Source organism: Bacillus sp. PPSBB_2 (genome assembly GCF_045291115.1).
Taxonomy (GTDB): domain Bacteria; phylum Bacillota; class Bacilli; order Bacillales; family Bacillaceae_G; genus Bacillus_A; species Bacillus_A cereus.
In genome coordinates, this window is the sequence record NZ_CP147983.1 from 1681347 (window position 1) to 1796689 (window position 115343).

A 115343-nucleotide genomic window follows, 5' to 3' on the forward strand; every position below is an offset into this window, starting at 1 on the left:
CTGTATTGCTTCAGGATATAAAAGATCAAAATGTGTTATTTTCCGTTGCAGATGCTGCTTACGATAGTCAACGTATTTATGAAATTGCACGAACATGTAACATCTTTGCCATGAATCCAATCAATCCTAGGAATGGTGAACAAAATAAGAGTACACATCGTCGTGTATTATCTCATTTTATACAAACTATCTTTGGTAAACAATTGATGAAAGAACGTAGGAAAATTGAACAACAGTTTAGTAAACTCAAAGATAAAGGGTTGGAACAGCCACGTTGGTATGGTCAAAATCGCTATCTATTGCATGTTCAGCTAGTTTTTCTGATTCATAACATTGCATGTTTATTTTAGTTTTGCAACACCCTCATAGTATGACATCACCGACATCAGCGAAGTTTGTACTCGTTAGTTTTGTAGCAACGATATTAGCAGTATTAATTTGTGTAGTTACTATATTGCTAGCAGCGTTTCTAACGAGAGCAGGTAAATTTGGATCAGCGATAAAGCTATATTGAAGTGAAGCGCTGTTTTGAATTGGGTTTGGTGAAGGTAGCCCATTTGCACTTATTTGAAAAACAATCGTTGCAAAACCACCTGAAGGAATGGAGCCGACTTGAAGACCGGTACTAGGGTCTGCACCTTGTTGTAAAGTACCACCTATAAAAATACTATTTGGTACGATAGTGGAGCCGTTAGGGATTATATCGGTAACAATAACATTATTTGCTGTAGTATTGCCAAGATTAGCTAAAGAAATTGTATATGTGATTGGTTGCCCGACATCGGCGATAGTTAAATCTACTTCTTTGACAATCACTACATTTGCTAAATTAATTTGTGTACTTACAGTGTTACTTACAGATGTTTCTATAGTTGGTGGATCGCCCGGATTTAGAATAAAGCTATACTGTGTACTAGATGAATTTAATGTTGGGTTTTGTGTTGGTAAAGAGGTGACGGTTACTTGATAAGAGACAGTAAGTGAGCCATTAGCAGCAATGGAAGGTAGTGGAACACCTATATTTGGATCTGCGTTATTTTGGAGTACACCATTAATAAGAAAAGTGTTTGGAATAAAGGTAGTACCGTCTGGATTCGTATCTACGAAAGTAGGACTATCAGCAGAAACACTTCCTGCATTCGTCAAAGTATAACAGTATAAGTTAATATATCCCCTACGGTAGCGAACGCTCGGTCCACTGTTTTGGCTGAAATGACATTTGCATCGTTTACTTGAGTAAATGTAGTAGTTGAAGTAGTGTTCTTACTTACAGGTGAAGCGTTTGGATCAACGATAAAGTTATAGGAGATGGAAGCGCTATTTGAAATAGGGTTTGGATTTGGAATGCTAGTTATTACTACTTGGAATGAAGCTGTAATTGTAGTATTAGCATTGATGCTACCAATATTGATGCTAGCTGGTGTAACGCCTGGCTGAGTAACACTGTTAACTATAACGCTGTTTGGGACAAAGGCGGTTCCATTCGCAATTGAATCAGATAGTAATATATTGTTCGCTGCAACATTTCCATCATTCGTAAGAGCAAAGGTGTAAGTTAATACATCGCCAACTTCCGCAAACGTTTTATCTACAGATTTATTAACATGGAGATTTGCTAGTCTAATTGTTGATGCAACAGAATTAGAATTTGCTGTTTTTGAAGTCGGTGGCAAACTTGGATTTACAGTATATAGATAAGAAGCGAAGGCGTTATTAATGATAGGATTTTGGGTCGTAATATTGATGACTGTTACTTGGAAAGAAAGGGTAACAGTAGCCCCACCAGGGATTGTGCCGATAGGTAAAGCAACGAGAGAATCTACATTTTGTAAAACTCCGTTTAGTGTTACAGTACCAGGAGTCAATATCGTTCCGTTTGGAAGTGGATCTGTTAGTTGAACGTTATTAGCGGCCGTATTTCCACTGTTTGTAATAAGGATTGTATAACTTATTGTTTCACCAATTGTAGCAAATTGTTTATTTGTTGATTTTGTTAATGTTACATTCGCATTGTTAATTTGAGTGGAAACGAGATTCGAAGAAATATTTTTTGTAACAGGTGATTGGCTAGGATTGACAGTATATTGATAAGAAGCGCTTGATCCGTTAGATACGACATTTGACGTGGGTATTGTGTTTACTACTACTTGAAATGCAACATTTTTTGTTGTGCCGCTTGTTATGGATCCAATGTTCACGCCGGTAGCGGGATTTGCACCCACTTGTGTCGTGCCATCTATTGTTAAACTGTTTAGAACGAAAGTTGTTCCAGTAGGGATGATATCTGTAAAAATAACATTGTTCGCATTTGTATTACCTGTACCTGTAAAGGAAACGGTGTACGTTAGTGTATCACCAATATCTGCAAAATTTTTATCTACTGCTTTCGTCATTGTTACAGTAGCATTATTCACTTGAGTGGAGACAATATTTGTCGTATCAGTCCCACTTACTGCTGGTTGATTAGGTACAGGAATGTATTGATATGTTGTTGTTCCACTATTTAATATTGGGTTTGTTTGAGGGATAGAAGGAACGAGCACTTGGAATGAAATAGTAGTAGTGGAATTTGCGGCAATTGAACCAATTGTTATACCATTAGCGGGATTTGCGCCAGCTTGAGTAACTCCGTTCACAGTTACACTCCCTGGAATGAAAGTAGTCCCGCTAGGAATCGGATCCGTATATATCACATTCGTTGCAGCGATATTTCCTATATTAGCTAAGGCAATACTGTAAGTTAATGTTTCACCAATATCGGTAAAAAGTTTGTTAACTGATTTTGTTCCATTAATATCTGCAAGGTTAATTTGTGTTCCAGCAGAGTTACTTGTTGCAAGACCATTAAAAGTTGTTCCTCCGGCGATTGGTGTATATTGAAATGTAATATTAGCAGTGTTAGAGATAGGATTTTGACTTGGAAGAGAAACGACAGTAGCTTGGAAAGTTACTATACGAGAAGCACCATTATTAATTGTTCCAAGAGATATACCAGCCGCAGGATTTGCATTTGTTTGTGGTACGTTATCTACTGTTACAGTGCCGGGTATAAAAGAAGTACCATTAGGGAGACTATCTATAAAAATAGCGTTATTGGCAGGAAGAAGCCCGGTGTTAGGGATAGTAACTGTATAAGTGAGAATATCTCCAATTGCAGCAACACTTTTATTCACGCTTTTCGTCGCTTGTATATTTGGTGAGTTTATATTAATTTGTAAGCCTACTGTATTTAACATATATGCGTCTCCGTTAGTAGTTAAACGGATTGCGGCGGATACTTGTGAGTTTGTTAAATAAGGAGAAATATCAATGGAAGTAATGTCCCAGCCCTGTCTTCCTGCGGAGATGTTTGTACTTGTAGAAGCACTTTGATTTCGCGTTCCAAATGTCCCAGTTGTATCTAAGTTTCCTGCAGCATTATTAACTTGAGAACCGAAGAAATTATTTATGGCATTATTTGGCCCAGATAAAGCATTTAATGAACTGAAATTTGGTCCAAATAAAGCTTGATCCCCGGTTAAATCTGCATCTCCTTCGGTAGAACTTAAAAATAATCTCCCGCTTACTGGTCCTCCTGAAGGTGTTAAAAATCCAGAAACAGATACATCGGCACTACCAGTTTCTGCAGAAACACGGTTACCAGCTACATAAATGGTTAAGTTTCTTGCTGGCAATGTCCCGTTTTGATAAGCGACGATAAGCGTCCATCCAGCCGAATTAATTGTTCCATTAGAAGCATCTATAGGATCTACAAGTCCAGGAACCGCTCCTGTAGTATAGGAACCAGCACCTCCCGCTTGAATAAGAGTTGTTACGTCTGCTGAACGAGTGTAAAAGCCAAATGTAATAGAGTTTGAAACGAAAGTTTGATTTGAAGCCGTAACAGATGAAGGAGTAATCGAGTATGTTGAAACAGGTGTTGTAAAAGAAACTGGGTTTCCTAATACACTCGTAATGTTTTGATCACGAGATAAATAGTTTCCACCCCAAACGAGTTCTGCGTAAAGAATAGTACTACCAGCAGGGATATTTAAAATAGCGGTAGAACTATTTTGTGTATAGTTTAATGTTGTACCAGCAGGAAAAGTAGTTACTTGTAAAGCAGTATTCGTAGTTGCGAATGCACCAATTGCCCCGATTGTACCAGCACGGTTTTGATTGCTGATTTTACTTAAGCCTAAAGTATTACCTGTAATAGCGAGTGCGCCGTTAGTGGTGGTAGAAAATCGATTCGTAATGGGCATGTTGTCACCTCATTTACAATATAGTCTTGGTCAAAATAACATATGTGTGTGACAAATAAAGGGAAACATGTACAAGTTGATTTCGTAATAATGATTTAAATGTCTAGATAAGGGGATGGAGTATGAGTGAATTGGAAATTAGGGTGGAGCGTCTTAGGGAAGCAAAAACAGGGAATATTGTATCATTATCTTCTTATATTGGTTGGGATTATAACAGAGAAGAAATTGAGACTATTTTTAACGCAGGGATTGTATACGGTGTTTGGAATGAGAGAGAGGAACTAATTGCTAGCGCGGCAATAATATTATATGGGGAGAAATTAGCGTCTATCGGAATGGTGATTGTACATCCAGATTATAAGGGGAGAGGGATTGGAAAGATAATAATGGAAGCGTGCGTTAAAAGCGTATCAGCTCATACTCCAATTATGCTTATTGCTACGGATGAAGGGAAACCTTTATATGAAAAGTTAGGATTTAGGGCAGTAAGTTATGTTTCTAAATACATATGTAACTCATACAATGCGAAAGATTATTGTATAAGAAATGAAGATTATGTGATGAATTATGAAGAGGGTGATTTAGAAAAAATAATAAAAATAGATGAATATGCGTTTGGAACAAATAGAAAAGAGTTTTTAAAGAAAAGAATTATGCAAAGTGAACAGTGTATCGTTGTAAAGGACAAGGAACAAAATGTATTAGGTTACGGTTTAAGCATACAAACACCAGAAAATAAGATAATAGGGCCGGTTGTTGCTAAAAATGATGAGATGGCAATGAGAATTGTACATGATTTAGCAAAAGGGCATAATGGTAAATTAAGAATTGATGTACTAGAAGGAAAGAAAGATTTCATGAAAGTATTAGAGATTGCTGGTTTTAAAAAGGTGAATACACCACCAATTATGATGAAAAATAGCGGTCAATTATTAAAAAGGAATAATGAGTTATATAGCATTGCAGCACAAATTTTTGGGTGAAAAAGAATCCTTCTGAATGAAGGATTCTTTTTCGCTAATCACGATATTGATCATGAGTCGGCTGAAAGAGGTCTTCCTCGATATCTCTCACCATAGAAAAATGATCAACGTTATAATGACCGTGTAAAGTTTTATTGTGATGACTAATAATTTGTTCTGCAGACAATACGTTAGAATCAGTTGTTGAATGACCGTTTTTAATTAATGTAACGTCAAATCCTTGTACAGTTGCTGCTCTAACTGCAGTGTCAATGCAATGTTCTGTTTTACATCCGCCTATAACAATATGATTAATGTTTTCTTCTTTTAAAAGTTCAAGTAAAGAAGTGCCGTAGAATGAATTGGTTGCTGCTTTATTAATAAAGATTGCAGACTGGGGTACTTGAATTTGATTATGTACCTCAAATCCTTCGCCACTACCAGAAGCAACATCGATATCTCTTACGAAAACAATAAGAGCATTTGAATTTATTGCTTTCTGCAGGGCTATATTTAGTGTAGATAATAGCTCGGTTTTACGAAAAACTTCATTTTCTTGCTCATTTCCATCAATTAATTCTTGCTGAGCGTCGATAATTAATAGTGCTTGTTTCATCGTGTCTCCCCTTTAATATGAAATAAGTTCCACTGTACATATTCCTTCAGATTGTTAGAAAATCCTCCATTGTAAGCGAAGTAGAAGATTGATTTACAAAGTTGTCAAAGAAATTTCATTCTCATAGCGTGTAAAAACATGTATGATAGGAGATGGAGAATTTTTGAGTAGGTGGGAATAACATGCAAACAATAGAAGATTATCTTTCATTCTTACATACGAAAGGATTTAAATTATCAGAGGAAGCACAAGGGTTTATTATGTTTGGACAAGGATATACTGGTGCGTCTGATGGGATTGTGAACGCAGCAATAGAAGCGACAATTAAACATCAATTGCAGTTTGATGGTAGTTATTTCGTTGCGTTATTAGAACGATTGAAAGAGGAAGAAATTACAGATAAAAAAAGCGCTAAGGCTTTTATGCGGAAGTTACAAGCGTAACTTCACGCAGCCTGCGCTTCTTTTTTTGTTTTGGAAGGTAATTCAACAAAAATCATGCCTAGAAAAATACATAGACATCCGATAATAGCAGAAATAGAAAGTTGTTCATTTGCAACGAGAACGCCTGTTAATGCAGCAAAAACGGGCTCCATTGCGAAAATAATTGCTACCCTCGTTGGAGAAGTGTGTTTTTGTGCCGATGTTTGAATGAAAAAAGCAATAGATGTTGCAAACAGGGCAGTTAGAAAGAGTGCGAATAAAAAGGATTGATTCGTCCATAGTGATATTGAAAATAACTTTTCCCAATCTTCAAACAAAAAAGCGCAAATAGAAGAAAATATACCAACAGCTAATACTTGAGATGTGCTTAATAATAAAGGTGATATTTTTTTAGAAAAGAAGCCGTTAATAAGAATATGGGCAGCGAAAGCGACTGCACAACCAAGAACAAGTATATCTCCTATATTTAATTGGAAAGAATCAGCAGCTGTTAATAAGTACAAACCTGTTGTAGCTACAGCAATACCAAGTACGATGAAAATGGTGGCTTTTTGTTTTAAAAAGATAAATGATAAGATTGGGACCATAACAATGCTTAGCCCAGTTAAGAAACCTGCTTTTGAAGAAGTTGTATAAAGTAAGCCAAATGTTTGTAATAAATAGCCAACAAATAAGAAGAACCCAACCATTAATCCAGCTAAACTACTATGTTTTAATTCTTGTTTTGAAGTTTTCTGTGAGAAAATAATTTGAACGAATAATAAAATAATTCCAGCGAATAAAAAGCGAATACCATTAAACGTAAATGGACCAACGAAAGACATAGCGTTTTGAACGACAACAAACGTAGCTCCCCAAATAAAAGAGACAAATAATAAAGCAAGAGGAGCAATCCACTCTTTTTTCACACTCATACCCCCGTTAATTTTGTAAGATAGCTTTTCTAGCTAATTCATCAGCTACTTTATTTTGACTACTTGGAATCCACTTAATAAAAAAGAGATCGAAGTTTTTTATGTACTGCAGTGCTTCATTTAAAAGAGGTGCAAATATTGTATTTTTTGCGTATGCCTTTTCAACAGCCCGCTCAACAAGCTGCGAATCTGTACGAAAAGAGACAGTGCTATAATTATGCTCAATGCAATATTTTAATGCTAGAAGTAAAGCGCGGTATTCTGCTTCATGATTGGACATTGTTCCAAGTGGTACTGATAATTGTACAGGCGGCTGAACGCCTTTAATAAATACTCCTGCACCAGAAGGACCAGGATTTCCTTTTGATGCACCATCAATATATACTTCAATCAAAATGAGAAACCTCCAAATTATAAGATTATCCCCTACTTAAATATTTTTTTGAAGTAGGGGATAGAGTAGTTATCCGATTGTGATGCTGTAACGACATGTAAATGTTTCATTCGCTTGTAAAGATTGAATTCCCTTTTTGTCCTTGAAATCTTTTGCTGGATTTACTTCATCAGCGATTCCATACCAAGGTTCAATACATAAGAAAGGTGCGTTATTCCCTGGTGTCCATACGCCGACAAAGGGAAATCCATCAAATTCTACTTTTACAAATTTATTATGTTTATGAGAACGAATCGAAATTTCATTCGTATTCATATGTTCAAAAATAAGCGCATCATTTTTGAATAAATCATATGTAAGTGGCAATTCAGTCGTATTTTCAGCGATTAATTGCTTTTTGTTTGAAAGATAAGGTCCTTCTAATACGCTTGTTTCTAAGCGTTCCAAACCATTAAACGATAAGTGATAATCTGTAAATGATTCACCGTCCAATAAAGGGAAGTTGAATCCAGGGTGTGCTCCAATTGAGAAGAACATCTCTTTTGAAGTAGGATTGTTTACTTCATATGTTACATGAACACTTTGTCCATTTAGCTCATAAGAAACGAGTAATTCGAATTCGTATGGGTATTTTTTTAATGTTTCTTCATTACTAGTAACGGTATAAGTGATCTTTGTTTCGCTTTGTTCTTTCACAGAGAAAGTAAGATCACGGGCGAAACCGTGTTGTGTTAATGAATATGGTTTACCGTCTACGTAGTATGTATTATCTACTAATCGACCGACAATTGGGAACAAAATTGGTGCACGGCGTCCCCAATAAGTAGAATCACCTTGCCATAAATATTCTATGTTGTCTTCTTTTAAGCGAACGCTCTGTAATTCTGCACCTTTGTCAGAAATGGAAACGATCACTTTTTCATTTTGAATTGTTGCTGTCATGAAGTGAAACCTCCTAAATCTTTCATATGTTTTATTATACGTTGTCTAAAAGAAAAAAGGTAGTTCACGATAGGAATCTATTGACGAAAGAGGGGCTACCACGTAAAATATAATCTTGTTGCTTAAAAAACGAATAACGTGGTTCGAAACCATCCCACGTAAAAAAACTAAGGAGATTTTGTCATGAATATTAGAACTTTAGTCGGTAATGGTATTTTAGCGGCATTATATATTGCTGTTTCTATGCTTATTCAGCCATTTGGCTTTACGAATGTACAGTTTCGTATTTCAGAGATGTTTAATCATCTCGTTGTATTTAACAAGAAAGCAATTTACGGAATTGTATTAGGTGTATTTTTAACGAATCTCTTTTTCTCACCTATGATCGCTTATGATTTAGTATTTGGAGTAGGTCAATCTATTCTTGCATTAGTTGCAACGATTATTTCTATGCGGTTTATTAAAGGTGTTTGGGCTCGTATGATTTTTAATACAGTTATCTTTACGATTACAATGTTTATGATTGCAATTGAACTTCATCTTGCATTTGATCTACCATTTATGTGGACTTGGTTAACATGTGCAGCAGGTGAATTCGTAGTAATGGCGATCGGTATGCCTGTAATGTACTGGATTAATAAGCGAGTACAATTTGAAAGATTTATGTAATAGATGAAAGAGCTATTCCTATGGGATAGCTCTTTTTGTATGTAATCATATTGAATATTATGCTGTGACTCTAGATAAAATATAATAAAATAAAGTGAGGCTTTCATTAGCTGGCTACATATAAGAAGTCTTATATAAGGGGAATGTAGTATGAAATATAAAATTCATTGGTTGTATAAAACGAAGCGCGGGTTGCAGACGGAATTAACAACAGAGTATATGAGCATAGAAGAAGTACTTCAATTTGCAGAGGATTTTGAGAAAACAGGAAGAGTAAAAGAATTTTCATTTTATGATGAAATGGACGCAGAATGGTCATTAAAAGAGATGAAAAAGTTAAGTAAGCAAGTAGAGGAAGAGCCCCAAGAAATACTCGTTTATTTTGATGGTGGGTATGATGTGCAAACGAAAGAAGCTGGCGTTGGTATATGTGTGTATTATAAAAAAGGAAATACAAACTACCGCATTCGCCGCAATGCATATATAGAAGGTATATATGATAATAATGAAGCGGAATATGCATCATTATTATACGGTATGAATATACTCGAGGAACTAGGGATTAAGTATGAAGCAGTTACACTTCGCGGAGACTCACAAGTGGTACTGCAGCAATTAGCCGGAGAATGGCCTTGTTATGATGAACATTTAAATCATTATTTAGATCAAATTGAACAAAAGGCGAAGCAAATGAAATTAAAACTTATATGTGAGCCGATATCTAGAAAACAAAATAAAGAAGCACATCAATTAGCTACGCAAGCATTGGAAGGAACAGTTATTGATAGTCATAAAGAAATAACTGAATAGAGAGGTGCAAAGGTGGATAAAAAGCAACTCATTACAGAGGTAAATGACTTATTAGAAACGTATTGTGAAGGATGTTTTTTGCGAGAACATAATCGAAAGACAAATAGTAAGTATTACGCTCATTCATTTTGTATAAGGCAATGTACAGTTGGAGAAACATTGAAAAAGTATGGGGACCAGTTGTCATGAAAAACATCCAGAGAAAATTCTCTGGATGTTTTTTAGTGTCTTGCTTCGTTTAGTTGATGCTCACATTTATTTAATTTCTTTTCCTCATTCATTAAAAATGGTTCATCTAAATCAGTCGCAACAGATTTCATAATTTCAAGCTGAGAGCGAGCTGCTTCTACAGCAGTAGTAGCATGCTCTAATGTATCTGGATCCATTGAAATTGTTGCTGATCCTACCATTTTTTGTGCTGTTTCTACACGGAATTTCACTTCTTCAAAATCATTTACTTCTGATCCCATTAATAATTCCTCCTTTGTATAGTGCGCATTTCACATAGTTTTTGCTCTGTAAAACGGAAATATACAAAGGAATAACAAAGGAGGTTACCAAGTAAGGTAACCTCCTGTTATATGTTGGATTAAAGTTTTACTACGTTAGCAGCTTGAGGTCCGCGGTTACCTTCAGTAATGTCGAAAGATACTTCTTGACCTTCTTCTAAAGCTTTGTAGCCGTCGCCTTGAATAGCAGAGAAATGTACGAATACATCGTCAGCACCTTCCATTTCGATAAATCCAAAACCTTTTTCGTTGTTAAACCATTTTACTTTTCCTTGCATGTTACAATTCCTCCTAAAAGCGTTTACTATTTTCATTTAGTGAAATTCATTTTAAAAAATAATATAAACTAAAAATGCTATATTCTTGAATATTCTGCTAAATGATTAATTTAAATATACACGAATTGGGAGAATTTAGTCAAGTAAGCGATTTTATTTTTTTGTATTTTTAAATAATTTTTCAGTCAAATTTTTAAATAGGTATAGGACAGGCCGAGTATGTAATATTCTTAATTGAATGCTATACATAATGAGGTGAAAGAATGAATAAGTCTTACTTATTAGATAATGAAGGAATGAGAACGAGAACCGACATACCGGATTGGGTTGCAAAAGAATTTGAGATTTTTTCAAATGTTGTGTTAGAATCAACTTTTCCATGTTATTTCGGTTTAACAGCTTTGAAAAAGAATGAACTTCGTTATTCATTTCTTTCTCATAATGATTGGAGTCATTTGCCACATACAATGTTATCTTTTTTAGAGTTAATGAAAGAGAGGCCGATTGTAAGAAGGGGCTTTTTCCTTTTTGTAGAACCGGAATGTGAAGAACAGCCACTCGAATATTACCGTGATTCCTTTTGGAAAGTGTTACAGTATTTACATGAAAACGATAATCAAGCATGGCCAAAGCAAATTCCTGAAGATCCAGACCATTATTTATGGGAATTTTCATTTGGTGGTGAGCCAATATTCGCATTTGGAAATGCGCCAGCTTATAAACAACGAAAAACTAGACATTTAGGGAATTCTCTCGTTATTGGGTTTCAGCCACGCACTATTTTTGATGGATTAGAGGGAGATCGTCCTAAAGGAGCATATTCAAGACAAATGGTCCGTGAGCGAGTTGAAAAGTGGGATCAATTGCCGAAACATCCTAATATTAGTCATTATGGTGACCCGGAACATCATGAATGGAAACAATATTTCATAGGAGACGATGTAGAGCCAATAAAAGGGAAATGTCCTTTTCTTCATAGGATAGAAAAGTAAGAGCCATCACCTAGATGGCTCTTTTGTATATTTTGGATAAAAAAGGGTATTTTATTATGAAAGCTAGTCTATTTTTTCAAATTACATCATTAACTAGTAGTAAAGAGAGTAGAAAGGATAGAGCGATGTTTGGAGCAATTATACAGCAAATCGTATTAGGTATATCATTAGCTGCGCCAGTAGGGCCGATTAATATTGAAATGTTAAAACGAGGAATTGAACGTGGGTTTTGGCACGCTTGGGTTGTTGGAATTGGTGGAATGACTGCAGATGTTTTATTTATGCTTCTCATTTATTTCGGTTTATCTTCTGTGTTTATGTATACATATGTACAAGCCTTCATGTATTGCACGGGTTTTTTCTTGTTATTTTATTTAGGATTTCAAAGTGTAAAACAAGGAATTTTCGACTCGAATATGGAATATAAAAAAGAAGAGGTAGGTGGCCTTAAGCAATCGTTTATGGCAGGATTTTTAATTGCGATATCCAATCCATTAAATCTTGTTTTTTGGTTTGGTATATACGGAAGTACACTTAGCTCATTACTTACGAAGGTAACGAAACAAGAAGCTTTTTTGTACAGTCTTTGCATTATTGTTGGTATTATTTTATGGAATTTAAATATTGCTTTTTCTGTACATTTTGGAAGAACTTTATTAAAACCAAAAGCGCTTGGCTACATAACAGCCGGAGCAGGTATTATTTTAGTAGGTTACTCTATACATTTTGCATACAAAGCTTTACAGTTGTTCACATAAGATTGAAGGGGAGATTTTTATGTATCGAACCACTATTGACGGAAAAGAAATTATAATTACGTTAGCGCCAAAAATCCGAAAAGAAATTACTGATAGAAATCCACTATATGAAGCGGTATTTCATAATGCTGCAAGATTGTTACAAACAAAGCAACCGACGTTTGCAGTAAATCATGAAATATTTGGGCTCATTATTGGAGAAGTGCAAAGAGGAGAAGTAACAGTGTTTGCAGTGGAACATATTATTCCGAAGCAAAATATATTTGGACCAAACAATTTTTTCTCGACAATAGAACAGCAGGCAAATTTGTAAAGTGAATAGAATAAGAATAGAAAAGAAATAGTCGTAACGATATGTTGCGGCTGTTTTTTGGGAAAAGGGGGAAACAAGATGAAGAAAGTGGGGAAAGAGTTCTTTTTACAACATGATATCGTTATTATGTATAGCATTCTATTTGTTTTCATTATTATTTTAAAAATGCAATTTTTTACGTGGTTTGGCATGTTAGCATGTATGTTTGGGATTGTTTTCTATACACTTAATGAATATATGACACATCGTTTTTTATTCCATATAAAGCCACCTAAAAACACATTTCTATTAAAAATGTTAAGAAGATTGCATTATGATCACCACGTATATCCAGATGATTTAAAACTTTTGTTTTTACCTGTATGGTTTAGTATACCTAGTTTTACTATATATTTACTTATAGCATATGGTATTACAAAAAGTGTTACTATTACACTTTCATTTGGAATCGGAATGATTATTATGCTGCTCGTTTACGAATGGAAACATTATATTGCTCATAGACCGATTCGTCCCGTCACTAAGTTTGGAAGATGGCTAAAAAAACAACATATATTACACCATTATAAAAATGAAAAGTTTTGGTTTGGTGTTTCAAATCCAGTATTCGATTTTATATTTGGAACACTTAAAGACGGAAAAGATGTTGAGCTAAGCGAAACGGCTCGTAATTTAGAAAAGGAAAAAAAGACAAAAGTAGTGCGTTAAGCACTGCTTTTGTCTTAATGAGGATAAATAAGTAAAGTGTCACTTTATTTTGAAAAAGTATATTAAAAATTTAGGGGAAATTGCCGAAAAATGTCTATCAAAAAATCTTTGCATGAATGCATGGATTGTCTAAAATGAATATAAGTTTCTGAATATTTATAAAATTTAGTCTTTAGGTATGCAAGGGGGAAGTGTATTTCAAGTAAGAGAGGGGATCGGTTAATGAAACGAGACGATACGTCAGCACGTAAGTTGCAAAATGAGGTGAATTATACAGAGGTCGTTCAGTCGGAAGAATTTCAATTGTTATTAAATACGAAAAAGAAGTTTATCATTCCAATGAGTATTTTCTTTTTTAGTTTTTTTATCGCATTACCTATTTTAACATCGTATTCAAAGGTACTTAATACACCTGCATTTGGAGACGTTACATGGGCGTGGGTATTTGCTTTTTCCCAATTTATCATGACATGGGCACTATGTATGATTTATAGCAAAAAAGCAGAATCATTTGATGAAATCTCCCGGAAAATTCTGCAAGATATGCAAAAAGGGAGGGGCTGAACTTGAATACTACTGCATTTGCACTATTTTTAATTATTGTTCTTGGTACGCTCGTCATAACCTATTTTGCATCGAAAAAAACGAAAAATGCGAGTGAATTTTATACGGCTGGAGGGGGATTAACTGGTTGGCAAAATGGTCTGGCCATTGCTGGAGATTACATGTCTGCTGCTTCATTTCTCGGTATAGCTGGAGCAATCGCATTAACTGGGTTTGATGGATTCTTTTATAGTATCGGTTTTTTAGTTGCTTATTTAGTTGTACTATATCTTGTTGCAGAACCGCTTAGAAATTTAGGAAAGTACACTTTGGCGGATATGATTGCAGCACGCTTTGATGCGAAAAAAGTTCGCGGAGTTGCAGCTCTTAATACGATGACGATTTCTATCTTTTATATGATTGCACAATTAGTTGGCGCGGGTGCACTTATTAAGTTATTATTAGGGATTGAATATACGACATCTGTATTAATCGTTGGAACACTTATGACGGTGTATGTTATTTTTGGTGGTATGACAGCAACGAGCTGGGTACAAATTGTAAAGGCTGTATTACTTATGGCTGGTACGTTTATTATTTCTGTTATCGTTTTCGCAAAATTCAACTTCAGCGTGACTGAAATGTTCGCTCAAATGAAAACAGCTACCCCTTTAAAAGATTCATTTTTAAATCCAGGTGTAAAGTATAAGGATGGTCTTGATACACTGTCTTTAAATTTAGGACTAGTACTTGGTACAGCTGGATTACCACATATACTTGTCCGCTTTTTTACAGTACGTGATGCAAAAACTGCACGTCAATCTGTCGTATATGCGACGTGGTTAATTGGTGCATTTTATATTATGACGATTTTCTTAGGATTTGGTGCGGCAGCGTTTGTAGGAAATGAAGCGATTATTAAAGCGAACCCAGCTGGTAATATGGCGGCACCTTTATTAGCCAAAGCGTTAGGTGGAGACTTCTTATTTGCTTTCGTATCAGCAATTGCTTTTGCAACGATTTTGGCTGTAGTGGCAGGTCTTGTATTAACAGCAGCATCAGCATTCGCTCATGATTTTTATAATGAAATCATTCGCAGAGGGAAATCAACGGAAAAAGAGCAAGTATCTATGGCTCGTTATGCATCTATTGGAGTAGCGATACTATCTATCATACTTGCATTATTTGCCCAAACATTAAACGTAGCATTTTTAGTATCATTAGCATTTGCAGTTGCAGCGAGTGCAAATCTACCAGTGATTTTATTTACAATATATTGGAAGCGTTTTAATACAACGGGCGCTATTTCTGGTATGATTGTGGGTCTCGTATCAGCTATTGTTCTCGTAGCGTTGAGTCCGAATGTTTGGAACCCTGTAGCTGGAAAAGCTATTTTTGTTGGGGAAGCGATATTTCCATATACGACACCAGGAATTATTTCAATTCCGCTCGGATTTCTTGCAGCATATTTAGGAACTGTTTTATCTAGTAAGAAAGAAGATGCAGCGAAATTTGATGAAATTCTCGTAAAATCTAATACTGGTCACGGTATTAGTGATGTGTCTTCACATTAAATAAAAGAGGAGCTTTTCGATAGATAAGAAAAGCTCTTTTTTCTTTTGTCATTTTCTTGTAAATATTACTGATTTGTAAGTAGGATTTGTCTTAATTTTGTGGAATGAAAATAGCAGGGAGAAATTTAAGTCATCATGGCACCAGCGCAGCTTTTGTGAAAAATAAGTTGTTATGGAAGGTGGAAGTAATGATGAAAACGAAGCAAACTGATGAATTATTAGCAAAAGATGAGCAATATGTTTGGCACGGAATGCGTCCCTTTAGTCCAAATAGTACAATGGTAGGGGCAAAAGCTGAAGGGTGCTGGGTTGAAGATATACAAGGAAAAAGATATTTAGATGGTATGAGTGGCCTTTGGTGTGTCAATAGTGGATATGGAAGAAAGGAGCTCGCAGAAGCGGCTTATAAGCAATTACAAACATTATCATACTTTCCAATGTCACAATCCCATGAGCCAGCTATAAAGCTTGCTGAAAAGTTAAATGAGTGGCTTGGGGGAGAGTATGTTATTTTCTTCTCAAATAGTGGTTCAGAAGCGAACGAAACAGCTTTTAAAATAGCAAGACAATACTATGCTCAAAAAGGTGAACCACATCGTTATAAATTTATGTCACGTTATCGTGGGTATCATGGGAATACAATGGCGACAATGGCAGCGACGGGACAAGCGCAGCGTAGATATCAATATGAACCGTTTGCTTCAGGTTTTTTACACGTAACACCACCGGATTGTTACCGTATGCCTGGGATTGAAGGGCAGCATATTTATGATGTAGAATGTGTGAAAGAAGTCGATCGTGTTATGACGTGGGAATTAAGTGAAACAATTGCCGCTTTTATTATGGAACCAATTATTACAGGCGGGGGCATATTAATGCCACCACAAGACTATATGAAAGCTGTTCATGAGACGTGTCAAAAACACGGTGCCTTGCTTATTAGTGATGAAGTAATTTGCGGTTTCGGTCGTACAGGAAAAGCATTTGGGTTTATGAATTATGATGTGAAGCCAGATATTATTACAATGGCAAAGGGCATTACGAGCGCATATTTACCATTATCTGCAACAGCTGTGAAAAAAGAAATATATGAGGCTTTTAAAGGTAAAGGAGAATATGAATTCTTCCGCCATATTAATACATTTGGTGGAAATCCAGCAGCTTGTGCATTAGCACTTAAAAACTTAGAGATTATGGAAAATGAAAATTTAATCGAGCGATCTGCGCAAATGGGTTCCCTTTTATTAGAGCAACTAAAAGATGAAATTGGGGAACATCCGCTTGTTGGGAATATTAGAGGAAAAGGCCTATTAGTTGGAATTGAATTAGTAAATGATAAAGAGACGAAAGAGCCAATTGATAACGACAAAATTGCAAGTGTTGTAAATGCTTGTAAAGAAAAGGGCTTAATTATAGGACGCAATGGTATGACAACAGCAGGGTATAATAACGTCTTAACATTAGCACCGCCGCTTATTATTTCAAGTGAAGAAATTGCCTTTGTTGTTGGAACGTTGAAGACGGCGATGGAACGTATTTAATAAATAGAGAGAGGAGCGAGCTTTAATATAAGGCTCGCTTTTGTTTAGTAGGAGGGGACTTTTAATGGATAAATATGATCCGAACAAACATTATCACATCGGATATTATGAAGACGGATATGATTTAGAAGTGACGGCGTATAAAAGAATAAATGAACCAGTTTGGGATGCTTATCTTCCGCACTATGAGGCAGACGATTTTTATAAGAAAGTGGAGGAAATGAAACTGGGTGAATATATAGATGATTATGGTATTAAGGTGTATTCATTTAGTAATGATATCAATGATGAAGAAGCACGAACTATTTTTGAAAAATGGTTAAAAAAGAACGAGATTGTTTAAAGATAAAACAAAAAGGAGATTGCTATCTTATAAAATAGCAATCTCCTTTTATTATAGTAAACTTATTTACTTGCTTTCATTGCTTTATCTTTTGCACCAAAAGTGTATTTTAACATTGGTGGTGTAATCATTGTAGTTAAAATAACGACAATAACGATTGCTGTAAAGTAATCTTGTGCCAATAGACCTGAAGAAAGTCCTGTTCCTGCAATGATAAGTGCAACTTCACCACGAGAAACCATTCCAGCACCGATAATTGCAGAAGACTTAGCGTCAAATCCAGTCATTCGTGCACCGAATCCACAGCCGATTAATTTCGTTAATACAGCGATAACAGTTAATGTTAAGATGAACCAAATTTGATTGCCGATACCGTCAAATGTAATATTCATACCGATACTAACGAAGAATACTGGAACGAACATAGCGTAAGCAATTGGTTCTACTTTCTTTTCTACTTCATGTTTGTAGTTTGTTTGAGAAATTGCAATACCAGCAGCGAAAGCACCGATAATACCAGCAATTCCTAATAATTCGCCGAAATATGCGAATGAGAAACAGATGATAAGGGCCGCGCTCACGATAGACTCAGATACGCGCAGTGGTGATAACCAGCGCATAATCGCAGGAACACCTTTCCATCCGATTAAAATAATAGAAGCGAAGAATACTACTTTCTTCAAGATAACCATTGTTAAGTTAACATCATCAGTACCTAAGAAGCTCATTGCAAATGCTAATAAAATAACGACAAGAATGTCATCAAATACAGCTGCGCCTAGCATAGTTGTACTTTCACGTGTTTTCATCTTTCCTAAATCGCGAAGTGTTTGAACGGAAATACTAACACTTGTCGCACATAAAAGTAATCCTAAGAATACAGCGTTTCCTTGTTCCATTCCCATAATAAGGCCGGAAACGTAACCACCTACGAATGGAAGAATGATACCTCCGAGTGCAACTGCTAAAGAAGAATTACGATTTGCGTTTAATTCTTCTAAGTCTGTTTCAAGTCCAGCCATAAACATTAAGAGAATAACCCCGACATTACTTAATTGAGTTAGAAGCTCTGAATTTTCAATCCAACCTAATACAGCTGGACCGATAACGATACCGACAATTAATTTACCTAGTACAGAAGGTTGACCTAATCTAACACTAAGATCACCAGCAAGCTTTGTACTTAATAAAATAAGTGCAATTTGAAAGAAAAATTCGAATTCCATCTGATCCTCTCCTCGTCATTTTTAATTTTATCATACGATTTCTCGGAATTTGCCTAATGAAAATATGTAAAACCCATTAAACAAAAGGGTCTGATTACAAGTTCTTTTGAACTCGTAATTTGAACCTGTAATTAATATATAATAGATTTTATAAAAAATCAATGAAAAAATGGGAGCTTTTTGAGGAAGAAGCTGTCTTATTGGGATATAGGTGTAAGAGTAGTGTGTGAATTTTATATGTATAAAATAGTATGAAGTCCTTTTCCATTACAAATAATAAATTCTACATACTATTTCACGAACTATAACTGTGAAAGGGAGGATTTATAATTTGAAGGCATTAAAAAATAACTTGTCTATTGTTGCTTTAGGTGGAGTAAATGAAATAGGAAAAAATATGTATGCTATCCAATATGAAAATGATATTGTCGTCATTGATTGTGGATCTAAATTTCCAGATGAAAGTTTATTAGGGATTGATTTAATAATTCCAGATGTCACATATTTGCAAGAAAATAAAGAAAAAATTCGCGGTTTAATAGTAACGCACGGGCATGAGGACCATATTGGCGGAATACCATATTTTTTAAAACAACTAAATGTACCAATCTATGCAACAAAGTTAACGTTAGGTTTAATTGAAATTAAATTAAAGGAACACAATCTTCAAAATAATACGGAATTAATCGTTATTCATTCAGAATCAGAAATTGATTGTGGTTCTATTAAGGCAACTTTTTTTAAAACGAACCACAGTATTCCGGATTGTCTCGGTATTGTTTTTCATACACCAGAAGGTACTGTAGTACATACAGGTGATTTTAAATTTGATTTAACACCAGTAAATAATCAACATCCTGATATTCATAAAATGGCTAAAATAGGAAGTGAAGGTGTACTAGCTTTATTATCTGAAAGCACAAATGCAGAACGCCCAGGTTTTACTCCATCAGAAAGGTCAGTAGGAGAACGGATAGAGGAAATATTTATGAAAGCAAATAGAAAAGTAATTATTTCTACGTTTGCTTCTAATGTGAATCGTGTTCAGCAAATAGTTGAAGCATGTATAAAAACAAATCGAAAACTAGCTTTGCTAGGGAGAAGTATGGTAAATGTAGTAGAGGTTGCTCTAGAGAAAGGTTATTTACATATTCCAGAAGGTATGTTGATTGAAGCAAATGAGGTAAATCGTTTAGATCCAAAGCAGGTTGCAATACTTTGTACAGGAAGTCAAGGAGAACCAATGGCAGCTTTAGCGCGTTTAGCTAGTGGAAACTATAGGCAAGTGGATATTTTACCAGAAGATACGGTTATTATAGCCGCGACCCCTATCCCAGGAAATGAACGTAACGTTTCTCGAATTATCGATAATTTATTTGCATTAGGAGCAAAGGTGATTTACGGATCAGGTAGTTCTACTGGAGTGCATGTATCCGGTCATGCATATCAAGAAGAGTTGAAGTTAATGCTTACATTAATGAAGCCAAAATATTTTATTCCAATTCATGGAGAGTTTAGAATGCTACATCACCATAGTTTGTTAGCAGAATCAATTGGTATTGAAAAGGAAAATATCTTTATTGTACGTAATGGAGATGTTGTAGATATAAGTAATGAAGTGGCAATTCAATCTAGAAGAATACAGGCAGGAAATATATATGTAGATGGATTAGGAATTGGAGATGTTGGAAATGCATTATTACGTGATCGTAAACAACTTTCAGAAGATGGAATGCTCGTTATAGTTATTACTTTTAATAAAGTGGATGGAGAAATAATTTCAGGTCCAGATATTATTTCTCGTGGATTTGTCTATGTCCGTGATTCAGAAGAATTTCTAAGAGAATTAAATAAATTAGCTGTTATTACGATTAATAATTTAAAGAAAGAGAATGTGAATAGCTGGGGTATTTTGAAAAGGGAGGTAAGAGAAGCATTAGGGAAGTATATATATACAAATACAAAACGAAAGCCGATGATTCTTCCTATAATAATAGAGGTTTAATAGTAAAAAAGAATTCTCGTATGGGAATTCTTTTTTGTTTTGAAGAGAAAATGAACATATAATGAAATAAATAGAAATGGAAGGAAATAAAAGATGTTATTAAATAAACGTTTTACAATTGGAGAAATGGCGAAAATGCATAATATCGCAGAATCTACATTAAGGTATTATGATGAAAAAGGAATTTTTCATCCGTCCATTGTGGATCCTCAAACGAATTATCGTTATTATACAATCGATCAATTTTCACTGTTAGATACGATTAAATTTTTACGCCAGTTAAATATTCCGTTAAAGGAAATTAAGAAATATATTGATGAAAGAAATCCAGCATACGCACTCAATTTACTGGAAAAACAACAAGAGATGATGCTGAAGAAACAAAGAGAAATTGAGTATGCTTTGGCGAAAATGGAGCATAGAATTCATTTAATTAAGAAAGCAACAAAAGCAAAAGCTGAACAAATGGTAATTAAAGAGATTCCGCAGCGAAAAATAACAGCTATTGCGGTTGCCCCGAATACGACGGATGATATGTTTGAGTACTACATTCATTCGTTGCAAAAAAATATGAGGCAAATGGATGATAGTCTATTTTCAGGAGATATAGGTGTGACAATTTCCAAAAAAGCATTAATGCAAAAGGAGTTTCAAGCATATAGCAGCGTATTTATTCTTTTGGATTATATGCCGTATGAAGTGCATACTTCAGATGAAATTAAAGAAGGTTTATATGCTTGTTCTTATCATCATGGACCGTATGAAGAAACAGATGCAACGTACAAGGAGTTACTTACATACATTGATAAAGAAGGTTACGAAGTACATGGAGATTCGATTGAGATTGGATTGATTGATTGGTCTGTAACAGAAAATCCAGAGGAGCAAGTAACAGAAATTCAAATTCCTGTAGTAAAAAAATAAGATGAAAACCTTTGAATTGATTACAAATTTACATTCATTAATATAATTCAGTTACCTATTTTTTAATTCTCTCTTGACCTTCAAGTTACTTGAAGGTTTAAACTGTGAACAGAGAGTTGAAAAAGGAGCATAATAGTATGGAAGCAACAGAAAAATTAAGAGAAAAACCAATTAAAAGTTTATTTATTTCATATTTAATACCAGCCGTTCTTGGAATGGTATTAATGTCAGTGAATATTGTAATTGACGCGGTCATGATTAGTAGAGGAGTTGGGGCGAACGGTTTAGCAGGAGTAAACGTGGCTATTCCAGCGTTTTCGATTTTCTTCTCTATTTCATTATGGATTGGAATGGGCGGGGCAACGTTATATTCCATTGCATTAGGTGAAAATAAACGAGAAAGAGCAAGGTCTATTTTTACTCAATCCATGACGGTAGCAGTTGTTATCGTAGGGATTTTAGCAGCGATTTGCTTATGGAGAATAGAAGATTTAGCATATTTATTTGGTGCAAATGAAGTGATTCTACCATATGCGTTAGACTATTTACACGTATTATTAACATTTGGAATGATATACGTTTTAGAAAATATTTTAAGTACATTCATACGAAATGATGGAAATCCTAATTTAGCAATGGCTGGTCTTGTTGTAACAGCTGTATTAAATATAGTGTTTGACTATATCTTTATTTTTATCTTTGGATGGGGTGTAACAGGTGCTGCTTCAGCGACTATTCTTTCGGCAGCGATTGGTTTCCTTGTATTATTAACTCATTTCTTTAGAAAAAGTAGTATTTTAAAGTGGACGAAATTCCATTTTGAATGGGATACTGTCAAACAAATTATGGTGATTGGTTTCCCAAGTTTTACAGCAGAAAGTACGGTTGCAATCGTAACGATTGGTTTTAATATCGCATTCGTCCAATATGCAGGAGAAGTAGGAGTAGCTTCCTATGCGATGGTGAATAGTATTCATGCAATGACATTACTATTATTCTTTGGTGTTGGAGCAGCATTACAGCCAATTGCTAGTTTCCATTATGGGGCAAATTTATCAGAGAGACTTCGTGAAGGATTGAAGTTTGCTGTGAAAATTGCAGTTGTCCTCGGAGGCATTGCGATAATTGTCGGATTATTCTTCGGGAAATATATCATTGGTTTATTTGATGTTCAATCTCCAGAATTATTGGAGTTAACCTTAACAGGTATTAGCTTATTCTTTATCCAATACGTATTTTTAGGTTATAACATTGTGTATGGAGAGTATTTCCAATCAGTACGACAAACGAAGAAATCAGTACTTATTATAATGAGCCGAGGATTACTATTTATTATTCCATTGTTATGGATTATGCCGAAATTATTTGGTATAAATGGAATTTGGCTCGTTATGCCAGTTGCTGAAGTAATGACAGCAATTATCGTATTTACGATGAATCGCATGAAACATCCTGTGCCATTAAATATGGCAGGAGAGAAAGAAGCGATATGATGAAGAAAATCCCCTTAAGCAATTAAGGGGATTTTTTATTCCTTTAAACTAATCGCAAAAGATCCATCTGTTTCTTGAACAGAAGCAAAGGCAACGTTTTTAATATTTGTAATTCCTTTTTCTTTTAATTCTTTATATAACCATTTTTCATCTTTATGTATTAACTTTAAGTTATCGTATTGAATTTGTGAATCGACGATAAGTGCAATTGGTAATCCAGCATACTTAACTTCTATGTTTAAATCTTTTGGAGTTAATGGTACAAGTTCTCTTTTTGGTAAAATACTAATAGCGCCGTTCGCTTCTAAAATAGCGTATTCAATTTCATGAACACTTGGATATCCTGCAACGCGAAGATTAGAAAGTAGTTCTGCAATGGGGTATCTACTTTTTTGTAAGTTCTCAAAAATAATATCACCATGTTTAATTAAAATGATAGGGTGTCCAAGAATAAAACGATTTAGTTTGTTGAATAGGCTTAATTTTGTAAGAAGTAAATGTAAACATGTGATAACAACCATACCGAGAAATGCTTGTAAAGCACCAGAGACGGGTATGGCCTGGAAAGCTAAATAAGATAAAAAGATTATAGCCCCAAAATCATGAGGAGTTAGTTGTGCTAACGCGGATTTACCGAGTAACTTAAGCGATAGTAAAAATAAGATAAAAAAGAACGACACGTTACATAAAAAGAGAAGCAATAGAGACACTCCTTCGTGTAAAGTTGTACTTACTATTCCCGAAAGTAATATAAATATTACCTTTCAGAGGATAAATTAGGGTTTATTGGAATCTGTCTGTATACAAACAAATAAATGGATATTATCATGAAGGAAGTAAAAGAAAATAGGAGTATATGAATATGAGAAAGAAGAAAATAATGAAGGGCATTTTAGTTGTTATAATGATTTGCGCCGTGTATGCGGGTTTTTTACAATATCACATTTATAAGCATGGGCATATGAATGCAACCTACGATGCTGATTACATAATTGTACTAGGATCGAAAGTAAATGGGACGAAACCATCTTATTCATTGCAATATCGTATTGATAAAGCAGCTGAATATTTAAAATCACATGAGAAAACAATCGCTATCGTATCTGGAGGACAAGGAAAAGGCGAAGACATTTCAGAAGCATTAGCAATGAAACAAGGACTAATAAAACAAAATATCGCAGAAGACCGCATTATAATGGAGGACAAATCTACGAGTACAGATGAGAATATTACATTCTCAAAACCGTTAATTCCAGCCGATATGAAAAAAGGTATGATCGTAACAAACGATTTTCACATGTTTAGAGCGAAAAAAATAGCGGCCAAACAAGGTTTACAATTAGAAGGTCTTCCGGCAAAAACACCGAAACCAATCATCATTCCATCGAATGTACGAGAATATTTAGCAATTACAGAGTATTGGTTTATGAATCGAATATAGTGAAAGTGATCCCGTCTGAAACTCAGGCGGGATTTAGTTTGAGGAAAATCTTACAAATATGTCACGTTCGTGAAAGGTAAAGCGATAGTTTCTAGAATGATTTCCTGACATAATGAAGGTAACAAAAACTATTTAGAGGTGAATCGGATGAAAGGAAATAATATTTTATCTTCGTTATGTTACTTTAGTATCTTTTTTGCACCATTTTTACTACCAATTATCGTGTACTTTGTTGCAGAAGATGAAGTGAAGTATCACGCGAAAAAAGCATTTTGGTCACATGTTTTCCCATACGCAATCTTATTTGGAGGACTAGCAGTATCAGGCATGTACGGTTTAGGTTTCAATCAATCTGACGGTGCTGGAATTGGAATGGCTATCACATATGCAGTGTTCATTCTTGTAGGAATTTATTACTTCATTTGGAATATCGTAAAAGGTATTAAAGTTTTGAAAACGGCGTAATATGATAAGTGTAATTTCATTTACCGTATCGATAAACGTTTTAAAAAAGAGCAGTTCAAAAAGAATTGCTCTTTTTGTGCTTATAAGTTGTGAAAATTGAAAAAGATATGTTAATTTTTCATTATGAAGAGAAAAAAGGAGTGATTTTCATGAATGAGATCATACATAAGATGGAGCAACATGTTTCAGTTCGTAAATATAAAGAAGAATCAATTCCGAAAGATGTAGTAGAAAAGATGGTGCACGCTGCGCAACATGCAGCTTCATCACATTTTGTACAGGCGTATTCTGTTATATATGTAACAGATCAGGAATTAAAGGCTAAACTAGCAGAGCTATCCGGAAATCGTCATGTGAAGGACTGTGCAGCATTTTTTGTTTGTTGTGCAGATTTAAAACGACTTGAAATTGCATGTAAAAAACATAGTACAGAGATAAAGCATGAGGGAGTAGAAGACTTTATCGTTGCGACGGTAGATGCTTCGCTTTTTGCGCAAAACTTAGCACTAGCAGCAGAATCGTTAGGATACGGTATTTGTTATATTGGTGGTATTCGTAATAATCCGAGAGAAGTGAGTGAACTGCTTCATTTACCTGATAAAGTATATCCTGTATTCGGAATGACAGTCGGCGTACCAGATGAAGATCATGGAGTGAAACCACGTTTACCAGTAGCAGCAATCCTTCATGAAAATGGATATGATGAACAAAAATATGATGAATTACTAAACGAATATGATGAAACGATGAACGCGTATTATAAAGAAAGATCATCAAACAAGAAAAACGTAACATGGACGCAATCAATGAGTTCGTTTATGTCTAAAGAAAAAAGAATGCATATGAAAGAGTTCTTAAGTGAAAAAGGATTAAATAAGAAGTGAGTAAAGAGGCAAACCTGTGATGCGGGTTTGCCTTTTTTGGAGGAGAAAGGTCATTGTCTTCGAATAAGTATAGAGGGAGGGGATAATATGAAAAAAGCTTTAATCTTTTTATTTGATGGATTTGCAGAATTTGAAGTGAATATAGCGAGTTTATTTTTGATCAGTAAGAAAATGAAGTTACAGTAGCAGGAGCAAATCAGGAAGCGTTAGACCCAGTTGTAACAGGTGCGAAAGATATGGTAATTGCGGGTGTTGATTATATGACGTACAGCGCAAAAGCAAAGGGTGAACCTGTTGATATCGTATATCCAAAAAGCGGAACAGTTATTAGTCCACGCGCAGCGGGGATTATGAAGGATAGTAAAAATGTAGAAGGCGCAAAAGAGTTTATTGATTATTTATTATCCGATGATGTACAAAAACAAGTTTCTAAAGCGTATTTATTGCCTGGTAGAACAGATATAAAAGCTGAAAATAGACCAAATGTAGAAGAGATTCCAGTATTAAATATTGATTGGAAAACAGTTGAGAAAGAGCAAGATGAAATAGGAAAACAATTTAAGAAAGTATTTCAATAAGATGGTGATTCCATGGTAAATCGATTCGTATCAGTAAGACAAGTTGGAATGACGGTAGCGTTATTGCTTGTGGCGATGTTAATCGTCATTCCCCTTTTTCTTATTTTGTTTTCTAGTATATATGAAAATAGTAGTTGGAACTTTTTAAAGCCTTTTGAAGTGATGCAGAGTGGTGGATTAGCTGGGATTTTTCTGAATTCGATGCTTCTAGGTGTACTCGTTGTAATAGGAGCTACAATATTTGCATTTCCATTGGCGTTTATTATGAGCAAAACAGATGTAGGAAAGTATAGTAAGTTAGATATTGTTTTTATGATTCCATTTATGACACCGCCGTATATTGGATCAATGGGCTGGATTTTGTTCATGCAACCTAACGGCTATTTTGAACAATTTTTTCCGATGCTAAAGACAGTTTCATCATCGTTTTTTAGTTTAGGAGGTATGGTCTTAATTATGAGTCTGCATTTATTCCCATTCCTTTATTTCATGCTGAAAAACACGTTACTTCAGATTGGGAGTAGTAAAGAAGAAGCTGCAGCAGTTCATGGCGGAAGTTTTTTCTATCGTTTAAGAAAAATAATATTGCCGTTATTAGTATCAAGTTATGTAATGGGTGCTTTACTCATTTTCGTAAAGACGATTGCTGAATTTGGAACACCGGCTACATTCGGACGTAGAATAGGATTCCACGTGTTAACATCAGAAATCCATAAATTTATTTCGAGTTGGCCAATTGATTTTAGTAGTGCAACAGCATTATCTTCTTTATTACTTAGTGCTTGTATGCTCATTTGGTATATGCAAAATGTATTGAATCGAAAGTATTCATATGCAATGGTTAGTGGAAAAGGTGTGAAATCTAAAAGATATACTTTGTCTATATTTACGCGCGTTGTAGCATGGATGTATGTAATTGGTTTATTAATCGTATCAATTGGAATTCCATACTTTTCTATACTTATTGCTTCTTTGTCAAAATTAAGAGGCGGCGGTTTACATGTAAATAACTTTACAACAAGCCATTATGAGGCATTGTTTACAATAGGATCTCCGGGATTAGAGGCTTTATGGAATAGTTTTCTTTTTTCACTCGTAACAGCGATTATCGCGGTAATGATTGGAGTCTTTTTGGCACTTATGATTCGAAAGGGGAAAAAAACCTCTGAAAAATGGCTTGATATGTGCGGTATGTTACCGAATATGGTACCAGGAATCGTTATGGTTGTAGGTCTTATTCTATTTTGGAATTCACCATATATGCCTATGTCAATTTACAATACACCAATCATGGTTATCGTAACGTATGTTGTTCTGTTTTTACCTTACACGGTGCAATATGTAAAATCATCACTCGGACAAATTGATGATTCTCTCATGCAGGCAGGAAGTGTTTTTTCTGGAAATTATATTTATATTTTTAGAAAAATAATAATGCCTCTTATTATCCCAGGCATTCTTGCTGGATGGGCGATGACATTTACAATTTCGATAAGAGAGTTAGTAGCATCGCTTCTCGTATTACCTCCATCAGTAGAAACGTCAGCAACGTTTATTTTTGCTCAATTTGAACAGGGTGAAGTATCTATAGGCATGGCGATGGCCGTTGTTTCTGTTGGACTTACAACAATGTGCTTATTACTGCTGCAACATATGGAGCAAAAACGAAAAGGGGTAGCATGATGAGAGTAGAAGTATGGGGAGGAGCTGGAGAGTACGGTCGCTCCTGCTATTTTGTAAAAAATAAAGAGACGAAAATAGTATTTGATTGTGGTATTAATCGATCTTATGAGGATAGTTATCCAAAAATAGAGAGAGAAGCTGTTCCATTTCTAGATGCGGTATTTTTATCACATATTCATGAAGATCATACGATGGGTTTACCTTTATTAGCGAAGTATGGCTATAAGAAAAAAATTTGGACGACTCGTTATACGAAGGAGCAACTGCCGTTATATTATGAAAAATGGAGAAACTATAATGTGATGCAAGGGTGGGATTTACCTTATAGCGACCAACACATAAAAGATTTAAATTATGTATGTATTGATGAGATTAGCAATCCAAATGAATGGGTACAAATTACTCCTACATTGCGGTTTCAATGGGGATATAGTGGGCATGTATTGGGAGCTGTTTGGTTTTTAGTTGATATGTATAATACATACGTATTTTATTCAGGCGACTATTCAGCAGAGTCTAATATACTACGAGCTAATTTACCTGAGAAATTGGGCCACAATATAAAAGTCGCAATTGTGGATGCCGCTTATCACACAGATGATGTTTCGCAAAATGAACGTGTAAACGAACTATGTGCAGAAATTGAACGAGTTATGCAAAATAAAGGAATAGCATTATTACCGCTGCCACAACTTGGTAGGGCGCAAGATATAGTATTGTATTTATATGAACGATATAAAGAATTTCCTCTTATAGTAGATAAAGAAATCTTGGCTGGATTTGAAGAGATGTTCGCATATAAAGATTGGATAAAAAATAATAAAGAACTTAAATGGGTTATGAAGAGTCTAAAAAGAAACATAATAGTGATGGATAATGACATTAGTATGCAAAATAGTTACGGAATAGTTGTAATGAGTGATGCGAATATGCAAACGAAACGAGCACAGTTATACTATGAACAGCTTCGGAATGAAAAGCGGAATGCCGTTATTTTTACTGGGCGCATTGCGAAAGGGAGTTTTGCAGAAAGAGTTATGAAAGAACCTGTAAGGAGTACATGTAGGGTGAAGCGAGTTCCGTATAAAGTTCACCAAAGTATAAGAGACGTTAAAGAGATGTTAAATACATTATTACCAGAACATACGGTGCTAGTACACGCTTTGAAAGAGGATACAGATCGATTACAACAAAAGCTAAGTACAGCAGGATATGAAAATGTATATTCACTTGCAATGGAACGTATAGAAGTCATTTAAAATACAAAGGGGATAGGTATATGAAAAAAGTATTTGTATTCGTAAGCATTTTCTTTTGTTGTTTCCTTTATAACGTTAAGGAAGGGTTTACTGCTAGTCCAATGAAACCTAGTTTTGAAGTGAAGTTATTATTAAAGCCAGAACAAGTATTAGGTTATAACAAAGAGATGAAGCAAGAGGTGCTAGAACATTTCCAGGCTGGTACAAAATATGAAAGAATACAAGTGCAATTTTTAGATACTGCAAATAAAAGTTTAAGTGATGAAGGTTGGTTTGCTAGAATTCGAAAGAAAGAATTTAGTAAAGATTTTGAACTAACATATAAAAAAAGATATCCTATTCAAAATGGTGTAATTCAAGATGCACTAGAAGTAGCTAAAAAAGAAGGATTCGATAGTAATACGGATAGTTATGAGGCGGAAATAGATTGGGGATTTGAGAAGAAAACATTAAGCATTTCAAATAAGAAAAGTTACAGTGCGAAAGGATATGGGATACTTGATTTACCAAATGAACAAGCTGCTCAAAACATGTTAATAGAAAAATTACCAGGGAAAATGAACAAATGGTTGTATACAAATTGGGGAGAAGAGATGTTAAAGAATTCCCGTATTTACGGTCCTGTATTAATGAAGCGATATACAGGAGAGTTTGAAAACATAAAAGCAAATATTGAAATTTGGCCATTAAGTAATACTGGGAAATTAGAAGATGACTTCGTAATAGAAGTTTCATTTAAAACAAATGAAGAAAGTATTGCGACAAAACAAAGGGAATTATTAATGGCGAGTTTAGAGAAAAAAGGCTGGTTGTTACCGAAAGATAGTTTGAAGACAGAGCTTATTTTTCAGTAAATAGTAAAAAGGAATCCATATGCCATGGATTCCTTTTTATATATGAGTATTAAGCTAAATCAGCTGACACGAACATATCACTATTTTGAAGGTTTTTAGAGCGTAAACTATAAGCAACTACCTTCTTTTTATATTGTTTTACAACATCAACATGCTCTTCATGACTATAAATATAAAATGTAAAATCTTTTTTACCACGTTTTGCATTGATAATTAAAGGTGTGCCTTCATTATGGGGTGGTGCATAATAGCGATCTAAAAATAAACCTTCGTTAAAATCATGAATAATTTTTGATTTCTTTTCGCCTACTAAGTTATTTCCGTTCATTGTAACAGTCACATTCTCTTCTTCGAGTTGTGGATGTGTTTCAAAGCGACTAATAATGGATTCAATAACAGAGTTAGGAAGGCTAGAAACGATAATTTTAAATGCTCCAAATACAACTAACATTACAATAAACCAAGTCGTCATAGTATATCATCCCCTTTATTCTATTTAATAATATAACTCATATGGTAATAGTACATATGGTGAAGTTTTGTATAATTTGTGAAAAATATGCCATTTTCACGAACGAAATGTTAGAAAAATCAATTTTGTTACAAAAAGTTGAAATCGAAGTATTTTAAAAGAAAAAGGTTTATAATAAAAATATAACTAATAACCACATTACTAATTATAAGGAAGTGTAACTATGAGTACTGTAGCAATCGTATATGGTATTATTCTTTCCACAATTATTGTTTTGTTTTTTGTTGGGGTTTCACGTTATATTCATAAATGGAAAGAAGGCGTTGCGAAATTAAATCACATTGAAGAAGAACTTAGTGATTTAATGTTACATCATGGTAAGTAAACATTTATTTTTTAACTAAACAATGTGAAGGATATCACAAAACATGCTTTCCTAATGAAGGCATGTTTTTTTGTTGTTTAAGAAAAGAAGTGTTTTTGTATAAATAATCTAATTATTACTTAAAAAGGGAAATTTATTTAGTATAATATATAATATGTTTATTTTAGGGGGAGTATCATGAGGGGATTAAAAGTTGTTGGAATTATAGCTGGAATTACTATAGTAGGCTGTATAGCTTTCTTTTCAGTGAAGGAATATGTCAATTCCAAAGAAGACTCTAATTATGTGCTAAATTATATAAAAGAACATAAGGATGATAAAACAACTTCTTTAATTGTTAAAAGAAATGGTGAAACATTGACATCAATAAATGAAAAAAAAAACTACCGCTAGCAAGTATGTCGAAAATCGTTATAGCAATTGAATATGCTAAGCAAGTAGCTGAAGGGAAAATAAGAAAAGACGAGCAAATTTCATTGAAAGAATTAGAAAAATACTATGTGAAAAATACTGATGGTGGTGCACACCCTGCATGGCTAGATGATGTAAAAGTTAAAGAGTTAGTGAAGGGTGGTCAAACTTCTTTAGAAGAAGTAGTGAAAGGAATGATCCATTATAGTTCGAATGCGAATGCATCATATTTGTTGGACAAGCTTGGCGCAGCGCGGATAAATGAAAGTTTGAAAGAGTTAGGCTTAAATAGTCACGATGAATTTTATCCAACGTATACAGGGGCATTATATATGAGGGGCTATGTTGAAAAAGAACTGCATATTCCTCAAAATAAAGCATTGGACAAGCTACGTAATATGTCTAATGATGAATATGTTAAGCATGTATGGCAAATACATGAATGGATGAAAGACGAGAAAGAATGGACAAAACGCGAGATATCTTTAAAAGCCGATATGGACTTTCAGCGTATTTGGTCAGATCGGTTTATAAGTGCAAATGCGAAGGATTACATGAGTTTACTGGAAAAGATAAATAGCAGAAATTATTTTACACCACAAATGCAAGGTGAGATTGAGAATATATTTAAAGGAACCGTAGGAGAGGGTATGTTCGAATTTGCTGGACAGAAAGGTGGTTTTACGGCATTTGTATTAACAAATAGTTTCTATGGTACTGATAAAAAAGGGAATAAGATTGAGATTGTCTTTATGATGAACAATTTGAGTGAAAAAGCATTTGAAAAACTTCTAAGTAATATGGATTACTTTATTCGAGATATTGTCATAAGTGAGGAATTCAGAAATAAATTATAATGAAATAATTTTATTATGTAAACAAAAGAGCGCTTATGCAAAGTGCTCTTTTGTAATACAGGATTTTCTAATCTTATTATTGAATATAAATTGAAAATAAGAAAGGAGGTTGAAAAATGACAACAATATATTTCGTTCGCCATGCCCATTCTACATATACAAAAGAAGAACGGGAACGACCTTTATCTGAAAAAGGGCACTGTGATGCAGAGAATGTAACACATTTATTAAAAGATAAACATATTGATGTTGTTATTTCTAGTCCGTACAAAAGAGCAATCCAAACTGTACAAGGAATTGCGAATACATATAAATTATCAATACAAACAGAAGAAGATTTGCGTGAAAGATTATTGAGCACAGAGCCAGTATCAAATTTTAATGATGCTATGCAGAATGTGTGGGAAGATTGGAGTTTTGCATACGAAGGCGGAGAATCGAATGATATCGCACAAAGGCGCGCTGTAATATGTATGCAAAATATATTAAAACAATATGAAGGTAAGAATATTGTAATAGGTACGCATGGAAATATTATGGTATTACTCATGAATTATTTTAATTCGAAATATGATTTTGAGTTTTGGAAAACACTTCATATGCCTGATGTGTATAAATTAAATTTTGATAAAAATCGTTTCATTTCTGCTGAAAGAATAGAGAAAACAGGTCATCGGTTAAATATTTTGTAAAAGTTTATCAAAAAAAAGAGGAAAGAGAGAAGTTATTGTAGAAGTATGACTTTGTAACATAAAAAATATATGTTAAAGGAGGCTGTTTACATGTTTGAGAAAGAGAAAGAAGGGCTTATTGAAGTTCAAAACGTATATGAAATTGCACCAGAAGATGGAACAATCATTGGTATGGCAACGGAAGAAGAAATGGAAATTGCTGCTGAACTAGAGTTACAGTACTATGCCCATTCTCGTTTGTTAGAAGCAAATATTCAGTTAGACGGTTCCTCCTACAAAGAGTTACTTCAGGAGTTCCAGGAGTACGAAAGAAAATCAATGAGCTTTTGGCGAGCGATACATAAACGTTTAGCTGTGCCATGGGCGTGGGTACTACGTATTGATGTTGCGAATGGCCCTATATATGTAAGTAATGGAAGTTCATATTACGAAGAAATCGATGATGAAGAAGATTATGAATAGATAAGTAAGGAAGCAGCTTTAGTTGCTTCCTTTTTTGATATGTAAGAAATGAATCGCCTCAATAATAATATCTGGTCGATCATTTTCTATACCGTGACTAGCATGTTCGGCAAGAATATATTGGCTGTTAGTTGAGAGGTGTAATTGTTCGTGAATTAGTTCTTGCCACATTGCTTCAAGTCGTGTTGCTTCCTCTTTTGGCATGCCACCATTAGTCAATTGAGTAATAGAATATTGAGGATCTCTACCGATAACGATTAATGGTATTTCTAATGTTTTACATAGCTCTTTTAGTGAGAGAGCACAGTTTTTCCACGCCGATAGTTCAGAAGCTGTCGCTTTATATAATGAAGGCGAGGTAGAGAATTCAATTTGCTGTTTTGATTGATTGGTGAGAATAGGTTTTAGTTCATTATAAAGTGTGTCTACATCCATTTTGGAATATATATTATATTTTTGAAACCAAACATCATCAGAATCAGTTTGATCAGAAATTGGTAAATGAAGTTCATCTAAACGGTGTAAGTTCATCGAAGTAGAATCAACTAAAATAAGTGCTTGCAGCTTATCTTCATGTAACATCGCAAAATGTTGTGCACATAATCCTCCATAGGAATGACCGATTAGAATAAATGGTTCTTGAATAGCTAGTTTGTTTAGTAACATATGTAGCTCTTTTGTAACTTGCCTTATTGTACGCGGCTGATTGCCTAAATCACTTTTTCCGTAACCTGGGCGATGGTATGAAACAACTGTAAAGTGCTCTGAAAGCTTTTCTATAATAGGAAACCAATCATAAAATGAGCAAGTCATTCCGGTTTGAATGACTACAGTTTGTTTACCATCTCCTTTTATATGTACTTCTATATTTTGCCCCATTATTTCTACAAATTTATGAATGTTAATTCCTCCTAAGCTTGAAATAATTTTTGACAAGCAAAAACGATACACCAAACACCTATACCAAGTAGGACAGATGTACTAAGTGTAAATGAATTTTTTAAACCAATATAGACAATAAATAATAGTAGTGCTGATGCGGGGAATCCATATAATACCCCTAAAGCAAATTGACTCAATTCTTGTTTATTTCCGCCTTCGAATGAAATCCAAAATAGACTAAGTAAACTCACGAGAGGAAGGGCAGCAATAAAGCCACCTATCGTACTGTAATGTTTAGCGACTTCAGTGATAACGCCGATAATAAGTGCCGAAACGATTATTTTAACGAGGAAATGCATATTTTGCCTCCTTCGCTAATAAGGAAAATGCTTTTTCAATTAATTGTTGTTCTTCTTTTGATAACTGTGATTCTAATATTTTTATCTTTTCTTTATCTAGTAAAGTATGTTTTTCTAATACTTCAATTCCTTCAATTGTTAATGTAAGGTTTACCACTCTTTCATCTTTTTTATTTCTCTCTTTAACGATGAAACCCTTTTGAATAAGGCGTTTTATATGTTCAGATGCTGTGTTATGAGAAAGACTAAGCTCAGTAGCGACTTTTCCAATTGTTATATCTTTCTCACGAGAAACGATTTGTAAAATACGAATTGCTTGGTGGGAAAGATTGTCCTCGTATTCGTATCGTAAGTGATAATAAATGCTCTCCCAATGTTGATTAATGTTGTTCATAATAATAAATCCCCTTTTTATATCGTATAGTAAGATATATTCGTCATTTTAGAAATAAAACCCTTTTATTTGGATAAAAAATGTTGAAAAAGTTTATTTTTATTGAAATATAAGGTAATCTATGTGTAAAGGTATACATTTAGCAAGAGAGAGGATGATAGCTGTGAATACATTCAAATGGATTAGTCATGAACAGATGTATGTAGATGAAATACATGTTGAAAAATGTGGTCCTCTTTCAGTCGGCGTATATGGGGGAAATCAAGAGAGTGATGCATGTGAACGAGGAGATGCGGTGCTGGCTTGGTGGGATCCTGAATTACACTTTGAATTTGTTATGATTTTTGATACACATCACAAAACAAAAAATATAGATTATATAATAGAAGCGATTTCGGAAAGAAAAGAAAAACTAAAAGAGTTATTCTCATATCCAATACATTTAGCTTTTCATCATACACATATGTACTTATTAGCGTTATTTACAGATGAGTTATTTATTAAAAAGTGTGATCAAGATGATGAGGAACTCGCTTGCTTAATTTGTTTACGAAAAGGCGAATTTTTATATTGGTTATCAGTTGGTGATTGTTTCGCGTATTTATTCCATTCTGAGAAAACGAAAAATGGAAAAGGACGATTAAATAAACGGAAAAATTACGAATATATTGGCAGGAAAAATATTTTTGCAGCAAATACACCTTGCTTTACGTCAGGTGTAAGAGGATTAGAAAAAGGAATGAATCACATTGTAATGGCAACGGACGGTATTTTAGAGTGTGATAAACGAAGGTTTGATGATGATCAATCTTTAGTAGAAATATTACATGACGGGAATAGCTTGCAGATTGAGCCAGTATTAACAAATGTACTGCAGTGGAAAGGTAGAGATTGTGCCACGATTATTGGGTGGTCTATTGATACTGATAATAAACAATGTGCTAATTAATATAAAAGGAGTTCAAGGCTTTTATCCTTGAACTCCTTTTTGTTAAGCAATATGAATATGATATGTTTTTAACCATTCATTTACTTGTAGCATATACTCCATGGCACTTCTTGCCTCAAAATTGTTAATCTCTTTATTACTTTGATCAGCAATTGAAAGTAAGATGGAATGGTTAATAAGTGAGAAAATAGGATTGTTTTTATTGCTACACATATCAAGTGTTAAATTACGGATTGTTTGTAAGTAGTGTGGATCTTGTGAAGTTGGATAAGCGCTTTTTCTTCTATTACGTACATCGTCAGGTAAAGCTGGTTGTAGTGCTCTACGTAAAATGCCTTTTTCAATATTATCAATACTTTTTATGTTGAAAGGAACATTCCATAAATATTCAACTAATCTATAATCGCAAAACGGTACACGAACTTCAAATCCAACAGCCATACTCATGCGATCTTTACGGTCAAGTAAGAAAGGAAGGAATCTTGTTAAAAATAAATAAAACATTTGGCGTTGTTTCGCGGATTTTTTACTTTCCCCTTCAAGAGTAGGTACTTCAAGTATCGCTTCTTGGAATCGTGTATCAATATAGTTTTCTAGATTACATTGGTTACTTACTTCATTTAGTAGAAGAGGAGATGTATTTTTCCAATTTGTTAGCCAAGGAAACTTATCTACATATAGTAATTCTTCTTGATGAAACCAAGGGTATCCACCGAATACTTCATCAGCCGATTCACCGGATAAAGCTACGGTCGCATCTTTTTTCATTTCGCAAAATAGTAAATATAGTGAAGTTTCCATTTCACCAGCACTCGGTAAATCTTTCGCATGAAGGGGAACGAATAAGTGATTTGCTAATTCTTCAGCATTCACAATAATATCATGATGCGCTGTCCCTACATGTTCAGAAACGCGTTTTACCCAAGGAGCGTCTAAACCAGTGCGAGCAAATGTCAGCTCGAAATCTTTTGCACTATTTACAAAGTCAACGGAATACGTATGAAGTGTTTTATTTTCCGCAGCAAATTCTTTACCCGCAAGTGCAGTAATACCGCTAGAGTCTAATCCGCCTGATAACATACAAACGAGAGGAACATCGGCAATTAATTGTCTTTTTACTGTATCTTGTAAAATAGATAAAATATGCGAAGATGTATCTTCTATAGAGTCTGTATGGAACTTACTTTCTAAATTCCAATACTTCGTAACTACTTTTTTATGACGTGTAAACGTTATACAATGTCCAGCACGCACTTCTTGAATATGTTTAAAGACGCCACATCCAGGAGTTCGAAATAAGCCTAATCCAAATATTTCATTTATGCCATCCGCATCAATTTCAGCAGGAACAGATGGATGCGCTAATAATGCTTTTATTTCAGATCCGAAAATAATGCTGTCATTTCTTTCTGTGTAAAAGAGTGGTTTTACACCTAAATGATCACGCGCTAAAAATAATTGTTGCTTCTGATCATCCCATAAGGCGAAAGCGAAAATTCCGTTTAAATGTCGTACGCAGTCTTCTTTCCATTCTAGATAAGCATGTAGTAACACTTCTGTATCTGAATGGGTTTCAAATGCATGCCCACATTTTTGAAGCTGCTCTTTAAGTTCACGGAAATTATAAATTTCTCCATTATAAGTAAGAGCATACGTATAATCACCAGCACGGAATGTCTTCGGCTGTGTACCGCCTTCTGGATCAATTACAATTAAACGCCGGTGTGCAAAGGCCGCATGAGGTGAAAACCAAAATCCTTCAGCATCTGGACCACGATGCTGAATACTATTTGCCATCTTTTTTAAAATAACATGTTGATTTGAAAGGTCTTCCTTCCAATCTACCCAACCTGTAATTCCACACATACACATCTCATCTCCTAAATTAAAATAGTAGATTAACGAAATAAAATGTACACCAAGTTAAAAAATGACTATATAAATAGTGTACTACATGAATTAAATTACAGACTTGAGAAAATTTTCTTTGAACGCATAGTTATATGAGACAATGGCTAAGGGAAAGTATTCCATTACATACAAAAAATAAAAAAGATGAGAGAAAAAATTTTCTCAGACGTTATATAGGATGTAAAAGCTTTTACAAAACAATAAGGGGAATCGCTACATGAAATCAAATGAGAAAAATTTTATAAAAAGATTACAGTGGCAAAAAGAAGACGCGTTAGAATTTGTTGTCGATACATACTTACCACTCATAAAGGGGATCACGCATAAAGTTCTACTCCCAATTCAAAATGATGGACTCATAGAGGAATGTATAAACGATATATTTCTTTCCATTTGGAATAACGCAAATAAATTTCATGGAGAGCCGAGTGATTTTAAAAAGTGGATTGCAGCGATTGCGAAGTTTAAAGCAATTGATTATTACCGGAAATCGACTAAAACAGTAGAAATCATTTCAGATGAGTTTTATATTAGTACAGAAAAATCAGCAGAAGACGAATTAATCGTTATGGAAGATAGGGAAGAATTATTGAAGCTCATTAATCAATTAGAACCGCTAGATCAAAAGGTGTTCATTATGAAATATTTACTTGGTATGAAGACAGAGGAAATAGGTGACAAGTTAGGATTAACCCGGGCAGCAATCGATAATCGAGTGTACCGGGGAAAAAAGAAACTACAACAAAATGCTACGAATATTAGTTTTGGAGGTAGTGCAATATGAAAGACATTTATGAACTATTAAATGATATTGATATAGACGAAAAAGAACTAGAAGAAATTGAGGCTTCTGAAATTGAAAAGGAAAAAGTAAAACGAAATGTCAAACAATCGATACGTACGAAGAAAAAGATGAAAAGTTGGAAAAAAGGTGTCGCTGCTGCATCAATTTTAGTAGGGTTATCGGTTGCAACTCTTGGTATCGGTTTTCCTACATATGCTGGAGGGTTGCCAATTGTAGGTGACATATTCCGATTTTTAGATAATGGTAGAACGGGGTTATATGAAAACTCTAAAACTGACGCAGGGAAGATAATGGAGCCTCATTATAATTATAAACAATACACTACAGTACTAAATATGACAAAAGAAAGCAAGGGAATAAAGATAACGATTAATGATGCCATTTTTGATGGGAAGACAGTATCAATAAACTATTCTATAGAAAGTAACAGAGATCTAGGCGAAAATCCAAGTACGTTGGATTTTTTAACTATTAAAGGAGCAGGTACCCAATCAGGTAGCAATAAAATTACTAAAGTCGCAGATAGAAAATATACAGGTTTAATAAAAACAAGTAGCGATCTAGTTGGTAGTAAAGAAACTATAGTGAATGTTGAATGGAATGTACAAAGTATAGCCATTTTAGAAACTGAAGAAGAGATAAAAGGGGATTGGAATTTTAATATTAATCTAAAAGGAATAGAAAATAAAGAGACATTGATTGGAGGTAGTACAGAAAAAGATGGTGTCAAAGTAAATATGGAGAGAATGGAAATAACACCAATTTCGTTTATTCTATATTACAACCAAGAAGTATCTCAAAAGATAAGGGGTGTATGGGATGGAGTGGATGTCGATTTAGAAGTGAGAGATGATTTAGGTAATCAGTATTATGGAGAAGGAAATGGAGGTTCAGGTGAAGATTCTTATAATTTTAATTGGAGTAAAACATTCCAACAACTTAATGAGAACGCTACTAAGTTAATAATAACACCTCACGTTAATTTAAGAATCCACAATCCTGAAAATTATGGATCGGTAACAATAGTTGAAGGACAAGTAAAGGAGCGTTTTGTACCTCGAAGATTGGGAGGCAATAAGGGTATTGTATTAGATGATATTGTCATTGATTTAAAGAAATAAAAGAGAGACTGCCTAAAATCATTTAGGCAGTCTTTTTTTGTTAAGAACTAGTAACGAGCAATGCATGCGGATGCTGCGTTTTATATTCATCTTTCCACGAAATATTTAGTTGTTCCCACGATTCGCCGCTATCATTGGATTGAAAGACGCCATTGTTATTTAACGTGTAAAACGTATGTGGTTCTACCTTGTTTGTAGCAAACATCGAAATGACTGTACCGATTGCAGATGGTAGTCCTTGTTGTACTTGCTGGAACGGAGTATCTTTCGTTTTTCGATAAATATAAGATTCATAAGGGATACGATGATGAGCGAGATCAGCACTTGGCGCGGCAGAAACGAGAATCGTATCACAATCAGCTGGATCAATTGCCATGCTGTATAAATAATGATGTTCAAGTCCTTCACTACATGAGATCCAGCTGTTTCCATTGTTATAACTTTCAAGATATGCACGATCAGGTCCGCCCATAAATCCGTCACCACATGATGCATAAAGGCGATTTGGTGCTTCAGGGTGCATAAGCAATTGATGTGCATCGATAGGGGCACCGAATTTTTTATCAATCCATGTATGCCCTTTATCGTTACTTTGAATAACAGCACCAGCTTCGATTGAAACGTGTATTGTATTAGGGTTATTTGGGTCAACTGTAATCCAGCGTACGTGATGGGTAAAAGGTCTAGGCGGAAATGCCCACGTATAAGAAGATAATAATGATTTCATATTTTTAAGTTCAGTCCACGTTTCACCACCATTTTCAGAGCGAAATAAAGCGCTCGGTTCTGTGCCGACATAAACGACACCATATCCGTTAACTTGTTCATTTGAGCTTATTGTTATGGAAGTGATAGAGGAGTGCAAAATACCATCTTCTTTAGGGAAATCAAAGTAACGATAAGAATCTCCAATTGGTCTCCATGAATCCCCGCTATCGTCACTGAACCATAGACCTCGTCCAAATGTTCCGCAATATACACGATTCTTTTGAAATGGATCAACAGCGATACAGGTAGGTTGCATATTTTGTAAGTGATAAGTCGTTTCATAGTTATCATTGTGTTCTTTCACTACAACAAGTTCACGTTCCATACAGATAAATAAACGTTTCATTTAAGTAACCTCCTTAAAAATTCTTTCATTAGTAAACAATATGAAAATAAAAAAGAAGTAGTCTTGTTTTATTTGAGAAAAAGGGATTGTTTAAAAAATAGCGAAGTGTGTATACAGAGGAAGCGGGCGTTTACAATCAGTCAATTCGGGATAAAGATGGGGAGTTTGTTTCATACTAACATACAGATATTGTACTTAAAGGAGTATAAGTATGGGACATTCGCATGATCATGGTCATTCAAAAAATAAAAAGGCGTTACTAATTGCCTTCCTACTAACAACAAGTTTTATGATTGCAGAAGTTGTTGGTGGATTTGTAACAAATAGCTTAGCACTACTATCTGACGCGGGGCATATGCTAAGTGATGCAGTATCTTTAGCTTTAAGTTTACTTGCGTTTAAACTCGGAGAAAAAACAGCAACAACTGCGAAAACATACGGGTATAAGCGAGTCGAAATGTTAGCAGCATTATGTAACGGTGTCGTTCTTATTGTCATTTCGGTATACATTTTTATTGAAGCAATCCGTCGTTTTAAAGAACCAGTTGAGATTGCTAGTAATGGGATGCTCATTATTGCAGTCCTTGGTCTGCTTATTAATATTTTATCAGCTTGGATATTAATGAGAGGCGGAGATGTAAAAGGTAATTTGAATTTAAGAAGTGCTTTCCTGCACGTACTAGGCGATCTATTGGGTTCCGTCGGAGCGATTATTGCTGCGTTACTTATTAAATTTTTCGGATGGACTGCTGCAGATGCGATTGCTAGTATTCTTGTGTCTATTTTAGTCATTATTAGTGGATGGCGTGTAACACGTGATACGGTTCATATATTAATGGAAGGTGCACCACAGCACATAAATGTTGAAGAGGTAAAAAGTACGTTATTAAATATTCCGATTGTCAAAGAAGTTCATGATTTGCACATATGGTCTGTCACATCAGATTTTCAAGTATTAACATGTCATCTTATTATTAAAGGTAATGAAACGCAAAGTGTATTAAAAGAGGCTACGTATGTATTAAAGGAGAAATTTCATGTAGAACATGTCACCATTCAAGTAGAAATAGATGGTGAATTTCATCACGATGAGACAACTTGCAAAGTATGAAAGAAAAAGGATAAGAAAAAGTGTCATAACATTTTTCGCACGGCATACATATATATAATGTGGCCACAAATACTTTGCAAGGTAAATATTTCATGAAATTACTTTACTTATAAAGAGTCATCTTTTATAATCAAAAGTGGTAATTGATAAAGATTATCATTTTCAATGATTGTAGAAAGGAGTTTTTTAAAAGATGAGTAGTCAACTCCGTTTTGCTGTTGAAAATCGTAAGAGGCATTTAATTGATGAGTTAATTGGGGCAGGTGTGTTTAAGATTCGCGACCGACAATTATACGAGCTGTCTTTAGAGGAATTGGAAAAAGAGTACGAAGATATGGAAGATTATGCAAATGTTCAGGCATAGCTATATAGATTAGTAAAAAGAGAGCTGGTTACGATTTTGTGTAACCAGCTCTCTTTTTATTTCGTAGAAATTATTTTTTGTATTTCTTTCATGGGACGGAGCCAGTTTTGGGTCATTATTTGTTCCATTTGTTTTTCGTCCTGCTTCTGTAATGCTTGAATGATAGAGTGATGTTCTTCAATAGATTGACTTGCTGGAACAAAGTTTTGGAAAAACAAATATTCAAGACGTAAAACGTGAAGTTGCATATTTTCTAGAAAGGGTTCAATATATTGGTTTTTAGCAATAGAAGAAATTGTATTGTGGAATTGTATATCTAATTCTAAAGCTTGTTTTGCGTTTTTTTTCTCTATAGATTGCTGAAAATGCTCATTTATTTCAGAAAGTAGTTGAATATCAGCGTTTGTAATGTTTTGAAGAGCTTGCTTTCCTATAATAGAGTGAAGACCAGCCATCGTTTCATAAATGATAGATACGTCGTCTAACTTAATAGGAGCAATTTTCGTTTTTTGCCCTGGTACCATTTCCACTAATCCAGAAAGCTCTAATATTTGAAGTGCTTCTCTTACAGGTGTTCTGCTTACTCCTAGTGCCTCAGCCAATTCCCCATCATTAATTTTTTCATTGGGTTTCAGTACACCTTCAATAATCCAATTTTGTAGTTGATTTAAAACGAGTGATTTTGCTGAAACTCTTCCTGGTTTTTTATAATTTTGAGGGACAGGCATAGTGAATTCAATCCTTTCATTGTATATTTTCCTTTTTTGCATGAACAAGCTTTAATTTTTGTTTCCCTTCATCCGGCTTTTGGCTTAAGATGAGCACCATTACAATGACACAAAAAGCGCCTAATAACTGAAAAGATTGAAATGGCACTTGCAATATAAGTACAGAAGAAATAATAGCTGCGAGTGGTTCTGTGCAACCAAATAATGTTGTTTCTTTCGGAGTCAGGTATCGTATGCTGTCTAAGTATAAATAAAAGGCAATAAGTGTCCCGAAAATGACGACAAATGTGATGAGCGGTAGGGTACTTAGTTTTACATATTTCATAGTTGATAATAAAATGAATTCGTTTGTAGAAATAAAGTGTACAATCGTTACACCAATACCCCCAATAATCATGCCCCATCCAACGATAACGGAAGAAGACCATTTTTCTAACAATTCCTTTGAATATAAACTATAAAAAGCGAGAGATAATCCAGATAAAATACCCCAAATAATAGCTGGTGTAGAAACAGCCAAGTTATGAACAGACCCGTTTGTTAGTAAGAGAAAAGTGCCTACTAATGAAAGGGTAATTGAAATGAAATCAATTTTTGATGGACGAACGTTCCATTTGAAAAGTAAGTATACAGTGATGAATATAGGAGCTAAATATTGTAATAATGTTGCGACGGCAGCATTTCCTTCTTTAATTGAAGCGAAATACGTATACTGTACAGCAAGCATACCGAATAGACCAAACAAAATCATTTTAATAGCATCAGATTTTTGTTTCCAAATGCCAAATATCTCTTTTTTTCTCGTTCCGAATGAGGAAATAATGAGCAAAATAATTCCAGATATAAGTAAACGGATCGTAACTAACCATTCGGTTGAAACATTGTCATATTGAAAAAGTTGTTGTGCAGCTGTACCAGACAAGCCCCATAAACAAGCACCGATTATGACCATTATAATTCCTTTTAATCGATTTGAATCCATATGATCTAAAATTCTCCTTTCTAAAAATACAAATTGAATACAATATGCAATATATCACAGAATGACTCGTTAATAAACTGAAATTTCTAATTTTATTTTTTTGTGTATAGTAAAATATTGTAGAGGAGGGGGAGGATATGTTAGCTGGATTTTTAGTTTGTTTATTTGTTGGGTTACTTATCATTTTTTTAGGGTATCAAATACATGTGAAAAAGAGGTTGTTTTTGTTAGCAGGATATCAAGAAGAAACGTTTGTTGGAGATAAAAATAAATTAGCGAAGCTTTCAGGAGCATTTTCTTATATAGTTGGAGTTGCTACTATAATATTACCGCTTGGCTTAGAAAAAATAGGGGGGGTAGTTGGTATCGTATATGCTATATTAATTGTTTTAGGTACAATTGTATTTATAATTAAAGCAAACCTATTAAATAAGAGTGCTATAAAGTAAAAAGGCTTCATTCTACTGAAGCCTTTTATTAATTATTATGAAGTATAAGTAAAAGCCGGGATAGGATCAATAAATGTATTCCAGTTTTGTTTCATTTCTTTCTCTGTTAATAGACAACTATCTAATGATTGTTCAATTAAAGAACGGTTCATATCAATTCCGATAAATACGAGTTCGGTTATTCGATCTCCATATTGTTTATCCCAGTTTTTCAATACTTCTGGTTCTTCTGTAATCATTTGATTTCTTTCAGTTTCAGGTAATGCCGCTATCCACTCACCGACTCCTTGAATTGTAATAGAGGAACCTGCTTGAGATAGAAGCCCTATCATATTATTACGAGATGCCAGCCAGAAGAATCCTTTCGCTCTTACAACATCTAAAGGCCATTTTTCTAGCCAATTCATAAGGCGCTTGGGATGGAAAGGATATTTGCGGCGGTAAACAAAGGAATTGATACCGTATTCTTCCGTTTCCGGTGTATGATGGTCACTATTTAATTCTTGTATCCAGCCGGCCGATTGACTGGCTTCTTCATAATTAAATAGATTTGTGTTTAAAATTTCTTGTAATGGTACTTTGCTAAACGAAGATTCAAGAACTTTTGCATTAGGATTTAATTTTTTTAGTAAATGATGAAGCTCTATCACATCTTCTTTTTCTAGCAAATCTATCTTATTAAGAATAATTACGTTTGCAAACTCAATTTGATCTATTAATAAATCAATAACTTCCCGGGTATCATTCTCATCGATTGCTTGTTTTCGGTCTAATAAACTTTCTCCATCTGCAAAATCATCCCAAAATCTATTTGCATCTACAACTGTAACCATCGTATCGAGGCGACAATTTTTCGTTAAATCAATGTTAAGAACTTCGTCTGTATAAGTAAACGTTTGAGCAACTGGAATAGGCTCACTTATACCAGAAGATTCAATAATAATATAGTCAATATCACCATTTTCCACAAGACGATTCACTTCTATCATTAAATCTTCTCGTAGTGTACAACAAATACAGCCATTTTGAATTTCTACTAGTTTTTCCTCCGTACGTGAAAAACCACCCTTTTTTATAAGAGATGCATCAATGTTTACTTCGCTCATATCATTAACGATAACAGCTACTTTTAAGTTATTCTTATTAGTCAAAATGTGATGTAGTAAGGTAGTTTTTCCAGATCCTAAAAAACCACTTAATACAGTGATAGGTACTTTTTTCATGAAATGATCTCTCCTTTAAATCGTAATGATTACGTTTTACATTAAACGATGGGAAAAGAAAAATCAATAATAAATCATAATGATTACGATTTAAGAATAGAAATAGACTATAAAATTTGTGCTGTAGTATGAAGCATTTGGACAAGCACATGTTTACATATAAATAAAATGGAGGCGAGAAGCTTGGTCTTTAATAGAGTTTCAAAAGAAGTAGTAGGCATAGCTCTTATCGCTATGTTTCTCTTTTTATTATTTTTTGTAGATTTTACAAGTCTAGTAAATTTGCATAAAAATATGCCGCAGGAATGGTTGAATGTGAATACGGTATTTTTAAGTATCATTTTTGAAGCAATACCTTTTATTTTATTAGGGGTCATTGTTTCTTCATGTATTCAAGTGTTTGTGACGGAAGATATGATTCAAAAAGTAATGCCGAAATCTCCAATTGTTGCAATGATTCCAGCAGTATTTGTGGGAGTTCTTTTTCCAATGTGTGAATGTGTCATTATACCAATTGTAAGAAGGCTCATTCAAAAGGGGTTACCACTTCATGTAGGCATTGTTATTTTAATGAGTGCACCCATTATGAATCCAGTCGTTCTTTTATCTACTGTATATGCGTTTCCAAAAAATGATTACGTTGTATATGCACGCTTTGGGATAACAATTCTAGTTGCTCTATTCATAGGTCTAATTGTGTATTATTGCTATCGCGAAAGAAATGTTTTAAAAGACGTAGAGGTTTCAGTTCAAACAAGCAAAAAAAAGAGTTGGAAAGATGTTATGAATCACACTGTAGATGAGTTTTTTGATACTGGTAAGTATTTATTGATAGGTGCTTTTTTAGCAAGTGTATTTCAAACGTTTTTTGATCGGAATGTACTGGATGTAGTAGCACATAACGAAGTAATTGCTCCCGTTATTATGATGGGATTTGGTTATGTTTTATCAATTTGTTCTGCAGCCGATGCTTTTATAGCCGCATCTTTTGGACATGTTTTCTCGGTAAAGGCACTTCTCACATTTCTTGTGTTTGGGCCTATGCTTGATATGAAAAATACGTTAATGCTATTTGCGTATTTTCAAAAGAGATTTGTATTCTTTTTGATAGGAATTGTCATTGTATCTGTGTATACCATTCTGCAAATCATAATGTTATAGGAGGTGAGAAAGAATGGAGAAAGAGGAGCAGAAGGCGTATCATCGCTATATACGTGGCATTATTTTAATTGGTTTAGCAATGCTCTTATTTAAACTACTTGTAACAGGGAATATTTATAATTTTATCGCTCCAAAAATGATTAAATTTACGTATATAGCTTTTGTAGTAATTTTAATTTTTGGTATTGTACAAGTTTGGGGAGATGGAAGAGAAAAACAGCATGATTGTAATTGTTGTAAACATCATACAACATCAAAATCAGGGATAAAAAGTTTCTTTGTATATGTTTTATTTGTTGTTCCGATAGTTAGTGCTTTTCTCTTTGGAAGTGTAACAATTGATGGAAGTTTAGCAGGAAAAAGGGATATGAATCAAAGTGTACAGTCGAGAAGTCTGGAAAGGAATGAAAAAGAGGGGGAACAGGTTAATTTTGATGGGCGAGAAGTATCCGTTGATCCAGAAGAAACATCAAATTTAGCAACGACTTATAAAACGGAAGAGCAAGTAGTAAAAAGTATGTTAGGACAGCGTAAACTACAAGTAAAGGATAAGGACTATGTTCAAACAATGAATGTAATTGGTCAAAATGTTAATTGGTTTAAAGGGAAAGAAATTACATTCTTAGGGTTTATATATAAGGATAAAGATGTGACGGGTAATAAAGTAGTAGTGGCTCGATATGGCATAACTTGTTGTATTGCGGATGCATCAGTCTGGGGGATGATTGTTACCGGGAAAAATATTGAAAAAATTCCAGAAGAAACATGGGTGAAAATAACAGGATTATTAGATGAAACGACATATAAAGGAACAGTCTTTCCACTTGTAAAAGTAAACAAAATCGAGAAAATTAATAAGCCAACTGATCCATATGTATATGATGCTTTACCTCAATAGAAAAGAATAAATTCTTCATATTTTCATGAAATAGAATCATAATCATGGCGATAAAAAAATAAAGATAAGAGTAATTTGGTTTGTTAAAAATATGTGCAGAAGGAGTTATGCGATGAACTGGGTTACTCATAAACCATCATTTGAATTTGAAACATTTAGTCCTATTATTCGGTCACAATCTGCTTGGAGTGGACATTTAGATTTTGCATATGACTTAGTACGATTTGAAAAACCAGAAACTTTAGTTGAGTTAGGTACACATTTAGGAGCCTCCTTTTTTAGTTTTTGCCAGGGAGTAAAAGATGGAGGGTTATCGACTAAATGCTTTGCAGTAGATACTTGGGCTGGAGATGGGCATACAGGTCCATATGGAGAAGGGGTTTTTCAAATAGTAGAGAAAGTAGTGAGCGATAACTACCTTAATATAGGAAATTTAATTCGATCTACTTTTGATGATGCTGTAGACCGGTTTCAAGATGAAACGATAAATCTTTTGCATATTGATGGCTATCATACGTATGAAGCTGTTTCTCACGATTATAATACATGGATACCGAAAGTCGCGAAAAACGGTATTGTATTATTTCATGATATTGAAGTTAGAAGTAGTGATTTCGGCGTGTATAAGTTTTGGGATGAGGTAAAAGCGAAGTACCCTCATTTTCAATTTGCGCATTCATATGGACTGGGAGTGTTATTTCCGAAGGGTTGTAGTGATAAGTTTGAGGAAATACTTAAAAATAAAGAAGAAATACAAAATATGTATAAATAAAGGTAGGGCATGCATCATTTTAATGATGTGTGCCCTATTTTTGTGTGGGAAATTATGGTGTTAATTAAAAAGTTAAGATAGTTGTAAAAAGTTTTGTTGCAGCAAATATTAAAAAAGTTAGTATGGGATTGTTCTTTGTAAATAAAGTGAAGCTTTAATACGTTCATGTCAATCCGGGATTTTACAGTAGTTAATTTCTTAACTAATTGCTTTGCACTTACTGAATTTTAAGGCGGAGGTCTTATTGGCCGGAAATATCGGGATAAATAAAAATACAACATTTTTTATATTTTTCATTGCGAAAAACGTAATCTACTTTTACAATAGAAAGGGTTGTGAATATATTATACTGGAAAAATAAATCGAAATAATATGAAAATTTTGTTTTGTCTTCGCTAATTGTATATTACATACATGTAAGACGACATACGTCATGTTATCGACTTGTAAGGAGAGAAAAAAATGAAAAGTGTAAGATTACCATCGATGCTAGAAATCATAGTTCTTTTATTACTATTTCTTGCTGTTGTCTTTTCCTTCCAAACGATTTTTGATCTCCCAATTCAATTAGCGCTATTTATTTCATGGTTTTTAGTAATTGCGCTTGGATTAAGATTAGGATTTCGTTATCAAGAATTGCAAGATGCAATTACGAAAGGGATTTCTAACGGATTAGAAGCAATACTGATTTTAGTTGCAGTAGGTGCTTTAATTGGAACATGGATTGCTGGTGGGGTAGTACCAACATTAATCTATTATGGATTAGAATTTATTCACCCTAGCATATTCCTATTAGCAACATTAATTATTTGTTCTATAACTTCTATCGCAACAGGAACGTCTTGGGGAACAGTGGGAACAGCAGGTATTGCTATGATGGCGATTGGTGAAGGACTTGGTTTACCACTTCCGCTTGTTGCTGGTGCAGTTCTTTCAGGAGCTTATTTCGGCGACAAATTATCACCACTTTCTGATAGCACAGTTCTTGCAGCTTCTATGGCGAAAGTAGATGTTATTGCTCACGTTCGAGCTATGCTCGTATTAGATGTTCCGGCTTATATTATTACTAGTATTATGTTTACTGTAGCTGGTTGGATGTATGGCGGCGATAATGTAGATTTGAATCGAGTAGAATTTTTAAAAGAAGCTTTATTAAAGCAATTTGATATTAAAATATGGATGCTTGTTCCGGCGGTCATTGTTATCGTTCTATTAGCGATGAAGAAACCGTCTATGCCAACAATTGCAATGGGAGCTTTAATTGGTGCAATTTGGGCAACTCTTTTCCAAGGGATGAACTTTGGAGAGGCGATTGGAACAGCTTATAACGGATTCTCAATTCAATCTGGTGTTGAGTTTGTTGACAAGTTATTAAACCGTGGTGGAATTAACGGCATGCTTGGCTCAGTAGCCGTTATTATTTTCGGTTTAGGATTTGGTGGATTACTTGAAAAACTAGGTGTTTTAAAAGTAATCGTATCAAAATTTGAGAAGAAATTAAATTCTGCAGGTAATGTAACATTGTCTACATTAATCGTGGCATTCTTAGCTAATATATTTGGTTGTGCGATGTATGTATCACTAATTTTAACACCAAAAATTATGGAAGATAGCTATGATAAATTAAAAATAGACCGTCGTGTATTAGCGCGTAACTCAGAAGTAGGTGGAACGTTAACTTCAGGTATGGTTCCATGGTCTGATAATGGTATTTTTATGGCTGGTATTTTAGGTGTAGCAACGTTCTCATACGTTCCGTTTATGTGGTTAAGCTTCGTATCGTTAATTTTAGCAGTTATTTACGGATATACAGGCAAATTCATCTGGTATGTAGATGATGCAGATAAAGGAAAGCAAGCATCATAAAATAAAAATCACCTTCTACAATATGTAGAAGGTGATTTTTTTATTTTTTAATAGCATTTGCTAAAGTAATTTCATTCTCATATTTAGCAATTTTTTGTTGTATCTTTTTTAAGTTTTTTTCAGTGTCTTGCATGAGCTGTAAGACATTGGTCTCCTGTTGTTTTATTAATTCTAACCTTTGAAGGATGGTAGATTCTCCTTCCATAGACCAGTCGATAAATTGTTTTATTTTTTGAATTGGCATACTGGTGTTTTTTAAACACAAAATCATTTCTAAATATTTCAGTGCTTCTTCATCAAAAACTCGATCTCCTTTTTCGTTTCTTTGCAGAAAAGGAAACAGTCCTTGTTTATCGTAATAACGTATTTGAGAAATAGTTAAATGTTGCATTTTGGCGACTTGCCCAATTGTATAATACATATCATTCATCCTTTTATTACCAAGGTATAATGCCATCTTTGTTAAGTATTTTACCATTATAGTTTGTTTCACTTAATGCATATTTAATAATAATTTTAGCACTTTCAGTGGTTGTATGGCCACCGGGGGAATTTCCATTAAGATCCGTAGTTGTAAAACCAGGAGTTACCCCAAATACTTCTGGACCGTTAGTGGCAAATTCTTTACTAAAAGCTAATGTTAAAGCATTAATAGCTGTTTTGGAAGAATTATATCCTAGTGTATTAATTGGATGTGTTTCACCATTAGCAAACATTGTTAGTGAGGCCATGTCAGTTGTTACATTTAGTATTTTACTGTTGCTCGAATTCTTTAATAATGGTAAAAAGGCTTGCATCATTTGGAAAGTTCCAAAAAAATTAACTTCAAATCCTTGGCGTAAAGTTTCAATATTTAATTCACTAGGTAGTATATTGAAGTCTAGCGCTATGCCTGCGTTATTAATTAATAAATGTAAGTGGTCAGTCGTTTCGTAAATTTTCTTTGTTGCTTCTTGAATGGATTGTGAATTTGAAATATCTACTTGAATATAGGAAACGTTTGAAACATTTAAAGATTCTACGGCTTGTTGTCCAAGTTGTTCATTGCGAGCACCTAAAAATACGTGATAATCTTTTTCTGCTAATTGACGAACAAGTTCATATCCAATTCCTTTATTTGCACCTGTTATAAAAGCATATTTTTTCATTTTGAATTCCTCCAGTAGTGTTATAGTAGGTTACAATGGAAAGGATACAGCCTAAACTTAAGTTTAGGTCAAGAGGAATTTTTTAAAATAAATATAGAATATCTATATATAAGAGTGAGAATTCTTATCATTTAAGAGAAAGTCTGTTATTATAAGAGATGTAGGTATTATATTTTCAAGGGGATGAAAACATGGAGTACAGAATTGAAAGAGATACATTAGGAGAAATAAAAGTTCCAGCTGATAAATTATGGGCAGCACAAACACAACGTAGTAAAGAAAACTTTCCAATTGGAACAGAGCAAATGCCGCTTGAAATTGTAAAAGCATTTGCAATTTTAAAGAAGAGTGCAGCACTTACCAATCAAAAATTAGGAAAGCTATCAGAAGAAAAAGCAGAAGCAATTGTTGCAGCAGCTGACGAAGTCATTGCAGGGAAATGGAATGAACATTTTCCGCTTGTCGTATGGCAAACAGGTAGTGGTACGCAGTCAAATATGAATGTGAATGAAGTAATTGCAAATCGTGGGAATCACATTTTGAAAGAGAAGGGATCTGAGGTACATATTCATCCGAATGATGATGTGAACATGTCACAAAGTTCAAATGATACATTTCCAACGGCGCTTCATGTAGCTTGTGTAATCGCAGTAGAAAATCACGTATTACCAGCAATTACGAAATTAAAAGAAACTTTAGCAGAAAAAGTAACTGCATTTGAACATATTATAAAAATTGGTCGTACACATTTACAAGATGCAACGCCGTTAACTTTAGGGCAAGAAATTAGCGGATGGCACCGTATGCTTGAAAAAACAGAGCGTATGATTGCAGAGAGTAATACATATATGAAAGAGTTAGCAATTGGTGGAACTGCGGTTGGAACAGGTATCAATGCTCATCCTAAATTTGGTGAGATGGTATCAGAGGAAATTAGTCAATTTACAGGTAAACAATTTGTTTCTGCACCAAATAAGTTCCATGCATTAACGAGCCATGATGAAGTTGTATATACTCACGGTGCATTAAAAGCATTAGCTGCAGATTTAATGAAGATCGCTAACGATGTACGTTGGCTTGCAAGTGGTCCACGTAGTGGTCTTGGAGAAATTATTATTCCAGCAAATGAACCGGGAAGCTCTATTATGCCAGGGAAAGTAAATCCAACGCAAAGTGAAGCATTAACGATGGTTGTAGCGCAAGTGATGGGGAATGATGCAACAATCGGATTTGCTGCGAGCCAAGGTAACTTTGAGTTAAATGTATTTAAACCTGTTATTGCCTATAACTTCTTACAATCAGCTCACTTATTAGCGGATGCAATTGTTTCGTTTAATGACAATTGTGCAGTTGGTATTGAAGCAGATGAAGAAGTAATTAATGAAAATGTGAATCGTTCACTAATGCTTGTAACAGCGCTAAACCCACATATCGGATATGAAAATGCAGCGAAAATTGCGAAGCATGCTCATAAAGAAGGGTTAACTTTAAAAGAAGCAGCATTGCAATCTGGGCTACTAACAGAAGAGCAATTTGATGAAATTGTAGATCCAAAGAAAATGATTGCTCCAAAAGAGTAATAGAGAAAGCCAAGGTTCTTAGTATAGAATCTTGGCTTTTTTGATGTTCATTTTTATGTTTCATCTACTTGCAATACTACAAGCTTCAAAATATATTATTTGTTAGCAGGCGTATTCATTACTTTCATCTGTGGGCAGTTCTCTTTTAAGAGTGAAATGAATTTTTCTTCTTCTAGTGGTACGAAAGTGGTCACTGAGTCAAATAAATTGTAATGGATTTCTAATTGTTGTCTAGTCCATTTTTTTGAATGAAGTTTTTTACCAGAGTATTTAACGTGACGAATATCTTCAAATGGAATTTCAGTATGAAAAATGAAACCGTGTTTTACAACAAGAGATGATTCCGTTATGTTGTAGTGAGAGAGATAGAATGAAGAAAGATTCACGATGTTTAATAGCATCATGAGGGTGAAAAAAATAGAATTTTCATTTTGGAAGAATAGCGAAATGAAAAAAATAATTATAAATAATGTAATAAAAATGACGTGGAATGGATTTTTTTTCGCTTTAAACTGCAAGTTAGTCACCTCAGTATACTTGTCCTTTAACTAAATTAAATCATAACATTGTGATAAAACGTGTGAATATGCAGAATTGCATATTCATACATTTTATTATTCATGTAAAATTTCTTGATGGGATAAATTCAAAAGAAGTTTTGTAATAGTGGAGTGGCATAAAGTGACTTACAAGAATAGAAAAATAGCGTTAGTCATAATTAGTTGTATGATGATTATGAGTAGTTGTGCTAATAAATTTGTTGAAGATAGAAATCGAAAGCATACATTTGTACAAGCAAGTAAGGTTTTAGTAGAGACTGTAAATAGAATATATAAAGTGAAACGTTAATCAGTGGGAGGCTTACTGCCCGGTAAATAGCGGAATAAAAAGTAAAAGGTGTTTTCTTATACGGAAACATCTTTTTTGTAGTTAAAATTGAATACTGAAGTTTTGGAATGAGTGAATACCGGTTTCATATTCACTAATCGCATATGTATTCTGTGCAATTTACTTAGCGGTAAACCATAGGTCTTGAAAAATATTCATGTTCTATTTTACATCCTATAAAATGAATTTGTATAAACATATTCGCTTTTCGTTGTATTAAATCCTTTCGATAGATGTTTTTATAAAAGTTTATAAAATGGGCAAACGAAACGTTGAAATGTTTGTTTGTGTTGTGATAAGATGATGAAGTGATAATAAACGATATAGTGATTTGTTTGGTTTTAAATAAACATTTTGAAGGAGTGTTTAGTGTGAGCGATATTTCAGAGAAGTTTTGGGATGCGTCAATAGAGGAATTAAAGAAAGGGTATGTGTTTGATGAAGAAAAAGAGGGGTACATTTGCTTAGCTTGTGGTGAAACATTTATTAAAGGTGTTATTTATCAAGATAATCAAGTTTTGTATGAAGCAGAGAAGTTCGTCCAATTGCATATTCAAAATGAGCATACGTCTATGTTTGATTATTTGCTAAATATGGATAAGAAATTTACTGGATTAACGGATTTACAAAAGAAAATGGTTCAGTTTTTCTATACGGGACTGAATGATAAAGAAATTGTAAAAGAGTTGGATGGCGGGAGTACATCAACAATTCGTAATCATCGATTTACACTGCGAGAGAAAATGAAGCAAGCAAAAGTATTTTTAGCGCTAATGGAATTATCAGAAGAAAAATCAAAAGTACAAACGAAATTTGTGCCAATTCATAGAACAGCAACGATGGTGGATGATCGATACAATATTACGGAAGAAGAAAATAATGAAGTATTAAAAGCTCATTTTCCAGAAGGATTGGATGGACCTCTCTCTAAATTTCCGAAGAAACAAAAGCGTAAATTAATTATATTGCGCCATTTAGTGAAGAAGTTTGATAGTAATAAAAAGTATACTGAAAAAGAAGTAAATACAGTGATAGAAAATGTATACCCTGATTTTGTAACTTTAAGAAGATATTTAATCGAATATGGATTTTTAGATCGAACAGCCGATGGAAGTCAATATTGGGTGAAGTTATAATCATACGAAAAGAAAATGAATAGAAGCACAGTATTATAACAACTATACAAAGAGATAGAGATTGAAAATAGATTTTTAATAAAAGGAGAAATGACATTTGAAACCACCTGCAGATAACAATAAAGAAGGTGCGGAGTCACATAAGTTGGAAAGTGAGAGTAAACCGATTTGGAAATCGATGTCGATGTTTTTAGTACCGTTATTATTAAGTAATGTACTACAATCGGTTGGACAATTATTTGGTATGGTAGTAGTAGGAAGATGGCTTGGAGTTAATGATTTAGCGGCTATATCAGCATTCTTCCCATTATTTTTCTTGCTCGTTTCATTTGTAATTGGTATAGGTTCAGGAAGCTCTATTTTAATTGGTCAGGCGTTTGGTGCTAAAAACGAAGATCGTTTAAAAGCTATCGTTGGTACGACGCTGACATTTACCTTTATTATTGGAGTTGTGTTGGCGATAATAGGCAGTATTTTTGCGATGGATATTATGCGTCTAATGGGAACGCCAGAAAATATCATTGAAATAAGTGTACATTATGCACGGATTTTATTTATATCGATGCCAGTATTATTTTTATATTTCGCATATACAACATTTATGAGAGGTACAGGAGATTCTAAAACGCCATTTTACTTTTTAATTGTAAGTACAGGGCTAAATATGATTTTATTACCAGTTCTTATTTTTGGATGGTTAGGGGCTCCGAAATTAGATGTGTATGGAGCAGCCTATGCCTCTGTTATATCTACAGTTATTACGTTTATTGTCATGCTTGTGTATTTAAAGAAGAAAAATCACCCATTACAACTAGATGGAACGGTTAGAAAATACCTTCGAATGGATGGGGAGTTATTAAAGCTATTACTAAGGCTCGGTATTCCAGCGAGTATTAATATGATATTAGTTTCATTATCTGAAATTGCCGTAATCGCATTTGTAAATCGTTACGGTTCGGATGCAACAGCTGCTTACGGCGTTGTGAATCAAGTTGCAAGTTATGTACAAATGCCAGCAGTTAGCCTTGGTATTACAGTTTCCATTTTTGCGGCACAATCGATTGGTGCGAATCAATTTGATCGATTACAGAAAGTTGTGAAGGCCGGAATTATTATGAACTACGTCATCGGTGGTGTGTTAATATCTCTTATTTACGTATTCTCAAGAGACATTTTATCACTATTTTTAACGAGTCAAACTACAATTGAAATTGCTCATAGCTTAGTTATGATTACATTATGGAGTTATTTAATTTTCGGTCATGCACAAATTATTAGTGCGACAATGCGAGCGAGCGGTACAGTACTTTGGCCAACTGTTATTGGAGTTGTTTCAATTTGGCTTGTAGAAGTACCCGTAGCATATTATCTTTCTTACCATACAAGTCTTGGAATAGAAGGCATTTGGATCGGGTATCCAGCAGCATTTATTGTCAGCTTAATATTACAGTATGCATATTATAAGCTTTCATGGCAAAAGAAACGAATTACACGATTAGTTAGTTAAATAGAAAAATGTCCCTAAGTTATTAGACTTAGGGACATTTTTTCGTAAGTTCAGGTTTATAAATAGCTTTTTAAAGTTATATCAAAATGTTGTCTAATGAGTGTTTTATCACTCATATAAAACTCCCACGCTCTTTCCGGTTCACCGATAATCTCAAAGGATTCCTCTGTAATATATAAAGCGCAATTATCCTCCAGTGCAATTCCTTCTATATTCCCTTGATGATTTTGTAAAAAGGAATGGAAGGCGTTCATTCTGTTTAATTGATTATAATGTGGACAAAATCTTTTATTAACAATACCCCATCCGTTACTCTCTATATAACCAGAACCTTCATAATCTGATCGGATACTAGACGTGAACCAACACATAGCACCAGCGCTATAACCAGCAATAAGTGTTCCTTGCTGCAGAGCCAATAATAATTTTTCATCGAGTCTATGTTCTTTCCATTGCGTAAGCATGTGAATATAGTTCCCGCTACCTAAATAAATTAAATCGGCTGAATGAATCATCTCGTCTATTTCATACTTTGAAGGTGAATCTGTTGTAGTACGTAAAATTTGTACTTCACAATGTAATTGTTTTTCAAAAGTGTCTAAAAATAATTTTATATAGCTTTCATCATCATGACTAGCCGTTGGAATAAACAATATTTTTGGGTACTGTTTATTTGTTAATTCTATAAGGCGTTCATTAATAGGCAAGTGATTTGAATCTTGTAAATCACCGCCACCAATGACAGCTAATTTCATAGTAAAGCACCACCTAATTATTTTTGTTATATAAAAATTCGATAGAAGAGAGTTACATTCCTTCCGTAATGTAATCAATAATTAGAAAATGTAGCTTAAGTATATCGGAATAGTAAAGAAACTACTGACTATATATACCAATGCATTAGAAACCATACATTGATATATAATATTTCATACTAATGTTTCAAAATATGGAAAAAATATGTTTAAATAGATATAATGACGCATTGATTCATATTGAATTTATACTTATATTTTAAAAGGGTATCGGAAATAATAACGATTTTTTAAAACAGTTTTTACTTTTAATAGGAAGTTGTATTACAATATGTTAAAATTATTTCAATATATTTATTTAATATGAAATACAAAGAAGGAGCGTGAAAAAAGTGGATTTTCGATTTGAATTTACAACGAAGCTGAAAGAATACTTAGACGATGAGAAGGATGAAAAAATAATAAAAGATGGACACAGAGATGTAATTTTTCACTATTTATATGCGTTAGAGACTGAAATTGGCGTTGTTAAAAATCCTAATTTTACTTTTTTTGCATCAGGAAGACGTTCACATATAGTGTTAGAAAACGTTGAATTTAAAACAGAAGTAAATGTAAAAAGTAATATAATTGAAATTACAAAAATAGTGGATAATGTAGCTATTCCGTTAGATACTATCGTAGCGAAAGATCGGGAATTATTTGCACTTGGACGTAATGAGAAGTTTAGTGTACAAATATTAGAGCAGTATCTTTTTGATACATTTGGAGATAAGTTAGGCTTATAATGAATAGAATGAGGTACGTATTTATAGGTAGTGAATTTTAGTTTATATTACTCGCGTTTGACCTCTCATTTAATTTGTACTACAATTCGTAGTGTGAAAGGAGTCATACGATGTTTACGCAAAACTATAGGTTAAATGAGCAAGGATTAAATCATTTCTTTGGACCGCTTGAAGCGAAGATTATGGAGATTATTTGGTCTACTGAAGGTATTACTATTAAAGAAGTCCAGCAGAGATTAAGTGAAGAATCGCCTGTGAATTTTAATACTGTTATGACAGTTATGAACAGGTTAGTAGAGAAATTACACCTAGAAAAACAGACTGTGAAAAGAAGTGGCTTATATCGTGCTATACAAACGAAAGAAGAATTCTTATCCAATCAAACGAAGAAAATGACACAGGAATTAGTGGGGGAATTTGGAGATTTAGTTGTAACTCATATGATAGATGAGCTAGAGCAGGCTGATCCGAATTTAATAAAAAAATTAGAAGACAAATTGAATCAGTTAAAAAAAGAGGATCGATGAAATGAAATGGCAAATGCGTAAAATCGTATTGTTAGCGCTCATTGTTAGTACCCTCTTTTTCAACTTGTTATTGTATTATGTTACATACCCATTTCTTTTTCAAAATAAGGCATTATTCCTTTCAAAGTTTTGCTTGTTTCAGTTAGAAAAACATATGAAAGAACTATCAATGGTTCGTATTATAATAGCAGGGTTATTATTAATTACTGTATTGATTGTCTGTAAAAGAATTTGGCGACAATTTTTCTATAGTAAAAAAGTACAAAAGGCACTTATCCCATTTATTAGAAAAGGGAAACAAATACATATACTGCCGACTGCGGAAGTTGCAGCATTTACAATTGGATTATTCCGTCCGAAAGTTGTCATTTCGGAAGGGTTGCTTCAAACATTTTCAGATGAAGAAATTGATGCGATTATTTTCCATGAAGAATATCATCAAAATAATTGGGATCCGCTAAAATTATTTTGTTTTACGTTATTAGCAGAAGGAATGATGTACATCCCGATATTAAAAGGATTGTTACAACGATATCATACGTATCAAGAGTTAGCAGCAGATAAATATGCGATGCAAAAAATGAAATCTTCATTTGAGTTAGGTAGTGCATTATTAAAATTGATTAAAATAAAGACGATGGAAAATGGATGTGTTACAGCTTCATTTGCAAAAACAGCAATAAATTTACGAATCAAGCAAGTGTTAAATGAAAAAGTTGTGAAGTTTAATATCCCGTTACATACGAATTCGGTATATGTAACAATAGGGTTATTCTGTGTGTCGGTTGTCCTTATTGTCGGAGAGTGCATATAGCCTCTTTTTTTAAGGATGAACACTACTCTATGTAGTGTGGATAGAGGTATTGTCATTTATATCATGATACTTTTTATCCCTATATATATATTATTTATCATATATTACAGGTGTTTTATTGTATACAAATTAAATGACGAAAATTACAGCATTCTTTATTCGTCTATTCGGTGGATTTACAGGTTTTTAAAAATGAGGAGGAAGAAAAGTGAAGAAACTAATTGCTATTATACTAGTAGGTGCTCTCCTTTGGGCGGGGGTTAACTTTTATAATTTAAAGAAAGAAGAAAAGGAAAGAAAAGCGAAACAAGCAGAGCTACAGGAGAAAGAAGTATTACCACAAGTCGGTTTTAAAGCACCTAGCATCACATTAAAAGGATTAGACGGAAAGTTGCAGTCGTTAAATGATGCCAAGGGAAAACCATATATTATTAATTTTTGGGCATCATGGTGTGGGCCGTGTGAAATGGAGGCACCTGACTTAGTTCATATGTATGATAAATATAAAAAGGATGTTGAAATTTTTGCGGTGAATGCAACTGTTAGTGACCCAGTACAAGAAGCAAGCGCATTTGCTAATCGCTATGGGTTTGAGTTTCCTGTTCTACTAGATATGGACGGAGTAGCTGGACTAGATTATAAAGTATTTTCTTTACCGACGACATTTTTTGTTAATAAAGATGGAATTATAGTAGATCATGTGCGAGGTGTATTACCACCAGATCAATTAGAAAAGAAATTTAAGAAATTGATTGAGAGTTAAGAGCGGATTTTTCTATGGGGAAAATTAGAGTCACTAACAATGTAGAATTTAAGAACGAGGTAGTAGATTTATATTTAAAAGAAGGGATGAGATATAGTAATTGAGTCTTTTTTGTTTGACATGTTTACGTTTTTTTATAACAAACGTTCTGTAATTGCATACTTGGCCTATATGTAGGTGTACCTATAAAATGGTGATTATTAACAATATATTGTTAATATCCGAACATCAAAGAGTTAAGTGAAACACTAAACTCACTATTGCGGAACTAGCAACATCATTAAGTTGGCTATCACAAGAGTTACAAGAATTAATGGATAGTTTAAAATTCAATATAATCAATAAGGATTATATTGATTCATTTGTAAAATCTTTTTTAATTGGAATGTATTAATGTAAATCACACGCTTACTTAAATAAATTTAAATTTTGCATATTTAATTGGAAATAGAGCATGATATTACCAATTAAATGGAGGTGTGTTAGAAATGCAAATTCGAGAAAATAATAATTCAAACGAGATTTTGGTAGCGGCGGCAGCAAGTGCAATTGAGCAAATGAAGTATGAAATTGCTCAGGAGTTTGGCGTTACACTTGGACCAGATTCAACTTCACGAGCAAATGGTTCAGTAGGTGGAGAGATTACGAAACGTTTAGTTCGTATGGCGCAAGAGAGGTTATCTGGTCAATATAAAATTCACTAAAGTTAAAGGTATATCCCATTGAAGGGATATACCTTTTTAATTTGTTTTTAAAGAGGATCGTTAAATTTTTTATTGTTGGTTAAGTTTAGAAACTGCGAATTTAGCTGTGAAATTCATTTTCTTCATGTAAGAAGAATTTACTCCTGCTTGAAATTGAACAGAAATATTACCGTCTTATTGTGCTTTGAATACGCGACCATATGGTGAATTAGCATTGTATGTGCCAATTACTTGATTATCTGCATCAAAGACTGTATAAGAAATTGGGAACCCGGAATTTTGTACAAAGACCGTAAGTTCTTCCCCTTTATTAAGATTAAATGATTTTTTTTGGGAAACTTCATAGGAACTCATAGAGTAGTATTTTGTAACTTCTTGAGTTTCTAAATTTGTAGTTGCTGCACTTGTTTTTGATGCCTCTACTCCTGGTAAATTCATACCTGATAGTACTACAATTCCTAGTGCCCCTGCTAAAATAGCTTTTTTCACAATGTTAGTGTCTCCTTTAATATATTTTGAGATTTGAAAAGGAAGTAAAAACACCACTTCTTGAAACCATTATAGTTACAATGAGAATGATTTTCGATATGGTTTGATATGTAATTCTGCATACATAAGATGGCGATATAAGATAATCTATTTGAAATTTTGAATATTCTTAGAAGAAGAGGAGGACAAATTTTTAAAACTATGAATGGACTTGTAGCTGTTTTTTTACATACGTTGGTTTTATAGTGAATATTTCGTTGAGTTTATTTTGGTATGGAGGGGGTACTACAGTTGATTGATTACTATCAAATCTTTTTAATTACTATGACAGGTATTACTTTATTTTTTTATATACAACATGTAGGAAAATTAACGAAAAGAAACAAATAGACATTCTTTGTTGTAGTGTTTTTTCTTTTTGAATTATTTATTTCTTAAATTGGTATAGATAAATATAGGTGGGGATACGTTTTTATTTTAAAATATAAAAAAGGAAGGTGTAATCCCTCTTTTCATGATCCAGTATATCTATGTGAAGATTTAATGATATTGTTAAAGTATATATTATAAGATGTGAAGCGAACCTATTATTTAATTTACTAATGTTATTGGTGCTATGTAAATTGTATCAACAGAACCGTCAGCATTTGTAACTTCAACTTTATAGCGGAATGTGCCTGCATCCCAAATATCTTCTCCATTGTCTGAGAAAGTGACTAATTCTTAAGTTGTACCAGCTGGTAACATAGAGTTCCAATTAAACCAAGTTTCATAATAGCCCCAGCCAGTTGCATATTGTTTTTCGATAGAAACTTTGTAATAAACTTATGTTTTTAGGATTTGAAGAATATTCTTGATATAGATTTTAAAGGAAATGCATATTTTTTACTAGATGTGAGAAAAAGGAATTGAGGATATCCTTTAAAACAAGATATATTCTGGTCAAAAAATTAGAGGGCATCAATTCATTAAAGCAGTAAAAAACGTTTTTATGAATTGGTGTCCTTTTTGTTTTAAAAAGAGAATATATTTTCTCAACAGGACAAATGGTAATTAGCTATAAGTATTAATTATAAGGATAAAAGGAAAAGAGAAATTAATAATAAAGGAGAATGCGAAATGATAACATTAATATCTGAAAGAAATCTAGCTGAAATCCATGAAGACGATGTAGATGTATTAAAAGTAATGGCACATCCTGTGCGATTACAAATTGTAAATGAATTAATGCACCATAAAGTATGTAATGTTACACAGTTAACGGAAATATTAAGACTCCCCCAATCCACTGTTTCACAACATTTATCAAAATTGAGGAGAACCGTACTCCGTTCAGAAAGAAGAGGGTTAGAGATGCATTATTATATAGATAATGCTAAGGCACGTCAGATTGTTGAAATTTTAGGTTTATATGTATAACTGATTGTTTGATAATATCATACCGTAGAAGCTACCTAACAATAATTAAATTTAAAAGCTTGTTTTATCTTGCCACACACAATTTAACACGATACATAGGTGTAAACTTACAAAGAAGGGTTTTAAATAGAAATTAGATATAACAATGGATAATGGTAAGTGTATTAAAGAAACTATAGAATTAATGAAATAAAAAATAGTTGTTGTAAAGGCTTATTCTGATAATAAAAGGAATTAGATACATTAAATTCAACTATGAGTTTTTTTACTAAAAATATGTAGGTGAAGAGTATAAGCAACATAATCCTTTCGTAGCTGATGGACGAAAAGCCTTCATGGATTTCTTTAAGGAGGATTTTGTTAAAAATCCTAATTCCTCTGCAGAGATTAAACGTGTAGTAGCTGAAGGGGATACAGTTGCTCTTCATGTACATTCTCGTAATAACTCTCAAGATAAGGGAGTTGCTATAGTGGATATTTTTCGTATAAAGGATGGAAAGATTGTCGAACACTGGGATGTAATTCAAGACATTCCAAATGAAGCAGCTAATGATAATACGATGTTTTAGGTAGAAAATCTATTTATAGATTGTTAAAATATTTTTTCAAAAAAAGTAAGATTACGTTAGTAAAAATATCCTTAGAGTAATTCTTTCTTACTAACGCAATTTTAAACTTTTTAAGTCCGTAATTATACTTGAAATTACCGCGATACCTAATACTATCCTGTATAGTTTATAGGAATAGTATCTCCCCGACTAAAGTTTTCAAGAAAGGATTTATAAATGTTTTTTAATTCATTGCATGATAGCGGGAATTTAAAGTGACCTCTATCAGTTCGTTATAACCTTTCTTAAAGTGAATAAATCCTCTTTTTATTTTCTCATTTCCTCCATTTTAAATATGCCTTTTTAGGATTTCAAATCTTACCTTTTCATCAAATTTATCTGCAATGTATATTACAGTTCCGGCAAGATATTTTAGTCCATAAGCTACGGGTGTCATCCAAAGTTTATTTAGGAAAGAAAGATCTTTAATTCGGTGCTTACTTGAAAAGAAAATCATATTGTTCACTCCATTTCTAAAGGTGATAGATATTTTAATAGTCGTCTTATTTATTGTTTTAGTTGCGTAAACAAGGTACGGTGCAAAATGTACTTTGCTATTTTGAACAATTTTTTTGTTTGGGAATTTGTATAGAGATAGAAATAATAAGAATAGTGAATAAAACCCTACTAAAGTTTAGTAGGGTTAAGTAGATAAAGATGTAGAATGGATAATTTAAGAAATAAAGGACATAAACTGTGTTTCTTAATTTCTTTGTGTAAGACTCTTAACAAATAGCGTTAAATAGTATGAGGAAGAACCAACTAAAATAGCAAATGGTATTAGAATAATATCAATACCATTTACAATTACATAACCAAAAAAACCAGTCCAAAAGCCATTACAAAAAGAACAGTCTAAAAAAATTTCAAACAATTCATGAATACTACGTAATTTTTCACGTGTGTACTGAAATTTTATTTCAAATAAAAATGCGCGTACCCCTAAGGATATAAATAGCAACAGGCTTATACTTATATCAAAATTCATTATCTCACCTCCAATTCCTATTTAAAAGTCGTAATAAGTTGTTAGAAAGTTGAGGTTTACAAAATAATTAATATTTAGCTGGGATATTTAATAAATCATTTGAAAGATAGTTACCCCAGTAAAAGCTAACATAATGAAATGAATTAAAGTATATTTTTTTCTAAAGATATGGCCCAATGAATAAAATCTAATCTATTAACCTTAACTTTTCTGGCTCTATAGACCATATGGTGGAGTCCCTCTAAATCAACTAAAATATAGCGTTGAGGGTTAATATCCTGATTAAAGGTAATTACAGCACTGCATTTAGAGCGTTTGTCCATATTTTCGATTAAGCTATAAGGATTTTTTATTCCAATTGCATTTTTCCCAATATCGTATCCAACAAATAAGAGTTGATTACTTGTAGTAAGGACAGCTCTTATCTGTTTATCATTGTATAAAAATGAAAAATATTTTTTTATATCAGTAGTGTTTAACTTTCTATCTTTATGTAAATTCAAGATATCACCTCCCTATAGTTATCGAAATTTAAGTAACTATAGTTGCAAGTGAATTGTAAAGAGACTTATTAGTTTAAAGGTTGTTGCTGAATCACGATATATAAATTGCAGCATTTAATTTAAAGGTAAAAGCTGAATCCATCATATTAAAGCTAAATAATATTATTAATAAATTATTATCTATTATTTAATAATGATTATTTGTTATAAAAATAGATTCAATACTATCTCATTTTAGAAACTAAAAATATTTAAAACCATTATTTTTATATTGAATTCCATCAATTTCAAAGTGGATTTAATTATTTAGTGTAATTTATAAACAAATTCAGAGAAATAAATCGTTTACATGTTTTATGTTAAATGACAAATACTTCTTTAATAGAATTGCTAATTTGTTAATTGAAGAATAAATAAGAAAATCTTTGATCACGTCAATTCAATAGTTAAGAATGTACGTGAGAGCTTAATAGAAGCTAAGTGTAAAAAATTAATTTTGTTAAGAGTAATTATGGAGTGAGATAGAGTTTGACTAAATTTATTCTAAGTGATGTTAAATTTTCATTGTGATTTTCTTATATTGTTACTGCAAATACTTACAAGAGGGTGTGATGAGTTGTTCTTTCCACGTATCACTGATGTTTATGCTTGCATACATAAGACATTGAGAGAAGATAGTGTAATACGTAAATGTATGGGTCTTAATAATATTACAGTAGATATGGAAAATGAAATGCACATACAAAAGCGTATGTCTCCTAAAGAGGCACTAAATAACCAAATTCCTTTAATTGCATTTTACAAGTCATTTGTTCAAAAGGAACGAAACAATAATATTCATGTGATAACATTTGACTTCGATATCTACACAAATGATGATGTGGAATTGGCATTAGACCTTGCAGATAGAATAAATCAATTATTCGATAATCAATCTCTGCAGTTATTTAAAGGAGTATTTTTCAAGGGTCAGTATGTAGGATCTGCAGAGGTTGCAAGTGAAATAGAACACTCTTATAAGTATTTCACTAGATTTGAATTTATTTTTGAAATTGAGGGGTGTAGTTAATGTCACAATTTGACAAGTTTAACAGTAAGAATAAGAAAATGATTATTAAAGGTGCAGGTAAATTTATGGCTAAAATTCCAGGGTGTGATGAATTAATTACACTAGGTCACATGGCGAATATGCGTCTTGATGTGCAGTTGGATATGGTTGATATTGAAGGGGGAGACTCTTCAGCACCTATTGATACACTACTACGTAAAAAGGTAATTGATATTACTGCAGAGGATGCAAAATTTGATTTAAACATGGTACGTCTTGTGTTAGGGGCAAAACTTCGAGAAGGAGTTAGCGGCTTAGCCTATGAATTGAAAAATGAAACAGTAACAATTGCTGGCGATACTGAACCTGTTTCTATTAAATTATCTAGTCCAGTATTAACAGGTAGCGGAGCACCTAAAGTACAGATTTTCAACCAAGTTGCAGGTTCATTTGTACCAGAATCAGCAATTACAGTAAATGGATCAGCTGTAACACTAAAAGGTGGTGCGGTTGAAGGTGATACTGTAGTAGTTTATTATCCTGTAGCATCATCATCTATCGATCCTGATGGTTTCGTATGGGTATTAGAAGAACGTCATGATGTTAAAGGTGGACTAGTGACTCTTAAGAATCCTCTATTTGGTGGATCTTTAGGTTCAGCTTCTTCTAAGACAGAGCATGTATCTGTAAGATTAGTAAAAGAGAATAAATTACTTAAAAAAGTAACAACTAATCCTGCAAAAGGTGAGTATACAATTGATCCTTCTACAGGGGAGATTAAATTTAATGATTATCTTGAAGGAGAGCAAATTTATGTGAACTACAAGCGCCCAGAGGTTGTAGATGTAATGGCAATTGGTTCTCGCGATTTTCCTCTTACAGTATCTGTTGTTCATGATGGACATTTTGAACAAATGGATGGTAGCATTCAAGGTTACCAAGTTGAACTATATTCTTGCCGAGTGAAATCTAACTTTACATTAGACACAGCACGACAAACAGCAGCGACTCATAGTATTACACTTACAGTTATTGATGGGGAACGTACAGACAGTCGTTTAGGTTCTATTAAGCGTTATCAAATTGAAAAAAGTGGCGATGTTTGTTAATTAGAGAAGAGGATACTTATGTATCCTCTTTTTTATTAATTTATTTTTAAACATTTTAGATAAGGTGAGAATGGATTATAAAAATATCTATCACTTAAACCTTTTTTCGTAAGGTTGTTACATTTAACACATAAATTCTTATATTAGTTACGAGGTCGTTTAGGTGATCCCCTTCCTTGCGTCCTCTATAAATTTAATAAGGGGTAATAGAGTAATATAGGGGGAGATTAAATGAGTGAACGTAATTTAGCAATTCCGAGTAGAGAAGAAGCTATCGAGGAACCTACTCTTGTAGAGGAAGCAGAGGAGAAGGTTGAAAAGCAAGAACCTAATAAACAAGAGGAAATAAAGTTAACTAAGCAGGAATCAGAGTTTATTGAAAAAGTATTCTTCGAAGAGGATGAAAAGGTAACATTACGTGATGGAAAAACCTATGCTATCCCTCCTTTAGGATTAAAAGATGCTAAAAACCTAATGAAAAAGTTGAATACAATTGATACAGGTGTCATTATTGCTAATTTAATTGCAGATGAAACAGGTAATGATAGTTATGATGAACTATTAGAGGTCCTATTGATGGGCTTTAAACCGTATTATAAAGAAATTTCAGCTCATTATTTAGGGGATTATATTGATATTGTAACAGCTAAAGAAATTATAGATATTATGATTGGACTTAATGGCTTAAAAAAGTCTTTATAGACTCTGAGGAAGAAGAAAAAGAATATGACGAAAATGCCTACGTTGATTGGGCAGAGATTTTCTTTAACTTAGGTCACTACCTGGGGATGAAAAAACAGGATATATGGGATTTGACATTACCTCAGTTAAACTATTACTTAAAGAAATGCCATAAGCATATAGAGTTTACAGTTAAGGTACATTCAATGTCCTTCACTGGGTTATTTGGGGGCGGTTCAGCTCAAGCTGCCGAACAGAATAATCTAAAACATAGTGATGGAAAAGAAGTAATTGACGGATATGAGGTTGCAAATGCTGATGACATGGAGTGGTTAGCAGGTATTCTCTAATAAATAATCCTGCCCTTCCTTTTTATTTGAGGATAGGGCGGGATTTTATTATGTAAAAGGAAGGTGAAATAAGTGACAGTCAATAATCAAAATATTGGTGCTACTATTGCACTAGAGTTTGATAAGTCAATAAAAAATATGAAAGAGTTTGGAGTACAGTTGGAACAGCTAGATCATCGTTTTGGTAGTATAGAAAAACGTATAGATGCTATGAAAAACTCTTTATCTTCGTTATCGGCTCAGACATCTAAGGCAGCGGGAAGTAACCTTAGAGCAAAACTTGAGCAAGAATTAAATAATATCGTCCAAGCAAATGGTATTACTTTATCTTCAGTTGGGTCAGCACCTTTAAGTATTAAACAAGAAACCGTTCAACAATTGATGTTTAAAGTAGATAAAGAGTTAAATAAAACGATTGTAAAGATGATCAAAAATATAAACATTAATATGGATTCTGCTATGAATAATAGCGTAGTACCAGTTGGAAAAGATGAATTTAATAAAATTAATAAAGAAATCTCTAAGTTAATTAGTAATCAAATTAAACAATTAGTAAATTCCATTCGCGAAAATGGGGGGGATTTAGTAAATGCAGATAACTTGAGTGGACTTAAATTAGATATTTCTAAGGGAACGGTTAAGCAAATTTTAGTAAGTATTAAAAATCAATTAAAACCTATTTTACTGAACCCTGAGGTTGCTATTGAAGGACAGACATTAACAATTTCATCGAAAGATTTATCTGAATTAACGAAAAAAGTAAGAGGGAAAATAAAAGATTCTATAAAATTTGATTTCGAAGGTGTTATTAGCGAAGAGAATGGCATTGATAGCGAGATTATAAAAACAGCTAAACGTATTGACAGTTTAATAGAAAATTATATAAAAGGCATACGAGGAGGGCTTCAAAAGATTGATCTCAAATCTGTAGAAGTACCTATGAAAAATATATCTAAACAACTTCAAAGGTATATTGCAAATGATTTAGGTGTTTCTCCAGCCGAGTTAGCTCATACTTTTCATTCTGTGGATCGAGGATCTCTAAGAGGATATGCTTTAAAAAGGCAGTTTGAAGGTATGGAAAATACAATTAATAAAAAGTTAACTGCAGGAACAAATAAAATAATGATGTCAATGAAACAATCAGTAAGAGCTGTGGACTTTGAACCTCATTCTAATATTACGCAATATTTAACTAGTGAAATTAACAAGCTGAACAAGCAAATTATTAAAAAAATTAAGGAGTCCGTTGATAAGCAGTTTGCACATATAAGGAATGAAATTCTAGAAATTAATACTAACCCTCAAAAGGCAAATAGTAATAGACAGTTAAGCTTTATTGCAGGAAATAGTGCTAATACTTTAAATAACTCAAGTGGATCAAATCATAGTAATACAAATAAAAATAATAGCGATTCTAGTACAAGTAAATCCACAAAACAAGACAATCCTTTTGATGGGTTTGGAATGGCTGGAGCGGTTACCAAAAAAGTTAGGAGCCTTGCTTCGGGCTCAATGCTAGATCCGATGGCTGCAATATCTAAAGCAATGGAAACCTTTAAAATTGCTCAGTTAGAACAGTTAAAGATTACACAAAACTTCTCTTTGAAACCTGAATATAAAAACAAAAATGGAAATACAGATTGGCTAAAATTAGATAATGATACTGAAAATCTAATGAATAATGTACGTGATTTATCCACTCTTTACGGTATTGATTACGAAAGAATGTCTAAGGTAGCTGGTATAGCATCAGGTGTTACAGGGGATAAACAATCTGCACGACAATTTGTTGATCAAGCTTCTAAAGTTTATCGTTTAGATAACAAATCAGATTTGGTTGAAACAATTGCTCCAGGATTACAGACAATTATGGCACAGTTCAAATTATCTGTCTGGGAGTTGGATGGAGTAGTTAACTCTTTTGCTGTTGCTACGAGTCAAACTAAAGCGACTACTGAAGATATTATGAAGGCTATGTCAAAATCGGGTACAGCACTCCATTCAGTGGGAGTGAATGCAGAAGATGCTGTGGCTTTAAATGCATTAGCAATTCAAAGTTCAGGAGAAACAGGGGAGAATGCAGGTGCAGCCTTAAAAACGATTGCAGAACGTATTACTTTACCATCTGTTTCTAAGCAATTAGAAAATTATGGTGTAAAGGTATTTGAAAAAAATGAAAGTGGTATGAAAGTACGTCGGAATTTCATTGATATCCTATCAGACACTGCGAAAGCAAGCAAAAATAAATATATTGGAGAAGATAAAGTAAAATCCATTCTATATGGAGAAGGTGGGGCAAACCAGCCACCAAAACTGATGTCCTTTTTAGAAACCATGCATAAAGCGGGGATAAATAACAGTAAGGATTTATCGTATTGGAAAATTAAGCAAGAAATTAATGAATTTAAAAAAGATCCTGCACGCCTTCAAGAAATGATTGCGGTAACGATGAAATCACCTTCAGTGACAATGGAAAGAGCTGGGGTATCTGTTAATAATGCATTAGTGTCAGTATTAGATGCGCTAAATCCAGAGATTCAAACTTTAGCAAAAATTATTACAAACTTAGCCCAGGGAATGGAGAAACATGCAGGGCTATTTGCGCAGTTAATTACGATTTTAGGTAATGCCTTGGTAGGTTTTGGTGCTATTCATGGAGTCAAACGATTAGGTCAATTGAGTAATTATGAAGAGCATTACAAGAAAGCCACTATGGAAAACAAATTCTTTGGTGGTACATCTTTTACAAATCGTAAAGTGGACGGAGCGGTAGGTTTTTTAAATGATCATGTTTTGGGGGAGAGCCAAGATTTACGTAATCAAGTAAATAACAAAAAATTCTATCGTGCGGCTATGAAAAATGATACGTTAAAAAGTTATTTTGAAGAATTAGCAAATTTAAAAGAGGATAGAAAGAATGAGATAAAAGAATATGTAAAAGATCATGGTGGAAAAGCTGAAAATATGGCCGATTTCCTTAGCATCATGGATGAATCTAAAGGCTATTATAAGGGTGAAAAGAAAGAATTAACAGCTGATGAATTACATACTCGTTCAGCCTATAATGCTCGCAACCTTACCCAAAGTAAATTATTAACAGACGTTTTTACCACAAATTTCTCAGAGCATTTAGTGAATACCTTATCAAATAGGACTAACTTTGACAGTATGAATGAGAATCAAAAATCAACGGCTGGTCGTTTAGCTCAAATGGATGATCAAAAACGTATTGGATTTGAGACATATCTAGATCAAAACTATCAAAGCGTAGGTAAATCGATAAATAATATGGATGGGCTTAATAAGGCACTCGATGAATATGAGGCTAGTAACCGAAAGGCTACTATACAAACAAGACAAAGTACCACTGCGTACAGGGATTTATCAAGTGCCGTAAAAAAGGTAGCTGATGAAGCTGAAGGTGCATCAAAAAATAGAATGAAGGGTTTTCTTGATTTTCTTGATACTATCCCACAGCGAACAAGAGGAGCTGGTGGGGCTATTATGGGACTTGCACGCAGCGTAGGAAGATTTGCTAAACAATTAGCTATTGCAACCGCTGTTGGTGATGTTTTAACGAATTCTGCTGAGAGCTTTGGTTTAACGACCAAGCAAGAAAAAATACGAGATTATCATAATCAAACCGCAGGTGCCGCTGAAGCATATGTTAAATATGAAGAAGATGAGGGTAAGGGGAGTAGATTTCTAAGACAAGCCGGATTGGCATGGAATAAAATTACAAATACTTTTTCACCAGGACACCCCGACGTAGATAGTTTTGATGTGGGATTAGGTCAAGAATTTTTAGGCGAAAAAGGGGGATTTAAAGGGAATTTTGAGAATTGGATAAAGAGAGAATATGGAACGTCGAATTGGAAAGAAGCTTTAGAAAAAGAGAATGAAAAAAGGGCAAATGATGCAAAATCTAAAGGTCAAGATGGAAATTATTCAAAAGCATCTTTAACAGATTTAACACAATCGTATTTAAATCAATCTGGAATGTATGCTAAGAAGCAGCAATTGGAAAAAGAAGAGTTTATAGATCAATATAGGAAATCGGCCATCTCTGAATCAGAGCAGAATATGCGAAGGGATGAAGCAGAAAAAGCTCGTAAAGCTTGGGAGAATAAAATGATAGATGAGGGTCAATATGATTACTTTTCTTATGATGATTTAAAATCTCGTATTCAAGAGAGCCAGAAAGTTGCCAGTAATAAGGGAGAACTTAACTTAATTACCGCCCTTCTAGATGGTGTGAAAGCTGACTCAAAAGAGTATATGAAACTTAGGTTACAAGTAATTCAACAAGAGCGAGAAGCTTACAAAAAAGAGATGGACGAGCTTCATAACTTTACTCGAGGGCGAGAGGCAGAGTTGGAAACATTAGAAAAAAATGGGGAAAGGTATACTGTGGACCCAGAAACTAGAGAAAAGGTAGAGACGGCTGATTATAAAAAAATTAAAGAATCTGTTGAACGGAGTAAGGACAAAGAAAAGAAATTAAAAGCTGAATTTGACCTAGAAGATAAGAAAAAACAAATTGAAGCACAACGTATTAAAACGGAATTTTATATTAACGACACTCAGAAAGGATTTTCTAGAGCTCAGGCTAAGAAACAGTATAAGGATACATTAAGTGCTATTAGCATGAACACAGAGAGTCCTACTTATATTGATTCACAGATTGTTTCAAGCCAATCAATGATTGGAGAAATGAAAAGTAAACTGGCAAATCTGCAATCCCAACAGTTAGCAGATCCAGATGGTCAGTTACAAGATACTATTCAAGGATTGAGTCAACAAATCGCGAGTGCTGAATTAGAAGTTAAAAATTTAAGAATTCAAAGGCTTACAGCTTGGAGACATGATTTCGGTAATAATATGGATGATTTGGAAATTAAGTACATACAGGAACGTGTGAACTTTGGACCAAGTATAGGAGATGATAGTTTCTTAGCACGTGACCTAAGAGTAAGAGAATTACAAGATCGTAAATCACTTATAGATAAGACCTTAGCGGTAAGAATTGCAGAGCGAAATAGTGGTAAGTTTGAAGAAGGTTCATCTGAATACGAGCAAATCATGAAAGATATTCGAGAATTGACAAAGCAATCTTTACAAGCACAGATTGGTATCCACCAAGAGTTAAGAGCGCAAATGGGTGGAACATTTAATCTTCCTGAAGGCGTACAGGTTATGTCTCAGTATGATTATCTAACAAGTAAAGGTACACATTCAAACTTTAGTGTTCAATCGGGAGATATGTATGTCAATATTACTTTACCTAATGTAACTGGACAAACTTCTAGTCAACAGTTAGCGAATCTTGGAATGAATTTAGGAAAAGGATTAGCACAAGGTAGAACAACACCATTACGAAATCAGTTAAATTCAGCCCCTTGGGGATATCCAACATTCTAATTACAAAACCCCATCTAATTATTAGGTGGGGTTTCTTATAATACTAAGGGGTGATTAAATGGCACAACAAAAACCAAGTAAATCTAATGATGATGTATTTAAACGTAAATTATTTTATGATAACGGGATTCGTTTTGTACAAGTAAGGGGGCGTATGACTGGCGATTATAAGCCACCAACGCCAGTATTGAAATCCCATATAAACGAAAATATTCAATCTTCTGCAGGATTGGTAGGGAAAGGGACTTCTCATTATTCTACTACCATTCAATTTTTATTTGCGAGCAGAGAGGAATTTGCAGACTGGCTACAGTTTATTGGTGCAGAACACAAATACTATGATGAAAAAGGCACGATTTATTTAGGGATTGTTAATGGTGATTTAGATATTAAAACAGCAGAATTTGAGACGAAATATATCATTACTGTAAACCTTATGTTAATTCGAAAACAAGATTTCGAATATCGTCATCAATATCCTTTTATAGATATTGAAAATCATTGGGCGCAAACGTATATAGATGAAATGCAAAAAAGGGGACTTATCACTACTTATGCTAGTGATGGAACACCTGTACAGTATTTTCAACCTGAAGTTTGGATTACAAGGGCTCAAACGGCATCCTATATGACAAGGACTTTTAAATACATCGAAAAGATATTGAGGGGGTATTAAAAATGCCAAAGCGATGGTTAGATGTGGGGCCAAAGGATTGGTTTTATCGTGCAGTATTAGAAACAGATAATATATTTATTGATACAAAAAAAGAAGAAACCTTATTTAGTGGAAAAACCTATAACCAATTTATTGGTGGCAAGTCACGTCAGGTTCATAATTTTACTTCAACAGAGGGACAAACCAAGTTTGAAGTAAGCGGATATAAACCTGATTCTAGGGAAATGGTGTTTGTTTATATTGATGGGGTGCCTACACTCCCATCTAAACTTGAGGATAATTTTATACATATTGGTTACCCGTTAACCAATGGAAGAGAAGTTAGTATTCTTTTATCTGGGGTAGTGGAAATGCATGAAGGAGATCATACACCTGAAAACTGTCAGATTTATCCTTTGATGAGCGGATGCTCATTGGCATATCCGGCAAAAAAGTTAGAAAAAGCAAATAATTACGTATTTGATATCACTTACTCTTTAAATGAAATAGCAGTTTGCATGAACAAGAAGTTAAAGAGAATACATGTAGATGTAAATGAAGATGAATCCATACAAGATGCACTTACAAGAACCTTAGGATTTAAACGAGACTGTTTTACTATAATTAATGGATATCTTTATGTATCTTATAATTTAAATCAGTTTCCTATTTATGTGAATTACAACTATCAAAAGGGTGCTCAAATCAAAAATAGGCAGGGAGAAAAAGTTGTCCCTATGTCAAGTTGCGCACTCTATAATGACAGATTCTTTCCTGATATAACGATATATAGAGGAGAGTTTTTTACTTTGTTACAACGTTTAAGAATGAATATTTATAATCGATATACAGATAGAGGATATGTGAATAATACAATTCAGCAAACGGAGAGATACATTAAAGATAAAGATAAGATTGTAGGAAAATGGTATGCCGAATCAGTCTTAAATATATTAGATGAAAAATTTAATGATGGTTGTTATGTATTTCCACTTTACGCAGATGATTCCTTTCAACCTGAGGTATGTGTAACTAGAGCTGAAGCAATTGTATATTTACATAGATTTACAGAATGGGCACTAGAAAGATTTAGATAGGGGGGAATAAGGTATGCCGAACGTATTTGATCATAGAACTCCTGCGCCTCAGTTGTTAAATGACGTAATGAGAAAAGTTAATGCTTTAGGTCATGAACCTAGGGTTATTATTGAATTTGACAAAATGGCCTATGTACCAGGAATGAAAAATAAGTTTGAAGTTTGGGACAGAATTCGAGAAGCATCTATTGTGCATCAGGCAGCAGAGGCAACTTTAACAACACCAGTAGCCGGTGCTGAGCCAAGCTCTGTTACAAAAGGTGGAGAATCAGGGGATAGATTTGAGTATATTAAATGTGCCTTAAATAAATGGGTAAAACATTATAAGTGTCCCAATGTTGCTTATTTCTTTCTATTAGCTGTAGCAAAGCATGAAACAGGATTTGGAACATTGGGACAAGGGAAACCTGAAAAAGGGAGTTATATAGTAGGATATGGTTGCCCGGGTTCATGCGATCCTCAATATAAAGGGATAGATACCCAAGCGAAGTATGCTGCAAAACGTTTTTCCGAAGCAATGAGGAGCAGATACGCAAAAATTTCCAATGGATATATGGATGCTAGTGATGTTGATTATTTCCATGAAGGTGGAGATAAAGGATATAAAAAGTGGAAATGGTCAGCAGATGGACCTAACTGGAAAAAACTTGTGAAAAGCTATTTTGATAGAATTATTGGTGAATCTAGTCAAAAAAAATGGCATTGTAAAGAATCTGGTTCTATTATTAATAAAAATCTGTTTCCAAAGCATTCTACAAATCTAAATGTTTCCAAGAAGGAAGAAGACTGTGGTTGTGAGAAAGCTGAGACTTATACAATTGAGGAACAAAGGAAAGAAGTTCATAATGCAAGCTCTAGTGCGTTATCCGGTGCTACTTTTCCTGTTGAAGGAATTTCATTTGGAAATGGTGCGAAAGTATCTTCACACCATATGAAACATAAGGGTGGGGGTGCACGTTCAGGGCATAAGGGTACTGATATTATACATACATCCCAAGGTAAAATTAATGGTATGTGGGTAGTAGCGGCTTGGGCTGGACATGTACATAAGGCTTATAAAAGTACATCTTATGGTAATTGTGTAATGATTCAACATGATAATGGATATATGACAGTTTATGCCCACATGCAAAATAATTCTTTACAGGTTCGAAAAGGTGATTTAGTTACTCCAGGAACACGTTTAGGGAAAGTCGGAAATACAGGTCAATCTTATGGCGCCCATTTACACTTTGAAATTTGGAAAGGTGAATGGATTTATGGTGGAAATAATCATATTGATCCATATCCTGTTTTAACAGGTGCTCAAAAATTAGGAGTAGCACCAAGCGGTAAAGGTAATAATGGAGGCGGTAATACGGGCGGAAATGATAATAGTACAGGAAATGGAAGTGGTGTTAGTCAACCACCACCCCAAATGACCATAACCCAAAATATTAAGTTTAATAAGTGCTTTGATAAGGATGCAAATCTGGATGGGAATTGGCATGGACAAGAGAACATAACCCATTTTACAGCTTGGTCAACAGGTGAAAAGTATTTAGGTTTTAATGAGAATATTGCCAAAGGAGCAGTTGAAGATTTTGGATATAAACATAACTTCTCTTCAGACGGATTTTATGAATATGCTTTCTATGCAGATCTTAAAGAAGGAGATTCCGTAACGGTTACATATGACGGAATGATTGTAAAACGATATACAAAAGAGAACAATACAACACAACCTACATATGAACCTCCAGTTTATGCAAAATGGGTTGCAAGTGATATACAAGGGACCAATTCACATATATTAGATTTCTCCTTAAATAATGTAAGTGGTGAGGCTGTATTTGGATTAAAATGCTTTAAGGTAGTGGAAATTGAAACTCAATACGGTGCACAATATGTTGATGAAAGAATTAAGGCTCGTAAACGTGATGTATGGGTTGATACAGGGGCATTTGTATACGATAAAACCTTTACAGTAGACCAAGATGTATTACAGTGGGAGATAAATAGCCATTTTGACGCCAGAGTCGCAACTGCAAGAATTACTTTAGACAATAAACATGGTATTTATTCTCCTACATATGAACGAGCCAATATCTTTTCTGAGAATTTAAGAGAAGCAGAGATGTCATATTATGAGAATGGTGCAATCAGACATGTGTTAAGTGAAGCTACCCCAGTACGTATTTATGCAGGCTATGGTGAAAACCTAGTAAGGGTTTTTACAGGACGTATAAGAGGAGAGATTGAGCAAAATTCTGATGAAAAAACAATTACTATTAATTGTGTAGATATGTACGATATGTTAGAAGAACATGTTTTTGATAGGGTTCTAACTTTTCCTCGAAGAGACGAGATACATGGTGATGAAAAACAACCAGTAACCATGTGGGTTAAATCATCTATTATTCATAATATTGTAAATGAGGCAGGAATGATTGGATGGAGAATCCATGAAGATGATTTGAGATATGCTGATGCGATTATTGAAGAAACGTATTATATTGATATCGATAGAGGTGGGAAAAAGGCAGTCGTCTGGGATACTAAAAGTCAACAATATGTCGAAAAAGATATAGCAACTGTACAAGATGCACAAGGTTATAAAAATCCTTATGTACAGGCGATAGATTTTTTAGAAGGTACAAGAGCATCTGATGCGGTTCATGAAGTGATTGGAGATATTATGTATCGCTCTTACTGTGATCGTTATGGAACATTTAGATTGGAAAATATCCGTAAAATTAATGCAAGTGAGGCAAAATGGTCATTTATAGATGGTGAGAATTTATATTCTCTTTCCACTTCTATTGACCATTCTCGTATACGTAATCATCTTATTATTGTTGGTAATGGTGGGCAAATTGAGCATTTTGTAGATAAAGATCTTCTTATATCTACAAAGGGTAATATGAGAACGGCTAAGATTGTTGCTGATTGGATTGATGAGCGATTTGGTTCAAATGCAAGAGGAACCAAAGAGGATATCTCGAACAAATTATTTTTTGATATGAAAAGACAAGCCCGTACTTTTAATGCCGTTGTTAAAGGAAATCCAATGATAGAGTTATTAGATGGTTGTTATGTTTATGATAGTAATACTTCTAATGCAGGGTATTATGTCATAAAAGGGAACCGACTTGTTGGAAATAAGGAAGGTATGTTAAATTTCCTAGAATTTACTTGGCATGACAAAGAGGAGGGTGTTGCAAAACTCATAAATATCCAAAAATGAATGCATAAAGAAACCCGTTTTCCTGGAAGAATGATAGTATCCTAAAACTATCTCCAGAAAGGACGGATTTACTAGTATGATAACCAATTTTGATCAAAATCAATCCATTTTACAAATTTTATTTGCCTACGTAGACAGTTTAACCATTGGAGGCGTTCCGCCTATGACAGGCCGCCCACCCATCTGTAGAAAAGCTTTACTCAAATGTTTTTTTATAAAAACGGTATTCCAGATCAATTCATTACGTAAGTTAACTCGTTTTTTACATCAATATCCTTCATTTCGTGTATCTTGTGGCCTTTCGCTTGTTCCTCATATATCTACTTTTTCACGTGTAGGCACTTGGTTTCGCAACGAAGAAATTCCGTTGCTTCATAAACAAATTCTTCAAGAAAAGAATTTAGGGTTAATTCCGTGCGTTTTAATTGATAGTACAGCCTTACGGAGTAGTTTATATGATTCTCAAGCGAAATGGGGAAAATCTACTCGCTATGGTTGGTATAAGGGATATAAAACTCATGTCTGTTCTACACCAGAAGGTGTTATATTGTCGTATGCATTTACAACCGCAAATGTACATGATAGTAAAATAGCTCCTGCATTGCTTCGGGATATACAAAACCAAAATGTGTTATTTTCCGTTGCAGATGCCGCTTATGATAGTCAGCACATTCATGAAATTGCCGGAGCATGTGATATCTTTGCGATCAATCCAATTAACCCGCGTAATAGCGGACCAATCAAAAGTACACATCGTCGTGTAGTGTCTCATTTTCTACAAACTACCTTTGGCAAACAGTTGATGAAAGAGCGTGGAAAAATTGAACAACAGTTTAGTCATCTCAAAGATAAAGGGCTGGAACAGCCACGTTGGTATGGTCAAAATCGCTATCTATTGCATGTTCAGCTAGTTTTTCTGATTCATAACATTGCATATTTATTTTAGTTTTGCAACACCCTCTTAGATGAAAACTTAGAAATTAAGATTGATGGAATAGTATACAATGTCATATTAAAGACAGGGGAATATAAAACTTATCATGAGCAATTTGAAAGTGAACTTCCTGAAATGATTACAACTATCTTTCGAGATAATAACATTCCTGTGTTTTGTAAATTAGGTGGGGTATATGATTTTTCTAATAATCGTACTGTATTAGTATTTGAGCACATGGATACAAAGAAACATCATGATATTAATTTGATTGGCGGCTCAGCATACGATTTATTAATTGGAAAAGTATTAAATACGGAACCATTTGCAGACGGTACTTATTATAAATTTATGGAGATTCATAGCAATATTTTAGTGGTATACCCTGATATGTCACAAATACTGTCTACAATTTTAACAAGACAGTATGCGAGCTATACTCTTAGTGGAACAGCTATTATTAGAATGAGTATGTTTGAAGAGATAAAAAGTTCTATTTATGTAGCAAGTGCATCGCGATTAGAGGGAAGTATTTCAATTCGCAAATCAAGTAACTCTCATATTAAAGGAACTATATCAATACCTATAGATGCTTCTCATGATATTGGCTCGTTCTTAATTATTAGGAAATAAGTTCGCAACATTCTAGTTAAGTAAAACGACTATAAATATATAACTGTAAGGATAAATTCCATATCAAACTAATTAACCTATTGAAGCTTTAGAGTAAGATCAGGTGTAGATGAAAGATTATAATCTAGGGGGAATTTAAATATGAAAATAAATAAATTTAACGTTTCTGCAGTCTTTTATTTTAAAAGTGGAAATTCAAAGAAAGTTGATTGGTTGGAGGATAAATTAGTAAAAAAGTTAAAGAGTGAGACACAAGAATTAACTGAAGGTCTTAGCTTAGAGGAAGCAGATGTTTTTTTTCAAAGTAAGTTTAAGGAATGGCAAGAAAATGGTACTACTATAATTCGTAAAAATGCTAAAGGTGAAAATTCTATCATATCCTTTGCAGAAGTTGAATATATGACCATGTTAGTTAGCTTAGCTAAAGATATCTCTCTAGATACAACTGAGTTGAAAGAAGATGTTTCTAAAGCAACAAGAAGTATTCAAGAACATCCTGCATTTAAAAAATAATAATGAACAAGGCAGCATCATTGAAAATTTACTTTATAGATTTGAATATGAAGGACTTTTCTTTTGGGAAGTTAAACAATATGACTATACAAAAGGCTAGAATTATTCTACAAAAAATTAAATAAAAAATTTTGTAAATCCTTATAATGAATGCGATACAAGAGGGAGGATGAAATATGAGGGCAAAAGAAATTTTAACGAAGTTAGGTACTTTAGAGCAAAAGAGAGATGAGGTAAGTTCTGCATTAATTGAGACTTCCTATAGAGAAGCAAAGTTAGTTTTAGAGGACTCTCTAAAGAAGTACCAGAAGAAAGTAGATGCTTTTCTTAATACAGAATTCGAGCCTTTATCATCAACAGCTTTTCTAATGGTTTCCCACAAGCATTTAAATCTCAACACTGGTGATCAAGTTCAGTTGAATGTAGAAGCATTAACTAGTGATGGGATTACAAAGAATGTTACTGCTGAACTTCGTCCGGCTATGTTATTTAAAGATATAGATAATTTATATAATAATAAAGGTTTAATTACAGCGGTAGACATTAGTAATTATAAATTTGAAGAACGAATAGTTGAAATTGTAAAGACTACCAATGGTTTTGGTGTGGGTGATGATAGAGAAACACAAGGGTTACAAGTTATAGCAACGAATAAACGAAATGAATATCGAATTGTAAATTTAAAAGGTGACTATTTAGGGATTACTTTCCAAACAGATGGTAAAGAAGAAGTTGGTGATAACTGGTTAATTTATGTATATTGGGCGAGTACAGGCACTACTTATTCTGTCAAAGATAAATATATAGCAAAGGTGAGCCCTGAAGGAATTGTAACAGGCCTTAGCGGAGGAACAACAGATATAGTCATTACAAATGGGGTGCATGAAGTATTTGTACCAATTACAGTCGTAGGAAATGAAGCTCCTGAACCACCAGCTATTACTTCTGTAGATAATATGGAAAGCGGAGTAGAAGTTAGATTTGATTATAGTACGTCACCTGATAGTGAGAGTTATAACATTTTTGTAAATGATGTATTAGTTTTAACAGGTGTTGAGCATTCACCTGCTAAATTAGATCATAACATTTTTAATGATAAAGTATCTGTAATTGAAATGACGGCAATTAATTTAGAGGGTAAAGAGTCTGAAAAATCTAATGCATTTCAATATAAACCATTAGATGAATTATCGACTACTTAAGATTTTTTAATGTGAATGTAAAAACATAGTACATTATTTTTCATAAGGAAGTACAGGTATTATAGCAAATTTAATATTTAAATTAGATATAAAAAAACTCGCAACTAAATTGATATATATATCGACTACTATAATACCAGTACGAAATAGGAGAGGTAAACGATATGGAATTATCTAAGAAAATTAGTCGATTAGTACAGTTAATTCAAAGTAGCGAAAATTTGTCCATTAGTATCGACATTAATTCCGGACTTGCTAGAATTTGTGACATGGATTTTTCTATGGAAGAACAAAACAAAATTATTCATGGTGACATTGATAACACATGGTTAGTCCAATGGTTTAATTACTTGCAAAAGACAATAAAAAAAGAATTAGATCAAGGTGAAAATAATGCTTTGAAACATGTAGATTTGCTTGAGGTACAACATTTGCAAGTAAGAGATAACAATGAGGAAAAAAGTCAATTGAATAAAAAGGCTAAGAATGCTTCTGAATCAAATTCTAATAATGAAGCAGATATGAGTAGAAATCTTTATATTGCTGAGCTGGAAAAGAACTATCGTAATATGGAGAATCGGCTTAAAAAAGCAGAAGATTATGTGAAATATTTAGTGAAACAATTAAATGTAAAAAATGTAACGGAGCAAAATTTACAGTATCCATTACATTTTTCTAATAGTAGCAGCAAAATAGAAAATGCAATGAAAGTTAAGAATAAAGAGATTCAAAATGTTATTGATGCAATGAAAGATATTGAGGTACCTTATGGATCGTTTATAAATCATCAAATTAACGAAGTGATTATAATGAAAATTCATAATGATTCAGGGATTAATTATATTGTATCAGGGGACTATGATTCAGCAATTTTAGTGTAGTTAATAAATGAGATTTAGAGGATATGATTTTAAGGTTGGTGATAATTTAATATGCTATTAAATACATTTACAACGGATCAGTGGAAAAAGCATAGAGAAAACCTCGCTAGTAAGTTAAAGGAGATACATATCGAGCATTCCATTAAACGAATGGTAAGATATGATTCCACTTCACTTGGTTTACAAGATTACCATCTTTCTTTGGTATTTGATATTGAAAAAGAACGTCTCTATATTTGCAATAAAGCATCTAAAAAAATGACTGAAAGTACTTCTATAAGACGTTTGCAGGAAATAGAAATGGTTTTAGTAAATTGGTTAAAAGAAATGAAGGAAATTATTAAATAAATTTATATGAGGATTATGTTTAGGTTGAGGAGATATGGATAATAAAAAAGTTAAAATCTATAGATATTATAAGGGTGGAATTTATCTCGTTACTGGTAAGGGAAAACAAACAGGAACTGATGAAGAAATGGTAATTTATGAAGATGCTAAAGGAAATACTTGGATTGAACCTCAGAGTACTTTTATGGCGGATATTGAGGTATGCGGAGTAAAAGTTCCTCGCTTTGAGCATTTAGGTAATTTCTATAAAAGTAATTAAGGAGAGGGTTAATTTGTTAGGCAAGCGAAAATATATGGTTTCTGGTCATGATGCAGAAGGAAAATATGTAGAAAAAGAAGTTTGGGCTAGTTCTGCTCGTAATGCATTAAATATTTCTCAAGAGTGGAATGACGGTAATACATATACGGTAGCTCGTAAGGTTGGATGCGGCTGTGGTGGAAATTAAGTAGACATAAATGTATGCAAATATATAATTATTTTATATTAATATACAGTATAAAGGATTTATTAGCGTTCTTCCTTATAAATACTTTACAGGAGGTAGGAATAAAATGTTTGAAATTAATACAGTTGAAGAATTTAAAGAAAAGATAGTAGAAGGGTTTGTTTTAGTTTATTTTTATACTACTTGGTGTGGCCCCTGTAAAATGATTACACAGGATATTAAGGAATTGTCAAAAGAAATTGACGATATTAAATTTATTCAAGTTAACGCTGATCAATTTTTAGATATCACTAAATTGTGTGAAGTTAGTACGATTCCAACGCTTCTGTTTATGAAAGATGGTAAAAATATTGAAAAGAAAGTTGGATTTACTCCTAAGCAAGAAATTCAGGAATTTATTGAGGCTAGTAAATTAGCAAGCCAAATGGAGGCTGAAGAGGAAGTATTAGAAAAAGATGCCTTAAATTGAGAAGAAATTTGAAAAGGTAATACCACAAAGGTGTGTCATTTGACACACCTTTTCCTATAATGGGCTTACTATATTTGGTTAGGAGGTTACAATCGATATGCCTAAACTCAAAAGTATTATGAGATATGTTAAAGAAATAGATAAAATGATTAAAGATTTGCGTAAGGGTATGGCACATAGCCATCCATACTCAGTAGATGCTTTACGGCAATATGTAGATGAATTAGAAGCTATACGTGAAGTAATCATGGAATCAGGACTTGAATCTGGTGAAAACTTGGATACATTAATGTATAAAATTAGGGAATGTATAAGGGAGTGCGTGAGACCTTCTTATGCACGAAAACCACAAGTTTTACCTTATCCAAAACCGGATCCATGGGTACCACCTGTTACAGTCACAGGGGTTAATATTATTTTCGTTGTGGATATTTCTGAATCTATGTTTGAAGGAGGGGGCCTTGAACCTGGAGGTCGTGTTAGAAACTTATTAGTTGCCACAGCAAATGAAATCGAACGTTATGCTAAAGCTGCTAAAATCCCATGTAAAGTATCATTAGTAGCCTATGCTGATCCTACAGACAGAGCAGGAAAGAATAGGCCGAACTTTTGGAGAATTCTACTGAATAAAAGTGTAGATGTACAAGGATTAGCACAAGCATTTTCTGATATTAGTACGCTAACATTTAATCGAGGATCGGATTTCCCTGAATCTGGTATGTCTGCAATTTATCATTCAATTGATCAAGTGATAGATAAAAGTGTAATAAATGGTAAACCCGTAGAGAATTCTCTTATTCTTGTATCAGATGATAGACAAAAGTTAGAGGGCAGTAGCGAACCTTCACATCGCCTGTATAAAGAAGTTACATACGATCAGGTTGACGGGAAGCTAAATAGCCTTAAAGTATTTAATCGTTATGCGTTAGTGCCTATGAAAACTATATATACAGTTCTTCCAGGAAGAAAAGGACCTGGGAAAATAGGGCCAGGGAATTGGAATAGTCCTATCATTCCTTTCTTTAGACAGTGTAGAGAGTACTTCCATGTAAGCTCTTTAAAAGATGTAAGCGATTGGATCACTTGGACATTAGATCCTACTAAGGCTCCGAAAAAAAAGTGAGGAGGAAGTGATAATGACAATTAGATTTGGAGATTTGTATGAGGAAATCTTAGCTATTGAAGATGCTATGCAGCGTATGAGAGATGATATAGCTAGTTCAGATTGTTCCTCTATTACAAAATGTCGTTTGGAAATAGAATTAGAGATGCTTGAACAAAAATTATATGAATTAGAACGTACAAATATAGATTTTGAATTATTAAACTTTGTTACAATTATAGAATCTATTGAAAGATGCTTTAATTGTATTGATATTCCAGGTGAATTATCTCATGATATAGCTCATGTACCATATGATACAGCAAGCAATTGCGGAGGTAAAAAGAGACAATTATCACTTAAAGATATTGAGTTAATTAAAGTATTTGAGATGAGTACTAGAAAGCCCGACAAACGACCAAATGTATTTGAATTTGTTAAGAGCGCAATGCCGTATAAAATCCTTACAATTGCATCAGAGAAGTATATTGTATCGTATGACTCGTTACGTAATGGTATTGCGGTTAAAGGGTTCAATAGGCAAACAGGGGAGTCAGTAACGAACTTTGGAAATATTTCTAGAATTGATGTGAAATTAAATGATTCGGCGCGTCAGAAATATGGCGTAGAATGGGTAACTGCATGTAAGGTTTTATTAACAACACCTACACCAATGGTTAGTATTGCACCGTTATCGTTAGCTATTGATGGTAATCCGAGCACCATGCCTAGGGTTGAATATACAAATGAGGCAGAAGTTGAAATGGTATTTCAATTTTTTGTATAGATAATTAGGAACTAAAGAAGATAAAAAAACGTACAGAAGTGTACGTTTTTTTATTATTATCTCATTTAATCAAAGTGGCAATTATAATGTTTAATTTTCAAGTCATTTTCTATTAAATTCACCTAAAACGTTGAATTAAGGAAGTTGTTTATTTTCTGTTTAAATTGTTGATGAAATAATCTGTTCAGATCTACATCGCTATTAGAAAACTCTTTAATTTCTTCCATTGAAAATGTGCCACCCCAATATGGAGAGGTATGAATATCCGAATGGAATGTTACTCCTAAATGGGTAGAAGGAATGGCATTTAGCATGATGTTTGAAATTTCTTTTAAAACGTCTTGGGAAACATCTTGTGGTACATCAAAGATTAATTCATCATGTATCTGTAATACGATGTGTATATCATGCTCTTCAAGTATAGATTTGTAATTCTCCTGTAGCCATTCATCTCTATCTAAGCATTTTGTACCATCTGGCCGGGTGGGATAAAATAAATTTACCATGGCTTTTTTAACTTGTGTCGCAGACGTTCCTTGTATTTTAAAGTTACAACTTTGCCGTTTTATTTTCTCTAATCTCCAATCTGAATTTTTGTTCTTAAAGGTGGAAGAATTGGTAGCTTTTAATATTGTTTCTTTAAAACGTCTTTTTCTACCAAACAAATCTTTTACATAACCATTAGTTAAAACTTCTTTATGTGTTTCAGATTCCCATCTTAAAAAGTTGGGTAATTGTTGTTTAAATTGATTAATTAACGAGGTCGCTGCTACTTTTGTAATATTTAATTGATCGGATAAACCGATTTCTGTTATACCATATAAGGTCACTTAAACCCCTTAGTTTCCTAAGGGAGTGGACTATACCTTAGCAACTATTTCAAGTTACTTCTCACATTAAGCGAACTCGTTAGATTGGTTGTTTATATAACCGCGGAACGCTATAAGTCTCTGCACCTGCCATTCATATGAACGCTTTGGCACAGGATTACCATATGCTTATACACTTAGGTTTCCCTGTTTTGAGTGAGATTTTAATTCGGCAATCCCTTTACCGAATACAATGCTTTTCATTTCTTTTCTAAGCGATTCAAAAGCATTTGCCAGAGAAGGAATGGTAGTACTATTTAGTTCCTTCATATTATATATCTTCAAGATATATAGACATTCTGGGGTATCTGACCATTTATTTATAAGCTGTTGTATATGATGCTGAGTCTCTTTTAATGTCTCTCTTTTATAATTTCGAATATCCTCAAACAAGTTATAAGTAAACCCCTTAATTTGGCAAGTGATTTGACTATGTACATCTAAACCTTTCTTAAAGGCTTCAATTAGAACCGGTTCTTGTGTTACTATTGCGAGCCAACGTAATTCTTGTTGTATGTATACCGCCATTTTCATGGTATTTGAACACTCCTTAAAGGAGCCGGATTAGACTATACCTTCTGTTGCATTCCTGCAAATAATGGGCAAATTTTGTGACCACTAAGCCCATAGCCTACCGTATAAATGAGTTCGATGGATTTATCAATTTTGGTTGATAGACGACTCATTATTTTGTTAACTATGAATCAAGATGATAATTAACAAGCAGTCGTTGCACTTCTTGTCACTAGAAGCACAGGATTCGCTCCACCGTTACATGAGGGCGTTCCCTGTTTTGAGTAGGTTTAGATTAACGACTTCAGCCAACGTTTTGTAAACTGAAGTCAATACTGGTGAATAATCTACCTCTTTCTGCTCTAAAGGCCATACGTATAAAATCAGCTTTACTTGGTACTTGTTGTCATTGTAGTAATGCAAGGCTCTTTATCCTTGCTCTCTTTTTTCAAAGAGTATCGGACTATATCATCACCCTGTTGTAGAAGGGTGGATCGCTTTCGTGCTTATTTCACCTGTTCTAGGTTAATTTAAGTAGTCTCTGCACCTTTCTAATATCCCTATTAGACTTGGCTCAGGATTGACATAGGTAATTACCCTTAGCTTTCCCTGAATTAACGATCTGCTTACACATAAAGTTACCTTTATGCAGCCCACAACTTTAGGTTTGGTGACGAGCAACTCATACGTCCTGTTTTAGTTCCTACAGAGTTATAGATAGGATGAATTTTATTATCGATAGTACCTTGTTGTTCTTTGGGTAGGGAGTTGCAAAAAGAACTTATTAATTTCACTAAGCGACGATATTCTAGAATTAGAGGAATTACAGGATGCATTGATAGATTACGTATAAGCGTTTTTCTATCTGTTTTTAGCTTGGAAATCACACTTTTGTAACCTTTGTCATATTCCATGATAGGTTTTAGAATAGCGTTATCAATATAAAGTTTTTGGGCCAAATGGGCTGGAGAATTTATATTAAACAAAGTGCTTGTTAATTTATTTACGCTATTATATTTATTTTGTTGCTTAGGTGGGTGCACACAATTATTTAATGTGATAGTAGAACCTAGGTGATTCAAGATTTCTTTTTTTACGGATTGTAATTTCGCTTGGAGTATTTGTTTTACATCATTGCTTAGAAATTCTTCATTAATTTTAATGCCTTTTCTTTCAGCAGTAGTAAGTACTGCTATTAAAGGCATCTCTATTTCTCTAAATAATTTATATATAGGAACAAGATTAAATTTAGGGTTTTCAAAAATCCTTTTCTGATACTCGAATACAGACTTTAGCATAAAAATATCATAGCAAGCGAAGTAGGTAGCTACATGGTGTTGTAGCTGATCATAGAGTGTCTTTTCAAACATATATTTTTTTCTATCAATGGTATTTAAAATGGTTCCTTTTGAAATAAGACGGGGTAATACATATTCTTTATACCATTCTTTTACACCTTTTGAATGGTTCTCATTTAATAGGTTTGCAGCTATCTCAGTATCCCAAAAGATATTATATGTAATGTCAAAATTACACCAATTATATAGAGCATGAATGTGTTGCTTACTGTTACTAAGTATTAATAAGGTATCTTTCTCTAATAGTGGTGAGAGTTTTTTCATCGTGTATTCTAGACTTAATGTAGAGATATTCTGTGATAATCGATGTTTAAAAGGCTTAATAGGTATATAAAAAAAACTGTTATCCATAAATCCAATCGTAATTGAGATGATTGAGTCTTTAAAAGGATTCAAACCAGTGGATTTCGTATCAATAAATGTATAAGCTTGCGAATGTAAGGTTTTATACACCTTATACTTGGTAATGAATTCTTTAAATTGTTCAGGGGTATGTATTAAGTAGTAATTTAAAGGTAGTTTTACTGAATTATTAATTCCGTGAACATATTGATTTTTTTTTATCGTAATCTTTTTTTTCTCATTTTTTTTTGTACGAGCTTTTTGCGTGCTTTCTTTTACTTCGCGCTTATTTAATAGTGTAAAAATGTCCTGATTGGATTCATTTGATTTAAAAAACAAAATTTACAACTCCTTACTTCAAAAAGGGACGAAATAATCGTCCCTTTCTATATTTAATAATAGAAATTAAAATTCCATACGGTTTTCTAAAACGGTAATTTATGATTAGTAGTTCTCAATTGTTCCTTTTCATCAAAACCTTCAGTAGTTAATGAAAGAGTAGGGGAACTACATTGAAACTGTGCTTGCTGTAAATTGTATATTGTTGAGGCTGCATTCATAAATTCTTGGATTTCATCAGGACTATGAGAAGTTATATATATTGATATATCAAGCATTTCAATTTCATTAAAGTCTGGCTTCTTTAATATAGGTTCTTCATCCACTGAAGTATAATGATATGGTTTAGCTGAATAAGTGGTATCATTAGCACCTGTCCCACTTCTAGAGATAGTGACAAAATCTTTTGTAGGATCAATCATGTAAAGATTAAAGTCTGTGTGTAATTTTTGAATGTGAGTTTTCGCTAAAGAGACTAGCTTAATCTTATTATCTAATGGATCATATACACGTAATTTAATCTTCAAATTCGGATATTTACCAGGATTAACATGACAAAGGGGGCACACATCTGTCCCTGGACAACGTATATATTTGGGTTTTAAGGTAGGTTCATAATGCTCGCGAATACCAACCAGATTTTCATACCAATCGATAAATAAAAGTGTAAGTGGTTTTTTATCTTTAAACGTAAGAAAGGTGTTTCCCACTTTTAAAATTGCATCTAATCCTTTTATTGTCGTCATACTTTATTTCCTCCTTAAATTGATAGGATATATAACGTCATTCAATTGTTATATATCGATATAAAGGTTTATTTAAATTAACTTTGTTTATTCTATTTATATAAATAAATAGAACTTAAGTTTTTAAATGCAGACTGTAAGTTATGAATCTAGTCAATATTTAATAGTAACAAATCAATAGTTAAGCTTAATAATTTTCCAATAAAGTTCATGTAATGAATGGTTATATATATAAAAGAGGGCTGAAATCTAATAAGAAACAGATAAAAAACGCCTTTGAAAATTATTGTCGATGTTGTATACTAGTTGTATATACTAGACTGATTAATAGTTATCGTAATAACTAATTAAATAGTTGCGGAATTTATAATAAAAATAAAAGTTGCTTTTGTTTACAAAATGTTCTTAATTGTTTTACAATATTTTTAGGTGATTGTTGTTTGAAATAGTAGGGAACTATGTATATTAACAACAATAAATGCTACGCAATTTCTTTAATGCTCTTGTTGAGTGCGATTTATTAATTTTAAGTTCGTTTGCGATTTCGGCTAAATTCATACAGACTCCTAAGCCGTCATATAGCATGTATTCTATGACATGTTGTTCAGTCGGGGTAAATTTATTTCTATGTATTTCAAAATCTGCTTTAACAATTGAGAATTCATATCCTTGTTCGTAAGACTCTTGGCAAAATGTAGGGCAATTATTTTCACTAGAATCGTCTTCAATAAATCCATCACAATAAAATACAGAAGTCGAATTTTGTTCTACCATTCTATTTGTATAACGATAATAATCAACCACGGTTCTTTTAATAATTGTTTGACAAAATGAAGGTAGCTTTTCAGATGGAACTGTTGTTTGTTGAAGAGATTTCATTATACGCAAGATACAATCTTGTTTCACATCTTCTTTATCTTGATTTCTCACCTTAAATAGTTCAAAATTAAAAATTTTAGCTATAGATTCAGAGTTTAGTATTTCCATTATTAAATCTTGAAAGTTTATAGTTGCTGTGTTCATTATATAAATCCCCTTTATTTGAATGAATTAAAATTTACTGCTTAGTAAACTAATTGAATTTGTATTTAATTTATCTAGTAACCCCATCTTAAGTAAGTCATTGGAGTCGATTTTTGAATCTTCAGTGAATTGGGGTGGATAAAGCGTATGATTGACCGTGAATCCTTCCTGTAATAAGTGTTTTGTTGCTTTTTGTGTTGCATCTTTTCCAGCTTTGTCATTGTCAAAAAATAGATCAACTATCTCTATACCTGCTAGATGTAATTCGCGTATTTGGTTTTTAAATAATAATTTTCCGTTAATTGCAACAGCAGGAATACCTACTTGATAGTTACTCATTGCATCTATAGGAGATTCTACGATACGAACTCTTTTAATCCGATTGGCTGATGTTCGTAATTGATTAATTAAATGAAGTCCAAATAAAATATCTTTTTTGTTTGGTAACCCTTCGTTGATAAATTTTGAACCGTTATAATTGCTTCCAATTTTTCGTTTTTGTAAAAAGCGAAGATCCCCGTTTCGAGTACGTTGCGGAAATACGATACATTTATTTCTGACATCTATTTTTATTTCGTAAGTATCTAAAGTCTTCATGTTTATTCCACGCTGATTAATTAAATAGGACATTGCTACATTGTAAATTTCTTGATTTTTAAATTTTTCCTCATCCAATTTTTTGAGTGTTTCTTCGGATAACGTATTTGCTTTTATACATTTTTTTCTTGTAGCTAAGATTTTTGTAATGTCTAAAGGTTTACGATTGTCTTCAAAATAGTAATTTGATAATAGGGCTTTTAATCCGTTGCCTTGTTCTAAAACAAAAGCGGTTTCAATTACACAATCTATGGTTCCTAAGTATCCACAACAGAAACAGTGTGTGTGATAGGGAGGGGTTTTAGAAATACCAAATGATGGTCTTGTTTCTGTATGATTCGGACAGCAACACATTATATAAGTGCCGTTATCATTTTTCTTCGAAAATGCTGCATGGTTACTTTGATATCTAAGGGAATACTGATACTTAAAACGCAAATCATCTATTAGACTTGGTATATCAAGTGATGTATTTTCGAGAATTTCTATATTTTTTGCTTTTTGCATGTATTTTCATCTCCATTATTAAGACTAGAAGAACTGTTTTTCATACTGATTGTTTATGGTACTAATCAGTCCGGTATCAAAGTTATATCGCACAATGAAACTTTGGCCACTAGCATTGCCACGATTTTTTATAACCTGTACTTTAAAGGTAGTTTCATTTATTTTGATAATAGATATACCTTTGCTAGCATCTTGGAAAATTGCATAAGTTTCCCCGATATCTTCACCAGTCATCGTGCTATCATTTAGACTTTTTTTTATTCTTTTAGCAGACTCTCTGTTAGCTTGTGCTACTACATAACCTGGAATTCCTGTTCCTAAAATCATTTCACGTACTGCTGCTGATATTTCAAATAATCTTTGTCTTAAATCCCCAAAATTATTATTGGAGCTATTTAAACGTACTTTGGATAATTGATCTAAAACAAAGCGAGTATGTCCTTCAGACTCAAGGATGCGTTGTATTTCAGTAACTGTATAGGGGCGACCACCATTTTTTTGAATATCATAGATGACCATATCTTTTTGCTTTTTCCTTAGTTGATCTAAAAAGAAGATATAACGGTCTTTTTGTTCAGCTGACATAGTACCACGTTGTATGCCTAGATTTGATACACCAGCCAGGACATGATCCCAATTTCGGGCAATTTCTTCGGCACGTTGTTCTAAAGCAAAGTAGGCAGGGAAATCCCACTCGATATTACTATTCCAAGCGGACATTAACATAAATGAGGATATTAATGTTTTGCCCATATTAGATGGTGCGAAAACAAGAAAATAATCAGTTTCTTGCCCATCACTTACTAATCCATTAGTCACTAAATCTAATGTTTTAAAGCCTGTAGTCGCTCCTAAAATTTCATTTTCATCTCTACCATGAATTGATAAGTATTTACTCTTACGTGTATCCGCCATTCCAGTATATGAGTATCCTTTGTTGTCAATATTCGCAAGTTTTAACATATTCGTGGCATTTAATTTAATATCTAAAATAGCTTCTACAGTTTTCTTTTCAGCGACAAGGTTTGCTGCTTTTTGAAGAAAGGGCTTGAATTTTCTATGTAACCAATCTTCTTTAAGAGCATCTACTACAAATTCTGTTTTTTCTAATTCGACCATTTCAAATTCTTCAAATATATTCATTACGGTTTCTATTGTTGGAAGTTGTTTTTGTAATTCTTTAAAATTTTTAATGTAATTAAAAATATCTTTATGTATAGGAAAATGTTCTTCATCAAGGCCATTTTTATCAATTGAAGACCAATCTCTGTTTTCTAATATATGATTTAATAGTTGTAATTCTTCAATGGATGGCATAATATAGACTCCTTTTCATCTAATCTCGACATAATAATCGATGTGATAATGGAAATAGTTGCGATTTTTTTAATAACAAAACGCGGAACTTATGTTCGTTTTTAGGGTGAAAAATTAGAACTTATGTTCTTTTGTAATTTAAAATAAAACGTATGTTCTATTTTTGTCAAAAAATAAAAGAACTTATGTTCGTTTTGGGGGCGTAAAAGAATAGAAGATTAAACCAGAACCCTAATGGAATAAAGCATCTTACTATCCAAAACAGATATTGCTGCTTTATTATGTTCTGATTAACTTCTTTTGTTTTACAGATATTTATATATAAGGATTTAATGCATTTCTACTCAATTCATAAGCTGAAAATTTAATCATGTAAATTAGTATACTATGGAAATATATTAATTGTAATACTATTTTTACATATTTATCATATTATTGTTAAATGGATTCTAGAAAGACCCCGTTACATGACGAGATCTTTATATAATTGGCTTCAGAATATAACTTTTTTCTTGTCTTCTATCACGACCTCCTAATTGATATACAACAGTATTAAATAACATACGAGATGTAATAATATCCCCAAGACAATTCTCTTGTTCTAATTGTTGGAGTGTAAGATTAGAAGTGAAAAATGTTGATTTTTTGTTTTCTTTACGAAAATCAATTACATCATAAGTAAAATCCTTAATATAATTTGTAAATCTCCCATTTCCTATATCATCAAGTATTAGTAGGGGAACCGTCTTCATGAGTTTTACTTGTTGTAAAACTTTTTGTGTGAAATCTTCATCATTTAATTGATAAATTTGCCGTAGATCATTTGCCCATGAACCATACTTAATATAGAGTACAAGCGGAGACTCAAAATTAAATAAAGAAGGATTCATTACTGATTTAAATATATATTCCATTGCAAAGGCTATAGCAGTATATGATTTACCAGTTCCTTTTTGTGGATGTATAAAAGCAAGATTATTTCCATTCTTAACAATTTCCTCTATTGAATTAAAAGTATCTATAATGTAGTCTTTGTACATTCTGTTATCCGTGTCTATTAAGAAATTTCTTTTATTTGCATTTTGATATTCTAAAGGAATTTGAGAAAGCTTTAAAGCTTGATTAAGTAAGATATAACCGCCACACTCAGGATTTATTGTATAATCCTGTGGCAGGGGAGTAGTACCATTTCTACGTTGGCACCAATCTCTAACAACACATTGTGTACAAGTAACATAAGGTTCATTCAATATTCACACCACCTATTATCCTATAAATTATTTATATGATTTTATAATTTCAAAACTGTTATATAATAGATTGATTTTTAAATATAAAATTACTAGTCAATACTTCAATATTTAATTCTTTTTTTTCTAAAACATGAAGGAATAAAGCATTTAAGTGATTTATTGTATTTGGCTGAATCTCCATATGATGTAATGAATATTTATTTTGATTAAGAAAAGACAATATTGAATTCTTACATTTCATAATATCCTTCCAACCATATTTTTTTGCAAGTGTATCTATTACTTCCCATATCATTTCTGATACTTTTAGGAGTGGAATTTTATCACATTTTATTATGTAGTATCGATTACTTTTTCCACGACCTGGGACCTCTTTTTTTATAAATCCTTTTTCAACTAATTCATTAATATAACGAATAATTGTATTTATTGAGCAGGAGCAAGATATAGACAATCTATAAATACTTGGGAATGCAAATTCTCCTTTTTTATAAATGTAATTCAAAATGTTAGAATACACCAATTTTGCGTGAGTACTTAGGCCAATACAGTGAGCTACCATGCTAGGAATGCTTATATGCCCTTTGTTGTATGAGCTATTGTATATAAATTCTCTTTCTTTTGAATTTGGCATCGTTTTATACAATTAAAACACCTCTTTCTATTATAAGTATCGTTTTATATGCTGAAAAAGTTGAGGGGGAATTTTAAGGAAATAAAAAATAATTCTACATTCAGATAAAAAATAATTCAATTTACCTATAATACTATTAAATAAAATCCAATAAACACGCAGTTTTTTAATAATGGAAAGCTTTAATTGTTTATATTCTTGCGTAGTTTGGGTTTGATTATAAATAGCGATTATAAAGCGGGTATTACAACTTGAATAGTTTAGAGGTGATGATATGAAGAGTAATTGGAAATCTCATCCGATTTGTGGATTAGGAGATCAAATTGGAAAAGCTATTATGCTTACATGTAAAGAAAATGCATATATTGGTGGTTTAAAAGACATCACTGAAAAATTCATTATGATTGAAGTTGGTGAGGGGATGGTTATTGCTGTGGACCGCACTGTATTAAATGATGAATCAATAGAACTACATATTGTGGGAGGCTAAAAGATTGTCTGATTTTGTTATAAGTGAAAATACGCGTAATAGCATTAGTACTATTAATGCTCCTAGACCAAAACTAAATCCCCGAGATCCTAATATTGGGAAAGTAGCACTGGTTAAAGAAGGGGCATATAAGGGTCTAAAAGGTATAATATATCCACCTACTAAGGAATTGAAATATGATGGAGAGTTTGTAAAAGGATTTACAGGGCATTATGAAGTAGAAAAACTCTATCATGTAATGTTCTTTTTTGAGGATGGTACATTTTTTTGTGCAATGGAGACAGATTTAATGGATTTAGAGGTAGAAGGAGGTATATTCATTATTGATGACGGAGATGGAACTGTTGCAAAACCCTATGGATGTGGAGAAAGATTATACACGTCGGTTCCCGAAATTTATCATGAATTACCTTTAAATAAATCAGGTTATATCATTATTAATACTTATCAAGCCAGGCCGGTAGATTCTTTTTTTAAAGTGTTTTGGATTAACGATCTTACTACACCAATTGGACAAACTCATACACACGCGTATGGACAAGGTTTTAATACATCAAATGATATAATATTTTATTATGATCCCAAGTTTAACCCGAATAAAATAGTCGTTAAAAATGATTATATAGGAAATTGGTATCATAAAGTAAATTGCCTTACAGAACTTGATGGCTCATACTTTAAGCCATATACCTGTGGAACTAACATTGTTCTTAATAGTCCCATAGACAGGAAGAAGTGTTTTTTTCAACTAATTGAACGTACAGGGGAAGTTGAAGTTGTATATAAATACTTGGGAGACCCTAAAAGTGAGGCTTCATTAGAAGTGTCTTGGCAGAATGAAGTGATAGGGAAAGTAAACACTAAGCAAAAAAAAATTGAGGAGAAAAGCATTATTTTCAGTGTAGATGAATTAAAAATGTTTGATCCGCAGGTAAGAGTTACAGTACATGGACACTGGGAAGTGAAAGTAAAATGTCCGGTAAATAAGGGGATATCAAAGTTAAGAGAAAAGAATTTTTGAGTACTAGTGGTATGGCTTAGGAAGAGATAATTACATAAAAATACATGTAAGTTAAGATATGCATAATTCTACTATAAAATAGATATTTTTACGTTCACAATCAACAATATGTAGTAGCTCTACAATAAGTAGATAAGGCCAAAGGTATCTTTTGTAAGCGTAACGATTATGAATTAGCTGAAGAGCGTTTAGTTTCTGCTTTGGATATATTTAAGAAAAATGAAGAGAATCATGCTTGCCTTATCGGTTGTCATAATTTAAGATTCTTATACAACAGTTAGAATTTATCAGAATTAGCAATTCGTCATATATCTGAAGTAATTGCCGAGTCCCCTAACAATTATAGAGCATTTTAATTTTGGCTTGCGAACTTGCAAAATTGGGGAGGGAAGACAAAGTATTGAATGTATTTGAAACAGGATTGGAAATTAGTAATGATTTAAAAATATAGAATATGACCATCATTTCCAAATCTTAAAAGCATACATCTAAATATTCCTGAAGAAGAGCTAGAAAAACTCATAATATCTAGGAATGAATATTACACCAAGGAAACTTTATATGAATACTTCCAAAAATATAATGGTAAATTAGTCATAAAATATTATGATGAAGATAATCATATGAAGGCATCTAGGTGCTTTTATAGTAAAGGGACTATTGAGTTAGCTAGTAACATTAATACTAAACTATGGTATGGGTTCGTTAAAAGTTGAACTGACCCCAGAAAGTTTGACAAGTCGTTTCATTAGGCAGCTTTTAGGGCATGAGTTCGATATTGTACCGGGCTCATGCCTTTTAATTTTGCCTTAATTCGTTTGTGATTATAATAATCGATATATTTTTCAAATTCTTATTTAAAATGTTCTATGCTTTCAAAATCTTTTAGATAAAGAAATTCAGATTTCATAATACCAAAGAAACTTTCAATAATCGCATTATCGTAACATCTTTGATACAAGTGAATAGGTTGGTCTTGAATCAATTGTATAAGCGATTATCTCTCAATTAAATAGATCTAACATCGGTGATAAGTAGAGCTTCTCGCCGCATAATTTAAATTCTGTTATGTCTGTAACTCATTTTTCGTTTGGCTTTTTAGCCTTAAAGTTACGTTCTAAAATATTTGGCGTAATCTTACCTACTTTCCCTTTATAAGAGCGATATTTTTTCATACGAACTAGGCTCTTTAAACCTAACTTTTTCACAATTCGTTGAACTTTTTTAAATAAGCATTCTCCATACGCAAACGCTCCAATTCAGCTTGTAATGCTTCTACTGACTCTTCTGTTTGTGTTTGTTTCTTAATTGATTTTTGATTGTCCTTAGTCATAGACTGACGCCCTTTTTTCTTAGATTTAAGGGCGTCTACTCCTTTTTGACGTAGCTGAATACGCCATTTTCTAATAAGTCCAGATGAAGAAATATTAAAAATAACTGCCGTTTCGTTTGGAGACGTCCCATTTTCGAACATATAATTTAGTAAGCCTAGTTTATACTGTACAAAATACGTTGTATAGCCTTTTTCAAATGCTCGGATTCCATGATATTCAAATTGTTTTATACATATTCGAACCACGTCGTGATTCGCTCTCAATGATTTCGCAATATCTTTTATACTCTCACTTCCATCTTGATAATGTATTGCTGCATTCATTTTGTTTTCTGAAGTAAATTTAGTTATAAAAAAACTACACCTCCAATTGTTAGACTGTGTCTAACAATTGGAGGTGTAGTTCATAAGAAGTAACCTGTTTTTATTTATATATTAAAAAATCGGCGGAGTAACAGAAAATAAGACTACCGCATTTTTCTCAAAATGATTCACCCATTTATGCTTTAAATAAGCAGGTATTTTTACACTGTCACCAGTTTCTAATACGTATTCTTCCTCATTTAAATATAATGTGATTTTCCCTTCTAAGACAAATGCTAATTCTTCTCCTTTATGTTCTAGCACATTTTCTGATGAAGCTGTATTAGGCGGGACGGTCATAATTGCTGTTGCTAAATTTCCAGTGAAATCAGGTGAAAGCATTTCATATGATAAATTATCGATAATCATTTTCTTTCGTTTATGGGAACGTACAATTAAATCGTCTGTATTTGTATCTTCAAGTAAAAAGCTAAATGTTGGCACATCAAGAGCTTTAGCAAGCACTTTTAATGTTTGAATAGAAGGGTTAGCGGACCCACGTTCAATTTGACTTAACATAGATGGTGTAATATTGGCCATCTTTGCTAGTTCTTTACTAGTTAAACCTTTTTCTTTTCTTTGTTTTTCAATTTTTTTACCAATATCTATATTTTCCATAATGAAAATCTCCTTAAGGGTTATTAAATTATATTTAAATAAATTAAATTAAAATTAACTAAAGTGAACGATTTGTGTTAAACTATATTAAAATTAATTTAATTATAATTTATTATATGGTGAGCTACAAGGATATAAGGAGGAAACAAAATGAAAGAAATAGGGGCATTACAAGCAGAATACCCATTAGTGAATAAACTTATTGCAACAGAAGAAGTATTTTGGATAAACCCACATATAGAAAAGTATGAAAGGGCAATAAAAGATTCACCACTTAATGAAGAGAATGTAAAAGATGCGGAAGAGAGATTAAAGCGTTTTGCACCATATATTGCGAAAGTTTTTCCTGAAACGAAAGGGACGAACGGCATAATCGAATCACCTTTAGTAAAAATACCTTCTATGAAAGAAGCTTTAGAGACAACTTACAAGCAACCTATTTTAGGAGAATTATTATTAAAATGTGATAGTCATCTTCCGATATCAGGATCAATTAAAGCTAGGGGCGGCATTTATGAAGTGTTGAAACATGCTGAACAACTAGCATTGCAGCACGGTATGTTAACAGAAGAAGATGATTATTCCATTTTAGATAGTGATACATGTAGAGAGTTTTTTGCCAAACATTCAATTGCAGTAGGTTCTACAGGGAATTTAGGACTTAGCATAGGGATTATGAGTGCGAATCTAGGTTTTAATGTAACTGTTCATATGTCAGCAGACGCAAAAGAATGGAAGAAAGATTTATTAAGAAGTAAAGGTGTAAACGTTATTGAATATGAAGATGATTATAGTAAAGCAGTAGAAGAAGGAAGAAGACAAGCGGATGCGGATCCTAGCTGTTATTTTGTAGACGATGAAAACTCACATGATTTATTTTTAGGATACGCAGTAGCAGCATCACGATTACAAAAGCAATTAGAAGAGTTAGAGGTTGTAGTAGATAAAGATCATCCTTTATTTGTTTACCTTCCGTGCGGAGTAGGAGGAGGACCGGGTGGAGTAGCATTCGGTTTAAAGTTATTGTATAAAGACAATGTTCATTGTTTCTTTGCAGAGCCTACGCACTCTCCATGTATGTTACTCGGCTTAATGACAGGCCTTCATGACAAAATTGCCGTTCAAGATATCGGAATTGATAATGTAACAGACGCGGACGGACTAGCGGTAGGAAGACCGTCTGGATTTGTCGGGAAAACGATGGAACCATTTTTGAGTGGGAATTACACAGTAAGCGATGAAGAGTTATATAGATTGTTAAAAGAACTAGCTGATACGGAGAATATTTATTTAGAGCCTTCTGCACTAGCAGGTATGATAGGGCCAGTGAAAGTATGTAAAGAAGATGAGTATTTACAAAAGCAACAGTTAACAGAGAAGGTGAAAAAAGGTACTCATATTGTGTGGGGAACGGGTGGAAGTATGGTTCCAAAAGATGTAATGAATGAATATTATAGGAAAGGTTTGGAATTAACGGTATAAGAAAAATGAGGCTAGTTGTAGCCTCATTTTTTCATGTACATAAAAATCTTTGTTATTTTCACAATAGTTCTTTATAGTATATATAAAGGATAACTAATATTGAATAAATACAACAAAAAGCTTTATTTTACATAATAAGAGGATGTGTATACGATGTCATTACAGACTAAATATATAGCGGGTATTTCGCTTGGGGTTATGGGTGTAGGCTTTGCGGCTTCTATCCCTTTTCAAGGAACGATAGCTGGAGAGATTATACAAGGGGGATTTGAAGCTGGGTTAGTTGGCGGGCTTGCAGATTGGTTCGCAGTTACAGCATTATTCCGTCACCCGATGGGAATTCCAATTCCGCATACAGCTTTGTTACCTAAAAACCGTAAACGAGTAACGAAAGGGCTCATCAATACGTTAGAAAATGAGTGGCTAACGAAAGAAAGTATTACGAATAAAGTAAAAGAAATGCAGCTAGCACAAATGGTGCTACAAATTGCAGAGAGAGAAATACAGTCTGATGCTGTGAAAAAAGGCATTGTAACGATTGCTGAGAAGGCGATTGTTTCAATCGATACAGAAAAATTAGCGGTTATTATTGAAAAAGAATTAAAGACGTATTTACATACAATTAATACAAGTAACATCTTACAAGTGCTTGTTGATCAATTAGTTGTGCAAGAATATGATGAGAAGACACTTGATTACATTTTAGTAAAAGTGAAAGATTGGACAGCGCAAGATGAAGCACGCTACCAGCTTGGAAGTTTAGGTATGAAGGCGATGGAAAATATAAAAGTAGATGGATTCTTACAGTTTACATTGAAATCGTTTATGAATATTGTAGATGAAGATAAAATTGGCGGCATTTTGCAGAAGTTTATTATTAGCAATATTAACAGCTTACAAGATGCAGATAATAGCACGAGACAACTTATATTAGCGAAAATTCGTCAAGAAATTATAAATGTAAAAGAAAATGAAGCGTTACTACAAGAATTAGAAAATTGGAAAGAAAAATGGATTGCCAATTGGAATGCTACTGACAAAATAAAAGAGATGCTAGAGCAAGTACAGCAAAGAGCAGTTGCTTTTGTAAATAATGAAGAATTTGCTGATAAATATGTTATTCCATTTTTACAAAAACAAATGAATAAAATAAAAGAAGATGAACAGACAGTTCAAAAAATAGAAGATTGGTTACAAAAACAAGTTGTAAGTCTTGTTGAGAAGAACCATTCGAAAATTGGTAAGCTTGTACAAGAAAACCTTGATAAGTTAGATGATAAGACGTTAATCGAAATGATTGAAAATAACGTCGGTAAAGATTTACAGTGGATCCGAGTAAACGGGGCTGTTTGCGGATTTATGATTGGATTAGTGTTAGAAGGAATTAAAGCGATTATATGAGAAAAACCTTCCGCAATTGCGGAAGGTTTTTTATTTTTCGAGAACACTCATATTCAAATTATAAGCTTTCTCAATATTTAACTTGTACGTCCCATTTCCAGTTTTAATCGAATTTTTATACCAATGTTCTTGGTTGTTTAATTCTGGATGTTCTTCTGAAGAAGTATTTTCGTTTTTCGTTAAATCTTTTACTTGTTCCCAAGGTGTACTTCCATGTGTTTCTTTTTGATTCGTTACTGCTGTTAAAGATATATCACTTTCTTTTGCAAGATGGACAGACACTCTTGAGCTTTCCTGTACAAACCAATTATTTTGTAATTGACCTGGATAAAGAGATAGTTCGTTATTTGAAGCGCGGATTTCCACATTTTTATTTTGCGGAAGAACAAGCGTTGGTTTCACCTGTGGTGCTGAATTAAATAACGTATGCTGAACAGGTAATGATTTTAAAGTGATATACATCGTTTCTCCAGCCGTTTGAACTGAAAGGAAATCATCTCGTTTTAAATTGAGTTTTTCATTTGCTTTCGTTGTCATTTCATAAGTTCCCAAAAGATGAATTTGATTTGTATTATTTCCCTCTATCGTTAGAGGCTGATGTCCTGCATCTACTACGATTTTTTTGATAGATTCAGGTATATCAAATTGTCCGTCTGGAATATTACTCGTTTGCCTCGTTGTGTTAATAGAGTGACGAACTTCTTCTAGTAATCCAGTTGATAATAAACAGTAAAAAGCAATTCCGACGCTTCCTAAAACGCCGATAAAGAAAATACTAAAAATATCATATTTAATAAATGATTGTTCCTTCTTAGAAAATAGAAGATATAGTAAAACTTCGGCTCCAAGTATGATAAGTAAAACTGGCCACCATGCAGTTAGTGTATCTAATACTTGAATTCCTTTTACGACTGAAAATAGTAAAAAGCATCCTAACGATATAATAGAAAGCCCCATTGAGAATGTTCCAACACGCCAAGTCCTCATTCGTTTGTCCCACCTTTGTTTTCTTTATTTCCAAGTAACAATTTAAAGCCGCCGCCAATTAAAAGGAGCGCAACGATAGATGTTTGGAAATAGCGATAATATAGTTCACTAAGATGAATATTAAATATAGTTGCAAAATAATCATTCAAAATAGGAAGGACTGTTTGATTTAATAAATAATAACCACCGAGTGTAATTAATCCGATACCGATCCATCTTTGATGATTTATAAAATAATCGATAATGGGTTCGTCTTGAACTCGTTCTTTTCCGTATTTTGCTGTTTGCTGTAACGCATCAAAAAAGCTATAGAACCAAATGATTGGTACTAAAAACAAAAATGCAGAAAGTCTTAATAAGTCGAGTAAATAAATAGATAGTAAGAAGGCTGCCATAAGCTGAAGACCACGGCGTTGTAAGCCTAAATACATATGACCTGCTCCAGGGAACATCGCTAAAATAGAAGCAAATGTTTTACTTTTCTTTCCCTGCTCTTGATGTTCTTCAAAATCTTCGAAAATAGTACGATCAATTAATTGCTCGTCGCGTTCTTTTTTCTGTAGTTGCTGAACAACGTCAAAGAAATTATAAATCCATAAAACAGGTAACGTAATAAGGAAGATAAGGAAACTTCCTTGAGATGTTAATAAAGTCACAAATATAATCATGCTGCCTAAGCCAGCGCAAGCGACTAAAAACGTAAGACCGCGTTGCATAAGTCCTAATTGGAAATGGCCAAGTCCAGGGATGATAGATAGGAGAATGATATAAAATCGTTCGCTCTCTTTAGAGGAATTTATCAATTCTCCAGCTTCTTGTTTTTTCGTTTGTTTTATAATGGTGATAACTAAATCTAGTAAGTTAATTGCCCATAGAACGGCTAGTAAAAATAGAGAAAGAAAAGCAATATCACGTTCTCTTACTACTATTGTACAAAATACTGCAAAGGAGAATAGAAATAAAGATCCTCCGCTATATAAAATAAACCGTCCTAGCTTTTTTAAGTATAAATGTCCAAGCCCAGGAATTAGCCCTAATACAAGTGCTAAAAAGGGATTTTTATTCATGCTTTGAACCTCCGTTCTTTTTGGATGTGTCTACCGATTTGTTTACAATTTGTTGTGAAATAGAAGACTCGTTATGTTTTGAAGATTTCTCGAAATTTGATGTCGCTGTAAAAATATATTGGAATAAACCACTTACCATAAAAATAATTGTAGCCGCAGTCGCAATTATGTAGTGAATGATTGTGCGCTTTAGTGAGTTTGTTTTTATATTTTTATTAGACTGTAGTGTTTCAAAATTAATTTGCGTCATAACTTCGTTCGTAAATGAATCATCATTTATCATTGGAAGGTTTTCATGTTGTTCATCAATACTTTCCATATAAAGTGCTAAACAATCATCACATTCATAAAGATGTTCTTCCATAGATTCACGTTCATTGCTTTCTATAAAATCTAATGTATAATTGCGCCAATCTTCTTTTGAATAATGCATCATAGAAACTCTTCCTCCTTCCAATGTTTTTTAATCCATTTTCGTGCCCGATACAGTTTCATTTCGACTGTTTTTACTTCGATGTTTTCCTGTAAAGCAATTTCTTGATAACTTTTTTCTTCTAAGTAATGTGCGAGAACGACGTCACGGTAATTTTCGGGAAGTTCTCTCAGTTTTTGAGCAATGAGTAATTTTTGCTCTTTCGTCAATAGTAAAGCTTCAATGTTATGAGAGGATTTTATATTTTCCTCTGTTTCTTTACATAAGGAGAGTTCTTCGTTTTCTCTAGCTTTCTTTCTCTTATAATCAATAGCGTGATTGGTGGCAATACGTGCCATCCACGTTTTTAATCCGCGAAATTGATAATTTGGGAGAGAGGTGTGAATTTTTACGAATACTTCTTGTGTAACATCTTTCGCATCTTCTTCATGTCTTAAAATAGAAAAGATAACTTGAAAAATATAATGACGATATGTTTGTACAAGGATACGAAAAGCATGCTCGCTTCCTTGCTTTGCTTTTTCAATTAATTGTTTTTCCTCAATCGGTCTCTCCCTCCTTTTTGACGCATTCTATTATATAGACGTAAAGAATGATAAGTCACCCTACACATATTGTAAAAAAAGAATAATATATTTTTTGTAGGAGAGCTAGATGAAAAAAGGTGTGAAAAAATGGTAAAGAGAAGTATATAATGAGCAAGTAGGAAATGTTACGGGAAGAAAGGATGTGAATGTTAGTAGGGGAAGGGCCATACTAACAAACATGAAAATTAAAATATTAATAGCGGATGATAACTCTTTTATTAGAGAAGGCATGAAAATTATTTTAAATACATACGAAGAGTTCGAAGTGGTAGATACTGTAAATGATGGGGAAGAAGCTGTAGCATATTGTAAAAAGCATGAAGTTGATATTGCTCTTTTAGATGTTCGTATGCCAAATATGAACGGTGTAGAGGCGACGAAGTTCATTTGTGAAGAGACGAAAACAAAACCGCTTATTTTAACGACGTTTGATGATGATGAGTATATTTTGGATGCAGTAAAAAACGGAGCGAAAGGTTATTTATTAAAAAATAACGATCCGGAGCGTATTCGTGATGCGATAAAAGGAGTATATAATGGTCAAACTGTTATGCAAGATGTTGTCCTCGATAAAATTAAGTCTAATTTAATGGAAAGTAAGGAGGAAGAATGTAAAATTGATAAGAGCCTTTTCACAGAAAGGGAGCTTAGTATTATCGCATTAATTGCAAAAGGTTTCTCAAATAAAGAAATTTCGAAACAGCTTTTTATATCTGAGGGAACAATTGCAAATTATATTACGTCAGTTTTAGGGAAAACTGGACTTGAACATCGCACACAAATTGCGATTTATTACTTAACAGGGAAAGTAGATTAATGATATGGAGTTTTGGTTAACTGTAAGTAAATTAATTGTCTTTTTATATATTGTGTTTAGTTATATTTACGCAAATGTAGCAAATTTACCATGGGTTATATTTACATTACTTATTTACCTCTCTGTAAACGTAATGATTTCTATATTTAAAAAAGATATGTATAAAAAAATATTAATCTGTATGTCCATTGGCATAGTTATGTTATTTACATGGAGGATTCATCCATTTTTTATTTTGTTTTTACCTTTGAACTTATACGAAATTACATTCCATTACATAGAAAAGAATTGGCCACGCTTTGTCGTTATGATGCTCCCAATTACGATTGCAGATGAAAGTATTCGAATGACTTATGGATTAATTGTTGCATTTTCTTTTCTCGTTTTAACTATGGCAGATCGATATATATCGCGTGTAGTAAAGCTTGAATCACAAAATGATAAGATGCGAAAAGATATGCAACGACTTACGAAAAGCTTACATGAAAATAAAGAGTACATAAGACAATCAGAATACACATTTAAGCTAGAAGAGAGAAATCGGTTATCGCAAGAAATTCATGATAAAATTGGTCACTCGATGACGGGTGCACTTATTCAAATGGAAGCAGCAAAAAGATTAATGGAAATAGATAAAGAAAAATCTGCGGAGCTATTACAAAATGCAATTCACATTTCAAAAGATGGAATTGAAAGTATTCGCATTACATTAAAAAATATGAAGCCACCAACTGAGCAAATTGGTATTCATCGTATGAAATTATTCATAGAGGAATTTGCCGGTAAGAATGATGTGAATATTCCTTTTGTATACAAAGGGAACTTAGATATGATTTCTCCCATTCAGTGGAAAATTATCGGTGAGAATGTTACAGAAGCACTAACAAATGCAATGAAATATGCTGATGCGACAGTTATTTCTATAGATATTCATGTGCTTAACAAGATGGTTAAGGTGCAAGTGAAGGATAACGGGAAAGGCGCAGCTTTTGTTAAGAAAGGTCTCGGTATTATGGGGATGGAGGAGCGAACAGCATCAGTAAACGGAAAAATTATTGTAGATGGAACAAGTGGTTTTTCAGTGACAATGTTGTTTCCGATATAAGAGAATGGGATGAAGATGAACCATCTCATATGAAAAAAGTGAATATTCTCATGTGAAAAGAATGAATTTCTGCACTGAGCAGGTTCATTCTTTTTGTTTATAATAACAGCAGAGAAACCGAAATAGGGGTGAAATGATGAATACATTAGAAATTAAAAATTTAACGAAAAAATTTGGTGATTTCATCGCAGTTGATAATATGTCTTTATCTATTAAAGAAGGAGAAATATTTGGCTTTTTAGGATCGAATGGTGCTGGTAAGAGTACGACAATTAATATGATTGCTGGTTTGTTAAGAAGTAATGAAGGTGAAATTAGCATACTAGGAAAAAATATAAAGAAACATAATCGATTTGCAAAGATGAATATTGGTATTGTTCCGCAAGATATTGCGATTTATGAAGAGTTAACTGCTTATGAAAATGTGAAGTTCTTTGCTGGATTGTACGGATTAAGAGGGGCCGAACTAAGAGCGAGAGTAGAGGAAGCACTTCAATTTGTAGGACTTAGTGATAAACAGAAAAGTTATCCGAAAAACTTTTCTGGCGGGATGAAAAGAAGATTGAATATTGCTTGTGCAATTGCACATAGACCGAAGTTAATTATTATGGATGAACCGACAGTTGGAATTGATCCACAGTCAAGAAACTATATTCTTCAGTCTGTCCGGAAGTTAAATGAAATGGGAAGCACTATTATTTATACGAGTCACTACATGGAAGAGGTAGAAGAGATTTGTACGAAAATAGCGATTGTAGATCACGGTAAAGTGATTGCAGAAGGTACGAAAGAACAGTTAAAAGCAATTATTACTGATACGAAAGATATTTGGATTGAAGTGAAGTCGGTGGAAAATTTAGACGTGGAAAAATTAAAAGAGATAAACGGTGTGAAAGCAGTTCAAATTGAAGAAAACGTAATTAAAGTGAATTCTGATGCGGGATTAAATAATTTAAATAAAATCATTCAACACTGTATCAATCATGATATTGAAATTCGTTCATTAGAGGAGCAGGCTCCCAACTTAGAAACAGTATTCCTTACATTGACGGGAAGAAACTTACGAGATAAATAAAAAGTAAATGAAGAAAAGGTAAAGGGAGGTTCATCAATTGAACATCTTCAATATTGCAATTATGCATATTAAAAGAGATTTCAGAGACGTAAGAACTTTAGTTTTTATGTTAGCATTTCCGATTGTGCTTATGCTTGTGTTAGGAACAGCGTTAACCAACGCATTTAATAGTGATAGTCATTCGATTAAAGATATACAAGTGCTATATAAAGATGAAGCGAGTAGCACGTTTTCTCAATCATTTGAAGCATTTACGAAAGAAGTGGATAAATCAGGTATTCATTTTAAAAAAGCTTCCGGCAGTATAGATGGGAAAGAAGAAGTGAAGAAAAATAAATATGCTGCTTATGTAGAGTTAAATAAAGATGGTGCAAAATTTTATGGGAGTGACAAAAGTAGTATTGAGGGAAGTATTGTGGAGGGAATGCTTACAACATTTGTTGATAAGTACAATGTAGCGGTCGAAGTTGCAAAAGTAGATCCTACTAAGGTTAGTACGGTTATTTCAAACGGAAATCATAATGATTATATAAAAGAAACATCTTTACAAGCTGCGAAAAAACCAGGTTCTATGGATTACTATGCGGTTGTAATGACAACGATGATTGCACTATATGCTGCGATGGGAGCGAGTTCTTTAATTCGAGGAGAACGAATACGTAAAACAGGAGATCGTCTCATTGCTGCACCTATAAGTAAAGCTGAAATATTCATTGGAAAAGTACTTGGTAGCCTAGTAGCAAATGCCCTGTGCATATTACTCGTCATGTTATTTAGTAAATTTGTTTTTCAAGCGAATTGGGGCGACCATCTTGGAATCATATTTCTTATTTTATTAACACAAGTCTTTCTAGCAATTAGCTTCGGTTTAGGAATCGGATATATCACGAAAACAGCTGAAGCGTCTAGGGCAATTATTATGGTTGTTGTGCAATTAGCTTCTATTTTTGGAGGTGCATATTTCGTAGTAGAAGAAAATTTCGTTACGAATTTATCGCCATTAACTTGGGCAAATACAGCTGTTATGAAAATTATTTATGCAAATGATGTAGGGGCAGCACTACCAGTCATTTCTTTAAACATTGGAATTTCAGCACTCTTTTTATTAATTGCAATTATTGCATTACGTAGACGGGAGGGGCTATAGCATGAAGGATATTTTATGGCTCATACAAAAAACGTTATCTGTGCTTTTGAAAAATAAAAAAAGTTTACTCATTATAATTAGCTTGCCGATAATAGGGACGCTCATTTCCTTTTCGATATACGGAAATGCAGGGCAAGGAACGTTAAATATCGGGATTGTAAATAAAGAAAATGAGCCAATAGCAAATGATACGATAAAGTTTTTAGAAGGATTAAATCATGTGAATGTGAGTAAGGTTAAGGAGTCTGAAGTAGAAGATAAACTCACTTCCAAAAAACTTGATGGAGTTATTACATTAGATTCTGGTTTTTCAAAAAGTGTTCGAGAAGGGAAACCAGAGCATATTGAAATTTCATCGATTAAAGGTGATCAAGTAACAGGATTTATAAAATCATATTTATATAATTATATTGATAATATAGCAGCTATTAGTAAAGTAGCAGGAACAGATCAAAGTATATTCGACAATATGTACGCAGGGTATCAAAAAAGTTCATTTAAAATGAAAACTGAGACGCTAGAAGATACTTCGAAAAATAAAGATATGACAAATCAAACGATGGGTTACCTTATTATGTTTATGCTGTTTTCAGCAGCGAACTTATCAGGTCATATTTTAAAAGAAAAAGAGAATAGAACGTACTTTAGACTATTATCAACGCCGATAGATGGGAAGAAGTTCATATTATCTAATGTCGGGGTAAATATGATAATACTAACAGTACAAATTTTGATTACAATCCTATTCCTAACGAATGTTTTTCATACGAATATCAATATGCCTTTCATAGTGATGATGGGCGTACTAATGCTATTTGCATTAATCGCAATTGGAATATCATTAGTCCTTGTAGCTTTTTCGAAAAACTCAGCATCGGCAAATGCGATGCAAAACATGGTCATTGTACCAACATGCTTACTAGCGGGTTGTTATTTCCCATATGACATTATGCCAAGTGCAGTACAAAAAGTAGCTAATTTTCTTCCACAGCGCTGGTTGTTAGACACAGTATCGAAACTACAACAAGGAATACCATTCTCGGAGTTGTATTTAAACATTTTAATTTTATTCGCTTTCGCAATTGCATTCTTCTTAATTGCTATTTATAAGTTTGGAAGAAATAATGATGCGAGGAATTTTGTTTAATGTGAAAAGGTGTGGCTTAATGCCATACCTTTTTTTGAAATTTAGAGTATCTTTTGTAGTATAGGAATGCTTTTGTAGAGCACTTCGTTATGTGAAGCATGCAAAACATATTTATTTCCCTCTAGAAGAAAAACGCTATGTAGAACAGCGTTACCGTCACCATGTTTTGTAAGTAAATCACCGACGACTTTGCCGTCTGTCCATTTCAGTTTGGAATGTGAAGGGACGACTTGTAAATATTGAATTGTTTCCTCTCCATCTCCGGCAATGAGTGTCGTTTCAATATTTCTTTTTTGTATAATAAATCTATTTTCATTTAATGTATCGAGGAAAGGGTTTTTCGTTTTCATCTTACTATAAGTAAGAAATGTAATAGAAGAGCCGGATCTTATAAATAAATAATTTCCGTAATCTTTACAAGGAATAACATCTTGTAATCCTGGAAAGTAAATGTGTATCGCCTCAACTTTATTCATTTTATGTAAGATGCTTAAGTAACAAATATATTGTTCCACATAAAAATGAACGATATTTATTTTAGAAGAGGCATGGATAGGGAGAGTACCTCCAGTCCAATAACTATAATTTGGTGAAGATCCAGCGTTTGGTGTGCAGAGTATTATAAGCTGATTCACATCATTTTTATATGTTGCACTTTGAACGTAAGAACGTCCAAGAAGGCCGCCCATACTATGACAAATTAGATTTAGTTTATCGCAACCTGTAATCTTTTTAGCATAAGCAATCGTTTGTAATAAATATTTTTGTGTAGAAAAAACAATACGCTGCCGCCAGTCATAAAAACAGATGAACAAATCTTTATTTCGTTCGTACCCCATACTTTCTAGCATCATGATGAATGGTTCGTAAACAAATGCAGAAAGTCCAAAACTCCAATTACCAGTGCCGGGAATAATAATATTGCTCATTGAACCGAAAAGACCTGGGATAAAAACAATAGGAGTTTTTCCTTTTCTCATATTCGTATCTCCTTTAACTGTTTAGTATCAATAAAAATAAGAAATACATTTCGTATGAAAACATATTTAAATGAAACACTACGAAATAGTAAGGAATATGATTGGAAGGAAACCAAAATGATTAAAAAAATATTAAGAGTTACTTCTATTATTATTGCTATTTTCGTTTTTATTTTAATTTGGATGCATATCGATGTTACCTTAGGTAGGAAAATGGAAGCCGGGAAAAACATGCCGACAGAGTATGCGCCTCATTATAGTGACTTTCAATTATATGTAGAAGGGAAGTCTTTTTATAAACAATTATTTACTGATATAAGAGAAGCGAAAAGCTCCATCTACACTTATTTCTTCATTTTGTCGGATGATAAAAGTAGTCATACTTTTTTAAACTTATTAAAAGAGAAGGCAAAAGAAGGAGTAAACGTCTATTTATCAGTTGATCGCATTAATGATTTATCATTTGAAAGAAAGGTGATAAATGAATTGCGGAAAAGTGGTGTACATTTTACATATAGTAGAAAACCTACATTGCCATTCGGATTTTATTCACTTCACCATCGTAATCATCGCCGTATTACGACGATTGATGGGGAGATTGGCTATACAGGCGGATTTAATATAGGAGATGAGTACTTAGGGAAAGATAAGCGATTTGGATATTGGCGTGATTATCATGTACGACTTAAAGGAGAAGGAGCAAAAGATTTAGAACAGCAATTCGCTTTAGACTGGAAACGAGATACGAAAGAAGAGATAAAGAGAAGTACGAATAAAGCTAGTAAAGGGAATACATTACATACTATGACTAGTTACAATGGGCATTACGTTGCTGAAAAATATATAGAGCTCATAAAACAAGCTCAGCACTCCATTGTAATTGCAACGCCGTATTTTATAGCAAAAAATAAAGAGTCCATGAATGCTTTAATCGCAGCACAAAAGCGTGGTGTTACAGTAAAAATACTTTGGTCATATAAACCAGATCTACCTCTTATAAAAGAAGCGGCGTATCCATACATACGTCAAGCTGTTAATAATGGGATTACTGTATATGGGTATAAAAAAGGAATGTTCCATGGCAAATTAATGCTTATTGATAATGAATTAACCGTTATTGGTACAACAAACTTTACTTCGCGTAGCTTCAATATAAATGATGAAATGAATTTTTATATTTATGGTGGTCCTATTGTAGGACAAGTTAATAAGGCGTTAACAGAGGATTTTCATGATTCGAAAGAAATGACGAAAGAGTTTTTTGAAAAGTTATCTTTTTGGGAGCGTTGTAAGGAGAAAGTGGCGGGATTGGTTGACTTCTATTTGTGATGATGAATTAGGAAAGGGTGCCTACAAAAGACACCCTTTTTTGGTGGGAAATCATTATTTTTCATGCACCAACATCGTAACATCATCATTAATCAACGTCCCCACATGTTCGCCTAAACATATTTTTTTCATGACTCCAGGCTCATCAAAGTTAAAGACATGTGCTGGTAAATTGTAGTCCCGGGCAAGCAGTAATGCCGCTTGATCCATAACTTGTATATTTTGTCTAACGACATCATTATAGTTTAGTTTGCTGTACATTTTTGCTGATTTGTTATGCTTCGGATCACTTGTAAAAACGCCATCGACACCCTGTTTTGCGACTAATATGGCATCACTATTCATTTCAATGGCTCTTTGTACACTTGGATAATCTGTCGTCACGAACGGTTGCCCGTTTCCGCCTCCAAAGATAACGATATAACCGTTATCTAAATGGTGGACTGCACGCAAGCGAATGTATGGTTCAGCTACTGCATTAAATGGAATGGACGTCATAACGCGTACTTCTCTATTTGTTTTACTTGTTAAAACACCGCGAAGCATTAAGCTGTTAATGATTGTACCTAACGTACCGATATTATCAGCTTCTACGCGATCGATTCCCCATTCTTCAGCTAGATGCCCCCTAAAAATGTTACCGCCACCAATGACGATGGATACTTCGATACCTAAATCAACAATGGATAAAATTTCGTTTGCGATATGTTCTAATCGTTTGGAGTTAAAGCTATTTCCAGTTTGATCGGCAAGTGCACCGCCGCTTAATTTAATTAAGACACGTTTATATGGTCTCATAACAATTCCCCCTATATAGATCGCAATAAAAAAGGAACAAAGGCGAATGCCTTTGTTCCTTTTTAAGAAAATGAAAAAGAAAAGAAGAAGATAGGACGAATTGCTTTGTATAGTTTTTCATAACATCCACTCCTTTTCATTTTGATTTGTTTTAAGTATATATCTTTTTGATTATACGAAACAATCTGATTACTTATCAAGTTTATTTTATCGTTTTTTAACAAAATGGTGTCAATGAAAAAAAGAAGAAAAATATTTGAATTTTTTGTGACGAACTTGTAGGTTTTTGTATGATTTTGTAGGTTCGCTTATAAGATGTGTGAGTAGCTTTTATAAATTCAAATTGAAAGCGTTCGCATGAAGGGGATGAACATAAATGAAAAAATTCGGATTGGCAACACAAATTTTTGTCGCGCTTGTTTTAGGGATTGTAGTAGGGGCAGTCTTTTATGGCAATAAAACGGCGATTTCTTATATCACACCAATTGGGGATATATTTATTCACTTAATTAAGATGATTGTAGTACCAATTGTTATTTCAGCATTAATTGTTGCAGTAGCTGGTGTAGGAGATATGAAGAAGCTTGGGAAACTGGGTGGTAAGACAATTCTTTATTTCGAAATTATTACGACGATTGCTATTTTAATGGGATTACTTGCAGCGAATATATTCCAACCAGGTACTGGCGTTGATATGAGTAATTTACAGCAAAGTGATATTTCTTCTTATAAACAAACTGCAGATGCAACAGAGAAGAAAGGTTTTGCTGAGACAATTGTTCACATTGTACCGAAAAACGTATTTGAATCGATTGCACAAGGTGACCTATTACCGATTATATTCTTCTCAGTACTATTCGGCTTAGGAGTTGCAGCAATTGGAGAAAAAGGAAAGCCAGTCTTTAACTTCTTTGAAGGTGTACTCGAAGCCATGTTTTGGGTTACAAATCAAGTTATGAAATTTGCACCATTTGGTGTATTCGCATTAATTGCCGTTACGGTTGCAAAATTTGGTGTAGCAACATTACTTCCGCTAGGAAAACTAGTGCTAGCTGTATACGTAACTGTTATACTATTCGTTGTGATTGTATTAGGTATTAATGCACGAATGGTTGGAGTAAACATTTTTACATTAATGAAAATTTTAAAAGAAGAACTGATTCTTTCGTTTACGACAGCAAGTTCAGAAGCTGTTTTACCTAATATAATGAGAAAAATGGAAGAGTTCGGTTGTCCAAAGGCAGTTGCCTCTTTCGTAATTCCGACAGGTTATACATTTAACTTGACTGGATCGGCTATTTATCAAGCGTTAGCGGCATTATTTGTTGCACAAATGTACGGTGTGCACATGTCACTAACGGAGCAAATAACGTTATTATTCGTTCTCATGTTAACATCCAAAGGTATGGC

At 33.4% G+C, this 115343-nt stretch carries 116 protein-coding genes, 8 pseudogenes and 1 riboswitch (1 of these 125 only partly in view); of the genes and pseudogenes, 82 read left to right on the plus strand and 42 right to left on the minus strand.

Annotated features, from left to right (window positions below; translation table 11 throughout):
* A partial coding sequence (locus tag V6946_RS08470; protein ID WP_406622056.1) for a transposase occupies positions 1–350 on the plus strand: 350 nt, incomplete at its 5' end.
* Positions 351–369: 19 nt separating this feature from the next.
* Here the strand turns inward: V6946_RS08470 and V6946_RS08475 are convergent.
* Positions 370–4244, minus strand: a pseudogene (locus V6946_RS08475) (beta strand repeat-containing protein); the annotation flags it as partial.
* A gap of 122 nt (positions 4245–4366) precedes the next feature.
* Here V6946_RS08475 and V6946_RS08480 point away from each other — a divergent pair.
* Positions 4367–5227 carry a GNAT family N-acetyltransferase gene (locus V6946_RS08480; RefSeq protein ID WP_006928706.1) on the plus strand — a complete coding sequence of 287 codons (861 nt, stop codon included), beginning with the start codon at positions 4367–4369 and terminating at the stop codon, positions 5225–5227.
* Between the two features lie 34 nt (positions 5228–5261).
* Here V6946_RS08480 and V6946_RS08485 read toward each other — a convergent pair whose 3' ends face one another.
* Positions 5262–5822 (minus strand): cysteine hydrolase family protein, encoded by a 561-nt coding sequence (locus V6946_RS08485; protein WP_366982094.1) that lies wholly within the window; start codon positions 5820–5822, stop codon positions 5262–5264.
* Positions 5823–6004: 182 nt separating this feature from the next.
* Between V6946_RS08485 and V6946_RS08490 the strand changes: the two genes are divergently transcribed.
* A complete protein-coding gene (locus tag V6946_RS08490; RefSeq protein ID WP_366982095.1) occupies positions 6005–6265 on the plus strand; it encodes a DUF6123 family protein in 261 nt (86 codons plus the stop codon).
* Positions 6266–6267: 2 nt separating this feature from the next.
* Here V6946_RS08490 and V6946_RS08495 read toward each other — a convergent pair whose 3' ends face one another.
* The 3 genes from V6946_RS08495 to V6946_RS08505 all read right to left on the minus strand — a co-directional run bounded on the left by V6946_RS08495 (position 6268) and on the right by V6946_RS08505 (position 8515).
* Complete coding sequence (locus V6946_RS08495) at positions 6268–7173, minus strand: DMT family transporter (RefSeq protein ID WP_000712609.1); 906 nt, start codon at positions 7171–7173, stop codon at positions 6268–6270.
* A gap of 13 nt (positions 7174–7186) precedes the next feature.
* The gene (locus tag V6946_RS08500; protein WP_006928711.1) at positions 7187–7573 is read right to left on the minus strand and encodes a reverse transcriptase-like protein; all 387 of its coding nucleotides are present in this window, start codon (positions 7571–7573) and stop codon (positions 7187–7189) included.
* Between the two features lie 69 nt (positions 7574–7642).
* On the minus strand, positions 7643–8515 hold the full coding sequence (locus V6946_RS08505) for an aldose 1-epimerase family protein (protein ID WP_000127399.1): 873 nt from the start codon (positions 8513–8515) through the stop codon (positions 7643–7645).
* A 132-nt stretch (positions 8516–8647) separates the two neighbouring features.
* Positions 8648–8692: riboswitch (PreQ1 riboswitch) on the plus strand.
* A 6-nt stretch (positions 8693–8698) separates the two neighbouring features.
* On the opposite strand from V6946_RS08505, the gene V6946_RS08510 reads away from it, so the two are divergent.
* The 3 genes from V6946_RS08510 (at position 8699) to V6946_RS08520 (ending at position 10183) form a co-directional block, all read left to right on the plus strand.
* Entirely contained in the window at positions 8699–9184 is a 486-nt protein-coding gene (locus V6946_RS08510; RefSeq protein WP_001026471.1) for a QueT transporter family protein, read from the plus strand.
* A 150-nt stretch (positions 9185–9334) separates the two neighbouring features.
* Positions 9335–9994 carry a ribonuclease H family protein gene (locus tag V6946_RS08515; RefSeq protein WP_000875557.1) on the plus strand — a complete coding sequence of 220 codons (660 nt, stop codon included), beginning with the start codon at positions 9335–9337 and terminating at the stop codon, positions 9992–9994.
* Between the two features lie 12 nt (positions 9995–10006).
* Positions 10007–10183, plus strand: a complete 177-nt coding sequence (locus V6946_RS08520; RefSeq protein WP_002023738.1) for a zinc-finger domain-containing protein — start codon at positions 10007–10009, stop codon at positions 10181–10183.
* Positions 10184–10215: 32 nt separating this feature from the next.
* Here the strand turns inward: V6946_RS08520 and V6946_RS08525 are convergent, their stop codons facing one another.
* Together V6946_RS08525 and cspB are read right to left on the minus strand one after the other, a co-directional pair.
* Complete coding sequence (locus V6946_RS08525; RefSeq protein WP_000534392.1) at positions 10216–10464, minus strand: DUF2564 family protein; 249 nt, start codon at positions 10462–10464, stop codon at positions 10216–10218.
* 119 nt (positions 10465–10583) lie between these two features.
* The gene (cspB, locus tag V6946_RS08530) at positions 10584–10781 is read right to left on the minus strand and encodes a cold shock-like protein CspB (RefSeq protein ID WP_001161731.1); all 198 of its coding nucleotides are present in this window, start codon (positions 10779–10781) and stop codon (positions 10584–10586) included.
* A gap of 263 nt (positions 10782–11044) precedes the next feature.
* Here cspB and V6946_RS08535 point away from each other — a divergent pair, with 263 nt between their 5' ends.
* The 8 genes from V6946_RS08535 to V6946_RS08570 all read left to right on the plus strand — a co-directional run bounded on the left by V6946_RS08535 (position 11045) and on the right by V6946_RS08570 (position 17553).
* Positions 11045–11773: a YqcI/YcgG family protein gene (locus V6946_RS08535; protein WP_006928725.1), complete on the plus strand. Its 729-nt coding sequence runs from the start codon at positions 11045–11047 to the stop codon at positions 11771–11773.
* A 14-nt stretch (positions 11774–11787) separates the two neighbouring features.
* Positions 11788–12531, plus strand: a complete 744-nt coding sequence (locus V6946_RS08540) for a LysE family transporter (RefSeq protein WP_001196841.1) — start codon at positions 11788–11790, stop codon at positions 12529–12531.
* Between the two features lie 19 nt (positions 12532–12550).
* On the plus strand, positions 12551–12844 hold the full coding sequence (locus V6946_RS08545) for a hypothetical protein (RefSeq protein WP_000286361.1): 294 nt from the start codon (positions 12551–12553) through the stop codon (positions 12842–12844).
* A gap of 78 nt (positions 12845–12922) precedes the next feature.
* Positions 12923–13552 (plus strand): sterol desaturase family protein, encoded by a 630-nt coding sequence (locus V6946_RS08550; RefSeq protein ID WP_000755401.1) that lies wholly within the window; start codon positions 12923–12925, stop codon positions 13550–13552.
* Between the two features lie 222 nt (positions 13553–13774).
* Positions 13775–14116, plus strand: a complete 342-nt coding sequence (locus V6946_RS08555; protein ID WP_000817366.1) for a DUF485 domain-containing protein — start codon at positions 13775–13777, stop codon at positions 14114–14116.
* A gap of 2 nt (positions 14117–14118) precedes the next feature.
* Positions 14119–15669: a cation acetate symporter gene (locus V6946_RS08560; RefSeq protein WP_001098243.1), complete on the plus strand. Its 1551-nt coding sequence runs from the start codon at positions 14119–14121 to the stop codon at positions 15667–15669.
* Between the two features lie 191 nt (positions 15670–15860).
* Positions 15861–17210, plus strand: coding sequence for an aspartate aminotransferase family protein (locus tag V6946_RS08565; RefSeq protein ID WP_000850964.1), 1350 nt, complete (start codon positions 15861–15863; stop codon positions 17208–17210).
* Between the two features lie 64 nt (positions 17211–17274).
* Entirely contained in the window at positions 17275–17553 is a 279-nt protein-coding gene (locus tag V6946_RS08570) for a DUF3986 family protein (RefSeq protein WP_000362149.1), read from the plus strand.
* A 62-nt stretch (positions 17554–17615) separates the two neighbouring features.
* On the opposite strand, the gene V6946_RS08575 is transcribed toward V6946_RS08570, so the two are convergent.
* Entirely contained in the window at positions 17616–18779 is a 1164-nt protein-coding gene (locus V6946_RS08575; protein ID WP_006928729.1) for a cation:proton antiporter, read from the minus strand.
* Between the two features lie 331 nt (positions 18780–19110).
* Between V6946_RS08575 and V6946_RS08580 the strand changes: the two genes are divergently transcribed.
* The 3 genes from V6946_RS08580 (at position 19111) to V6946_RS08590 (ending at position 23201) form a co-directional block, all read left to right on the plus strand.
* Complete coding sequence (locus V6946_RS08580) at positions 19111–20784, plus strand: ribonuclease J (RefSeq protein WP_006928732.1); 1674 nt, start codon at positions 19111–19113, stop codon at positions 20782–20784.
* Between the two features lie 93 nt (positions 20785–20877).
* A complete protein-coding gene (locus tag V6946_RS08585) occupies positions 20878–21708 on the plus strand; it encodes a MerR family transcriptional regulator (RefSeq protein WP_000925932.1) in 831 nt (276 codons plus the stop codon).
* Positions 21709–21845: 137 nt separating this feature from the next.
* Positions 21846–23201 carry an MATE family efflux transporter gene (locus V6946_RS08590; protein WP_000388389.1) on the plus strand — a complete coding sequence of 452 codons (1356 nt, stop codon included), beginning with the start codon at positions 21846–21848 and terminating at the stop codon, positions 23199–23201.
* 35 nt (positions 23202–23236) lie between these two features.
* On the opposite strand, the gene V6946_RS08595 is transcribed toward V6946_RS08590, so the two are convergent.
* The gene (locus V6946_RS08595; protein ID WP_000923924.1) at positions 23237–23902 is read right to left on the minus strand and encodes a DUF421 domain-containing protein; all 666 of its coding nucleotides are present in this window, start codon (positions 23900–23902) and stop codon (positions 23237–23239) included.
* 161 nt (positions 23903–24063) lie between these two features.
* On the opposite strand from V6946_RS08595, the gene V6946_RS08600 reads away from it, so the two are divergent.
* The 8 genes and pseudogenes from V6946_RS08600 to V6946_RS08635 all read left to right on the plus strand — a co-directional run bounded on the left by V6946_RS08600 (position 24064) and on the right by V6946_RS08635 (position 30365).
* Positions 24064–24642: a YdcF family protein gene (locus V6946_RS08600; protein ID WP_006928736.1), complete on the plus strand. Its 579-nt coding sequence runs from the start codon at positions 24064–24066 to the stop codon at positions 24640–24642.
* Between the two features lie 147 nt (positions 24643–24789).
* Complete coding sequence (locus V6946_RS08605) at positions 24790–25107, plus strand: DUF4870 domain-containing protein (protein ID WP_000678055.1); 318 nt, start codon at positions 24790–24792, stop codon at positions 25105–25107.
* Between the two features lie 149 nt (positions 25108–25256).
* Positions 25257–25991 (plus strand): oxygen-insensitive NADPH nitroreductase, encoded by a 735-nt coding sequence (gene nfsA, locus V6946_RS08610; RefSeq protein ID WP_006922650.1) that lies wholly within the window; start codon positions 25257–25259, stop codon positions 25989–25991.
* Positions 25992–26060: 69 nt separating this feature from the next.
* Positions 26061–26171: pseudogene (locus V6946_RS08615) on the plus strand (glutamine amidotransferase); the annotation flags it as partial.
* A pseudogene (locus V6946_RS08620) lies at positions 26159–26569 on the plus strand (extracellular solute-binding protein); the annotation flags it as partial. The pseudogenes V6946_RS08615 and V6946_RS08620, both read left to right, overlap by 13 nt.
* 12 nt (positions 26570–26581) lie before the next feature.
* Complete coding sequence (locus tag V6946_RS08625; protein ID WP_006923285.1) at positions 26582–28252, plus strand: iron ABC transporter permease; 1671 nt, start codon at positions 26582–26584, stop codon at positions 28250–28252.
* Complete coding sequence (locus tag V6946_RS08630; RefSeq protein WP_366981902.1) at positions 28249–29511, plus strand: MBL fold metallo-hydrolase; 1263 nt, start codon at positions 28249–28251, stop codon at positions 29509–29511. The genes V6946_RS08625 and V6946_RS08630 overlap by 4 nt, the downstream gene beginning before the upstream one ends.
* Before the next feature lie 20 nt (positions 29512–29531).
* The gene (locus V6946_RS08635; protein ID WP_000755327.1) at positions 29532–30365 is read left to right on the plus strand and encodes a hypothetical protein; all 834 of its coding nucleotides are present in this window, start codon (positions 29532–29534) and stop codon (positions 30363–30365) included.
* Positions 30366–30414: 49 nt separating this feature from the next.
* On the opposite strand, the gene V6946_RS08640 is transcribed toward V6946_RS08635, so the two are convergent.
* The gene (locus V6946_RS08640; RefSeq protein WP_000214579.1) at positions 30415–30837 is read right to left on the minus strand and encodes a YfmQ family protein; all 423 of its coding nucleotides are present in this window, start codon (positions 30835–30837) and stop codon (positions 30415–30417) included.
* A gap of 41 nt (positions 30838–30878) precedes the next feature.
* On the opposite strand from V6946_RS08640, the gene V6946_RS08645 reads away from it, so the two are divergent.
* The 5 genes and pseudogenes from V6946_RS08645 (at position 30879) to V6946_RS08665 (ending at position 33644) form a co-directional block, all read left to right on the plus strand.
* Positions 30879–30995: a hypothetical protein gene (locus V6946_RS08645; protein ID WP_001987133.1), complete on the plus strand. Its 117-nt coding sequence runs from the start codon at positions 30879–30881 to the stop codon at positions 30993–30995.
* A 65-nt stretch (positions 30996–31060) separates the two neighbouring features.
* Positions 31061–31222 (plus strand): hypothetical protein, encoded by a 162-nt coding sequence (locus tag V6946_RS08650; protein WP_000108701.1) that lies wholly within the window; start codon positions 31061–31063, stop codon positions 31220–31222.
* Positions 31223–31399: 177 nt separating this feature from the next.
* A pseudogene (locus tag V6946_RS08655) lies at positions 31400–32490 on the plus strand (serine hydrolase).
* Between the two features lie 116 nt (positions 32491–32606).
* Positions 32607–33182, plus strand: a complete 576-nt coding sequence (locus tag V6946_RS08660; protein ID WP_000208265.1) for a histidine phosphatase family protein — start codon at positions 32607–32609, stop codon at positions 33180–33182.
* Positions 33183–33272: 90 nt separating this feature from the next.
* Positions 33273–33644 (plus strand): hypothetical protein, encoded by a 372-nt coding sequence (locus tag V6946_RS08665; protein ID WP_000461779.1) that lies wholly within the window; start codon positions 33273–33275, stop codon positions 33642–33644.
* An 18-nt stretch (positions 33645–33662) separates the two neighbouring features.
* Here V6946_RS08665 and V6946_RS08670 read toward each other — a convergent pair whose 3' ends face one another.
* Genes V6946_RS08670 through V6946_RS08680 form a run of 3 tightly spaced genes read right to left on the minus strand, consistent with a single transcriptional unit; the run spans position 33663 to position 35279 of the window.
* Positions 33663–34595 (minus strand): alpha/beta fold hydrolase, encoded by a 933-nt coding sequence (locus V6946_RS08670; protein ID WP_140335643.1) that lies wholly within the window; start codon positions 34593–34595, stop codon positions 33663–33665.
* The gene (locus V6946_RS08675; protein WP_000545608.1) at positions 34556–34885 is read right to left on the minus strand and encodes a DUF3147 family protein; all 330 of its coding nucleotides are present in this window, start codon (positions 34883–34885) and stop codon (positions 34556–34558) included. Before V6946_RS08675 ends, V6946_RS08670 begins: the two co-directional genes overlap by 40 nt.
* Positions 34869–35279 (minus strand): MarR family winged helix-turn-helix transcriptional regulator, encoded by a 411-nt coding sequence (locus tag V6946_RS08680; protein ID WP_001059785.1) that lies wholly within the window; start codon positions 35277–35279, stop codon positions 34869–34871. Before V6946_RS08680 ends, V6946_RS08675 begins: the two co-directional genes overlap by 17 nt.
* A 121-nt stretch (positions 35280–35400) precedes the next feature.
* Between V6946_RS08680 and V6946_RS08685 the strand changes: the two genes are divergently transcribed.
* On the plus strand, positions 35401–36228 hold the full coding sequence (locus V6946_RS08685; RefSeq protein ID WP_366981900.1) for a protein phosphatase 2C domain-containing protein: 828 nt from the start codon (positions 35401–35403) through the stop codon (positions 36226–36228).
* 42 nt (positions 36229–36270) lie between these two features.
* On the opposite strand, the gene asnB is transcribed toward V6946_RS08685, so the two are convergent.
* Positions 36271–38094: an asparagine synthase (glutamine-hydrolyzing) gene (gene asnB, locus V6946_RS08690; protein ID WP_006923271.1), complete on the minus strand. Its 1824-nt coding sequence runs from the start codon at positions 38092–38094 to the stop codon at positions 36271–36273.
* A gap of 262 nt (positions 38095–38356) precedes the next feature.
* Here asnB and V6946_RS08695 point away from each other — a divergent pair, with 262 nt between their 5' ends.
* Positions 38357–38923 (plus strand): sigma-70 family RNA polymerase sigma factor, encoded by a 567-nt coding sequence (locus V6946_RS08695; protein WP_006923269.1) that lies wholly within the window; start codon positions 38357–38359, stop codon positions 38921–38923.
* Positions 38920–40065, plus strand: a complete 1146-nt coding sequence (locus tag V6946_RS08700; protein WP_006923267.1) for a DUF4179 domain-containing protein — start codon at positions 38920–38922, stop codon at positions 40063–40065. The genes V6946_RS08695 and V6946_RS08700 overlap by 4 nt, the downstream gene beginning before the upstream one ends.
* A gap of 40 nt (positions 40066–40105) precedes the next feature.
* Here V6946_RS08700 and V6946_RS08705 read toward each other — a convergent pair whose 3' ends face one another.
* Complete coding sequence (locus tag V6946_RS08705) at positions 40106–41179, minus strand: hypothetical protein (protein WP_006923265.1); 1074 nt, start codon at positions 41177–41179, stop codon at positions 40106–40108.
* 211 nt (positions 41180–41390) lie between these two features.
* Here V6946_RS08705 and V6946_RS08710 point away from each other — a divergent pair, with 211 nt between their 5' ends.
* Both V6946_RS08710 and fbpA read left to right on the plus strand, forming a co-directional pair.
* Positions 41391–42290, plus strand: coding sequence for a cation diffusion facilitator family transporter (locus tag V6946_RS08710; protein ID WP_000510034.1), 900 nt, complete (start codon positions 41391–41393; stop codon positions 42288–42290).
* 193 nt (positions 42291–42483) lie between these two features.
* The gene (fbpA, locus tag V6946_RS08715; RefSeq protein ID WP_000098303.1) at positions 42484–42654 is read left to right on the plus strand and encodes a Fur-regulated basic protein FbpA; all 171 of its coding nucleotides are present in this window, start codon (positions 42484–42486) and stop codon (positions 42652–42654) included.
* Positions 42655–42710: 56 nt separating this feature from the next.
* Here the strand turns inward: fbpA and V6946_RS08720 are convergent, their stop codons facing one another.
* Both V6946_RS08720 and V6946_RS08725 read right to left on the minus strand, forming a co-directional pair.
* Positions 42711–43382 carry a GntR family transcriptional regulator gene (locus V6946_RS08720; protein ID WP_001987091.1) on the minus strand — a complete coding sequence of 224 codons (672 nt, stop codon included), beginning with the start codon at positions 43380–43382 and terminating at the stop codon, positions 42711–42713.
* A gap of 16 nt (positions 43383–43398) precedes the next feature.
* The gene (locus V6946_RS08725) at positions 43399–44364 is read right to left on the minus strand and encodes a DMT family transporter (protein WP_006923261.1); all 966 of its coding nucleotides are present in this window, start codon (positions 44362–44364) and stop codon (positions 43399–43401) included.
* A gap of 137 nt (positions 44365–44501) precedes the next feature.
* On the opposite strand from V6946_RS08725, the gene V6946_RS08730 reads away from it, so the two are divergent.
* Entirely contained in the window at positions 44502–44813 is a 312-nt protein-coding gene (locus V6946_RS08730; protein WP_006923259.1) for a DUF3784 domain-containing protein, read from the plus strand.
* A gap of 35 nt (positions 44814–44848) precedes the next feature.
* On the opposite strand, the gene V6946_RS08735 is transcribed toward V6946_RS08730, so the two are convergent.
* Entirely contained in the window at positions 44849–46036 is a 1188-nt protein-coding gene (locus V6946_RS08735; RefSeq protein WP_366981899.1) for a GTP-binding protein, read from the minus strand.
* A 168-nt stretch (positions 46037–46204) separates the two neighbouring features.
* Between V6946_RS08735 and V6946_RS08740 the strand changes: the two genes are divergently transcribed.
* From V6946_RS08740 to nhaC, 4 genes are all read left to right on the plus strand, one after another.
* Entirely contained in the window at positions 46205–47197 is a 993-nt protein-coding gene (locus V6946_RS08740) for a permease (RefSeq protein WP_366981898.1), read from the plus strand.
* 13 nt (positions 47198–47210) lie between these two features.
* Positions 47211–48095, plus strand: coding sequence for a TIGR03943 family putative permease subunit (locus tag V6946_RS08745; protein ID WP_006923255.1), 885 nt, complete (start codon positions 47211–47213; stop codon positions 48093–48095).
* Positions 48096–48207: 112 nt separating this feature from the next.
* On the plus strand, positions 48208–48867 hold the full coding sequence (locus V6946_RS08750; protein WP_001104667.1) for a class I SAM-dependent methyltransferase: 660 nt from the start codon (positions 48208–48210) through the stop codon (positions 48865–48867).
* A gap of 462 nt (positions 48868–49329) precedes the next feature.
* Positions 49330–50733 carry a Na+/H+ antiporter NhaC gene (gene nhaC / locus V6946_RS08755; RefSeq protein WP_000843992.1) on the plus strand — a complete coding sequence of 468 codons (1404 nt, stop codon included), beginning with the start codon at positions 49330–49332 and terminating at the stop codon, positions 50731–50733.
* Positions 50734–50773: 40 nt separating this feature from the next.
* Here the strand turns inward: nhaC and V6946_RS08760 are convergent, their stop codons facing one another.
* Both V6946_RS08760 and V6946_RS08765 read right to left on the minus strand, forming a co-directional pair.
* Positions 50774–51154, minus strand: coding sequence for a MerR family transcriptional regulator (locus tag V6946_RS08760; RefSeq protein WP_006923252.1), 381 nt, complete (start codon positions 51152–51154; stop codon positions 50774–50776).
* Positions 51155–51170: 16 nt separating this feature from the next.
* Complete coding sequence (locus V6946_RS08765; protein WP_006923251.1) at positions 51171–51881, minus strand: SDR family NAD(P)-dependent oxidoreductase; 711 nt, start codon at positions 51879–51881, stop codon at positions 51171–51173.
* 191 nt (positions 51882–52072) lie between these two features.
* On the opposite strand from V6946_RS08765, the gene fumC reads away from it, so the two are divergent.
* Positions 52073–53461: a class II fumarate hydratase gene (gene fumC, locus V6946_RS08770; protein ID WP_000456633.1), complete on the plus strand. Its 1389-nt coding sequence runs from the start codon at positions 52073–52075 to the stop codon at positions 53459–53461.
* Positions 53462–53556: 95 nt separating this feature from the next.
* On the opposite strand, the gene V6946_RS08775 is transcribed toward fumC, so the two are convergent.
* Entirely contained in the window at positions 53557–53979 is a 423-nt protein-coding gene (locus V6946_RS08775) for a PH domain-containing protein (protein ID WP_102956135.1), read from the minus strand.
* Between the two features lie 163 nt (positions 53980–54142).
* Between V6946_RS08775 and V6946_RS08780 the strand changes: the two genes are divergently transcribed.
* The 3 genes from V6946_RS08780 (at position 54143) to V6946_RS08790 (ending at position 56992) form a co-directional block, all read left to right on the plus strand.
* Entirely contained in the window at positions 54143–54310 is a 168-nt protein-coding gene (locus V6946_RS08780; RefSeq protein ID WP_000221433.1) for a hypothetical protein, read from the plus strand.
* A gap of 410 nt (positions 54311–54720) precedes the next feature.
* Entirely contained in the window at positions 54721–55485 is a 765-nt protein-coding gene (locus tag V6946_RS08785; protein ID WP_001280279.1) for a DUF2087 domain-containing protein, read from the plus strand.
* Positions 55486–55582: 97 nt separating this feature from the next.
* The gene (locus tag V6946_RS08790; protein WP_006923237.1) at positions 55583–56992 is read left to right on the plus strand and encodes an MATE family efflux transporter; all 1410 of its coding nucleotides are present in this window, start codon (positions 55583–55585) and stop codon (positions 56990–56992) included.
* A gap of 56 nt (positions 56993–57048) precedes the next feature.
* On the opposite strand, the gene V6946_RS08795 is transcribed toward V6946_RS08790, so the two are convergent.
* Positions 57049–57747 (minus strand): peptidase E, encoded by a 699-nt coding sequence (locus tag V6946_RS08795; protein ID WP_006923233.1) that lies wholly within the window; start codon positions 57745–57747, stop codon positions 57049–57051.
* 392 nt (positions 57748–58139) lie between these two features.
* Here V6946_RS08795 and V6946_RS08800 point away from each other — a divergent pair, with 392 nt between their 5' ends.
* From V6946_RS08800 to V6946_RS08825, 6 genes and pseudogenes are all read left to right on the plus strand, one after another.
* Complete coding sequence (locus tag V6946_RS08800; protein WP_000347524.1) at positions 58140–58535, plus strand: DUF3942 family protein; 396 nt, start codon at positions 58140–58142, stop codon at positions 58533–58535.
* Between the two features lie 110 nt (positions 58536–58645).
* Complete coding sequence (locus tag V6946_RS08805; RefSeq protein ID WP_000495077.1) at positions 58646–59062, plus strand: BlaI/MecI/CopY family transcriptional regulator; 417 nt, start codon at positions 58646–58648, stop codon at positions 59060–59062.
* 1 nt (position 59063) lies between these two features.
* Positions 59064–59876 carry a M56 family metallopeptidase gene (locus tag V6946_RS08810; RefSeq protein WP_000871925.1) on the plus strand — a complete coding sequence of 271 codons (813 nt, stop codon included), beginning with the start codon at positions 59064–59066 and terminating at the stop codon, positions 59874–59876.
* A 103-nt stretch (positions 59877–59979) separates the two neighbouring features.
* Positions 59980–60066: pseudogene (locus V6946_RS08815) on the plus strand (cytochrome c biogenesis protein CcdA); the annotation flags it as partial.
* A gap of 18 nt (positions 60067–60084) precedes the next feature.
* Entirely contained in the window at positions 60085–60639 is a 555-nt protein-coding gene (locus V6946_RS08820) for a TlpA disulfide reductase family protein (protein WP_006923231.1), read from the plus strand.
* Between the two features lie 488 nt (positions 60640–61127).
* Positions 61128–61343, plus strand: coding sequence for an alpha/beta-type small acid-soluble spore protein (locus V6946_RS08825; protein WP_001167053.1), 216 nt, complete (start codon positions 61128–61130; stop codon positions 61341–61343).
* 69 nt (positions 61344–61412) lie between these two features.
* Here V6946_RS08825 and V6946_RS08830 read toward each other — a convergent pair.
* Positions 61413–61832: pseudogene (locus tag V6946_RS08830) on the minus strand (hypothetical protein).
* A 1119-nt stretch (positions 61833–62951) separates the two neighbouring features.
* Between V6946_RS08830 and V6946_RS08835 the strand changes: the two are divergent.
* Entirely contained in the window at positions 62952–63251 is a 300-nt protein-coding gene (locus V6946_RS08835; protein WP_000631354.1) for a helix-turn-helix transcriptional regulator, read from the plus strand.
* Between the two features lie 272 nt (positions 63252–63523).
* Positions 63524–63820, plus strand: a pseudogene (locus tag V6946_RS08840) (ester cyclase); the annotation flags it as partial.
* Between the two features lie 742 nt (positions 63821–64562).
* On the opposite strand, the gene V6946_RS08845 reads toward V6946_RS08840, so the two are convergent.
* On the minus strand, positions 64563–64847 hold the full coding sequence (locus V6946_RS08845; protein WP_001008317.1) for a hypothetical protein: 285 nt from the start codon (positions 64845–64847) through the stop codon (positions 64563–64565).
* 143 nt (positions 64848–64990) lie between these two features.
* Positions 64991–65350, minus strand: a complete 360-nt coding sequence (locus V6946_RS08850) for a hypothetical protein (RefSeq protein WP_001048703.1) — start codon at positions 65348–65350, stop codon at positions 64991–64993.
* Between the two features lie 616 nt (positions 65351–65966).
* Between V6946_RS08850 and V6946_RS08855 the strand changes: the two genes are divergently transcribed.
* The 19 genes from V6946_RS08855 to V6946_RS08945 all read left to right on the plus strand — a co-directional run bounded on the left by V6946_RS08855 (position 65967) and on the right by V6946_RS08945 (position 86255).
* Positions 65967–66419: a hypothetical protein gene (locus V6946_RS08855; protein WP_000465972.1), complete on the plus strand. Its 453-nt coding sequence runs from the start codon at positions 65967–65969 to the stop codon at positions 66417–66419.
* Positions 66419–67507 carry a hypothetical protein gene (locus tag V6946_RS08860; protein ID WP_000077128.1) on the plus strand — a complete coding sequence of 363 codons (1089 nt, stop codon included), beginning with the start codon at positions 66419–66421 and terminating at the stop codon, positions 67505–67507. The genes V6946_RS08855 and V6946_RS08860 overlap by 1 nt, the downstream gene beginning before the upstream one ends.
* A 231-nt stretch (positions 67508–67738) precedes the next feature.
* A complete protein-coding gene (locus V6946_RS08865) occupies positions 67739–68209 on the plus strand; it encodes a hypothetical protein (RefSeq protein WP_000004089.1) in 471 nt (156 codons plus the stop codon).
* A gap of 110 nt (positions 68210–68319) precedes the next feature.
* A complete protein-coding gene (locus V6946_RS08870) occupies positions 68320–68538 on the plus strand; it encodes a hypothetical protein (RefSeq protein ID WP_226799801.1) in 219 nt (72 codons plus the stop codon).
* Positions 68539–68610: 72 nt separating this feature from the next.
* Entirely contained in the window at positions 68611–73962 is a 5352-nt protein-coding gene (locus V6946_RS08875) for a phage tail tape measure protein (RefSeq protein ID WP_406622288.1), read from the plus strand.
* 58 nt (positions 73963–74020) lie between these two features.
* Entirely contained in the window at positions 74021–74638 is a 618-nt protein-coding gene (locus V6946_RS08880; RefSeq protein ID WP_366982366.1) for an S-layer homology domain-containing protein, read from the plus strand.
* A gap of 2 nt (positions 74639–74640) precedes the next feature.
* Positions 74641–75714 (plus strand): hypothetical protein, encoded by a 1074-nt coding sequence (locus tag V6946_RS08885; RefSeq protein WP_242263911.1) that lies wholly within the window; start codon positions 74641–74643, stop codon positions 75712–75714.
* Positions 75715–75727: 13 nt separating this feature from the next.
* Positions 75728–78940 carry a M23 family metallopeptidase gene (locus V6946_RS08890; protein ID WP_366982367.1) on the plus strand — a complete coding sequence of 1071 codons (3213 nt, stop codon included), beginning with the start codon at positions 75728–75730 and terminating at the stop codon, positions 78938–78940.
* A gap of 76 nt (positions 78941–79016) precedes the next feature.
* Positions 79017–79886, plus strand: a complete 870-nt coding sequence (locus V6946_RS08895) for an ISNCY family transposase (protein WP_023520903.1) — start codon at positions 79017–79019, stop codon at positions 79884–79886.
* A gap of 123 nt (positions 79887–80009) precedes the next feature.
* A complete protein-coding gene (locus V6946_RS08900) occupies positions 80010–80507 on the plus strand; it encodes a hypothetical protein (protein WP_366981810.1) in 498 nt (165 codons plus the stop codon).
* Between the two features lie 141 nt (positions 80508–80648).
* Entirely contained in the window at positions 80649–81020 is a 372-nt protein-coding gene (locus V6946_RS08905; RefSeq protein ID WP_046392591.1) for a hypothetical protein, read from the plus strand.
* A 176-nt stretch (positions 81021–81196) separates the two neighbouring features.
* Complete coding sequence (locus V6946_RS08910; protein ID WP_001201725.1) at positions 81197–82222, plus strand: hypothetical protein; 1026 nt, start codon at positions 81197–81199, stop codon at positions 82220–82222.
* A gap of 164 nt (positions 82223–82386) precedes the next feature.
* Complete coding sequence (locus tag V6946_RS08915) at positions 82387–83103, plus strand: hypothetical protein (protein WP_366981811.1); 717 nt, start codon at positions 82387–82389, stop codon at positions 83101–83103.
* A 51-nt stretch (positions 83104–83154) separates the two neighbouring features.
* A complete protein-coding gene (locus tag V6946_RS08920; RefSeq protein ID WP_000926108.1) occupies positions 83155–83451 on the plus strand; it encodes a hypothetical protein in 297 nt (98 codons plus the stop codon).
* A 34-nt stretch (positions 83452–83485) separates the two neighbouring features.
* The gene (locus tag V6946_RS08925; RefSeq protein ID WP_000369000.1) at positions 83486–83710 is read left to right on the plus strand and encodes a DUF1653 domain-containing protein; all 225 of its coding nucleotides are present in this window, start codon (positions 83486–83488) and stop codon (positions 83708–83710) included.
* A 13-nt stretch (positions 83711–83723) separates the two neighbouring features.
* The gene (locus tag V6946_RS08930; RefSeq protein ID WP_000900867.1) at positions 83724–83897 is read left to right on the plus strand and encodes a hypothetical protein; all 174 of its coding nucleotides are present in this window, start codon (positions 83724–83726) and stop codon (positions 83895–83897) included.
* A gap of 106 nt (positions 83898–84003) precedes the next feature.
* On the plus strand, positions 84004–84366 hold the full coding sequence (locus V6946_RS08935; RefSeq protein ID WP_000461692.1) for a thioredoxin family protein: 363 nt from the start codon (positions 84004–84006) through the stop codon (positions 84364–84366).
* Between the two features lie 97 nt (positions 84367–84463).
* Complete coding sequence (locus V6946_RS08940) at positions 84464–85489, plus strand: hypothetical protein (protein WP_001125259.1); 1026 nt, start codon at positions 84464–84466, stop codon at positions 85487–85489.
* 13 nt (positions 85490–85502) lie between these two features.
* A complete protein-coding gene (locus tag V6946_RS08945) occupies positions 85503–86255 on the plus strand; it encodes a hypothetical protein (protein WP_000155448.1) in 753 nt (250 codons plus the stop codon).
* A 122-nt stretch (positions 86256–86377) separates the two neighbouring features.
* On the opposite strand, the gene V6946_RS08950 is transcribed toward V6946_RS08945, so the two are convergent.
* The 9 genes from V6946_RS08950 to V6946_RS08990 all read right to left on the minus strand — a co-directional run bounded on the left by V6946_RS08950 (position 86378) and on the right by V6946_RS08990 (position 95765).
* Complete coding sequence (locus V6946_RS08950) at positions 86378–87085, minus strand: DNA polymerase (protein WP_366981812.1); 708 nt, start codon at positions 87083–87085, stop codon at positions 86378–86380.
* Between the two features lie 168 nt (positions 87086–87253).
* Positions 87254–87658: a hypothetical protein gene (locus tag V6946_RS08955; RefSeq protein ID WP_000781409.1), complete on the minus strand. Its 405-nt coding sequence runs from the start codon at positions 87656–87658 to the stop codon at positions 87254–87256.
* Between the two features lie 623 nt (positions 87659–88281).
* Positions 88282–89676: a DNA polymerase gene (locus tag V6946_RS08960; RefSeq protein WP_366981813.1), complete on the minus strand. Its 1395-nt coding sequence runs from the start codon at positions 89674–89676 to the stop codon at positions 88282–88284.
* A gap of 86 nt (positions 89677–89762) precedes the next feature.
* The gene (locus V6946_RS08965) at positions 89763–90422 is read right to left on the minus strand and encodes a hypothetical protein (RefSeq protein WP_366981814.1); all 660 of its coding nucleotides are present in this window, start codon (positions 90420–90422) and stop codon (positions 89763–89765) included.
* Positions 90423–90887: 465 nt separating this feature from the next.
* A complete protein-coding gene (locus tag V6946_RS08970) occupies positions 90888–91445 on the minus strand; it encodes a sigma-70 family RNA polymerase sigma factor (RefSeq protein WP_001090550.1) in 558 nt (185 codons plus the stop codon).
* 27 nt (positions 91446–91472) lie between these two features.
* Positions 91473–92549, minus strand: coding sequence for a toprim domain-containing protein (locus tag V6946_RS08975; protein WP_366981815.1), 1077 nt, complete (start codon positions 92547–92549; stop codon positions 91473–91475).
* Positions 92550–92573: 24 nt separating this feature from the next.
* A complete protein-coding gene (locus V6946_RS08980) occupies positions 92574–93866 on the minus strand; it encodes a DnaB-like helicase C-terminal domain-containing protein (protein ID WP_006915012.1) in 1293 nt (430 codons plus the stop codon).
* 479 nt (positions 93867–94345) lie between these two features.
* Positions 94346–95116: an ATP-binding protein gene (locus V6946_RS08985; RefSeq protein WP_006915014.1), complete on the minus strand. Its 771-nt coding sequence runs from the start codon at positions 95114–95116 to the stop codon at positions 94346–94348.
* A gap of 58 nt (positions 95117–95174) precedes the next feature.
* The gene (locus V6946_RS08990) at positions 95175–95765 is read right to left on the minus strand and encodes a helix-turn-helix domain-containing protein (protein ID WP_349560667.1); all 591 of its coding nucleotides are present in this window, start codon (positions 95763–95765) and stop codon (positions 95175–95177) included.
* Between the two features lie 262 nt (positions 95766–96027).
* On the opposite strand from V6946_RS08990, the gene V6946_RS08995 reads away from it, so the two are divergent.
* Together V6946_RS08995 and V6946_RS09000 are read left to right on the plus strand one after the other, a co-directional pair.
* Positions 96028–96243 (plus strand): hypothetical protein, encoded by a 216-nt coding sequence (locus V6946_RS08995; protein WP_006915018.1) that lies wholly within the window; start codon positions 96028–96030, stop codon positions 96241–96243.
* A 4-nt stretch (positions 96244–96247) separates the two neighbouring features.
* Positions 96248–97264 carry a hypothetical protein gene (locus V6946_RS09000; RefSeq protein ID WP_366981816.1) on the plus strand — a complete coding sequence of 339 codons (1017 nt, stop codon included), beginning with the start codon at positions 96248–96250 and terminating at the stop codon, positions 97262–97264.
* A gap of 748 nt (positions 97265–98012) precedes the next feature.
* Here V6946_RS09000 and V6946_RS09005 read toward each other — a convergent pair.
* Positions 98013–98948: pseudogene (locus tag V6946_RS09005) on the minus strand (IS3 family transposase).
* A gap of 84 nt (positions 98949–99032) precedes the next feature.
* On the minus strand, positions 99033–99578 hold the full coding sequence (locus V6946_RS09010; protein ID WP_000427653.1) for a helix-turn-helix domain-containing protein: 546 nt from the start codon (positions 99576–99578) through the stop codon (positions 99033–99035).
* A gap of 150 nt (positions 99579–99728) precedes the next feature.
* Between V6946_RS09010 and V6946_RS09015 the strand changes: the two genes are divergently transcribed.
* Positions 99729–101060, plus strand: a complete 1332-nt coding sequence (locus tag V6946_RS09015; protein ID WP_016122258.1) for a D-serine ammonia-lyase — start codon at positions 99729–99731, stop codon at positions 101058–101060.
* Between the two features lie 153 nt (positions 101061–101213).
* Entirely contained in the window at positions 101214–102461 is a 1248-nt protein-coding gene (locus V6946_RS09020) for a DUF445 domain-containing protein (RefSeq protein ID WP_000058294.1), read from the plus strand.
* A 30-nt stretch (positions 102462–102491) separates the two neighbouring features.
* Here V6946_RS09020 and exsE read toward each other — a convergent pair whose 3' ends face one another.
* From exsE to V6946_RS09040, 4 genes are read right to left on the minus strand one after another with little or no spacing between them, the layout of a single operon-like run.
* Positions 102492–103448, minus strand: coding sequence for an exosporium protein ExsE (exsE, locus tag V6946_RS09025; RefSeq protein ID WP_006915038.1), 957 nt, complete (start codon positions 103446–103448; stop codon positions 102492–102494).
* Complete coding sequence (locus V6946_RS09030) at positions 103445–104515, minus strand: hypothetical protein (RefSeq protein ID WP_001039111.1); 1071 nt, start codon at positions 104513–104515, stop codon at positions 103445–103447. Before V6946_RS09030 ends, exsE begins: the two co-directional genes overlap by 4 nt.
* Positions 104508–104951 (minus strand): hypothetical protein, encoded by a 444-nt coding sequence (locus V6946_RS09035; RefSeq protein ID WP_000972345.1) that lies wholly within the window; start codon positions 104949–104951, stop codon positions 104508–104510. The genes V6946_RS09030 and V6946_RS09035 overlap by 8 nt, the downstream gene beginning before the upstream one ends.
* Positions 104948–105493: an RNA polymerase sigma factor gene (locus tag V6946_RS09040; protein WP_306418681.1), complete on the minus strand. Its 546-nt coding sequence runs from the start codon at positions 105491–105493 to the stop codon at positions 104948–104950. The genes V6946_RS09035 and V6946_RS09040 overlap by 4 nt, the downstream gene beginning before the upstream one ends.
* A gap of 220 nt (positions 105494–105713) precedes the next feature.
* Here V6946_RS09040 and V6946_RS09045 point away from each other — a divergent pair, with 220 nt between their 5' ends.
* From V6946_RS09045 to V6946_RS09065, 5 genes are all read left to right on the plus strand, one after another.
* Positions 105714–106352, plus strand: a complete 639-nt coding sequence (locus V6946_RS09045; RefSeq protein ID WP_000694093.1) for a response regulator transcription factor — start codon at positions 105714–105716, stop codon at positions 106350–106352.
* Between the two features lie 4 nt (positions 106353–106356).
* Positions 106357–107457: a sensor histidine kinase gene (locus V6946_RS09050; protein ID WP_000397682.1), complete on the plus strand. Its 1101-nt coding sequence runs from the start codon at positions 106357–106359 to the stop codon at positions 107455–107457.
* Between the two features lie 136 nt (positions 107458–107593).
* Positions 107594–108532, plus strand: a complete 939-nt coding sequence (locus V6946_RS09055) for an ABC transporter ATP-binding protein (protein ID WP_006915053.1) — start codon at positions 107594–107596, stop codon at positions 108530–108532.
* A 37-nt stretch (positions 108533–108569) separates the two neighbouring features.
* Positions 108570–109679 (plus strand): ABC transporter permease, encoded by a 1110-nt coding sequence (locus V6946_RS09060; protein WP_001020154.1) that lies wholly within the window; start codon positions 108570–108572, stop codon positions 109677–109679.
* Between the two features lies 1 nt (position 109680).
* On the plus strand, positions 109681–110826 hold the full coding sequence (locus V6946_RS09065; protein WP_000651880.1) for an ABC transporter permease: 1146 nt from the start codon (positions 109681–109683) through the stop codon (positions 110824–110826).
* 41 nt (positions 110827–110867) lie between these two features.
* On the opposite strand, the gene V6946_RS09070 is transcribed toward V6946_RS09065, so the two are convergent.
* Complete coding sequence (locus V6946_RS09070) at positions 110868–111806, minus strand: lipase/acyltransferase domain-containing protein (protein ID WP_366981817.1); 939 nt, start codon at positions 111804–111806, stop codon at positions 110868–110870.
* 117 nt (positions 111807–111923) lie between these two features.
* On the opposite strand from V6946_RS09070, the gene cls reads away from it, so the two are divergent.
* Complete coding sequence (gene cls / locus V6946_RS09075) at positions 111924–113135, plus strand: cardiolipin synthase (protein WP_016122263.1); 1212 nt, start codon at positions 111924–111926, stop codon at positions 113133–113135.
* 54 nt (positions 113136–113189) lie between these two features.
* Here the strand turns inward: cls and pyrH are convergent, their stop codons facing one another.
* Complete coding sequence (gene pyrH, locus V6946_RS09080; protein ID WP_001248059.1) at positions 113190–113933, minus strand: UMP kinase; 744 nt, start codon at positions 113931–113933, stop codon at positions 113190–113192.
* A gap of 376 nt (positions 113934–114309) precedes the next feature.
* On the opposite strand from pyrH, the gene V6946_RS09085 reads away from it, so the two are divergent.
* A protein-coding gene (locus V6946_RS09085) for a cation:dicarboxylate symporter family transporter (RefSeq protein WP_000713293.1) crosses the window boundary here: on the plus strand, positions 114310–115343 show its 5' portion. It continues 238 nt past the right edge of the window; the window shows 1034 of its 1272 coding nt (coding positions 1–1034); its start codon is at positions 114310–114312; the stop codon falls past the right edge of the window.

Excerpts from the sequence above, each read along its gene's own strand:
- V6946_RS08485 (WP_366982094.1), bottom strand. The coding sequence starts at position 5,822 with ATGAAACAAGCACTATTAATTATCGACGCTCAGCAAGAATTAATTGAT.
- V6946_RS08860 (WP_000077128.1), top strand. The coding sequence starts at position 66,419 with ATGTCACAATTTGACAAGTTTAACAGTAAGAATAAGAAAATGATTATT.
- V6946_RS08825 (WP_001167053.1), top strand. The coding sequence starts at position 61,128 with ATGCAAATTCGAGAAAATAATAATTCAAACGAGATTTTGGTAGCGGCG.
- V6946_RS08925 (WP_000369000.1), top strand. The coding sequence starts at position 83,486 with ATGGATAATAAAAAAGTTAAAATCTATAGATATTATAAGGGTGGAATT.
- V6946_RS09050 (WP_000397682.1), top strand. The coding sequence starts at position 106,357 with ATGGAGTTTTGGTTAACTGTAAGTAAATTAATTGTCTTTTTATATATT.
- V6946_RS08685 (WP_366981900.1), top strand. The coding sequence starts at position 35,401 with ATGTGTAAAGGTATACATTTAGCAAGAGAGAGGATGATAGCTGTGAAT.
- V6946_RS08630 (WP_366981902.1), top strand. The coding sequence starts at position 28,249 with ATGATGAGAGTAGAAGTATGGGGAGGAGCTGGAGAGTACGGTCGCTCC.
- V6946_RS08965 (WP_366981814.1), bottom strand. The coding sequence starts at position 90,422 with ATGACGACAATAAAAGGATTAGATGCAATTTTAAAAGTGGGAAACACC.
- V6946_RS08760 (WP_006923252.1), bottom strand. The coding sequence starts at position 51,154 with ATGTATTATACAATTGGGCAAGTCGCCAAAATGCAACATTTAACTATT.
- V6946_RS08665 (WP_000461779.1), top strand. The coding sequence starts at position 33,273 with ATGTTTGAGAAAGAGAAAGAAGGGCTTATTGAAGTTCAAAACGTATAT.
- V6946_RS08945 (WP_000155448.1), top strand. The coding sequence starts at position 85,503 with ATGACAATTAGATTTGGAGATTTGTATGAGGAAATCTTAGCTATTGAA.
- fbpA (WP_000098303.1), top strand. The coding sequence starts at position 42,484 with ATGAGTAGTCAACTCCGTTTTGCTGTTGAAAATCGTAAGAGGCATTTA.
- V6946_RS08585 (WP_000925932.1), top strand. The coding sequence starts at position 20,878 with ATGTTATTAAATAAACGTTTTACAATTGGAGAAATGGCGAAAATGCAT.
- V6946_RS08955 (WP_000781409.1), bottom strand. The coding sequence starts at position 87,658 with ATGAAAATGGCGGTATACATACAACAAGAATTACGTTGGCTCGCAATA.
- V6946_RS08505 (WP_000127399.1), bottom strand. The coding sequence starts at position 8,515 with ATGACAGCAACAATTCAAAATGAAAAAGTGATCGTTTCCATTTCTGAC.
- V6946_RS08835 (WP_000631354.1), top strand. The coding sequence starts at position 62,952 with ATGATAACATTAATATCTGAAAGAAATCTAGCTGAAATCCATGAAGAC.
- nfsA (WP_006922650.1), top strand. The coding sequence starts at position 25,257 with ATGAATGAGATCATACATAAGATGGAGCAACATGTTTCAGTTCGTAAA.
- V6946_RS08635 (WP_000755327.1), top strand. The coding sequence starts at position 29,532 with ATGAAAAAAGTATTTGTATTCGTAAGCATTTTCTTTTGTTGTTTCCTT.
- V6946_RS08535 (WP_006928725.1), top strand. The coding sequence starts at position 11,045 with ATGAATAAGTCTTACTTATTAGATAATGAAGGAATGAGAACGAGAACC.
- V6946_RS09045 (WP_000694093.1), top strand. The coding sequence starts at position 105,714 with ATGAAAATTAAAATATTAATAGCGGATGATAACTCTTTTATTAGAGAA.
- V6946_RS08605 (WP_000678055.1), top strand. The coding sequence starts at position 24,790 with ATGAAAGGAAATAATATTTTATCTTCGTTATGTTACTTTAGTATCTTT.
- V6946_RS08700 (WP_006923267.1), top strand. The coding sequence starts at position 38,920 with ATGAAAGACATTTATGAACTATTAAATGATATTGATATAGACGAAAAA.
- V6946_RS08900 (WP_366981810.1), top strand. The coding sequence starts at position 80,010 with ATGATTACAACTATCTTTCGAGATAATAACATTCCTGTGTTTTGTAAA.
- V6946_RS08970 (WP_001090550.1), bottom strand. The coding sequence starts at position 91,445 with ATGAACACAGCAACTATAAACTTTCAAGATTTAATAATGGAAATACTA.
- V6946_RS08795 (WP_006923233.1), bottom strand. The coding sequence starts at position 57,747 with ATGAAATTAGCTGTCATTGGTGGCGGTGATTTACAAGATTCAAATCAC.
- V6946_RS08880 (WP_366982366.1), top strand. The coding sequence starts at position 74,021 with ATGGCACAACAAAAACCAAGTAAATCTAATGATGATGTATTTAAACGT.
- V6946_RS08695 (WP_006923269.1), top strand. The coding sequence starts at position 38,357 with ATGAAATCAAATGAGAAAAATTTTATAAAAAGATTACAGTGGCAAAAA.
- V6946_RS08935 (WP_000461692.1), top strand. The coding sequence starts at position 84,004 with ATGTTTGAAATTAATACAGTTGAAGAATTTAAAGAAAAGATAGTAGAA.
- V6946_RS09055 (WP_006915053.1), top strand. The coding sequence starts at position 107,594 with ATGAATACATTAGAAATTAAAAATTTAACGAAAAAATTTGGTGATTTC.
- cls (WP_016122263.1), top strand. The coding sequence starts at position 111,924 with ATGATTAAAAAAATATTAAGAGTTACTTCTATTATTATTGCTATTTTC.
- V6946_RS08550 (WP_000755401.1), top strand. The coding sequence starts at position 12,923 with ATGAAGAAAGTGGGGAAAGAGTTCTTTTTACAACATGATATCGTTATT.
- V6946_RS08590 (WP_000388389.1), top strand. The coding sequence starts at position 21,846 with ATGGAAGCAACAGAAAAATTAAGAGAAAAACCAATTAAAAGTTTATTT.
- V6946_RS09035 (WP_000972345.1), bottom strand. The coding sequence starts at position 104,951 with ATGATGCATTATTCAAAAGAAGATTGGCGCAATTATACATTAGATTTT.
- V6946_RS08525 (WP_000534392.1), bottom strand. The coding sequence starts at position 10,464 with ATGGGATCAGAAGTAAATGATTTTGAAGAAGTGAAATTCCGTGTAGAA.
- V6946_RS08660 (WP_000208265.1), top strand. The coding sequence starts at position 32,607 with ATGACAACAATATATTTCGTTCGCCATGCCCATTCTACATATACAAAA.
- nhaC (WP_000843992.1), top strand. The coding sequence starts at position 49,330 with ATGAAAAGTGTAAGATTACCATCGATGCTAGAAATCATAGTTCTTTTA.
- V6946_RS09065 (WP_000651880.1), top strand. The coding sequence starts at position 109,681 with ATGAAGGATATTTTATGGCTCATACAAAAAACGTTATCTGTGCTTTTG.
- V6946_RS08575 (WP_006928729.1), bottom strand. The coding sequence starts at position 18,779 with ATGGAATTCGAATTTTTCTTTCAAATTGCACTTATTTTATTAAGTACA.
- V6946_RS08720 (WP_001987091.1), bottom strand. The coding sequence starts at position 43,382 with ATGCCTGTCCCTCAAAATTATAAAAAACCAGGAAGAGTTTCAGCAAAA.
- V6946_RS08490 (WP_366982095.1), top strand. The coding sequence starts at position 6,005 with ATGCAAACAATAGAAGATTATCTTTCATTCTTACATACGAAAGGATTT.
- V6946_RS08625 (WP_006923285.1), top strand. The coding sequence starts at position 26,582 with ATGGTAAATCGATTCGTATCAGTAAGACAAGTTGGAATGACGGTAGCG.
- V6946_RS08510 (WP_001026471.1), top strand. The coding sequence starts at position 8,699 with ATGAATATTAGAACTTTAGTCGGTAATGGTATTTTAGCGGCATTATAT.
- V6946_RS08865 (WP_000004089.1), top strand. The coding sequence starts at position 67,739 with ATGAGTGAACGTAATTTAGCAATTCCGAGTAGAGAAGAAGCTATCGAG.
- V6946_RS08920 (WP_000926108.1), top strand. The coding sequence starts at position 83,155 with ATGCTATTAAATACATTTACAACGGATCAGTGGAAAAAGCATAGAGAA.
- V6946_RS08705 (WP_006923265.1), bottom strand. The coding sequence starts at position 41,179 with ATGAAACGTTTATTTATCTGTATGGAACGTGAACTTGTTGTAGTGAAA.
- V6946_RS08480 (WP_006928706.1), top strand. The coding sequence starts at position 4,367 with ATGAGTGAATTGGAAATTAGGGTGGAGCGTCTTAGGGAAGCAAAAACA.
- V6946_RS08975 (WP_366981815.1), bottom strand. The coding sequence starts at position 92,549 with ATGCAAAAAGCAAAAAATATAGAAATTCTCGAAAATACATCACTTGAT.
- V6946_RS08540 (WP_001196841.1), top strand. The coding sequence starts at position 11,788 with ATGGCTCTTTTGTATATTTTGGATAAAAAAGGGTATTTTATTATGAAA.
- V6946_RS08740 (WP_366981898.1), top strand. The coding sequence starts at position 46,205 with ATGGAGGCGAGAAGCTTGGTCTTTAATAGAGTTTCAAAAGAAGTAGTA.
- V6946_RS08895 (WP_023520903.1), top strand. The coding sequence starts at position 79,017 with ATGATAACCAATTTTGATCAAAATCAATCCATTTTACAAATTTTATTT.
- V6946_RS08995 (WP_006915018.1), top strand. The coding sequence starts at position 96,028 with ATGAAGAGTAATTGGAAATCTCATCCGATTTGTGGATTAGGAGATCAA.
- V6946_RS08940 (WP_001125259.1), top strand. The coding sequence starts at position 84,464 with ATGCCTAAACTCAAAAGTATTATGAGATATGTTAAAGAAATAGATAAA.
- V6946_RS08675 (WP_000545608.1), bottom strand. The coding sequence starts at position 34,885 with ATGCATTTCCTCGTTAAAATAATCGTTTCGGCACTTATTATCGGCGTT.
- V6946_RS08890 (WP_366982367.1), top strand. The coding sequence starts at position 75,728 with ATGCCGAACGTATTTGATCATAGAACTCCTGCGCCTCAGTTGTTAAAT.
- V6946_RS08545 (WP_000286361.1), top strand. The coding sequence starts at position 12,551 with ATGTATCGAACCACTATTGACGGAAAAGAAATTATAATTACGTTAGCG.
- V6946_RS09010 (WP_000427653.1), bottom strand. The coding sequence starts at position 99,578 with ATGGAAAATATAGATATTGGTAAAAAAATTGAAAAACAAAGAAAAGAA.
- V6946_RS09070 (WP_366981817.1), bottom strand. The coding sequence starts at position 111,806 with ATGAGAAAAGGAAAAACTCCTATTGTTTTTATCCCAGGTCTTTTCGGT.
- V6946_RS08640 (WP_000214579.1), bottom strand. The coding sequence starts at position 30,837 with ATGACGACTTGGTTTATTGTAATGTTAGTTGTATTTGGAGCATTTAAA.
- V6946_RS08745 (WP_006923255.1), top strand. The coding sequence starts at position 47,211 with ATGGAGAAAGAGGAGCAGAAGGCGTATCATCGCTATATACGTGGCATT.
- V6946_RS08810 (WP_000871925.1), top strand. The coding sequence starts at position 59,064 with ATGAAATGGCAAATGCGTAAAATCGTATTGTTAGCGCTCATTGTTAGT.
- V6946_RS08765 (WP_006923251.1), bottom strand. The coding sequence starts at position 51,881 with ATGAAAAAATATGCTTTTATAACAGGTGCAAATAAAGGAATTGGATAT.
- V6946_RS08680 (WP_001059785.1), bottom strand. The coding sequence starts at position 35,279 with ATGAACAACATTAATCAACATTGGGAGAGCATTTATTATCACTTACGA.
- V6946_RS08650 (WP_000108701.1), top strand. The coding sequence starts at position 31,061 with ATGAGTACTGTAGCAATCGTATATGGTATTATTCTTTCCACAATTATT.
- V6946_RS09030 (WP_001039111.1), bottom strand. The coding sequence starts at position 104,515 with ATGAATAAAAATCCCTTTTTAGCACTTGTATTAGGGCTAATTCCTGGG.
- exsE (WP_006915038.1), bottom strand. The coding sequence starts at position 103,448 with ATGAGGACTTGGCGTGTTGGAACATTCTCAATGGGGCTTTCTATTATA.
- V6946_RS08915 (WP_366981811.1), top strand. The coding sequence starts at position 82,387 with ATGGAATTATCTAAGAAAATTAGTCGATTAGTACAGTTAATTCAAAGT.
- V6946_RS08555 (WP_000817366.1), top strand. The coding sequence starts at position 13,775 with ATGAAACGAGACGATACGTCAGCACGTAAGTTGCAAAATGAGGTGAAT.
- V6946_RS08735 (WP_366981899.1), bottom strand. The coding sequence starts at position 46,036 with ATGAAAAAAGTACCTATCACTGTATTAAGTGGTTTTTTAGGATCTGGA.
- V6946_RS08845 (WP_001008317.1), bottom strand. The coding sequence starts at position 64,847 with ATGAATTTTGATATAAGTATAAGCCTGTTGCTATTTATATCCTTAGGG.
- V6946_RS08600 (WP_006928736.1), top strand. The coding sequence starts at position 24,064 with ATGAGAAAGAAGAAAATAATGAAGGGCATTTTAGTTGTTATAATGATT.
- V6946_RS08710 (WP_000510034.1), top strand. The coding sequence starts at position 41,391 with ATGGGACATTCGCATGATCATGGTCATTCAAAAAATAAAAAGGCGTTA.
- V6946_RS08725 (WP_006923261.1), bottom strand. The coding sequence starts at position 44,364 with ATGGATTCAAATCGATTAAAAGGAATTATAATGGTCATAATCGGTGCT.
- V6946_RS08645 (WP_001987133.1), top strand. The coding sequence starts at position 30,879 with ATGGTAATAGTACATATGGTGAAGTTTTGTATAATTTGTGAAAAATAT.
- V6946_RS08910 (WP_001201725.1), top strand. The coding sequence starts at position 81,197 with ATGAGGGCAAAAGAAATTTTAACGAAGTTAGGTACTTTAGAGCAAAAG.
- V6946_RS08565 (WP_000850964.1), top strand. The coding sequence starts at position 15,861 with ATGAAAACGAAGCAAACTGATGAATTATTAGCAAAAGATGAGCAATAT.
- pyrH (WP_001248059.1), bottom strand. The coding sequence starts at position 113,933 with ATGAGACCATATAAACGTGTCTTAATTAAATTAAGCGGCGGTGCACTT.
- V6946_RS09020 (WP_000058294.1), top strand. The coding sequence starts at position 101,214 with ATGTCATTACAGACTAAATATATAGCGGGTATTTCGCTTGGGGTTATG.
- V6946_RS08570 (WP_000362149.1), top strand. The coding sequence starts at position 17,275 with ATGGATAAATATGATCCGAACAAACATTATCACATCGGATATTATGAA.
- V6946_RS08750 (WP_001104667.1), top strand. The coding sequence starts at position 48,208 with ATGAACTGGGTTACTCATAAACCATCATTTGAATTTGAAACATTTAGT.
- cspB (WP_001161731.1), bottom strand. The coding sequence starts at position 10,781 with ATGCAAGGAAAAGTAAAATGGTTTAACAACGAAAAAGGTTTTGGATTT.
- V6946_RS08905 (WP_046392591.1), top strand. The coding sequence starts at position 80,649 with ATGAAAATAAATAAATTTAACGTTTCTGCAGTCTTTTATTTTAAAAGT.
- asnB (WP_006923271.1), bottom strand. The coding sequence starts at position 38,094 with ATGTGTGGAATTACAGGTTGGGTAGATTGGAAGGAAGACCTTTCAAAT.
- V6946_RS08980 (WP_006915012.1), bottom strand. The coding sequence starts at position 93,866 with ATGCCATCCATTGAAGAATTACAACTATTAAATCATATATTAGAAAAC.
- fumC (WP_000456633.1), top strand. The coding sequence starts at position 52,073 with ATGGAGTACAGAATTGAAAGAGATACATTAGGAGAAATAAAAGTTCCA.
- V6946_RS09015 (WP_016122258.1), top strand. The coding sequence starts at position 99,729 with ATGAAAGAAATAGGGGCATTACAAGCAGAATACCCATTAGTGAATAAA.
- V6946_RS08805 (WP_000495077.1), top strand. The coding sequence starts at position 58,646 with ATGTTTACGCAAAACTATAGGTTAAATGAGCAAGGATTAAATCATTTC.
- V6946_RS08885 (WP_242263911.1), top strand. The coding sequence starts at position 74,641 with ATGCCAAAGCGATGGTTAGATGTGGGGCCAAAGGATTGGTTTTATCGT.
- V6946_RS08515 (WP_000875557.1), top strand. The coding sequence starts at position 9,335 with ATGAAATATAAAATTCATTGGTTGTATAAAACGAAGCGCGGGTTGCAG.
- V6946_RS08730 (WP_006923259.1), top strand. The coding sequence starts at position 44,502 with ATGTTAGCTGGATTTTTAGTTTGTTTATTTGTTGGGTTACTTATCATT.